This is a genomic window from Ornithinimicrobium jinqii (assembly GCF_045032595.1).
Taxonomy (GTDB): Bacteria; Actinomycetota; Actinomycetes; order Actinomycetales; family Dermatophilaceae; genus Ornithinicoccus.
Map to the genome: position 1 here is coordinate 1 of NZ_JBJFZS010000025.1, position 110889 is coordinate 110889.

A 110889-nucleotide genomic window follows, 5' to 3' on the forward strand; every position below is an offset into this window, starting at 1 on the left:
ATCCGCTCTGCCTACCGCAAGCTCGACATCGACCGTCGGGCGCAGGCGGTGAGGTGGGGCATGCAGCACGGGATGCTGGCCCCGCCAACCCCGCACGCCGACGCCCAGGCAACCGGATAGCCCACCGACACACTCAGATCGCCGTCGGCAGCCCCGAAGACAGCCGTTGCGCACCATGCGCGATGGCTGTTGCCCTCTTCAACGGTGGCCGCAGAGAGTGCGTCTGGGCATGCGGGGCGCAGGCTCGGGTTTCAGGTTGCTGGAGATCTGCAGATGTGACTCACGGGGGCGAGTCTGCGGACCCGATCTCTACTGAACGAGTATCAGGGCGGCGACCTCCGAGTGAGCCGGGAGCGCGTCCTGAACCGGCGGGTGCCTGACCGCCTGCTCAGGGATCGGCTCGGCTGTGGTTCGTTCTCCCGCTGCGCTGAACGATCGTGTAGATTGCTGAACGTGCGGCCAGTGGACCAGCCTGGGATCTCCACCCCGGAGCGGATCCTGCGTGCGGCTCTCGCGGTCTTCGGCGGGCACGGGTATGCCGCGGGCTCGCTGCGCGCCATCGCGCAGCTCGCGAGCGTCTCACCGGCACTGGTGCTGCATCACTACGGCTCGAAGGACGGGCTGCGCGCGGCGTGCGACGCGCGGGTTCTCAGCTACACCGACACCAAGGGACAGATGCTGCTCAGCGGCTCCCTCCCCTCCGCCGCGGCCCTCCGCGACCGTCATCCGGAGGTCGACGACGCCCTCGCCTACGTCGTCCGCGCGGTCACCGACGGCGGACCGACCAGCAAGGACTGGTATGAGCGGTGGCAGTCCGCGTCGGCCGACCTCCTCCGCGAGCTGCAGAAGAACGGCCGGGTGCGCGCCGACATCGATGTCGAGGCGACGGCCGCGCTGCTCGCCTCGTTCGGGTTCGGCGTTCTCGGCACCCAGCGCCTGCTGTCCGCCCACCTCGGGGGCGACGACCTCATGGCCGACCCGGCGGCAGCCGCATACCAACGGCTCTCGATGACGATCTTCACCGGCGGGCTGTTCACCAGCGAGATCACGGTGGGCGACGATCTGCCGGCAGCGACGGAAACGTAGAAGGAGACGGGGACATGAGCGACAGCCCGATCGTCCTGCAGGACCTGCACAAGAGCTACGGCCGACACGTGGCGCTGCGTGGTGTCGACCTGACCGTCCGGCGAGGCGAGGTCTATGGCTTCATCGGACCCAACGGGGCGGGCAAGTCGACGACGATGCGGATCCTCGTCGATGTCCTGCGGCCGTCGAGCGGGACCGTCCGGGTCCTCGGCAGGGATCCGCGTGCCGGTGGCGCCGACGTTCGCGCTCGGATCGGTTATCTGCCAGGCGAGCTCGCGATGGACGGTCGCAGTGATGTTGCGTCCTGGCTGGACTACCAAGCCCGGATCCACCGCGCAGGGCCGGGCGCATGGCGGCCGTATGCGGAACGGCTGGGCCTCGACCCCGCCCGTGTCATCGGCAAGCTGAGCCGAGGGAACAAGCAGAAGATCGGACTAGCGCGCGCCTTCGCCCATCAGCCTGAGCTGCTCATCCTCGACGAGCCGACGAGCGGGCTGGATCCGCTCGTGCAGCAGGAGTTCCACGTCATGGTCGGGGAGGCGGTCGGCCGGGGTCAGACGGTGTTCCTCTCCTCGCACGTGATGTCTGAGCTCGAGCAGGTCGCCGAGCGGATCGGGGTCATCCGCGAGGGTCGGATCATCGCCGAGGCGCCGCTCGACGAGCTGCGCGGCACCATCGGGACCCGCTTCACGGTGCAGTTCGCCTCGCCCGTCGACGTGGATGCGCTTCGGCGGGTCGGTGGCGTCACCGACGTCCGCCGCCACGGTGACACCGTCGTGATCGAGCACACCGGATCGCCGGACGACCTGCTCACGACCCTTGCCACGCATACCGTCTCGCACCTGCGTGCCGAGGCGCCCGACCTCGAGGAGAGCGTCCTCGCGCTCTACCGCAGCGAGAACACCGAGGGGAGCATCCGATGACGACCCTGCAGATCATGATGCGCTGGCTGCGGACCCACCGCGGCGGGCTCCTCGGCTGGGCGCTCGGTCTCGGAGCGGCCAGCACGATGTACCTGTCGTTCTACTCGACGGTGGCCAAGGACCAGGAGCTGCTCGACCAGTACATGGAGATGATGCCTGCGGAGATGATGTCCGCCTTCGGATTCGATGACATCGCGAGCCCGGCCGGCTATGCCCAGTCCACCGTCTACGGGCTCATCGGCACGATTCTTCTCCTCATCGCGGGAATGACCCGCGGGACGCGGGCCATCGCCGGCGACGAGCAGTCCGGGGCGCTCGAGACCGAGGTGACGGCCGCGGTGAACCGGCGCCAGGTGTACACGGGGCGAGCGCTCGGAGTGACAGCCTTCGTGCTGCTCCTCGGCCTCGTCGTGGGGTTCGTCACCGCGGCGGTCAACGGGCCGGCCGGGCTGGATCTGCCGCTGGTCAACATCGCGGCCGGAGTGGCCGCCCTCAGCCTCCTCGGCCTCGTCCACGCACTCATCGCCCTCGCCGTCGGAGCCGCGACCGGGCGTCCGGGGGTCGCCCTCGCGGTCGCGATCGTCGTCGCCGTCCTCGGGTTCTTCGGCAGCAACCTCGGCCCGAGCATCATGGAGGGGGTCGAGCGCTTCGCCCCCTATCACTGGGCGTTCGGCAACAGCCCGCTCGACCAGGGTCCCGACTGGGCCGGACTCGGGCTGCTCGTCCTGCTCAGCCTGGCCGCGTTCGTGGCTGGACTGCTGACGTTCCCCCGCCGCGACCTGGGGGTGTGACGCGGGGGTTGGCTCGGCTCCGAGGGTGACTCGGAGGTGAACCCTCCGATCAGGACATCCGCGTGCGGCTCGGCGGCGTGCTGTCGGTCGTCTACCTCGTCTCCACCGAGGGACACTGTCAGCGATGGCAGATCGTCGCGCTGTACGACCGCACGGTGGCGCTCGATCCCTTCCCGATCCCGGCCAGCACGCCCTCCACGCCGTACCGGTCGACGATCGGGACGCCCGGGCCGTGTGACGGTGTGGGTACGCTGGAGTGGATCGTCAAGGACGTGTGTCCACCGACTCGTCGAGGAGCTGGAACCGGTGGCGTCAGACATTGCAGAGGCTCAGGCCGATGTCCGCAGGATCTACTCGGGGGGATGGGGTGGGCCGGCCGTTTCGGCCGTCGTCTGGCTGGCGGCAGCCCTGACGGCCGACATGGTCGGGGTGGAGACGGGCGCTGCCGTTCTCTTCATCGGCGGTGCAGTGCTGATCTTCCCGGCCAATCTCGCGCTCAATCGGATCATGAGCGGTCACGCGGACCTGCCCGCCGGACATCCCATGCGTGGCTTGGCGATCCAGACAGCCGCCACGATGTCGGTGGTGCTCCTGGCGCTGTGGATGGTCGCCCCCTGGATCCCGGGCGCCTTCTTTCCCCTGGCGATGATCGCGGTCGGGGCTCACTACTTCCCGTTCGCCCACCTGTACGGCGAGAAGGCGTTCATCATCGCGGGGGCAGCGCAGTGCGTTGCTGGTTTCCTGTTCCTGGCCCTGGACGCACCTGGTGCCGTGTCTCCATACGTCATGGCCGGCCTTCTGACCACCACCGCGGCCGTGCTCTTCTTTCGCTACCGAAGGTCTGGATGAGAATCGCCCGGTCGGTCCTGCGCTGGTGCCCGATCAGCGGGCCGTCTCGTGGGACACGAGGGTGTAGGTGCCCAGCCCCACGAGCATGAGACCACCAGCGCCTCGGACCCTCTCCATCCGCTTCGCTGAGCGGCCGAGCCAGGTGCGGGCGTGTGCCGCCGTCAGCGCCCAGATGCTGTCTCCTGCGATCGCCACGAGGGAGAAGGCCAGCCCGAGCATCGCCATCTGGGCGGTCCAGCTGGCTGACTCCGGCACGAACTGGGGCAGCAGGGCGGCCAGGAACACCAGGGTCTTGGGATTGGTCACGCCGAGGATGAACCCTGCTCGCAGATCTACCCAGGCCGAACTCGCCACCACGGTCACGTCAGCGCTGTCTTGGTGCTGTCCCCGGCGATGGAGCGATACGAGTCCCAGCCAGATCAGGTAGCAGCCTCCGACGACCTTCAGACCGGTCAGTGCCCACGACACTCGTGCGAGGACCGCGCCGAGGCCGACGGCGATCACCGCCACCTGCACTGCCAGGCCGGCACCGTTGCCGAGCACGGTGAGCAGCGCCGGGCGCCGGCCGACAGACAAGGCCCGCCCGATGGTGAAGAGCACACTCGGGCCGGGCACCGCGACGATGAGAGCTGCCACGGGCAGAAATGCCATGAGCGCCGGCAGCGACAGCATGGCGCTGAGCGTAGTCCTGCCCACGATGCCGACGGTCAGGCCGAGCAGGAGCCGGGGCGGGAATGCCGAGAGCGGCGCTGGACAGGACCCCTCGAAGACGCGAGTGGCAGCGGTGTTGACGAGACCGCTCTCAGCCCGACACGTCGTCTGCCCAGGTCCCACGTCACGGACGAGGTGGGCCGGGCGCCGCGGTCGGCGGCACCGTGATCTGCGGACGCGGGTTCAGCGGGCCGTAGCCGGACACGTGGGCGCGCACGGCTGCCATCACCAGCGCGGGGTGCATCAGCACCCGTGGTGAGGCCATCAGGTGATAGACCCTGGTCATCGCCCACTGCGCACGCTCGTCGCCGTGCGCCGACAACCGCGCGACCTCACGGACCCACCGACCGGTGAGCGACTGCACGGCGGTCGGTGCGCTGTCGCTGGTCGGCATGCGCAGGTCCTCGCTGGTCGCGATTCCCCACGGCAGCGCGGTGAGCCTGGCGAAGTCGCGCAGCAAGCGCCGCTCGGTGCCGGGTCGCAGCCCCCGCTCCAACGTCCGCCGGAGCAGGAGTGCCTCGCAGGCCGCGACAGCGATGCCTTGGCCGTAGACCGGGTTGAACGCGCAGAACGCATCACCCACGACCAACAGGCCCGAGGGCCACGGGCGCAGCCGCTCGTAGTGGAGCCGGCGGTTGGCGGTCTGCCGGTGAACGGCGACGTCGCTCAGCGGCCACGAACCCCCGACGACCTCGGCCACGGCCGGGTCGCACAGGGCCTGCAGGAACGACTCGAACCCGTCCGCGTCCCTGGGTGGGCGGTGCTCGCCGGAGCCGACGGCGGTGACGAGCCACCGGCCGCCCTCCACCGGCAGGGCCAGCCCGCCGGCGCGCGTCGTGGGCGTCTGCAGCACCACCACACCGGCGGGGCCCACCCGTCCGGGCCTGACGGCATACTCGCGGGTCGCGTAGCCGGTCCGCGCATCGACGTCCGAGACGGCCACCGGTCCGACGCCGGCCCCCGCCAGCCACGCGGGCAGGCGCGATCCCCGCCCGGAGGCGTCGATGACCAGGTCGGCGTCGTGGACCGAGCCGTCGTCGGTGGCGACCTGCCAGGGGCTGTCCCGACCCCTGGACACCGACACCACACGGCTGGCGTCGAAGACGGCGAGGCGGGGCAGCTGCCGGACGCGCTCCAGGACGAGGTGCTCGAGCAGCGGTCGGGTCACAGACAGGATCCTGAACTGCCTGCTCCGGTAGGGACTCCAGCCAGCCTCTCCCAGCCACGCCAGGTCACCGGTGTCGAGGTCCACGGCGCCGGCCTCACGCAGGTCCTCACCCAGTCCGGGCAGCAGCTCTTCCAGGGCGAGCAGCCCACGGTAGAGCAGCACGTGCGGCTGTCGGCCCTGCGGCACACCCGGTCTGGGCCGCGGCGCCGACGGCAGCACGTCCCGCTCCAGGACCGTGACCGCGTGCCCGGCTCCGGTGCACGCTGCGGCCGCGAACATCCCGGCCAGGCTCGCCCCGACGACGAACACGCGCCGGGGTCGAGGGACCCGGTGCCCACCCGCCATCACGCCTCCGCCCGTGGGGACCACGCGGCGCCGACCGGCCGACCGTCATCGACCTGACGGTCGAGTCTGCCCAGAAGCGCCAGCGCGATGGCGCACTCGAGCGCCGTCAGCATCGCGAAGGCGCCGACGCTGGCGGTCACCGGCAGGACCGTGACGTTCACGATGTTGAAGACCAGATGGAACACCACCGCCACCAGGACGCTCCCGCCGGTGTGGTTGACCAGCCAGGTCAGCTGGAAGGTCAACGCCAGGACGAACACGTAGTCGAGAGCCAGGTAAACGGGCCCGTGGTCGGCGAGAACGCCCTGCAGGACCCAGTACGGGACGTGCCAGGTGGCGGTGACGAGCCCCAGGACGACGCTCGCGCGAACCGGGCCACCCTGAGCCTGGAGCGCGGGCAGCGCCAGGCCACGCCACCCGACCTCCTCGCCGGTGCTGGCGACGAGGAGGAACACGGCCGAGGTCGCCAGCGCGCCGACCGCCAGCCCGGCGACGGGGACCACCTCGTCGGCTCGGCCCAGCGCGTTGTAGGACACGGCGGCGACGAGCAGCACCGCGGGCTGGACGGCGAGCACGGCCAGCCACCAGCGGCCCACCCTCCACACCAGCAACCGGGCGTAGAGCCGACGCACGCCCTCGCGGCCGCTCGCGCGCGCCGTCAGCACGGTCGCGGCGAGGCACGGCATGAGAACGCCCGGCAGGGCGAGAGGTGTCAGGGCCGAGACGGGGATGACCTGGGGCAGCACACCGAGACGGATCAGCATGAGGGGTACCCACACTGCCCAGGACAGCAAGAAGGTCGTCCCGAAGAACACCGACGGCCGCACCTCGACCACGCGCTGTTTCACCCTCGCATTGCACCAACACCACGACCGGTGGCACAAGACCCCGGAACCTGGGACGGCGGGGCAGAGACGACCGAGGGGGGTTGACACGCGCCATAGCGTGGGGTCAGCAGGCACCCCCGAGAGGACGCCGTATGAGCATCGACGGATTCGTCAAGATCCCCGACATCCCCGGCGAGAGCACGCGGAAGGGTCACGAGGACGAGATCGAGATCCACAGCATGAGTTTCGGCATGGGGGCGCCGTACGACCGGGGCGGCTCGACGGGCCGGGGCCGGGTCGACTTCGACATGGTCGTCGTCTCCAAGTACTACGACCGGTCCTCCCCACCCCTGAAGGGCGCCCTCGCGACGAACCAGCGCCTGCGCGAGGTGGTCCTGTCCGTGCGGCGCACGGTCGAGGGTGAGACGAGGGACTACCTCGTGGTGACCCTCGACGACGTGACGGTCGTGAAGTACGACCTCGCGCCGGCGCAGGACCGCGACGACGTGCTCGAGGAGCGGGTCGGCTTCGCCTACCGCAGCGTCACCTTCGCCTATGACGGGCAGTACGAGGTCGAGCTCGAGGTGCGCGGCGCCCGCTAGCAGGCGCGCCGCCGTCCGGAGGTCAGCGAGACGTCGGCACGGACCGGTGCGAGAATCGGGCCATGAAGACGCTCATCATCACGCTCCTGATCCTCTGGTTGGTCTTTGCTGTTCTCGGGGCGGTGCTCGAAGGGCTCTTCTGGCTCCTGGTGATCGGCGTCGTGGCCTTCCTGGCCACGGCAGCGTGGGGCTGGGTCAAGCTGCGCCCCGGAAGCGACTAGCGGCCACATCGACGAAAGGAACTCAGCAATGTCTCAGGCACTGGTCCGTCCCAGGAACGGCAAGGTCGTCGCAGGCGTCTGCGCGGCCCTGGGGGAGCGTTTCGGGGTGTCGACGTTCCTCGTGCGGCTCGGCTTCGTCATCTTCGGGCTGGCCGGGGTGGGCGAGCTCGTCTACATCGCCCTGTGGATCGTGATCCCGAAGGAGCGCTGACCGCCCTGCCCTGGCCCAGCACCGGGGAGACGCAGCGAGCTCATGCTCGTTCTCTGAGGTCCTGCACGACCTCGTTGCGGCGAAGGAACCACGGCACGAAGGGCGGGTCGAAGCGTGCCCACCGCGGCGGACCCGCCGGCGTCAGCCCGGCGACGCCGATCGCGCGTCCGAGCACCCGGGAGTGGTGGTCGAACGACGCCTCGGTCCAGCGGCCCCGGTACCCCCGCACGGCGGAGACCGTCGCCGGGCGTTCGTGCAGCTGCACCTGCGGACTGGTCGGGACCGGCGCGCTGTCCAGGGTGTACGTGGCCGGCAGGACGAAGGCCACGGCGTACTGGCCCCGGCCGGTCTCCCGCTGCTCGACGGGTTCGGTCATCGAGATCTTCTCGGGCCGGCGCTGGACGACAGGCGCCGTCATGGCGACCTTGCTGGCCGAGAGGTTCTGGCCGCTGATGTAGTCGAGCAGGGTCCGAAAGGCGGTCGGGCCGGCGTCCTCGAACGAGGCACTGACGACGACCTCCGCGACCACGTGCGACGGGTAGCACCGGACCTCGAACTCCTCGTAGGTCTGCACCACGGCGTAGGGCTGCTTCTCGGTCACCCCGGAGACGCTACTCGTTCGAGGTCCTGAATACGCTGGGCACATGACCTGGGAGCGGCACAGACCGAAGGCCCTGTCCTGGACCCTGCTCGCCGCTCTGCTCCTGGTGCTGGTGATGTCGGTATGGCGCTACACGGCGGGGGAGGTGCCCCCCGCCGAGGACCTTCTCGGGATCTTGCTGAGGGTCGTGGTCGTGGGGCTGCTCGTCGCCACCTACCTGCGCGCGGGAGGCAGCACGACCGTGACGCCCGAGGGGCTGGTCGTGCACGACGGCATCCGCCGCGTCGAGAAGCCGGCCGCGGTCGTGGAGAAGGTGGAGGAGGACCCGCGCCGCAACGGTGTGGTCGCGGTCCTGCGGGACGGTCGCCGGCTCGAGCTCCCCGGCGTCCCGGCCGGTTCGGTGCGCGACGTCCGCAGGCAGCTGCGACGCCGCTGAGGCCAGCAGCGCCGGCATCCCCAGGCCGGATCTTCCCGGGGGATGCCCCACCGCGCGGACCGCGGCCCTACCCTTGAGCGGTGGGTCCGAGACGTCCGCAGGACCAGCCCGCCGTGTGGCTGATGCAGCCGACCTGGCTGCCGGCGATGCGCGCTGCCATCGGCGTGACCGTCGTGCTCAGCGCGCTGGTCGGGCTGGCCGTCGCGTGGCCCTGGCGGACCCCCGCCCTCCTGCTCCTGGTGGTGTGGCTGGCCTACGGGACGTTCCTGGTGTGGGCCAGCCGGCACGAGCACAGCGGCACCCGGCTCGAGCCCGATGCGATCGTGCTGACCGAGGGGCGCCGGGTGCGCCGGCTGACGCGCTCCGACATCCTGGACCTGCGTCCCGACCAGCCGGGGGAGCGGGCCTGGCGGGTGCAGGCGCTGCTCACCGACGGCCAGCTCGTCACCCTCCTCGGGGTGCCGCCCCAGGAGCTCGCGCGGCTCCGCGCCTGGCACGTCGGGCCCTGATGGGTGGCGGAGGCAGCTGGCCAGTGGCAGTCGACTCAGCCAGCCTGCTCGTCGGGCTGGTGGATGCCGAAGGTGTTGCCCTCGGTGTCCAGGTAGTAGCCCTGCCACGCCATGCCCGGCAGCGCGTACTTGGGCAGCGCGACCCGACCTCCGGCCCCGAGGATCGCGGCCTCGGTGGCGTCGTAGTCCTGCACGCCCATCGTGCAGACGAACGCGTTGGTGCCCTGCTCGGACGCTGGTGCGGGTGCCGGCCGCTCGAGCAGCCCGCCGTTGATCCCCGGCTCGCCCTCGGCCCCCGTGACGATCCCGTAGTAGGTCGAGCCCGTGAGCGCGGAGTAGTCCTCGTAGGTCCAGCCAAAGACCGAGGCGTAGAAGGCCTTGGCGCGCTCGACGTCGTCGGCCTGGATCTCGAAGTGGACCGGTCGTCCCATGATGGGTCTCCCTGCGGGTGAAGGTGGCGGTTGGAGGGTGTGCCCCCCTCAGCCTGCCACCGCGGCTCGGCCTCGCGCCAGTGCCGGCTCGGTCGACGCCAGCATCGTCCGCCGTGACCGGAGGACCGCGACGATGAGGACGGTGGCGGCGAGGGCATACGCCAACCCGAAGACCACCCGGCCGGACGAGGGCAGGAAGAACTGTGGGAGCACGAGAGCGACGCCGATCCCGAGTGGCCACGCCGCCCACGCAGGGGAGGTGAGGCCGGCGCGCTGGCACGCGAGGGCGGTGGCGACACCGGAGACCGCGAGCAGCAGCAGGCCGAGTGCGAACAGGGTGAGCCCGACGGGCTGGTTGCGGATCTGCTCCACGAGGGCGAGGGCTGTCGGGTCGCCGACCACGGCTCGAGCGCCCACGGCCTGCAGCCCGTAGGTCTCGGCGCCGTAGTAGGGCAGCACGAGAACCACGCCGGCCGGCCCGGCCCAGCGGGCGAGGCGGCCCGCCCGCCCCTGGGTCAGGTCCGACACCGCCAGGGCGAGCCAGCCGAACGCGGCCAGAGAGAGCCCGCCGCAGACGTGCGCGAGCACCCACCAGGGGGAGGCGAAGGCCTCGGCGGCGGCAGGTGTCGTGGACCCTCCGCCGTCGCCGTAGGGCCGCAGGAGGAGGTAGGTCGCCATCAGGGCGCCGGTCGCGGCGGTGGGGACCAGGAGGCGGGTCGGGCTGAGGGGGTTCATGGCTGCTCCTTTGTGAGAGCGGTGCTCTCGTATCAGTCCAGGGTAGAGCAGCGCTCTCGCTCGTGCAAGAGCGCTGCTCTCTCCGTGTGCGAGGATGAGCGGCATGACGGGTGTGCGCGAACGTGCCAGGGCCGAGACGACGGCGCGGATCCTGGCGGCGGCACGTCGGCAGATCGAGGAGCACGGGGGAGGGGGACTGTCGATGCGGGCGGTCGCCCGCGACGTCGGCCTCGTCTCCTCGGCGGTCTACCGATACTTCCCCACCCGCGAAGCACTGCTGACCGCGATGATCGTCGAGAGCTACAGCCACCTCGACGCGGCGCTGGGGGCCGCTCCCCACCGGCGCGCCCCAGCGCGGCGGTGGGCAGCGCTGGCCGCGGCGCTGCGCTCCTGGGCGCTCGACCACCGGCAGGAGTTCCAGCTCATCTACGGCACGCCCATCCCGGGGTACGTCGCCCCGCCGGAGACGGTCCCGGCCGCCGCGGCCGTCGCCCAGCACTTCCTCGCCGTCGGCGCGCGTGAGCCGGTCCCTGCTTTCGACCGCTCCCCCCTGGTGCGGCAGCTCGCACCGGTGGCGGCCTCGCTCACGGCGGACCTGTCCGGGCCGCCCCGCGAGCTGGAGCCCAGCGGCGTCGCCGCCGTCATCGCCGAGCTGGCTGCGCTGGTCGGTCTCGTCTCCCTCGAGCTGGCCGGGCACCTCGTCGGCTCGGCAGACCCGGCTGACCACCTGTTCGCAGCGGTGGTCGAGCGGCAGGTGCAGACCCTCGGGCTGACCTGACGCTCGGGTCTAGCGGGGCGGCATCCGCAGGGCCCCGTCGAGACGGATGACCTCGCCGTTGAGCAGCGGGTTCTCGACGATGTGGGCGACGAGAGCCGCATACTCCTGCGGTCTGCCCAGCCGGGCGGGGTGGGGCACGAGCGCCTCCAGGGAGGCCCTCACGTCCTCCCCCAGGCCCGCCATCATCGGCGTCTCGAAGATGCCGGGGGCGATCGTCATCACCCGGATCGCCTTGTCGGCGAGGTCGCGCGCGGCGGTCAGGGTGAGCCCGACGACGCCGGCCTTGGACGAGGCGTAGGCCGCCTGCCCGATCTGCCCGTCGAAGGCCGCCACGGACGCGGTCATCACGACCACGCCGCGATCGCCCTCGACCGGCTCGTTGCCGGCCATCTGCTCGGCCGTGAGCCGGAGCACGTTGAAGGTGCCGATCAGGTTGATCTCGACCACGGTGCGGTAGGCCTCGAGGGGGAGCACGCCGCGCCGTGACAGGATCCGGCCGGGGGTGGCCACCCCCGCGCAGTTGACGACGACGCGCAGCTCGCCGAGCCCGGCGGCCGTGGCGACGGCTGCGGCGACCTGCTCCTCGTCCCGGACGTCGGCGCCGGCGAAGTGCGCACGGTCGCCCATCGAGGCGGCCAGCTCCTCCCCCCGGCCGCCCGGCAGGTCGACCAGCACGACCTGCGCACCGTCGTCCAGCAGGCGGCGGGCGGTCTGCTCGCCCAGGCCGGAGGCTCCGCCGGTGACGAGCGCGACGGTGGACTCGGTGATCTGCATGCGTTCCTCCGGGATACGGGGTGGAGCCGGTCAGCGGTGCTGCGCCAGGACCTGGCGCGAGATGACGAGCCGCTGGATCTGGTTGGTGCCCTCGAAGATCTGGGTGACCTTCGCCTCGCGCATGAAGCGCTCGACCGGGAAGTCGGTCGTGTAGCCGTAGCCGCCGAGCACCTGGACCGCGTCCGTGGTGACCTTCATCGCGGCGTCGGTGGCGACGAGCTTGGCGATCGAGGCCTCCTGCGTGTGCGGCAGGCCGGCGTCCTTGAGCCGCGCCCCGTGCAGGTAGGTCGCCCGGGCCGACCCCACGGCCGCCGCCATGTCGGCGATCAGGAAGGCGAGCCCCTGGTTCTCGGCGATCGGCCGACCGAACTGCTCGCGCTCGCCGGCGTAGGCACTCGCCACCTCGAGCGCGCGCTGGGCCAGGCCCGTTGCGGCAGCGGCGATCCCGAGCCGGCCGGAGTCGAGAGCGGCGAGCGCGATCGCCATACCCTGCCCCTGCTGGCCGATCAGGCGAGAGCCCTCGAGACGGACCTCGTCGAAGAGCACCTCGCCGACCGTGTCGCTGTGCAGGCCCATCTTGCGCTCCGGCTCGGCGAAGGTGAGCCCCTCCGCGTCGGCCGGCACCAGGAAGCAGGACAGGCCCCTGCCACCCTGGTCGGAGGTGCGGGCGAAGGTGGTGTAGAAGTCGGCGTGGCCGGCGTGGCTGATCCACGCCTTGCCGCCCGTCAGCACGTAGTCGTCCCCGTCCCGCACGGCCCGGGTGCGGATGGCTGCGACGTCGGAGCCGGCCTGCGGCTCGGACAGGCAGTAGGCGCCCAGCTGCTCGCCCGAGAGCATCCCGGGCAGCCAGCGCTCCTGCTGCTCGGGGGTGCCGAAGGTGGCCAGCGGGAAGCAGGTCAGCGCGTGGACGGACACGCCCACGGCGACCGACATCCAGGCGCGGGCGACCTCCTCGACGACCTGCAGGTAGACCTCCGCCGGCTGTCCCCCGCCGCCCTGCTCCTCGGGGTAGGACAGCGACAGCAGCCCGGTCCGGCCGAGCATGGTGAAGACCTCGCGAGGGAAGCGGTGCGCCGCCTCGGCCTCGTCGACCTGCGGAAGCAGCTGCTCGTCGGCGATCTCCCGCACCAGGGCGAGCAGGTCGGCGGCCTCGTCGGTCGGGAGCACTCGTTGCACCATGCCCGGCACGATATCCCTGGACGTCACGTCACCTCCTCATCCCGCCCACCGGACGCGCCGTGCGGTCGGGTCCGGTCGGGAGGACGGTGCGAGGATGCGGGGTATGCGGTGGAGCTGGCGGGAGGTCGCGGGAGCCTTCGGCGACCTCGGGGTGCTGGTGCCGATCGCCGTGGCACTCATCGTGGTCAACGGGCTCTCCGCGACGGCCGTGCTGCTGCCGGCCGGGATCCTCTACGTCGTCTCCGGTCTGGTCTACCGGGTGCCGGTCCCGGTGCAGCCGCTCAAGGCGTTCGGCGCCATCGCCATCGCACAGGGGCTCGGGTCCGACGTCATCGCTGCGGGGGCTCTGCTCATGGGCGTGATCTTCGTGCTCCTCGGGGTGACCGGACTACTGGACCGGGCCGCGCGCTGGGTCCCGCAGCCGGTCATCAGAGGCGTCCAGCTGTCTGTCGGCCTGCTGTTCCTCAAGGTCGCCTGGGGACTGGTCAGCTCCCCGCCCGTCGCGTTCACCGACGCCGCCCGCCCGTCGTGGTGGCTGGTCGCCGGCGCCGTGCTCGTCGCCCTGGCCGCCGGCCTGTGGCGCCAGCGCCTGGTCACCCTCGGCCTCGTCGGGCTCGCCGCCGGGGCGATCGCCTGGCACGGGCCGTCGCTGAGCCTCGGTCCGTCCGCGCTCACGGTCCCGAGCCTGGACGCCGCGACCTTCGGCCTGGCCCTCACCGTGCTGGTGCTGCCGCAGCTGCCCCTCACCTTCGCCAACTCCTGCCTCGCGACGGCGGACGTGGCCCGTGATTACTTCGGCGAGGAGGCACGGCGCGTGACACCCGGTCGGCTGGCGACCTCGCTCGGGCTGACCAACCTGGTCGTCGGCGCCATCGGGGGCATGCCGGTCTGCCACGGCGCCGGGGGCATGAGCGCGCACCGTGCGTTCGGCGCCCGGACCGGGGCGGCCCCGGTGGTCATGGGCGGGGTCCTGGTGGCCCTGGCCCTCGTGCTGGGGTCGGCGCTCGCCGGCCTCCTCGTCGCCTTCCCGCTGCCGGTCCTCGCCGGGCTGCTTGCGGTGGCCGGCATCGTGCACATCCTCCTGCTGCGCGACGTCCGCCGCCCGTGGGACTGGGCGACCGTGGTCGTCGTCGGTCTCCTCGGGCTCGCCGGCCAGCTTGGCCTCGGTCTGCTCGTCGGCCTCGTGCTCGCCTGGGCGCCGCGGCTCCGTGCCCGTCGGCAGGCCGAGCTCACGTCGCGCTGAACAGCCCCGCCATGCCGGCGCCGAGCACCGCGACGTCGGTGTCCACCCCCACGAGGTCCAGCTCGGGCAGCAGCCGGTCCAGGTCCCGGTTCGCGGAGAACGCGCCGGCCAGCAGGCCGTGGCTGCGGGCGGTGCGGATCACCGTGCCGATCGCCGCCACCACCTCCTCGTCCACCACCGAGGGACGACCCAGGGACAGGGACAGGTCGTAGGGGCCGACGAACAGGCCGTCCACGCCCGGACAGCCGGCGATGTCGTCCACCGCCTCGAGACCGTCGCGGGTCTCGATCATCGCCAGGAGCAGCGGCCGCTCCGGGGCGCCCACGACGGCGCTGCGCGACAGCCCGGTGCTGCGTCCCCCCTCCGGCGGGGGCCGGACGGCTGACACCAGGGCCGCCGCCTCCTCGCCGCCCCCCACGCCGGGCACGATGACGCCGGCGACGCCGGTGTCGAGCACACGGGCCAGGTGGGCAGGGTCGTGGGACGCGGCCCTGGCCAGCACGGGGACCGACGTCACGCGGAGCAGGTCGAGCAGGTCGACGACCTCGTACTGCCCGTGCTGGAGGTCAACCCCCAGCCACCCCACCCCCGCGGTCGGCAGGGCCTCGAGGGCTGCGGGCCCGAGGACGGTGAGCCACAGGCCGCGTCCGAGCGTCATGGCGTGCTCCTTCGTGTCGTGCGGTCGTCGTGCTCGACGGGCAGCAGTCCCGGCCGCTTGGCGCTCACGGTGTCCCCCGACGAGCGACCCTGCAGGCGGCGCTGCACCCACGGAGCGCCGTAGTCCCGGGCCCACTGCGCGTTGTCGCGGATCGTCTCCAGCGCCCCGGGCGGCGCCTGCGGTGGCAGCGGCACGTGCCAGTCGGCGTCGGCCGGGTCGTGGCCGAGCGCAGCGTAGGCCGCCAGCGCGATGCGACGGTGCCCCTCGGGCGTCATGTGGATCCGGTCCTGCGCCCACATGCGCCAGTCCTTGAGGAAGTCGCAGGCCCACTGGTTGAGCACGAACGCCCCGTGCTGCTCGGCGATCGTCCAGATGTGGGCGATGTAGACGCCCACCCGCCCCCGCGTCCGCCCGATGATCGGCGCTCCGGCCGGGTCGGTGGGCGTCGCCATGAGCACGTCAGCGCCGGTCGCCCGCGCCCGCGCCACCGCCGTTTCGAGCCGGGCGGCGAGCGCGTCGACGTCGGCGCGCGGCCGCAGGAGGTCGTTGCCGCCACCGACGATGCTGACCAGGTCCGGCTCCAGCTCGAGGGCGGCGTCGAGCTGCGGTCCCGCCACGTCCGCGAGCTTGCGCCCGCGCACCGCCAGGTTGGCGTAGGAGAACTCCTCCGCGTGCGGGGCCAGCAGCGTGGCCAGCCGGTCGGCCCAGCCGACGTAGGCGCCCGGCGTCGTGGGGTCCGGGTCGCTCATCCCCTCGGTGAAGGAGTCGCCGACGGCGACGTAGCGGGTCCACGCCCGCGCGCCGGGTGACGCGGGCCGCATACCCGCTCCGTCGGTGCCCACCCCCTCCGGCCCGGCCCCGTCCGTCACGGCAACCTCCAGTCGACCGGGTCCGCCCCCTGGCGGACGAGCAGCTCGTTGGCCCGGCTGAAGGGCCGGCTGCCGAAGAAGCCGCCGCGCGCGGACAGCGGCGAGGGGTGCGCGCTCTCCAGCCGGGGCACGTCGCCGAGCCGACCGGCCAGCCCGCGGGCGTCCCGGCCCCACAGGATCGCGACGAGCGGCCCGCCGCGGCGCACGAGGGTGTCGATCGCGAGGTCGGTGACCTGCTCCCAGCCCCGGCCGCGGTGGCTGGCTGGGGCGCCCGGCCGCACGGTGAGCACCCGGTTCAGGAGCATGACGCCGTGCTCCGCCCACGGCGTGAGGTCGCCGGTCGAGGGGGTCGGCACGCCCAGGTCGTCGACCAGCTCGACGTAGATGTTCTGCAGGCTCCGGGGGACCGGCCGCACGTCAGGGGCGACGGAGAAGCTCAGGCCCACGGCGTGCCCCGTGGTCGGGTAGGGGTCCTGGCCGACGATCAGCACGCGCACCGCGTCGAGCGGCTGCTCGAAAACGCGCAGCACCTGCGGCCCAGGAGGCAGGTAGCCGCGCCCGTCGGCCACCTCCTCGCGCAGGAAGGCTCCGAGCTCCGCGACGGCCGCCGCTACCGGCTCGAGCGCGCGCGCCCAGGACGGGTGCACGAGGGCTTCCAGCGGCGCGGGAGACGAGGGGGCAGGCACGGCGACAGGGTATGACGTGCACCGTCGCCGCGCGCCCCGGGCCGGGGGAGGCGTGGACGGGACCCACCCGGCCCGACCCGCCGCAGAAGAAATGACACGCCTGTAGTTCCCGTGCCCTAGACTCGTCCCGATCCGGTCATGCCAGCAGGACAAGAGGGAGTCTGAAATGGGCGCCGCCCCGCGCGTGCACGACGCCGACACGTCGACGACCCTGTCCGACCGCGACCGTCAGATCCTCGACTTCGAGCACCAGTGGTGGCAGTACGCCGGGTCCAAGGAGCAGGCCGTCAAGGACCTCTTCGACCTCAGCCCCACCCGCTACTACCAGATCCTCAACCAGCTGATCGACAGCGAGGACGCGCTCGCCCACGACCCGATGCTGATCAAGCGGCTGCGCCGCCAGCGGGCGCGCCGGCAGCGGAGCCGGTCGGCCCGCCGCCTCGGCATCGAGCTGTAGGGACCCACCCGATAGCGTGGGGGCGCACGGGACCACGGTGGTCCCGACCAGCCTCAGGAGGCTCTTCCCGTGATGTCCGACGTCGAGATCGCCCAGGCAGCCACCCTCTTGCCGATCGGCACGATCGCTGCAGCACTGGGGTTGAGCGAGAGCGACTACGAGCCCTACGGCCACGACAAGGCCAAGCTGTCGCTGGGCATCCTCGACCGGTTGGCGGACCGCCCCGACGGCAGGCTGATCCTGTGCACCGCCATCAACCCGACGGCCGCGGGCGAGGGCAAGACCACGACCAACGTCGGGCTGTCGATGGCCCTCAACCGGCTCGGCGTGCGCGCGATGACCACGCTGCGCGAGCCGTCGCTCGGCCCGTGCTTCGGGATGAAGGGCGGCGCGGCCGGGGGCGGCTACGCCCAGGTGGTGCCGATGGACGACATCAACCTGCACTTCACCGGTGACTTCCACGCGATCACGTCGGCGCACAACCTGCTCTCCGCCCTCCTCGACAACTCGCTGCACCAGGGCAACCCGCTGGGGATCGACCCCAAGCGCGTCGTGTGGAAGCGGGTGCTCGACATGAACGACCGCGCCCTGCGCAACATCGTCGTCGGTCTGGGCCGCCGCACCGACGGCGTCACCCGCGAGAGCGGCTTCGAGATCACCGTGGCCAGCGAGATCATGGCGGCGCTCTGCCTCGCCTCGGGGCTGGAGGACCTCAAGGAGCGGTTCGGCCGGATCATCGTCGCCCGCACCTTCGCCGATGAGCCCGTCACGGCCGCCCAGCTGGAGGCACCCGGGGCCATGGCGCTGCTCATGAAGGACGCGGTCAAGCCCAACCTGGTGCAGACCCTGGAGAACACGCCCGCGATCATCCACGGTGGTCCGTTCGCGAACATCGCGCACGGCAACAACTCGGTGCTGGCGACCCGGACGGCGCTCAAGCTGGCGGACTACGTGGTCACCGAGGCGGGCTTCGGCGCGGACCTGGGTGCCGAGAAGTTCTTCGACATCGTCTGCCCCGCAGCAGGGCTGGTGCCGAGCGCGGTCGTCCTCGTCGCGACCGTGCGGGCCCTCAAGCTCAACGGCGGCATGGACAAGAAGACGCTGGCGACCGAGGACCTCGATGCCCTCGGCGTCGGGGTGGTCAACCTCGAGCAGCACCTCGAGAACCTCCAGAAGTTCGGCGTCCCCGTGGTGGTGGCGATCAACCGCTTCCCCACCGACACCGAGGCCGAGCTGGGGCTCGTGGCGCAGCGGTGCGCCGAGCTGGGCGCCCGGGCCGTGCTCTCCGACGTCTTCACCCGGGGAGGGGAGGGGGGTATGGAGCTCGCGCGCGCCGTGGTGGAGCTCTGCGAGCAGGGCAGCACCTTCGCCCCCCTCTACCGCAGCGAGGACGACCTGCGGACCAAGATCGAGACGGTGGCCCGCGAGGTCTACCGCGCCGACGGTGTCGACCTGGCGCCGCGGGCGGAGAAGGAGCTCGCGCAGCTGGAGGCCGGTGGGCACGGGCACCTCCCGGTCTGCATGGCCAAGACGCAGTACTCCTTCTCCGACGACCCCACCCTGCTCGGTGCTCCGCGCGGCTTCCGGATCACCGTCCGCGAGCTCGTCGTCAACGCCGGCGCCGGCTTCGTGGTGGCGCTGACCGGCGACATCATGCGGATGCCTGGCCTGCCGCGCGTGCCCGCGGCCACCGGCATGGACATCGCCGAGGACGGGACGATCACCGGCCTGTCCTAGGGGCCGCCGACACGTAGAGTGGCCGTCATGGCTGAGGTGACCTGGCGCAGTGTCGCGCCAGGGGTCTATGTCCGCCGGCACGACGAGCTCAACCTCAACTGTGGTCTGGTCCTCGGCGAACGTCGGGCTCTCGTCGTCGACACCCGCAGCTACCACCAGCACGGAGTCGAGCTGGCCGAGTCGGTCCGTGAGCTGACCGACCTCGAGGTGGTGGTCGTCAACACCCACGCCCACTACGACCACTGCTTCGGCAACTCCGCCTTCCGTGACTCCCAGATCTACGCCCACGTGGGTGCGGCGGACGACCTGCGGCGCACGGGGGAGCACCAGCGCGACCAGATCGTCGCCCACATGCGCAGCACGGACCGCGAGCAGATCGCGCTCGACATCGAGAGCACCGAGATCGTGCTGCCGTTCTACCTCGTCGAGCAGGACACCGAGCTCGACCTCGGAGGACGCACGGTCGAGCTGGTCTATTGCGGCCGCGGGCACACCGACCACGACCTGGGCGTGGCCGTCCCCGACGCGGGCGTCGTCTTCGCCGGCGACCTCGTCGAGGAGGGTGCCGACCCGATGATGGAGGACGCCTTCCCCCTGGAGTGGGCCGCCACCCTGCGGTCGCTCACGGGCAAGCCCTCCACCGAGGTGGCGGACGTGTGGGTGCCGGGCCACGGCGACGTGGTCGACCGTGACTTCGTCGACCGGCAGACGGCGCAGCTCACGCAGCTGGCCGAGCGCTTCGCCGAGGTGCTGGACGGCGGCCTCGCCGGCGTGGACGCCCTCATGAGCGCGGGGCGCGGACTGAGCCTGCAGGACCAGACGCTGCGGGACGCCGCCGTGCGGGCTCTGGAGCTGCGGACCTGAGGGGCCCGACAGCTGCCGGGGCGCCCGGCGGGGGCCCGGGCATTTGCACTCGCCGGAACGATTCACCATGATGGGACTTAGCACTCTCCCCGTGAGAGTGATAAACCCGACCGGCAGCGTCGAGGGTCGGGCGAAGGGGCGACGTGAGCCCCGGAGCCTGGCTCGTCCGTCGCGGGCGACACTGGCGGTCAGCCGCCCATCAGCGTGTGGAGGAAGTACCCAATGGCCAAGACCATTGCATTCGACGAGGAGGCTCGCCGCGGTCTCGAAAAGGGTATGAACACCCTTGCCGACGCCGTCAAGGTGACCCTCGGCCCCAAGGGCCGCAACGTGGTGCTCGAGAAGAAGTGGGGCGCCCCCACCATCACCAACGATGGTGTGAGCATCGCCAAGGAGATCGAGCTCGAGGACCCCTACGAGAAGATCGGCGCCGAGCTGGTCAAGGAGGTCGCGAAGAAGACGGACGACGTCGCCGGTGACGGCACGACGACCGCGACCGTGCTGGCCCAGGCCATGGTGAAGGAAGGCCTGCGCAACGTGGCCGCCGGCGCCAACCCGATGGCCCTCAAGCGCGGCATCGAGACCGCCGTCAGCGCCGTCAACGACGCGCTGCTGGCGATGGCCAAGCCGGTCGAGACCAAGGAGCAGATCGCGCAGTCCGCGTCCATCTCCGCGGCCGACAACGAGATCGGCGAGATGATCGCCGAGGCCATGGACAAGGTGGGCAACGAGGGTGTCATCACCGTCGAGGAGTCCAACACCTTCGGCCTGGAGCTCGAGCTCACCGAGGGCATGCGGTTCGACAAGGGCTACATCTCGCCCTACTTCGTGACCGACACCGAGCGCATGGAGGCCGTGCTCGAGGACGCCTACGTCCTCGTGGTCAACTCCAAGATCTCCTCGGTCAAGGACCTGCTGCCGCTGCTGGAGAAGGTCATGCAGTCCGGCAAGCCGCTGGCGATCATCGCCGAGGACGTCGAGGGCGAGGCCCTCGCGACCCTGGTGGTCAACAAGATCAAGGGCAACTTCCGCTCCGTGGCCATCAAGGCCCCGGGCTTCGGCGACCGTCGCAAGGCCATGCTCGGTGACATCGCCATCCTCACCGGGGCTCAGGTCATCTCCGAGGAGGTCGGCCTGAAGCTGGAGACGGCCGAGCTCGACCTCGTGGGCACCGCCCGCAAGGTCGTCGTGAGCAAGGACGAGACCACGATCGTCGAGGGCGGCGGCGACGCCGACCAGATCGCCGGTCGCGTGTCCCAGATCCGCGCCGAGATCGAGAACAGCGACTCCGACTACGACCGCGAGAAGCTGCAGGAGCGCCTGGCCAAGCTGGCCGGTGGCGTCGCCGTCATCAAGGCTGGCGCCGCGACCGAGGTCGAGCTCAAGGAGCGCAAGCACCGCATCGAGGACGCCGTCCGCAACGCCAAGGCTGCCGTCGAGGAGGGCATCGTCGCCGGTGGTGGCGTGGCCCTCATCCAGGCCTCCAACGCCGCCTTCGAGGGTCTGACCCTCACCGGGGACGAGGCCACGGGCGCGAACATCGTCAAGGTGGCCATCGAGGCTCCGCTGAAGCAGATCGCGATCAACGCCGGCCTCGAGGGCGGCGTCGTGGCGGAGAAGGTGCGCAACCTGCCCGCTGGCGAGGGCCTCAACGCGGCCACCGGCGAGTACGGCGACATGCTGGGCTTCGGTGTCGCCGACCCCGTGAAGGTGACCCGCTCTGCCCTGCAGAACGCGGCCTCCATCGCGGCCCTGTTCCTGACCACCGAGGTCGTCATCGCCGACAAGCCGGAGAAGACCCCGGCCATGCCGGGCGGCGACGGCGGCATGGGTGGCATGGACTTCTGACCCCCGGGTCGGACCACAGCGCGCCCGCGTTCCTCGCGGGCGAACCACCACCCCGACGGGGCGGACCTTCCTTCGCGGAAGGGCCGCCCCGTCGGGCTGTCTCAGGCCGAGAAGCGCATCCGGTTGTTCTGCTCGACCGTCTCGTAGTCCTGCCCGGCGGTGCGCAGTGTCGTCGAGATCTGCTGCAGCGAGGCACGGACCCGCTCCTGCGTGCCGCTCCAGTCGTGGGTCACCGCCTGGAAGCTGCCGGAGGCGGTGCCCGTCCAGCAGTCCTGGAGCGCCGTCAGCGTGGCCATCATGGCCCGCACCTCCGACTCGATGGACGTGGCGATGCGTTCGATGTCGGCCGACGCAGCAGCGATCCTGGCCGTGTCGACCGCGAAGGTGTTGCTCATAAGGGTCCCTCCCTCGTGGGCGGTGACGTCGGTCGCCACCTCGTGCCACCGACGATAGGAGAGCAGACCGCGGCTCCGCAGAGGATGTCCACAACGCAGCCGGTGGACGACGCCCGGGTAGGCTCGGGCGCCATGACGATCTGGGTCGACGTCCCGATCTGGCCGGCGCACGGACGGCACTGGTGCCACGTGATCAGCGACGAGTCGCTGATGGAGCTGCACGACTTCGCCCGACGGGCCGGCATCCCGCTACGGTCCTTCGAGGGCGACCACTACGACCTCCCCGAAGAACGGCGGCCGGAGGCCGTCGCGGCCGGGGCACGGCCAACGACCGGTCAGGACGTGGCCCGGCGGCTCCGCGACAGCGGGCTCCGCTTCCCCAAGAGGCGCGGTGAGCGCCCCCTGGGCCGGTTCGCCGACGGGCTCGGCTGGCTGGGGCTGCCGCACACCCTCGACGTCGTCGCCTCACCGCACGAGCCGGCCACCAGCACCTCCGCCGCGGTCGTCATCGTCAGCACCCCGGCCCGCGGGGAGATCGTTCTGGTGCGCAGCGCGGGGCGCGACGGCTGGGCACCGCCCGGGGGCAAGCGTGACGCCGGCGAGAGCGTGCGCGAGGGGGCGGTGCGCGAGGTCGCGGAGGAGACCGGGCTCCGGCTGGCACCCGAGGTGCTGACACCCGTGGGCTACGAGCGGATCGTCGTGCAGCACGGTCACGGCACCGGCAGCTGGCGCGACGGCGTCAACCTGCTCGCGGTCCTGGCCGCGCCCGTGGCCGCCCGGCACGCCGTCGCCCCGCTGCTCGACGACGTCCTCGAGGCGCGCTGGGCCACCCGGCGCGAGGCCGAGCGCCTCGCCGGCCACGAGCCGTGGTGGGCGCTCGTCGACCTGTGGTGGGGCCACCACCGCTGACGCGCGGCGGTCAGGCCGGCTCGCCGGCCCCGAGGTCCGCGATCTCCGCCGCGACGTTGGCCCGCGCGCCCCCGGTCCAGGCCGCGTGAGCGTGCCCGGTGACGTAGAGCCGTTCGCGCCCGGCGAACCCGCGCAGGATCGCGGACCGTCCGTCTCGGAAGAGGCCCTCGGGCAGGTGGGCATACTCCTCGCGCACCTGCCGGCGGTATGCCGCATACCTGTCCCGGGGCGCCGAGAGGATCCACAGGTCGGCGTCGTGGACGGCGGCGACCAGCGCCGTCGACGACCCGCTGCGGGAGACGTCGTGGTCGGCGGTCATGAGGACGCCGGCCTCGACGGCGTCGACGACGTCGTCCGCCACGCCGAGCTGGTGGAGGTGGTCGCGCGCCATCGTGGCGCTGCGGTGCTCGTTGCTGCCCGGCGCCGTGGCGCGCGCGTCGTGGTGGACGTCGTGGAACCAGGCCACGGCACGCGCGATCAGCGCGTCGTCCTCCCGAACCGCCCCGGCCGCGGCCAGCTCGTCGAGGGCGGCCAGCACCTCGTGCAGGTGCTCGACCGTGTGGTAGCGCCGGTGCGGCTGCCCCCAGGCGCGGAGCAGCAGCGACCCCTCCTGCACCCAGCGCTCCCGCCCTGCGTCGGGGGCGAGGCGGGCGGCGTCGGCGAGCCAGCGGTCGAGCAGCGGTTCGCCGAGGTGGGCGTTCGGGGACGGCTGGCTCACGGCCCCACTCTGGCAGCATCGCCACGGTGAGCACCCATCCGGGTCCGGCACCGCCGCCGGGCGCACCCACCTGACCGCCCGGGGGCCGCACGGCGGGTCAGCAGAGGGGACGAGGGTCTGGTGCGACCGCGGCGACGGGCCTACTCTGAAGCATGGCCGCGGACGGTTGGAGCGTCCGGCCGCTCCTGCTCGCCGTCGAGAGTGACCCCCGACGGCTGGGCAGGACCGAGACCGAGCTCGCGCGCAGCTTCGGGCCCAGCTACCGGGTCCGGGGGGAGATCTGCGCGTCCGACGCGGTCCGGCTGCTCGAGGGGGCGTACGAGCGGGGCGAGCGGGTGGCCCTGGTCCTGGTCGACGACCGGCTGGCGGCCAGCGACCGGGAGGCCGTGGTCGCGACGGCCCGCACCCGTCACCCGGAGGCGCGCCGCTGCCTGCTCGTGGACTGGGGCGCCTGGTCAGACCCGGACGTCGCCGAGCTGATCCTGCGGGGCACGGAGATCGGGGACCTGCACTCCTACGTGCTCCGGCCGTGGACCGACGGGGACGAGCTCTTCCACCGGACCGTGGCCGAGATCGTCCAGGACTGGTCCCGCGCTGACCCGCGCAACAAGCGGGAGGTCGTCGTCGTCGCGGACAAGCACTCCGGGCGGGCGTTCGAGGTGAGCAACCTGCTGCACCGCAACCGCATCCCCTACGCCTTCCGGGACCGCGGCACCGAGGCGGGCCAGCACGTGCTGGAGTCTGCCGAGCCCCATGTCGACGGCGAGGTCCTGGTGTGGATGCCCGCGCTCGGCGGCACCACCCTCGTGGACCCCACGGACGCCGACGTGCTGGCGGCCTGGGGCATCCCGACGTCCGTCGAGGACCACTGGCGCGACGTCGACCTGCTGGTGGTCGGGGCCGGGCCCTCCGGCCTGGCTGCCGCCGTCTACGGCGCCTCCGAGGGTCTGCGCACGCTCGTGGTCGAGCGGGAGGCGATCGGTGGGCAGGCGGGCACGAGCGCGCTGATCCGCAACTACCTCGGCTTCGCCCGGGGGCTGAGCGGCTCCGAGCTGGCCCAGCGCGGCTACCAGCAGGCGTGGATGTTCGGGGCCCGCTTCGTGCTCACCCCCTCGGTGGTGGCGCTCAGCCGTGAGGGCGAGCTCTTCCGGGCCGACGTCTCCGGGCAGGGCAGCGTCGTCGCGCGGGCGGTCGTGCTGGCGTGCGGTGTCGCCTACCGCCGCCTGGGGGTCCCCGACGTCGAGGCCTTCACCGGTCACGGTGTCTACTACGGCGCCAGCGTCTCGGCCGCCCACGCGCTCGCCGGGCTGTCCGCCGCGGTGGCGGGAGGAGGCAACTCCGCCGGTCAGGCGGTCCTCCAGCTGGCCCGCTACTGCCGCGAGGTGCACCTCGTGGTCCGCGGGCCCCTGCTGGCGGACACCATGTCGGCCTACCTGGTGGACGCGATCGCCGGCGAACCCGTCATCACGGTGCACCTCTCGAGCGACGTGACCGGGGCCACCGGCACGGGCCGGCTCGAGCAGCTCGTCCTCACCGACCGGCAGAGCGGCGACACGAAGAGCATCGGCGTGGACGGGCTGTTCGTGATGATCGGCGCCGAGCCGCACACCGACTGGCTGCCGGCAGAGGTGCGCCGGGACAGCTACGGCTTCGTCCTGACCGGCATCGACGCCACCGAGGGGTCCGCGGACCCCCGGCACCCCCATGAGACCTCGGTGCCCGGGGTCTTCGCGGTCGGTGACGTGCGCAGCGGGTCGGTCAAGCGCGTCGCGTCAGCCGTCGGGGAGGGGTCGGTCGTGGTCACCGAGGTGCACCAGCACCTCACCGTGCCGCACCGGTGACGGGTATGCGGTCCGCCACCCAGCGGGCACTCCTCGCCCTCGCGCTCGTCCTCCCGCTGGCGGGGCTGGCCCTGCTCCTCGCCGTGCCCGGTGCGGACCTGCGGTGGGCCCACCACCCGGCCCACTTCTGGCTGGTCCTGGGCACGGCGGGCCTCTCGGCCGGTCTGGCATGGGCCACCGGGGACGCCGTTGCCCGACGCGGCGACGCCCGTCTGGCGCACGTCTCGCTCGCCTTCCTGGCCTCCGCCGGGTTCCTGGCGCTGCACGCCCTGGCGACGCCGGGGGTCCTGCTGGCCGAGTCCAACGTCGGCTTCGCGGTGGCCACCCCCGTGGGCGTGGCCCTGGGATCGCTGTTCGCGCTGCGCTCGACCCGCGAGGTGGCGGGCGACCGCGCCGTGGCCGAGGTCCGGCTGGCCCGACGGCTGCGGTGGGTGCTGCTCGCGGTCATGCTGGGGTGGGCGGCGGTGTCGCTGGCCGGGCTGCCGCCCCTGGACGGGCCGCCCGCGCCGGCCGAGCGGCTGCCCCTGCTCGTCGCCGTTCCGGGGACCCTGCTCTACGCCGTCGCCGCCTGGCGCTACGCGCGACTGTGGCGCGCCCGGGGCGAGGGGGTCCTCGCAGCCGTCCTCGCGGCATACCTGCTCCTGGGGCAGGCGCTCGTCGCGATGGCGCTCGCGCCGACCTGGCAGCTGTCCTGGTGGGAGTGGCACGTGCTGCTGCTGGTCGCGTTCGCGCTCGTAGCCGTGGGCGCGCGACGGTCGTGGCGGGAGGAACGGTTCGCCGGTCTCTACCTCGACGACACGGCTGCGGGGAGGCGGGAGGCCAGCGTCCTCTTCGCCGACCTGCAGGGGTTCACGACATTCTCCGAGCAGCACCCCCCCGAGGAGGTGACGGCGATGCTCAACGCCTACCTCGCCGAGGCGGTGCCGGCTGTCCTGCGCGATGGCGGGGACGTCGACCGGATCGTCGGGGACGCGCTGATGGTCACCTTCAACACCAGGGGCGACCTGCCCGACCACGCGGTGGCCGCGGTGCGGGCCGGACTGGCGCTCCAGGAGGCCACCGCGCGCGTCTCCGGGCGGCACCCGGGGTGGCCCCGCTTCCGGGTCGGCGTCAACACCGGGCCGGTCACCGTGAGCCTGCTCGGCACGCACGGCGGCCGCACCCACACCGTCATCGGTGACACGGTCAACACCGCGTCCCGGATCGAGGGTCAGGCCCCCGTCGGCGGTGTCGCGGTCGGCCCGGAGACGCTCAGCTCCCTGCCTGGCACCGCCAGGACGCAGCCCCTGGGACTGCTGGCCCTCAAGGGCAGGACCGAGCCGGTCGAGACCACGCTCGTCCTGTCCCTGTGAGACGGGTCGCCGACCGTCGGGGAACAGACGTGCCGGGCTGCCGCGTCACGCTGGTCGTCAGGGCGAGGGGCGAGACACGACACCCCGGCACGGGGGTGCTCGGTTCGCGGTGTCAGCGCTTGACCAGCGACTCCGCGAGGTCGGCCAGCGAGTCGGCCAGGTCGGCGCGGGCGTCGTGGGCGCTGTGCAGCAGACCCTTGACCCCCTTCTCCGCCTTGTGCGAGCCGGAGCCGACAGCACCGGTGACCCCGTGGGCGACCGCTCCGGCCGCACCGGTGACACCGCCGGCGACCGCTCCTGCGGCGTCGGTGACGCCACCCGCCACGGCCTCCGCCGCGTGCTTGGTGCCGGAGATCGCGGACTGCATGGCCAGGGTCAGACCGGCGCCGACGAGCCAGACGTCCTTGGCCAGGCTGGTGCCCTCGCCGGTCGGGCGGATGCCGTCGTCCTGCGTCATGCCCGGCGTCTTGAGGTAGAGCCCGGTGAGGGCTGCGCCGAACGCGGCGAGCGCGGACCCGGCCACGACGGAGGGGACCGTGGGCAGCAGCAGCGCGGCCCCCAGGCCGATCTCGCCGTAGGCCAGCGCCTTGGTGAAGTCACCGGCCTTCATGTCCTTGAAGACGGGGTAGACGCTGGAGGTCCAGCCGTGCATCTTCTCCTGCTCCTCCGGGCCGGCCTTGAGCTTGCTCAGGCCGGAGTTGAGGATGAAGGCGCCGGTGGCCAACCGCAGCGGGACATGGGTGGGGTGCATGGTCACTCCTAGATCGTGCGGGGTATGTCGTCGGCCTCCACGGTATGCCGTGCCCCGCCCGGGTGCGACCTCAGCCCTGCACGAGGGGCCCGGGCAGGGGCTCGGCGTGCACGACGGTGAGCCCGCTGACGGCACGGGTCAGCACGACGTAGAGCCTGCGCAGGCCGCTGCGCTCGTCGGGCTCGGCCGCCGCGATGACGGCGGGTTCGACCACGACGACCTGGTCGAACTCCAGGCCCTTGGCCACCGTCGCCGGCACGAGGTGGACGGGCAGCAGCCGTTCCTCGGCGTGCTCGCCGTCGAGGACCTCGTGCTCGAGGCCGGCGTCGGTGAGGGCCGCGGCGACCCGGGCGACCCAGGCGTCCGGCACGACGACGCCCACCGTGCCCTCCTCCTCGGCCGCCGACGAGACGGCCCTGACCGTGCCGGCCACGGCGTCGTCCACCCGGACGACGTCGAGACGCCCCGGGTGCGTCCTCACCGACTCGGGCGCCGCCAGACCCGGCGCGATGTGCGGGAGGAGGCGCGCGGCATACCCGATGACGGAGGCGGGCACCCGGAAGCCGCGGACGAGGACCTCGAGGTGGGTGGTGTCCCCGTCGAGGTCCTTGCCGAGGTGGGTCAGGGACTCCCGCCAGCTGTCGGTCGCCCACGGGGTGGTGCCCTGCGCGATGTCGCCGAGCACGGTGAGCGAGCCGGTCGAGGCGCGCCGGCCGACGGCCCGCAGCTGCACGGGCGAGAGGTCCTGGGCCTCGTCGAGGACGACGTGGCCCAGGCTGGGGGTGCGCTCGAGCAGGTCCGCCGCCTCGTCGAGGAGCGCGAGGTCGGCGACCGTCCAGCGCGCCGATGCTGGTGAGCGGGGTGCTTTGTCCCACACCATGTCCCGCTGGTCGGGCGCCAGCCCCTCGCCGGCGCCAAGGACGTGGGCGAGGACGGACTGCGGGGTCAGCTGCGGCCAGAGCCCCTTGACGTACGCCGTGACGGGAGCCGACCGGGCCACGGTGTCCTGGACCCGGTCGTCAGGGGAGTCCCCGGCACGCTCCATCTCCAGCAGCACGGCGTGCGCCAGCCGCTGGGGGAGCATCGCGCGGGCGGCCGTGTAGCGGACGCCGCGGGTGCGCAGCTCGTCGAGGATGTCCTGGACCTGGTAGGCGGGGACCCGCCACCGGCGCGACCCCCGCGGGACGACCAGGGCCTCGGTCGCGGGGCGCACGTGCGACCACACGGCGTCGTGGAGGACCTGCGCCATCCGCGCCTCGCCCTTGAGCCGCGCCACGTGCGGCGGGTCGACGGCCCGCACGGGGGCGTGCCCGACGAGCTCCTCGACGGTCGTGTGCCGCACGGTGATCTCGCCGAGGGAGGGCAGGACCGCGCCGACGTGCTCGAGGAAGGCGCGGTTGGGGCCCACCACGAGGACACCCGAGCGCGCCAGCCGGTCGCGGAAGGCGTAGAGCAGCCAGGCCGCCCGGTGCAGGCCGACCGCGGTCTTGCCGGTGCCCGGTGCGCCCTGGACGCAGATGGTGGTGCTCACGTCGGCGCGGACGATCTCGTCCTGCTCGGGCTGGATGGTCGCGACGATGTCACGCATGGGGCCGATGCGGGGGCGCTCGATCTCGCGGGCCAGGATGTCGCTCTGGCCCTGGCGCTGTCCCTCCGGGCCTGGGCTGTCGTCGCCCGTCCCGTGGCCCGGGGCGCTGAGCCACTCGTCCTCGAGCGCGGTGATCTGCCCGCCCTCGACCCCGAAGCGCCGCCGCCGCAGCACACCCATCGGCTCGGTCGGGCTGGCCCGGTAGAAGGGCGTGGACACCCCGGCCCGCCAGTCCACGACGACCGGGTCCCCGGACTCGTCGGTCACGTGGCGGCGGCCGATGTAGAGCCGGGCCTCGCCGTCGGAGGCGACGGTGTCGATCCGTCCGAAGAACAGCGTGGTGCGCGGGTCGTCCCGCAGGGCCTTGGCGCGCATCCACAGCGTGTGGGCCAGCACCTCCCCGGCGATCGCGTCCCCCGCGTCGGCGCTCAGAGAGAGGGTGTGCTGGCGCATGCGGGACAGCTGGGCGCGGGCGAGGTCGAGGTGGGACCGCTCGGCGGCGAGCTCCGCCTCGGGCGTACGCGGCGGCGTGGTGGTGGGGGGTGGTGGGGGCACGGCAGACCTCGGCAGGAGGAGGGGGGAGCGCGACTGTACACCCGGTGAGCAGGCGTCCACCACCCCTCTCCCCGGCAGACGGCGTTCCTACGGCCGGATGCAGCAGGGGGTGAAGAAGGCGACCTGCCCGTCAGTCGCGGCATGCGGCCCCCACCCACGTGACTCAGCGCGCGGTGCGGCCGTGCGGTGTCAGGGGTGCTTCGCGCGCAGCAGCCGGGGGACCGGGCGCCGACCCTCGTGCCGCTCGATCGTCAGCTCGTAGTCGCGCACGAGCGACTTGGTCGCAGCCCGCCATGAGTGCTGCTCCGCGTCCGCGCGCGCGGCCGCCCCCATCCGCTCGCGCAGCACCGGGTCCACGAGCAGCCGGCGTAGGCGGTCGGTGAGCGCGTCGGCGTCGCCGGGCGGCACGAGGAAGCCCGTGCGACCGTCGTCGATGACGAAGGGGATCCCGCCCGCGTCCGCCCCCACGACCGGCACACCGCTGGCCATCGACTCCAGCGCCACCAGACCGAGCGTCTCCGTCGTCGACGGGAAGGCGAAGACGTCGGCCGAGGCGTAGGCGGCGGCCAGGTCGGCGCCGCCCAGGTAGCCGGTGAACACCGTCCGCGTCCCCGCGAACATCCGCTCCAGCTCGCCCCTCCCCGGCCCGGACCCGACGAACGCCAGCCGCGCGCCGACGTCCGCCAGCCGCCGCATCGGCTCGAGCAGCTGGTCGAGGTCCTTCTCGCGGGAGAGCCGCCCCACGTAGAGGACGAGGGGTGCCCCGGGGTCGCCGCCGGTGAGGCGGTGCCGCATACCCTCCGTCCGGGTCCCGGGGTGGTAGGTGACGGTGTCGACGGCCTTGGGCCACAGGTCGACCACGCGGATCCCGACCTGACGAGCCCGGTCCACCATCTGCTGCGAGGTGCACAGGTTGACCTCGGCCAGGTTGTGCATCCCGGTGATCCACCCCTGGGACGGCGCACGCAGGAACGACAGGCCGAGCCGCGTCGTGTAGGACGGCACGTCGGTGTGGAAGCTGGCCAGGAGGGGCAGGTTGCGGCGACGCGCCGACACCACGCCGTAGGCCGCCAGCCACACCGGGTTCACGGCGTGCACGACGTCGGGCTGGAAGGCCGCGATCTCCCGGGCGATGCGCGCGGTCGGCAGACCCACCTTGATCTCGGGGTACCACGGCCGGAAGGACAACGACCGCACCTTGACCACCCGGTGCGGGCCGTAGCTCTCCGGCGGGTTGCCGGGGGCGAAGACGAGGGCGGTGTGCCCCAGCTCGGCCAGCTGGTCCAGGGTCCGGGTGACGCGGGTGACGATCCCGTCGACCTTGGGCAGGAAGACCTCGGTGAAGAGCGCGATGCGCACGGGAGGGTATGCCGTTCGCGCTCAGACGGCCTGGTCGACCGGCCGCCGCGAGGTCGGCACGCCGGGCTGCTGCTCCTGGGTCCACACGGAGGTGCAGGGGATCTTCTCGAGGTCGGCCCGGGCGGCGTAGCGCTCGGCCACGTGCTCCACCTCCAGAAGGAGGCCCTCGGAGAGGAAGGTCGGCTCCAGCCCCAGGTCGAGGAAGGTGTCGTTGGTGACGTGCAGCTCGTTCTCGGGCGCCTCGTGGCGCGGGTTGGGCACGAGCTCGACGGTGGCGCCGCTGATCCGGGCGACCAGCTCGGCCAGGTCGCGCACGCGGTGCGTCTCGGTCATCTGGTTGTAGATCTTGACCCGGTCGCCGAGCCTCGGCGGGTTCTCGAGGGCGATCTGCACGCAGCGGACCATGTCGCGGATGTGGATGAACGCGCGCGTCTGGCCGCCGGTTCCGTGGACGGTGAGCGGGTAGCCGACCGCCGCCTGCATGAGGAAGCGGTTGAGGACGGTGCCGTAGTCGCCGTCGTAGTCGAACCGGTTGATGAGCCGCTCGTCGCGCAGCGTCTGGTCGGTGTGCGTGCCCCAGATGATGCCCTGGTGCAGGTCGGTGATCCGCAGCCGGTCGTTCTTGGCGTAGTAGGCGAAGAGCTGCTGGTCCAGGCACTTGGTCATGTGGTAGATCGAGCCCGGGTTCGTCGGGTAGAGCAGCTGCTGGGGGACCCGCTCCCCCTCCTCCGTGGTCACCTCGACGTCGAGGTAGCCCTCGGGAATCTTCATACCCGCGGTGCCGTAGCCGTAGACGCCCATGGTGCCGAGGTGCACGAGGTGGGTGTCCAGGCCGGCCTCGACCAGCGCGCAGAGCACGTTGTGGGTGGCGTTGGTGTTGTTCTCGACGGTGTAGCGCTTGTGCGCCGGCGACTTCATCGAGTAGGGGGCGGCGCGCTGCTCGGCGAAGTGGACGAGCGCGTCGGGTCGCTCGGTCGCGAGCAGGTCGCGGAGCCCGTCGTAGTCCTGCGCGACGTCGATCTGCGCGAACCGGATCTCGCGCCCCGAGGTCTCCAGCCAGGCGGCCAGACGCTCCTCGACGCCGGCGATCGGGGTGAGCGAGGAGGTCCCCAGCTCCTCGTCGATGCGGCGGCGCGAGAGGTTGTCGACGATCACCACGTCGTGACCGAGGTCCGAGAGGTGGAGGGAGGCCGGCCACCCGCAGAATCCGTCGCCACCCAGGACAACTACCTTCACGATGCACTCCTTGCGCGTGGTAGCGCCGCAGGGACAGGCGACGCGGTCCGCTCACGGTACCAACCGAACCTCGGAACCACCGCCCCCGCCGTCCGGGGAGCGGGGGAGGACTCCACGGGGGTCGGGGCGGCGGCCCGGGCCGTGTGCGGGTCCGCCGGCGGTCTGCCGTCAGCGCGAGTCCGGGCGGGTGGCCAGGGTCGCCGTGACCTGCACGCGCTGCCCGTCGCGGACGACGTCGAGCACCGTCTCCTCGCCCGACGCGCGCTCGCGGACCTGGCCGACGAGAGCCAGGGCGGAGGACACCTGCTCGTCGTCGATGGCGACGATGAGGTCGCCGGCCTGCAGCTGGGCCACCTCCGCGGGTGAACCGGGCTCGACCTCGGACACCAGGGCGCCCGACGTCGTGGCGCCGCCGACCTCGGTCTCGCCGTCGGCGAGAGCGACGCCGAGGAAGGCGTGCTCGGCACGCCCGTCGGCGATGAGCTGATCGGCGATGAGCTGGACCTTGGTCGCCGGGATCGCGAAGCCGATGCCGATCGAGCCTGCCTGCGAGCCGCTGGCCGAGGGAAGGGCCGCGATGGAGGAGTTGATGCCCACCAGCTCGCCGGCGCCGTTGACGAGCGCGCCGCCGGAGTTGCCGGGGTTGATGGCCGCCGACGTCTGGATGGCGTTCGTGACCACCCGGTCGGAGGAACCCTGCCCGCCGTTCGAGCCGGTGGTCGTCACCGGTCGGTCGAGGGCACTGACGATGCCGGTGGTCACCGTGCCGGAGAGGCCGAGCGGGTTGCCCACCGCCATCACGGGGTCGCCGACGGCGAGGACGGCGTCGTCACCGACCGCGACCGGGGTCAGGCCGTCCGGGGTGGTGGCCAGGCGGAGCACCGCGAGGTCGCTCGAGGGGTCGGAACCGACGACCTCCGCGTCGTAACGGCGACCGTCCGCCAGCACCACGCTGACCTCGGAGCCTCCCTGCACCACGTGCGCGTTCGTGACGACGTGACCGTCGGCGTCCCAGACCACACCGCTGCCCGAGCCCTGGCCGGTCTGACCGGCGACCTCGATCGACACCACGCCGGGGGAGACGGCCTCGGCGACGGCCGCCCAGTCCTTCTCGCCGGTGAGCGCGACGGTGGTGCCCTGGGTGCCGGCGTCGGAGCCGCTGCCGGTGGAGGATGAGGTGGAGGAGCTGGCCTCGGGCGTCGCCGCCCGGACGGCCGCGTACGTGCCTCCCGAGGCCAGCGCCGCCGCCAGCAGGCTCGCGACCGCGATGTCGCCCCAGCGGCGCGTGCCGCGCTCGCGGGTGGGGGTCGAGGTCGGCGGTGGCATCACGGCCGCGGGGACCGCGGCCGGGGCGGCCGGGCTGGGCGCGGCTGAGGTGCGGGGCGCGTCGGTGGCGGGGGCGTAGGGCGGGGCGGAGGCGTCGACGTGGGGCACCGGAGCCGTGTCGTCCGGGCGGATCCTCGAGGTGTCGTCGTCCCCGCCGGAGAAGGGTGGACGGGGGTCGTTCTCGGGACGCTCGGACTCGGTGCTCATGAGGACCATTCCAGCAGGTCGCCATGGGACGAGACTGTGATGTCGCTGTGAGTCGGCTGGACGACCGGCGCCGGTCGACGGCGGGGCGCCGCGGAGTCGGGACGTGACCCGGGTCAGACAGGGTCGAGCGCGGGGCGTGCCTCGGCCGCGGGCAGCTCGACGCGGAAGGTCGCCCCGCCGCCGGGTGTGGGCAGGTGCCGCACGCTGCCGCCGTGCCGTCCCACGATCGCGGCCACGATCGCCAGCCCGAGACCGGTCCCGCCCGACTCGCGGCTGCGGGAGCGGTCGGCGCGGTAGAAGCGCTCGAAGACGCGCTCGGCCGTCTCCGGGTCGAGGCCCGGGCCGTGGTCGCGCACCTCGACGACGACCGACCCGCCGACGTGGCCCAGGGCCACCTCGACCGGTGTCCCCTCAGGTGTGTGGGCGAGCGCGTTGGCGACCAGGTTGGTGAGCACCTGGCGCAGCGCGCCGTCCTCGCCGGCGACCACCGCGGTGGAGCCCGGCACGAACCCCTCGACGGGCACGAGGGTCACCTTCCGGTCGGGTGCGCGGACCTGGGCGTCCTGGACGACGTCGCCGGCCAGCACCGTGACGTCGACGCGCGTGGTCTGCAAGCGCGGCCGTCCCTCGAGCCGGGTCAGGGTGAGCAGGTCCTCGACGAGCCGCGTCATCCGGGTCGCCTCGCTCTCGATCCGGCGCATCGCGCCCTCGACCTCCTCGGGCGGGACCGCGCCCACCCGGTACAGCTCGGCGTAGCCCTTGACGGTCGCCAGGGGCGTCCGCAGCTCGTGCGAGGCGTCGGCGACGAAGTCGCGCATCCGCTCCTCGGAGGCCTGCTGCACCGCGAAGGAGTGCTCGATCTGCGCCAGCATCCGGTTGAGCGAGTCCGACAGCGAGCCGACCTCGTCGTTGGAGTCGCGTGGGGGGATGCGGCGGGTGAGGTCGCCGGCCGCGATCGCGGCGGCCGTGTCCTCGATGCGGGTGAGCGGACGGAAGGCCCGCCTCACCGCGAACCACCCCAGCACCCAGACCACCGCGAGCGTGGTCAGGCCGATGCCGAGGGTGAACACCGCCAGCTGCCGCACGGTGTTGTCGACGGTCGTGAGCGGCAGCGCGACGGCGATGGTGCCGCCGATCGTGCCCTGCCCGTCCGTGATCCGTGCGGCCAGCACCCGCCACGTGCCGATCCCGTCCGTGCCGCGGACCGTGTAGGGCCGACCGAGCTGCGGGTCGTCGACGTGCACGGCGTCCAGCGCGGGCGGGCTGACGTCGAGCTGCTCGAACATCAGCTCCTGCGCGGGCTTGGTCGTGTCGGCCGGCGTGAACAGCACGTAGTACGGGTTCGGGGGGATGAACACCTGCTGCTCGAGCTCGTAGCGCCGACCGCTCGCCCCTTCGATGATCTGGTTGGCGGCCCGCTGGGCCAGCGGCTCGATGTAGGCCCGCAGGTCCGCGTCAGCCCGGTCCACCAGGTAGGAGCGCATCATCATCATCGACACGGACGTGGTCAGCAGGTAGGCCACGAGGACCAGCAGCACGACGACCGTCACCAGCCGCCGGGTCAGCGACAGACCGTGGAGGCGCTGGTATGCCGTGCTGCGCAGGCCCGGGATGAGGCTCACCTCGTGCGCGTCTGGGGCTCGCCGCAGGACGCGGGGAGGTGGCTCACCTGGGGGCGCGCAGCACGTAGCCGACGCCGCGCTTGGTGTGGATGAGCGGCTCGCCGACGACGTCGATCTTGCGCCGCAGGTAGGAGATGTAGGACTCGACGATGTTCATCTCGCCGCGGAAGTCGTAGTCCCACACGTGGTCCAGGATCTGGCTCTTGGACAGCACCCGACCGGGGTTGAGCATGAGGTAGCGCAGCAGCTTGAACTCGGTGGGGGAGACCTCGATGACCTGGCCCGCGCGGCGCACCTCGTGGCTGTCCTCGTCCAGCTCCAGGTCCGCGACGCGGAGCACGTGGTCGTCCTCCTCGTCGACGATGCGGGTCCGTCGCAGCACGGCGCGGATCCGGGCCACGACCTCCTCGAGGCTGAACGGCTTGGTGACGTAGTCGTCGCCGCCCACCGTCAGCCCCTTGATCTTGTCCTCGACCGAGTCCCGGGCCGTCAGGAACAGGATGGGCATGTCGCGGCCGGTCTCGCGCAACGTCCGGGTGATCGTGAAGCCGTCCATGTCGGGCAGCATGATGTCCAGGACGGCGAGGTCGATGGGGTGCTCGCCGGCCAGCTGCAGCGCGGTGCGCCCGTCGGGGGCGGCGTGGACGGCGAAACCGGCGAAGCGCAGGCTCGTGGTGAGCAGCTCGCGGATGTTCGTCTCGTCCTCGACCACCAGGAGTGTGGCCTCTGGGTTCTGCGTGGTGGACGTGCTCATGTCTCCATGGTCCACCCGCACCCTGGGTCTTGTCTGGACGTCTGCTGACAACGATTCATGCCTGTCGTGCCTCAGTCCAGCGTGACGAGGTCCTCGGCGTCCACGATGCGGTAGGCGTAGCCCTGCTCGGCGAGGAAGCGCTGCCGGTGAGCGGCGAACTCGGCGTCGACCGTGTCGCGGGCGACGGCGGTGTAGAAGTGCGCGGTGCGCCCGTCACCCTTGGGCCGCAGGACCCGGCCGAGACGCTGCGCCTCCTCCTGCCGGGAGCCGAAGGTGCCGGACACCTGGATGGCGACCGAGGCCTCGGGCAGGTCGATCGAGAAGTTGGCCACCTTGCTCACCACGAGCAGGTCGACCTCGCCCTCGCGGAACTGACGGTACAGCTCCTGGCGCTGCCGCACGGTCGTCTCGCCGGTGATCAGGGGCGCGTCCAGCTGCTGCGCGAGCGACTCGAGCTGGTCGAGGTACTGCCCGATGACCAGCGTGGGCTCCCCCCGGTGCCGCTCGACGAGCGCCTTGACCACGTCGTCCTTGGCCGGTGCGCACGCGGCGAACCGGTAGCGCTCCTCCGGCTCGGCCACGGCATACGCCATCCGCAGGGGCTCGGGCAGCGTGACCCGCACCTCGACGCAGTCGGCCGGCGCGATCCAGCCCTGCGCCTCGATGTCCTTCCATGGCGCGTCGTAGCGCTTGGGGCCGATGAGGGAGAAGACGTCGGACTCGCGACCGTCCTCGCGGACCAGGGTCGCCGTCAGGCCGAGGCGCCGGCGCGCCTGCAGGTCGGCGGTCATCCGGAAGATCGGGGCGGGCAGCAGGTGCACCTCGTCGTAGAGCACCAGGCCCCAGTCGCGGGCGTCGAGCAGGTCGAGGTGCGCGAAGACGCCCTTGCGCTTGGTCGTCAGCACCTGGTAGGTCGCGATGGTGACGGGACGGATCTCCTTGCGGGCGCCGGAGTACTCGCCGATCTCGTCCTCGGTGAGGGTCGTGCGCGCAAGCAGCTCGTCGCGCCACTGGCGCGCCGAGACCGTGTTGGTCACCAGGATCAGCGTGGTCGTCGAGCTGCGCGCCATCGCCGCCGCACCGACCAGGGTCTTGCCCGCGCCGCAGGGGAGGACGACGACGCCCGAGCCGCCGTGCCAGAAGCTGTCGACGGCCTGCTGCTGGTAGGGGCGCAGGGACCAGGGCGAGGTGCCCCGGGCGTGCCCGTCGACCGCGGGGCTGCCCCCCGTCTCGAGCGCGATGGGGTGGGCCTCGCCGTCGACGTAGCCCGCCAGGTCCTCCGCCGGCCAGCCGGCCCGCAGCAGCTCCTGCTTGAGATGGCCCCGCTCGGAGGCGTGGACGGTGACGGTGTCGTCGTCGACCCTGCCGGAGATGAGCGGCTTGATCTTCTTGTGGCGCAGCACCTCGGTCAGCACAGCGCGGTCCGTGGTGCGCAGCACCAGCCCGTGCTCGGGGTCCTTGTCGAGGCTGAGCCGGCCGTAGCGGTCCATGATGTCCGCGACGTCCACGAGCAGGGACTGCGGGACGGGGTAGCGGCTGTGGGTGATCAGCGCGTGCACGACCTGCTCGGCGTCGTGCCCGGCGGCACGCGCGTTCCAGAGGCCGAGCGGCGTGACCCGGTAGGTGTGGATGTGCTCCGGCGCGCGCTCCAGCTCGGCGAAGGGCGCGATGTCGCGCCGCGCCGTCTCGGCGTCGGGGTGGTCCACCTCGAGGAGGAGGGTCTTGTCGGACTGGACGATCAGGGGGCCGTTCATCGTGGGGACAACGGTATGCGGTGCCGCGGGCATTCCGGACCGCAGCGGGAAGGGGTGGCCGGCGGTGCGAGGATGAGGCCATGACGACGCCGTCGCTGCCCATGACCGTGCCGATGCCGGGGATGCCCGAACGGGTGACGATCTACGAGGTCGGGCCCCGGGACGGCCTGCAGAACGAGAAGATGGTCGTCCCCGTCGGGGTCAAGGCCGAGTTCGTCCGACGGCTCGTCGCCGCCGGGCTGGACACGATCGAGCTCACGAGCTTCGTGCCCCAGCGGTGGGTGCCGCAGCTCGGCGACGCCGAGGAGCTGCTCGACCTCCTGGGTCCGGTCGGCACGGGCCAGCAGCGGCCCGTCCTCGTGCCCAACGAGCGCGGCCTGGACCGCGCCCTCGAGAAGGGTGTCTCGGCGATCGCCATCTTCGGCAGCGCCACCGAGACGTTCGCGCAGCAGAACCTCAACCGCTCGGTGAGGGAGTCCGTCGAGATGTTCGCGCCCGTCGTCAAGCGCGCGCTGGACTCCGGCCTGTGGGTGCGCGCCTACGTGTCGATGTGCTTCGGCGACCCCTGGGAGGGGCCGGTGCCCGTCGACCAGGTCGTCGACGCGTGCCTTCGCCTCATGGACCTCGGCTGCGACCAGCTCTCGATCGGCGACACCATCGGCGTCGGCACGCCGGGCCACGTCGTGCGCCTCCTCGACGCCCTCGACGACGCGGGCATCGGTCCGGACCAGGTCGGGGTGCACTTCCACGACACCTACGGGCAGGCGCTCGCCAACACTCTCACCGCGCTCCAGCGGGGGGTGAGCGTCGTCGACGCCTCCACCGGCGGGCTGGGCGGCTGCCCGTACGCGAGGTCCGCGACCGGCAACCTCGCCACCGAGGACCTCGTCTGGGCCCTGGACGGCCTCGGGGTCGAGCACGGCGCCGACCTGCAGGCGCTGGTGGAGACCAGCGTGTGGATGGCCGACCAGCTCGGGCGCCCTGCCCCGTCGCGCGTGGTGCGGGCGCTGGCCGGGCAGTGACGCTGGTCCTCGACCTGCTGCGCTCGCGGTGGGCCCGACGGTTCTTCGTCGTGGCCGCCGTCGCGGCGGCCGTGGTGGCCGTGGTCCTCGAGCGGGACGCCGTCGGGGAGGCGCTCGCCCGGGCCTCGTGGCCGCTGGTGCTCCTCGCCGCCGTCCTGTCCCTGGTCAACGTCGTGCTCGCCGCCCTGTCCTGGCGCTCTGTCTCCGCCGGCCTGGGCGCCCCGCTGGGCGTGCGCGACGCGGGCGTGGTCTACCTCGTGGGACAGGTCGGCAAGTACCTGCCCGGCGGCGTCTGGAACCTCGTCGCCTCCGCCGAGCTGGGCAGCGACCGCGGCGTGGCCAGGCGCCGGACCGTCGGGAGCCTCCTCGTCGCGGTGCTCCTGTCCGCGGCGATGGGCGGGCTCCTGGTCGTGCTCACCCTGCCCGGCGCCCCGGGTCCGCTGCAGGACCTTCCCTGGCTCGTCCTCCTCGCACCGCTCGCCCTCCTCGCCGTGCTCCCCGCGGTGCTCGACCGCGTCCTCGCCACGCTGCTGCGGCTCACCCGTCAGGCGCCGGTCGAGGAACGGACCGGCGCCGCTGCGACGGCCGCGGCCTGCGGGTGGTCGCTGCTGTCCTGGCTGGCGGTGGGCCTGCAGGTGCTCGTGCTCGCCCTGTCCGTCGGCGCCGAGCCCGGCCCGGCGTTGCTCCGCGTGTCCGTCGGCGGTTATGCCCTCGCCTGGATCGTCGGTTTCGTGCTGGTCTTCCTGCCTGCCGGCGTGGGGGCGCGCGAGGCCGTCCTGGCCCTGGCGCTCGCACCGGTGCTCGACACGGGCGCGGTCCTCGTCGTCGTGCTGCTGTCCCGCGTGCTGGTCACCCTCGCCGACCTCGCGGCGGCCGGGCTGGCCCTGCTGGTCCCTCAGGGCAGCCGCAGGTCCCGGCGCCGGTAGCCCCAGACCCCGAGCGCCATCAGCGCGAGAGCTGCCGCCGTGCTGATCAGCACCGGGGCCCACGCCATCGGGTCGACGGGCAGGGCCGGCAGCGGGTGCCACGGGGTCAGGCGGACGAGCCAGTCGGGCAGCCCGAGGATGGAGCCGACCCAGACCACGAAGAGGGACCAGCCGACGACCACCCAGACGAGCCAGCCGAGCTGGGGCGCCCAGCCGTGCAGCAGGACGGCGATCCCGATGACCAGCAGACCGCCGGGGGCCAGCGCCAGTGCCGCCCCGACCGAGTCGGCGAGCACCGAGGCGTCGCCGCGGTCGAGGGACTCGGGCAGGGCGAGGAGAGCACCGAAGACCGCGAAGAGGGCGGTGCTGGCGACGACGGCGAGGACCAGGTGGGACAGCGCCAGGCGGGTGCGCGGAACGGCGGTCGAGAGCAGGAGCTCCGCGTGCCCGCGGTTCTCCTCGGCCGCCAGCCGGTGCCACAGCTGGACGCCGAGCACGGCGACGAGCACGGAGACGATCGCCAGCATCGCGACGAAGAAGGCGTCGACCAGCTGGTCGGCGCCCTGGCCGAGCCGGCGGAAGACCATCTCGAGCTGGGGGAGCTCCTGCAGCATGCGGTCGAAGGAGCCGGACAGCGAGCCCATGCCGAGGGCGAAGACCGCCAGGCCGATGAGCCAGCCGAGGATCCCGCCGCGCTGCAGCCGCCACGCCAGCCCGCCGGTGGACAGCAGCCCCTCGCGCGCACGGGACCGGCCGGAGCGCACGGCCCACAGGCCGGCGCCGTGGTCGCGACGGCTCTCGAGCGCGAACGCGGCGCCGACGAGGACGACCGTCAGCGCGGCGGGCAGGAGCAGCACCCACCAGCGTTCGTCGGCGTAGGGCCGGGCGAGCGCCATCCACTGGACCGGCGAGGCCCAGGCGAGGTCGCGGGCGACGGAGTCGTCGGCCGCCGCGTCGGCCACGGCACGGAGCAGGAAGGCCGCACCGAGGACCGCGAGACCGAGCCCGCGCGCCCCCCGCGACGACGACGTCACCTGGGCGGTCACGGCACCGACCCCGACGAAGACGGACGCGACCAGGGCGACCCCCAGCCCGAAGGCGGCCGACCCGACGACGGGTTCCCCGACGGCGGTCATGCCGACGGCGATGAGGACCCCCAGGGCACCGCAGGCCAGCAGGCCGACCACCACGCCGGCGGTCAGGGGTGCGTGCCGTCCCACCACGCCGGAGCGGACCAGCTCGGTGCGGCCCTCCTCCTCGTCGGCGCGCGTCACCCGCACCACCCCGAGCACAGCCATCACACCGGCGACGGTCGCCGCGAAGGTGCCGACCCGCCATACCGTGAACCCCCCCGCGGTGGTGAGGTCCGTGGGCGGCCCGAGCATCCCCCGCATGGTGGGGTTCGCCGCCATCACGTCGAGGACCCCGCCGCCGGCGAGGTCGCCGACCACGGTCTCGTAGGCCGTCGCCGTCGCCGGCGCGACCGCCGCGAGGCCGAGGACCCAGGCGAGGTAGAACCAGCGGGTCCGCCGCAGCGCCAGCCGGACGAGGGAGCCGAGCCCGGTCACGGTCGCGCCCCCTCCGGCCCCGTCGCTGCTGCCGGCGCGTCCACGGGCGGTGCGGTGCGGTCGTCGTAGTGGCGCAGGAAGAGCTCCTCCAGCGTCGGCGGGTGCGAGGTGAGCGAGCGGACGCCCAGGGGGACGAGGTGGGACAGCAGGTCCCCGAGCTGCGAGTCGTCCACCTGGCAGGAGAGGTGGTGGCCGTCGACCACGACGTCGTGGACCCCCGGGAGGGCGCTCAGCTCCGCCGGCACGGGGACGGCGAGCCCGGCGCTGACCTGGGTGCGGGTGAGGTGGCGCAGCTCGGCCAGCGTGCCGCTCTCGACGATGCGGCCCGAGCGGATGATCGAGACCCGGTCGCAGAGGTGCTCGACCTCGGACAGGATGTGGCTGGAGAGCAGCACCGTGCGCCCTCGCTCGCGGTCGGCGCGCACGACCTCGCGGAACTGCGCCTCCATCAGCGGGTCGAGCCCCGACGTCGGCTCGTCGAGCAGGAGGAGCTCGACGTCGGAGGCCAGGGCGGCGACCAGCGCGACCTTCTGCCGGTTCCCCTTGGAGTAGGTGGAGCCCTTGCGGCTGGGGTCGAGGTCGAAGCGCTCGACGAGGTCGGCCCGGCGCCGTTCGTCCAGGCCGCCGCGCAGCCGGCCGAGCAGGTCGATGACCTCGCCGCCGGTGAGCCCCGGCCACAGGGCGACGTCGCCCGGGACGTAGGCGAGCCGGCGGTGCAGCTCGGCGGCCTCGGACCAGGGGTCCCCGCCGAGCACGGTGGCGGTGCCGGCGTCGGCGCGCAGCAGCCCCAGGAGCACGCGCAGCGTGGTGGACTTGCCCGCGCCGTTGGGCCCGAGGAAGCCGTGCACCTCGCCCCGCCGGACCGACAGGTCGAGGCGGTCGAGCGCCACCGTGGTGCCGAACCGCTTCGTGAGTCCCTGGATCTCGATGGCGACGTCGTCCATGGCCACACGATATGCCTCCCGGCACGCTCGGACCCGGTGCCTCGCATACGGTGGTCCGATGCACCCCGGCATCGAACGCGCGCACATGGACCTCACGGTCCGCCCCCAGGACGACCTCTTCGGCCACGTCAACGGCACGTGGCTGGCCAGCACCGAGATCCCGCAGGACCGGGCGCGCTACGGCGCCTTCGACCTGCTGAGGGAGAACGCCGAGGCGCGGGTGCGCGAGCTCATCGAGCGGGCGGCCGAGCAGCAGCCGGCCCTCGACACCCCCGCGGGCAAGGTCGGCGCGCTCTACGCCAGCTTCATGGACACCGACCGGGTGACGGCGCTGGGCACCGCGCCGCTCGTCGAGCCGCTGCGCCGCGTCGCCGCCGTGACGTCCGTGTCCGACGTGGTGCGGGTCTCGGCGGAGCAGGAGCGCGAGGGTGCCGACGGTCTCGTCCACGTCTGGGTCACCGCCGACGCCGGCGACCCCGACGACTACATCGCCTACCTCCACCAGGGCGGCCTGGGCCTGCCCGACGAGGCCTACTACAGGGCCGACGAGCACCAGGCGGTCCGCGACGCCTACCGCGTCTACCTCGCCCGGCTGCTCGAGCTCGCCGGACCGGCCCTGTCCGAGGCCGGTCTCGGGCTCGGCGAGGACCCCGTCGGTCGGCTCTGGGCGCTCGAGGCACGCATCGCCGAGGCGCACTGGGACCGGGTGGCCGCCCGCGACGCGGTGCGGTCCTACACGCGGCTCTCCCGTGCCGAGCTGGCCGAGCAGACGCCCGGCTGGGACTGGGACGCGTGGGCCGCGGGCCTGGACGCCCCGGCCGGGTCCCTCGACCACGTCGTCGCGCGCCAGCCCGACGTGCTCGCGGCGGTCGGTCGCGCCCTCTCGGACGTGCCGGTGGCCGACTGGCAGGTGTGGCTCGCCGTGCGGGTCCTCGACTCCCTGGCCCCCTACCTCACCGACGAGCTCGTCGCCGCCCACTTCGACTTCCACGGGCGGGCGTTGAGCGGGACCCCGGCCAACAAGGAGCGCTGGAAGCGCGGGGTGGGCCTGGTCGAAGGACTGCTGGGCGAGGCCGCCGGGGAGATGTATGTCGCGGAGCACTTCCCGCCGGCCGCGCGCGAGCGCATGGAGCAGCTGGTGCAGAACGTCACGGAGGCCTTCCGCCGCCGGATCGCCGACCTCGAGTGGATGGGGGAGGACACCCGTGCCCGCGCGCAGGAGAAGCTCGCCGCCTTCCGACCCAAGATCGGCCACCCACCCACCTTCCGGGACTACACGGCATACCGGCTCGACCCCGAGGACCTCGTGGGCAACGTGCGCCGCGGCACGGCCTTCGAGACGGACCGGCAGCTGGCCAAGGTCGGGCAGCCGATCGACCGCGACGAGTGGCTCATGACGCCGCAGACCGTCAACGCCTACTACCACCCGATGCTCAACGAGATCGTCTTCCCGGCCGCGATCCTGCAGCCGCCGTTCTTCGACGTGGAGGCCGACGACGCTGTCAACTACGGCGGCATCGGGGCGGTCATCGCGCACGAGATCGGGCACGGGTTCGACGACCAGGGCAGCCGCTACGCCGGTGACGGGTCGCTGACCGACTGGTGGACGCAGGAGGACCGCGAGCGCTTCGACGCCCGGGCCCAGCGGCTCATCGAGCAGTTCAGCACGCTCTCGCCGCGCGACCTGCCCGACGAGGCCGCCACCGTCAACGGCGGCCTCACGGTCGGGGAGAACATCGGCGACCTCTGCGGGCTGGAGCTGGCCCACCTCGCCTACGCGATCGCGACCGACGGCCGGGCCCCGGACCTCGACGGGTGGACCGGGGAGCAGCGCTTCTTCCTCGGCTGGTCCTCGGTGTGGCGCACCAAGGCCCGCCCCGAGGAGGCCCGTCGACTGCTCTCGGTCGACCCGCACGCCCCGGCCGACCTGCGCGCCCACACCGTGCGCAACGTCGACGCCTTCCACGCGTCCTTCGGCACGCAGGAGGGCGACGCCCTGTGGCTCGCGCCGGAGGAGCGTGTGCGGGTCTTCTGAGCCGGTGGCGGGAGGGCTCACCGAGCTCGCACGGAATACCCCCACGGGTATGATGTGTTGAGCACCTGGACGTCACACGACCACGACACGAAGGAGCGCCCCCATGGCGACGGTAGACCTCAGCGCAGCTGACTTCGAGCAGACCATCACGCAGAACGAGATCGTCCTGGTGGACTTCTGGGCGGCCTGGTGCGGCCCGTGCCGGATGTTCGCCCCCGTCTACGAGAAGGTCTCGGCCGTGCACGAGGACGTCGTCTTCGCCAAGGTCGACACCGAGGCCGAGCAGCAGCTCGCCGGGGCCGCCCAGATCACCTCGATCCCCACCCTGATGGCCTTCCGACAGGGCATCCTGGTGTTCGAGCAGCCCGGCGCACTGCCGGCCTCGGCCCTCGAGCAGGTCATCGAGGGCATCCGCGGCCTCGACATGGACGAGGTCCGCGCCCAGATCGCCGCGCAGCAGGCCGGCGTCGAGACGCAGGAGGAAGCAGTCGGATGAGCTACACCTTCGGGGTCACCGTGCCTCAGCCCTACGAGGAGACCGTCACCGCCACCAGGGACGCCCTGGCCGAGCAGGGCTTCGGGGTGCTGACCGAGATCGACATGGCGGCCACCCTCAAGACCAAGCTGGACGTCGACGTGCCCAAGATGGTCATCCTCGGTGCCTGCCGGCCCCCGCTGGCGCACCGGGCGATCACCGTGGAGCCCTCGATCGCCGCCGTGCTGCCGTGCAACGTGGTGGTGCGCGAGCTCGAGGACGGCAGCACGCGGGTGGAGGCCTTCGACCCCGACGTGATGATGGGGATGGCGCAGAGCCCGGTGCTGCAGGAGGTCGCCACCGACGCCCGCGAGCGGCTCACGGCCGCCCTGGCGACGCTGGGCTGACCGGAGCAGGGCTGACCGGAGCAGGGCTGACCGGAGCAGGGCTGAGCCCTACTCCGCGGCGCGGACCCGCGTGACCCGGTGGACGAGGAAGGTACGGGCTGCGTCGCCGTCCCCGACGACGGCGCGGACCCGGCCACCCTCCACCCTCAGGGGACGCACGAGGTGCGTCGCGACGCCGCCGGAGTCGTCGGCATACCCGATCCACAGGGCCTCGCCCGCCGCCGCGGCCTCGCGCAGCGCCGCGGTGATGACGATCGGGTCGGTGGAGGAGGTCTCGTCCAGGCCCGCCGAGCGGGCGCCCTCGCCCCGGCGCATCAGCGCCACCACCTGCCGGGCCACCGCGGCGTCGACGCCGGTGACCACGACCGGTGAGGCGGGCCGCAGGGTGGTCCGCCGCCACTGCGGCGCCCCCACCTGGACGCCGCCGTCCCCGCCCTCGACGACGGGGCCGTACTGCTCCTCGCGCAGGACGTCGAGCACGGTCGGGGCAGGGACCGCCGAGACGAGCACGGTCGGCGCGATCCGTCGCCACTGCATCATGCCCAGCGCCCGGTCGTGCTCGATCCGGTCCAGCAGGGCGGGGTCGTCGCAGCGCAGGTAGCTGGCGGTCGCCCCGACCCGCACCTGCCCGTGCCGCCGCGCCACGTCGCGCACCAGGTAGTCCAGCGGCTGGGGCACCCCGGTCCGCGAGGCCTCCGCCAGCTCGACCAGGACCCGGTCGGCCGACCAACCGAGGTCCAGGGCCCGCCGGACGCTGGTCTCGCTGAACCGGTGCACGGTCGCCCCGCCCCGCGACTCCACGTCGCTGACCAGCCTCATGAGCGTGCGGACCGGGCCGTCGAGCCGACCGGGCGCGATGGCGGTCAGGTCCGCCTGCAGCAGCACGTGGTCCACCGGCGGCGGCACGAGCGGCGTCATCAGGCTCGCCGCGGCCTCGACGCCCCCCGGTCCTTCGCGCAGGAGCGCCCGGCCTGGCCCGGACAGGGCGCCGCGACCGGTGACCCCTGCCCACTCGGCCTCGCGCAGCACCACCTGCAGCGCCACGCCCACGTCGCCGGAGCGCGCGGTGCGCAGCGGGTGCCGCCAGCGCAGCAGGGCCGCGAGCCCCTCCTCGGTGGGGGCCGTCCCGGGAGCCAGGGTGTCGAGGGCGGCGAGGGTGTCCTGCCGCCGCTGGCGACCCCAGGGGTATGACGTGTGCGTGGAGAGGGCGTTGACCCGTCCCGTCTCGCCGGACCCGACCAGGCTCGGAGCGGCCGACATCGACCACCAGGCGCGGGCCAGCCGGGCCCAGCGACGACCCGTGTCCTCCTCGAGCCAGTCGTCCGCGGCCGTGGTCGGGACCCAGGCCGGTTCGGCGGTCTCGCGCAGGCGTCCACCGTCGTCGACGGCGACCAGGCCCGCTGCGTGCAGCGTCTCGACGAGCCAGGCCGCCTCGTCGTCGGCGATCTCCAGGTGGCCCGCGAGCCGTGCGAGGTCGCGCACCGCGAGGCCCCCGCCCCTCAGCTGCCGCGGTGGTCGCGCGCCCCAGCTGTCGACGACCTCGGTCGCCAGCACGAGCAGGTCCGCGGCGCGTCCGCCGGAGGCCAGGTCGACGACGTCAGGGTCGAGCAGCGTGCGCTCGACCTCCGGCGGCTCGGTCGCCGGGTGCCGGTGGAGCCGTCCGTCGCGCAGGGCCAGCGCCACCTGGCGGGGGAGGAGGACGTGCCCGTCGTCGACCCGGAGGAGCAGGCCGGTCCCGACCAGCGCCTCGGCGGCGGCCGCCATCGGCGAGCTCCCGGCGCTCAGCGCACCGACCGCCGGCCCCCAGGTGAGCGCCTCGACGAGGCTGCGCTGCCGCTCGTCGAGGGCGGCGAGGGCGGCGGTGAGCGCCGCACCCTGCGGCGTCTCCTCACCGGGCGGACCCAGCCCGGCCGGTTCACCGACGACGTCCACGACGGGGCGCGCGGGCCTCATCCCCTCCGGGGCCTGCCAGCACAGGGCGAGCTCGCGCAGCCGCGACGTCAGCACCGTGGCGCGGTCCTCGTCCGTGCCGAGGAGTCCGGCGACGTCCGCGGGCTGCGCGGGTGCCGCGACCACGACGGCTTCGAGGGCGTGCAGGTGGGCGACGTCGAGACCGTCGAGGGCACGCTGGATGCTGGTGCGCGTGGTGGCCCGGGCGGCCAGGGCGGTGACGTCCGTCGGGGCCGGCCGCGCCAGGTCGGGCCGGGCCCGCAGCAGGGCCGCGAGCTCGTCGTCGCTGCGCCCGCGCAGGTCGTCGGCCAGCGACCTCACGCGAAGAGAGCCTCGTAGACGCCCTGGAACCGCTGGAACCGCTCGGTGTAGTAGGGCCGGCGGCTGTAGTCGGGGGTCAGCGTCCGGACCTTCTCCGGGCGGGCCCGGCGCACGTTCGGGGCGAGCGTCTCCAGCGCCAGCAGGGCGGTGCCGTGGAGGGTGGTGCGCTTGAGGCGCACGGGGGTGACGGGCGTGCGCATCGCGTCGGCCATCACCTGCAGCAGCTCGGGGTGGTCGGTGGTCACCTTGCCGCCGGCGAGCAGCCGCTCGGGCTGGGGTGCGACCTCGCGCAGCTGGCTGGCGATGCGGGCGTAGGAGAGCGCGATGCCCTCGACGACCCCGCGGTAGACCTCGACCGGGGCCGAGGCGGCCGACACGCCGGTGAAGACCGCCTGCGCGCCGGCGGCCCACCCGGTACTGCGCTCGCCGGAGAAGAACGGGAGGACCAGCGGAGTCGTCTCGTGCGGCTCGGCGACGAGCGCGGCGGACAGCACCTCCGTCTCGACCTGGTCGACGGCCAGCGTGACGTCCGCCCAGGCCAGCGCCCGGCCGACGTCGTTGAGAGCCCCCCCGACGAGGGAGCGGTCGTGCGAGACGCGGTAGCACCACAGGCCCGGCGGCAGCTCCTCGGGCATCTCGCGCACCAGCACCCGCAGCGCCCCGGAGGTCGCGCACGAGGCGCCGATGCTCGTCTCGTCGAAGGCGCCGAGCCCCACGTTGGCGGCCAGGCCGTCGGCGACGGCCGCGAACCAGCTCGCCCCCTCCAGGGCGGGCCAGCGCTTGGCGAGCCGTACCGCGCGCTTGGTCTCCAGCGCCAGCGGCTCGTCGAGGTGGTGGATCGGCGGCAGCTGGTCCAGGCGGATGCCGGCGATCTCGACGAGCTCGTCGTACCACTGCGCGGTGTGGCGGTCGACCATCCCGGTCCAGGACGCCGTGGAGGTGCCGGTGGCCAGGGTGCCGGTGATCACGCTGAGGACGTAGTCGCCCAGCGACAGGTAGTGCGCCGCCTTCGCCACGACCTCGGGGCGCTCCTGGGCGAGCCAGCGCAGCCGCGCGGGCCAGTAGCTGGAGTGCACGCGGGTGCCGGTGCGCTGCTGCAGCGCTTCCTCGCTGAGCTCCTCCCGCAGCGCCACGACCTGCTGCGAGCAACGGCCGTCGGCGTAGGTGAAGCACGGCGTGAGCGGCGCCCCGTCGGCGTCGACGGCGACGAGCGAGGAGGCGAAGGTGTCGATCGCCACCCCTGCGATCCGCTGGTCGCCGACCGCCCCGACGAGCTTGTCGACGATGGAGCTCAGCTCCTCCACCACCTGGTCGGGGTCGATCTCGGAGGTGCCGTCCGAGGCGGTGGTGAAGGAGTGGGCCACCTTGGCCCGGCGACCGACGGGCCGTCCGTGCGCGTCGTAGACGGCGCCCCGGCTCGCCGTCGACCCGACGTCGAGCGCGAGCACCAGCGGTGGGACGGCGTCCTTGAGCTCGATCTCGAAGTCGGAGGCCATAGGCCACCACTGTAGAGCGGCGCGGAGCACGGGCCCGCACGCGTGCGAGGATCGGGGCCGTGCACCCGTCCACCGCGCTGGCCACCGTCCTCGTCGACGAGCTCGTGCGCGGCGGGGTCCGGGAGGCCGTCCTGTGCCCGGGGTCCCGCTCGGCACCGCTCGCCTACGCGTTCGAGGAGGCCGACCGCTCCGGACGGCTGCGCCTGCACGTGCGGGTCGACGAGCGCTCGGCCGCCTTCCTGGCCCTGGGTATAGCGCGCTCCTCAGGTCTCCCTGTCCCCGTGGTGACCACGTCCGGCACGGCGGTGGCCAACCTGCACCCCGCCGTGCTCGAGGCGCACCACAGCGGCATACCGCTGGTGGTGGTGTCCGCTGACCGGCCCACGGAGCTGAGGGGGACCGGGGCCAACCAGACGACGGTCCAGCCCGGGATGTTCGGCGGGGCGGTGCGCTGGGAGGTCGACCTGCCAGCGCCCGACGCGCGCCCGGGGCAGGTGGGTGCGTGGCGCTCGACCGTGTGCCGTGCGCTCGCCGCCGCCCTCGACGCCGCCGGCTCCGGAGGCTGGGTGCGGTCCGGGCCCGTGCACCTCAACGTCGCGCTCCGGGACCCGCTCGCACCCGACCTGGACGACACGACGGGATGGGGGGAGGCCCTCGACGGGCGCGCGGACGGCGGGCCGTGGGTGCGGGTGGGGAGCCGCGACGACGACGGTGACCCCCGGACGGTGGTGCTCCTGGGCGACCTGACCGACCCCGCGGTGACGGACCTGGCGCTGTCGTGGGCCGCCGCCTCGGGATGGCCGGTGCTGGCCGAGCCGTTCGGCCGGCTGCCCTCCGGACCGACCGTGGTGCCGCACGGGGTGCTGGTCGCGGCGGACACGGCGCTCGTCGACGAGCTCGCGCCGGGGCGGGTGGTGGTGGTGGGTCGGCTGACGCTCTTCCGGGAGCTCGGTGCGCTCCTGCGTCGTCCGGGCGTCGTGGTCGAGCACGTGACGGGCGCGCCGTCGTGGACCGACCCCTCGCACGTGGTGGGGCTGGTGCGCCCGGTGACGGACCTGCAGCGGGCCGAACGGTCCGCCGACCCCTCCTGGGCGCAGCGGTGGGTCGCGGCGGGGGAGTCGTTGTCGGCGGCGGTGCGGGAGGCCGCCGGTCTCGGCTCGGCTCCTGGTCCTGACGCGTCTCCTCATCTCACGAGCGTCGGGGTGGCCGTGACGGTCGCGTCGCTCCTCGGCGAGGCGGACACGCTGGTGCTCGGGTCGTCCAACGCCCCGCGCGACCTGGCGCTGGGGCTCGGGGCCCTGCCGCAGCCCGCCCGCCCGGTGGTGGTCGGCAACCGCGGCCTCGCCGGCATCGACGGCACCGTGTCGACGGCCGTCGGGGTGGCGCTCGCGCAGGCGGCACAGGGTCACCGGGACGGCGGCGGCGGGAGCGCCGGCCGCACCGTCGCGCTGATGGGCGACCTCACCTTCCTGCACGACACCAACGGTCTGCTCGTCGGCCCGGACGAGCCCCGGCCCGACCTGACGATCGTGGTCGTCAACGACGACGGCGGAGGAATCTTCTCCACCCTGGAGTACGGCGCCCCCGAGCGGTCGGCCACCCCCGAGCGCCGGACAGCGACCGAGCGGCTGTTCGGGACTCCGCACGGCACGGACCTCCAGGCCCTGTGCGCGGCGCACCACGTCGGCCACGTCCGGGTCGGGACGCTCGCCGAGCTTGCCGCGGTCCTGGCTGAGCGGGGCGGGCTGCGCGTCGTCGAGGTGGCTGTCGACCGCTGGGGCCATCGAGCCCTGCGCGACGTGCTTCGTCGCCGGTAGACCTTCGGACCACACCCTCCCGCCCGCGCCCCCGACCGCCCTCCCGACCTGCCCCCGACGTCGGACCGCGCGTGTGCACCGCGCACGCTGCGAGACCGTCGCTACGGCGCACCTGGCGCAGCGTGCGAGCTGCACGAGCGGTGCGGCGGCGGCCCGAGCGCCCGCCCGCCACCCCGCGACCGCACGCTCAGAAGCCGATCGCGCCGTAGGGCTCGGTGTCGGCGCGCATCGCTCTCGAGAGCCGACGGATCGCTCCGGGCGTGCGCTCGCTGCCGCCGAGCGCCGGGACCTGCGAGGCCACCGTGCGCCCGCCTCCGTAGGCTGCAGCCAGCACCGCGGTCGGCACGCAGAGGTCGGCCTCCTCGTCGGTGCGCTCGCACGTCGCCCTGCCGTCCGCGACGGTGAGCCGCCAGCGACCGGCGTTCCACGGGCACAGGTCGTCGGTGACGTCGAGCACGAGGTCGCAGGGTGCGGCATACCCGCGCTCGGTCAGGGCCCGAGGGAGGTCGACGAGCCGCAGCCACAAGGAGTCGTAGGCCCGGATGCCGACCGACCGTGGCCCGCCTGCCCACCAGATCACGGGGTCGTCGACGGTCCGGGCCCACAGCGTGGTCTTGCTGGTCAGGTCGAAGTCGACCAGCCGTCGCACGAGGGCCAGGAGGCTCGCGTGGTCGACCGCCCCGAGCTCGACGACGGAGACCTCACCGGCCGGCAGCTCCTCCTCCCACTTGCTCTCGCGGCGGAGCACGGCATACCCCGTGGTCTGCCCGTCGCGGGAGGACAGCAGCAGGCGGCGGGGCTCCTTGGTGCCGCGCGCCTTGGGGTGGTCGCGCCACCAGGTGCCGGACATGGCGTCGGGGCGGGTGACCGCGCCGAGCGTGGCCCGGGCGGTGGCCAGGTGCGCCTCGTGCAGGGCGGCCATCCCCTCGGCGGTGGGCGCGGTGACCATGTGGACCTGCACGCCGTCGGCTCCCTCGACGACCGCCGGGGGTGCTGTCAGCTCCGTCCCGCGACCGAGCGTCAGCTTGACGTCCAGGCTGGAGCAGCCGTAGCCGAACCGGCCGTAGATCGCGGCCTCGGAGGCGTGCAGCCCCGCGAGGGCGGCCTCGCCGCGGTCGTGCACCCGGTGCAGGTGGTCGGTCATCAGCCGGGTGAGCAGGCCCTGCCGGCGGTGGTCGGGATGGACGCCGACCCAGGTCAGGCCGTCCATCGGCAGGCTCCTCAGGGTGCCCTCCGGGCCGGGGACGGTGACCGTCATGTCGAAGGCGCCGTAGATCCCGACGAGCGGCGGCCGGTCCTGGGGCGCCTCTCCGGGCAGCGGGTCGCCGACCCGCTCCAGGGCCCGGGCGTGCCGGAAGTCGATGTCCGGGCTCAGGTCCTCCGGGGTCCCGCCGGGCAGCACCTCGAACCAGACGGTGTCCTCCAGCTCCTTGATCCTGGGCAGGTCCGCGGGCGTCAGGTCGATCAGTCGGGTCTGGCTCACGACGTCAGTCTTGTCCGCCTACCCTGTCCGGGTCCAGGGGATAGCCCCACCCGCCGCCGGAGGAGCATGCGTGTCCACCACCCCTGCGCACCCCCTGACCCGCCGGGGTTCGGTGCTCGCCGTCCTGGTGGTCTTCGCGGCCGCCGGCTTCTCGATGGGCCAGGTCCTGGCGCGACTGCCGGCGATCCGGGACGCCGTCGGCGCCGACAAGGCCGAGCTGGGGATCGCCCTGATGGGGATGGGGATCGGCTCGCTGCTGGCGATGCCGTTCACGGGGCGGATGGTGGACCGGTTCGGCAGCCGGCGGGTGGTCAGCGCCTGCGTGCTCCTGGCCTCCACGGGGTATGCCGCGCTCGCGCTGGTCCCGTCGGTGCCGCTGCTCCTGCTCGCGCTGCTGGTCACGGGCACGGCGGTCGGCGTCTGGGACGTGGGGATGAACATCCAGGGCTCGCACGTGGAGCGGCAGCGGGGGCGCTCGTGGATGCCCTTCTTCCACGCCGCGTTCTCGGCGGGGGCGGTGCTGGGCGCCGGCGCGGGCGCAGTGGCGGCGTGGCAGGGGGTGGGGCTGGTCCAGCTGCCCGTGCTGGCTGTGGTGACCGTGGTGCTGGGGCTGGTGGCGGCGAGCCGGTTCGTGCCGGAGGAGCACGTGGAGGACGTGCTGGTGCCCGCGGAGGGTGCTGCCGGGGAGGACCCGGCGGAGGGCGGGGTCGCGGTCGCGGTCGGCGGCGCGCGGGGGATCACGCGCCCCGAGGTGCTGATCGGGCTGGTGTGCCTCTCGGCCGCGCTGGCCGAGGGTGCCGCCAACGACTGGCTCGCCCTGCTGCTCGTGGACGTGCACGGCACGCCCGAGGCGTTCGGTGCGCTGACCCTGACGGCCTTCAACGTGACGATGACCGTCGGCCGGCTGGTCGGCGGGCCGTTCATCGACCGGTGGGGCCGCGTGACGCTGGTGCGGCTGGGCGGTCTGCTGGCGGCGACCGGGATCCTCACCGTCACGCTGGCGCCCTCGGTCGTCGCCGCTCTTGCCGGCGGTCTGCTGTGGGGTCTGGGCGTGTCCGCGATCTTCCCCGCGGCGATGTCCGCCGCGGGCGAGGTGCCGGGGCGGGGGAACCGCGCGATCACGGTGGTCTCGACGATCGCCTACGGCGCGTTCCTCTTCGGCGCGCCGAGCATCGGGCTGCTCGCGGAGGCGTGGGGCCTGGACCGGGCGTTGTTCCTCGTCGTGGGGTTCCTGGTGCTCATGGTGGCGCTGGCGCCGGTGATGCGCGCGCGAGGCCGGACGGGCAGGATGCCGTCCTGACGGTCGGGGTCGACCTGCCGGCGGGGCGGCCGCGGTGGTCGAGGCGTGCGGAGGGGTGCTCGAGGACGTCCGGCCGCAGGGGCGGCGGGCCGGCGAAGAGATGCTACGGGATCGACGCGGGCTGACCGAGCCCCAGCGCGTGGCGCATGGCGCTGAGCTTGACCTCGGTCTCGGCCAGCTCGGCGTCGGGGTCGGAGGCGGCGACGATCCCACCGCCGGCGAAGATGCGCATCGAGCGACGGTCGGGGGCGAGCTCCCCGCAACGCAGGGCGATGCCCCAGTCGCCGTCGCCGGAGCCGTCGAGCCAGCCCACGGGCCCGGCGTACCGGCCGCGGTCCATGCCCTCGAGCTCGGCGATGACCGCCGCGGCGGCAGCGGTGGGGGTGCCGCACACCGCAGCCGAGGGGTGCAGGGCGGCAGCCAGCGTGAGCGAGGTGGCGCCGCTGACCATCCGCCCGGTGAGGTCGCTGGCCAGGTGGTAGACGTCCGGGAGCTCCAGCACGTAGGGCGCCTCGGGCACGTGCAGCTCGACGCAGTGCGGGGCGAGGGCCTCGGTCACCGAGCGCACCGCGAAGGCGTGCTCCTCCAGGTCCTTGCCGCTGCTCACCAGCCGGAGGCGAGGGTCGACCGGGTGCTCCGGCACCGCCTCCGGCGCCCGCGGTATGCCGTGCGGCCCCCGTCGGATCGTTCCAGCCAGGACGCGGGACCGGGCTCGTCCACCCTGCAGCCGGACCAGCATCTCGGGGGTCGCGCCGACGAGTCCGTCGACGGCGAACGTCCAGGTGGCGCCGTAGCGGCGCTCGAGCCGCTCGAGGACCGGGGCCATCCGCACGGTCTCACCGTCCCGGTGGCGCACCACGACGTCGCGGGCGAGGACGACCTTGTCGACGTCGCCGGCCTCGATCCGCGTGACCGCGGCGGACACGACCGCCGGCCACTCCTCGGCGGGCACGGTGCCGTCGCTCTGCACGAGCGGGTCGAGGCGGCCGAGGTCGGGGTTGCTGCGGGCGAGCAGCTCGGCGGGGTGACCGGCCGGCGGCGGCTCGTCGTCGACGACGACGTGCGTGACCCAGGCGATCCCGTCGCGGCGGCCGATGACGATGCGGGGGACGGAGAGCCCGCTCTCGGAGGAGGAGTCGGGGGAGAAGGCGAACGAGCCGAACGCCACCAGACCGCTGCCGGGCAGGCGCACCTCGTCCTCGACCTCGGCGACCGCGCGCAGCTCGTCCCACCACGCCTCGGCGTCGGCGAACCGCCCCGGGCCACGCGTGCGCACCGCGGCCGCTGTGCCCCACCCGACCATCCCGTCGCCCTCGCGGAGCCAGGCGACCACCTCTCGGGGGTCGACCTCGTCGGGGACGCGGGCGAGCAGGTCGCCCGGTGCGTCGACCGCGGCGGAGCGCACGCGCAGACGGGGGAGGGTCGGAGACAGCGGCACAGCCGTCCAGACTAGGGGGTGGGAGGATGTGGCCATGACCCCGTCCCGCGCCAGCCTGGAGAAGAGGCCGCGCGAGGTCGCCGAGATGTTCGACGACGTCGCGCCCCGCTACGACCTCACCAACACCGTGCTCACCGGTGGGATCGACCGCCTGTGGCGCCGCACCACGGCCAGGATCGTCGACGCCAGGCCGGGGGAGCGGGTGCTGGACATCGCCGCGGGGCCAGGGACCTCGAGCGCGGCGTACGCCGACCGCGGCATCGAGGTCGTCCCCGCCGACTTCTCGATCGGCATGCTGCGCGAGGGCTACCGTCGCCGGCCGGACCTGCCGTTCACCGCCGCCGACGCGATGGCGCTGCCCTTCGCCGACGGTGCCTTCGACGTGGTCACGATGAGCTACGGCCTGCGCAACGTGGCCGACGTCGACGTCGCCCTGCGCGAGTTCCTGCGGGTGACCCGCCCCGGCGGGCGCCTGGTCGTCGCGGAGTTCTCCACCCCCGTCGTGCCCGTGCTCTCGACCCTCTACGACCAGGTCGTGCTGCGCGCGCTGCCCTCGATCGCCCGGCGCGTCAGCTCCAACCCGGACTCCTACGTCTACCTCGCCGAGTCGATCCAGGACTGGCACGACCAGCGCGGGCTCGCCGAGCGCATCCGGGCCGCGGGCTGGGAGCACGTCCGCTGGCGCAACCTCACCGGCGGCATCGTCGCCGTCCACCACGCGGTGGCCCCGCGGCCGGCGGCACCGCTGACCTGACCAGCCGGGCCGGGCGCGCACCCACTGCCACGGGGCACGTCATACCCGGCACGGACACGGCACACCCTGGAGGAGACATGGACGTCGAGCTCGCGGAGGTCCGCGACTTCCTGGCGGAGCACCCCCCCTTCGACGTCCTCCCCCCGGAGGTCCTCGCGGGGCTGCCCGCGCGGTGCAGCCTGCGCTACGCCCGCCGCGGCAGCACCGTGCTGCGCGCCGGCCAGCTCAACGACCGGCTCTTCGTGGTGCGCTCGGGCGCCGTCGACATCAGCGACGACGGGCAGCTCGTGGACCGGGTCGGCGCCGGGGGCAGCTTCGGGATGTCGGCACTGATCGAGCGGGCACCCACGAGGTATGACGTGACCGCCCGGGAGGACACCCTCCTGCTCACCCTCCCGCGGGAGGACTTCGACGAGCTGGTGGAGCGCCACCCCGCGGTCGCGGTCCACTTCGCGGCCGCCCACCACGGGCGGATCCGCACCGCGTTGAGCCAGCTGCAGCAGGCGCGGCGAGGCTCGGCTGTCTTCCGCACCTCGGTCCGCGACCTGCCGCGGGTGGCCCCCGTCGTCGCGGGCCCGGACGTCACGATCACCGAGGCGGCGCAGATCATGGCGCGGGAGGCCGTGTCCTGCCTGCTGCTCATGGAGCAGGGACGTCTGGTCGGGATCATCACCGACCGCGACCTGAGGCGGCGGGTGCTGGCCGTGGGGCTGTCGCCGGAGCGACCGGTCCGCGAGGTGATGACGCCGGACCCCGTGACGGTCTCGTCCCGGGCCCTGGCGCTGGAGGTCATGCTGGAGATGACCGGGCGCAACATCCACCACCTGCCGGTGGTCGACGAGGCGGGGGCCGTCGTCGGTCTGGTCACCACCACCGACCTGGTGCGCCTCGAGCGCTCGAACCCCGTCTACCTCGTGACCGACCTCGCCCGTCAGCAGGACCCGGACGGCGTGATCGCGCTGTCCCGACGCATCCCGCGGGTCGTGGACCAGCTCGTGGGCGAGGACGCCTCGGCGGAGGACATCGGGCGGGTGGCCACCGCGCTGACCGACGCCGTCACCGTCCGGCTGCTGGAGCTGGCCGAGGCCGACCTGGGGCCGGCACCCGGGGGCTACGCCTGGGCCACGCTCGGGTCCGCTGCCCGGGAAGAGCTGGCGATGGGGGGCGACCAGGACCACGCCCTGGTGCTCGCCGACGACGCCGACCCGCAGGACCCGTGGTGGGCGGCGCTGGCCGAACGGGTCACCGAGGGCCTGGAGGCCGTCGGGATGCGGCGGTGCGACGGCGACGTCATGGCCACCAACCCGCAGTGGCGGATGACCGCGTCGCAGTGGCGCAGCCGGTTCGCGCGCTGGACCCACGAGCCGCACCCCGACGCCGTGCTGCAGGCGGCCATCTTCTACGACATGCGGGCCCTGCACGGCGAGGTCTCCCTCGTGGAACGGCTCCGCGAGGAGGTGGTGCCGATGGGTGGGCGCTCCGAGCTCCTCCTGGCCCACCTGACCGGCCAGGCAGCCCGGATGAGACCGCCCATCGGCTTCTTCCGCGGCTTCGTCCTCGAGGACGCGGGTGAGCACCGCGACACCCTGGACATCAAGCGCGGCATCGCCGCCATCGTCCAGCTCGCCCGGGTGCACGCCCTCCGGGCCGGCTCCCTCGCGCTGCCGACCACTGCCCGGCTCACCGCCGCCCACGCCCGTGGGATGATCGGCGCGGAGACGGCCACCGACCTCACCGACGCCCTGGAGCTGATGTCCTACCTCCGGCTGCGCCACCAGGTGAAGCAGGTCCGCGACGGGCTCACGCCGGACAACCGCATCGACCCGCACCGGCTCGGCAGCCTCGAACGGCGTCACCTGCGGGACGCCTTCCAGATCGTCCGCTCGGCGCAGCACGGTCTGAGCACCCGGCTGCCGCAGGTCACCTGATGGGGCTGCGGGACCTCCTCGGGCGTCGCCGACCGATGCCGCCGCCGCCGGAGGGACCGCTGGCCGACCTCGCGGCCGCGCCGCGGCCCGACCGTGACACGCCGTTGACCGAGGTGCAGCTGCTCGCCGTCGACCTCGAGACGACCGGGCTGGACCCGCGCACCGACGAGCTCCTGTCCTTCGGCCTGGTCCCGCTCGATGCCGTCGAGGTCCGCCTCGCCGGGGCCCGGCACCTCCCCGTCCGGCCCCGGGGCGACGTGGGTGAGTCCGCGGTCGTGCACGGGCTGACGGACGACACCCTGGCGGGCGCGCCCCTGCTGGACCAGGTCCTGCCGCAGGTCCTGGAGGCGCTGACCGGGCGGGTGCTGGTGGCCCACTTCGCCCAGGTGGAGACGACCTTCCTGCAGGCGGCCTGCCGGACCGTCTACGGCACCTGGGTCCCCCCGCAGGTGGTCGACACGATGGAGCTGCAGCGCCGCCTGCTCGGGGCGCAGTTCCACGAGCTGCGACCCGGCGTCCTGAGGCTCGACGAGTGCCGCCGCCAGCACCACCTGCCCCGCTACCGCGCCCACTCGGCGGTCGTCGACGCCATCGCCTGTGCGGAGCTGTTCCTGGCCCAGGTCGGTGCGCTCGAGGAACGCCGGGGCCGTCCGCTCGTGCTCGGGGACGTCCTCGACCGGAAGCTCTCCGGGTAGACATTCGCGCATGCCAGCCTGACCTATAACAGCCGAGCCCCCCCTGTCCCGGACGCGCGAGACGCCCGTCCTAGACTGACGCGAGTTCGTGAAAGTTGGCACAAGCGAGGCGCAGACACCGTGAGTGGACAGGTCGAGACGGCTGACGTCATCGTCGTCGGAGCAGGCCCGGGAGGGTCCTCCACCGCCGCATACCTCGCAGCCCACGGGCTCGACGTCCTCCTCCTGGAGAAAGCCTCCTTCCCGCGCGACAAGATCTGCGGCGACGGGCTCACCCCCCGCGCGGTCCGTGAGCTCATCAGCCTCGGCGTGCCCATCCGTCCGGAGGACGGCTGGCACCGGACCAAAGGTCTGCGCATCCTGGGCGGCGGCGTGCGCATGGAGCTGGACTGGCCGGGCAACGCGACCTTCCCCCCCTTCGGGCTGGTGCGCACCCGGGCGGACCTCGACGAGATCCTCGTCCGCCACGCCGAGTCGCGCGGCGCCCGCCTGCACGAGCGGATGAACGTCTCGGAACCGGTGCTGGACCACCGCGGGTTCATCTGCGGCGTGACGGCCAGGGTGATGGGGGAGAGCGGCCGGGCGACCGGCGAGACCCGCGAGTTCCGCGCCCCCGTGGTCGTCGCCGCGGACGGCAACTCCAGCCGGTTGTCCCTGGCGATGGAGCGGCCCAGGCGTGACGACCGCCCGATGGGCGTGGCGGTCCGCACCTACTACACGACCCCCCGCCACGACGACGACTACATCGAGTCCTGGCTTGAGCTGTGGGCCAAGGGCGAGGACGGCCAGCAGGACGTCCTCATGCCCGGCTACGGCTGGATCTTCCCGGTCGGTGACGGCACCGCCAACGTCGGCCTGGGCATCCTCGACACCGCCAAGGACTTCGGCACCTTCGACTACAAGGACGTCATGCGCCGTTGGGTGGCGGGCATGCCGGCCGAGTGGGAGCTGGGGGAGCAGACCCAGCTCGGCCCGATCCGCGGTGCTGCCCTGCCGATGTGCTTCAACCGTCAGCCCCTCTACGACCGCGGGCTGCTGCTCGTCGGCGACGCCGGCGGCATGGTCAACCCGTTCAACGGGGAGGGCATCGCCGAGGCCATGGAGGCCGGTCGCCACACCGCCGAGGTCGTCGCGTCCGCCCTCGCCCGCGCCACGCCCGGGGAGCGGGAGGCCGTCCTGCAGTCCTACCCCGCAGTGATGAAGGACTCGCTGGGCGGCTACTACATGCTCGGCAAGCAGTTCGCCACCCTCATCGGCAACCCGGAGATCATGCGGCTCGCGGTCCGCTACGGCCTGCCGCGCCGGTCGCTCATGCGACTGCTGCTCAAGATCATGGCCAACCTGCCGCAGGAGCGCGGCGGCGGACTGGACGACCGGGTCATCAACGCGCTGAGCCGGGCGACCCCTGCGGCATGATCGTTCCGAAGATGACTAGGCTGACCCCGTGCCCGTCCTGTCCCTGGGCTGGCCCGACGCCGCGCACGACCCGAAAGGAGTCCTGGCTCTGATGGACTACCACCCCTATCTGCCGGTCCTCTTCTTCCTCTTCTTCGGGCTCCTCTTCGCGTTCGGCTCCGTCTTCGGCGGCGGACTGCTCGGTCGGGCGAGCTACAACCGGGCCAAGGCCGAGGCCTACGAGTGCGGCATCCAGCCCACCCCGCACGCCCACGACCACGGGCGGGTGCCGATCAAGTACTACCTGACGGCGATGCTCTTCATCGTCTTCGACGTCGAGGTGCTCTTCCTCTACCCGTTCGCGGTCGCCTTCGACCAGGTCGGGCTGTTCTCGGTGCTGGCGATGCTGCTCTTCCTGGTCGTGGTCTCCGTGCCGTTCGTCTACGAGTGGAGCCGGGGCGGTCTGGAGTGGGACTGATGACGCAGCTGGTGCAGTGTGGTGGCGGGTATGACGTGGTGCCGGTGACCGGGGTCCGTCCCGGCCCGGCGGAAGGACGGTGAAGACAGATGGGTCTTGAGGACAACATTCCGGGCGGCGTCCTGCTGACGACGGTCGAGGGTCTGGCCGGCCAGCTGCGGCAGCAGTCCGTGTGGCCGGCCACCTTCGGGCTGGCCTGCTGCGCGATCGAGATGATGGCCGTCGGCACCCCCGACTACGACATCGCGCGGTTCGGCATGGAGCGCTTCGCCGCCACGCCCCGCCAGGCCGACCTGATGATCGTCGCCGGCCGGGTCTCGCAGAAGATGGCCCCCGTCGTGCGTCAGGTCTACGACCAGATGCCCAACCCCAAGTGGGTCATCTCGATGGGGGTGTGCGCGAGCTCGGGCGGCATGTTCAACAACTACGCGATCGTCCAGGGTGTGGACCACATCGTCCCCGTGGACGTCTACCTGCCCGGCTGTCCGCCGCGGCCCGAGATGCTGCTCAACGCGATCATGGAGCTCCAGCGCCAGATCCGGGAGTTCAAGTTCGGGGTGCACCGCGAGGAGGCGGCCAGGGCCGCCGAGGCCGCCGCGATGGCCGCCGTGCCGCGGGCCGAGATGAAGGGGCTGCTGGCATGAGCGAGGACCGGACTCCGCCGGCGGAGGGCAGCACCCGCGACGAGGCCCACCAGCCCCGCCGCGACGAGGACCAGGTGGTCGACACGACGCACGCCCAGGAGCCGGGCGGCGGCTCCGTCCCCGCCCGTCTGGACGAGCCCGGCGAGCCGGTGCAGGTCGCCTCCCGCCACGGGATGTTCGGCGGCTCCCTGGGCACCGACACCAGCGGCTACGGCGGTCTGGACGTCCCGGTGCTCTTCCCCGGCGCCTCCGAGCGGCCCTACGGAAGCTACTTCGACGAGGTGGTCGACGCCCTCCAGGACGCCGCCCCGCAGGCCTTCGCTGCGGGCGTGGAGCGGGTGGTCGTGGACCGTGGCGAGCTCACCCTCGCCGTGCGGCGCGAGCACCTGCGCGCGCTCCTGCGCCCGCTGCGCGACGACGCCCGGTTGCGCTTCGAGGTCTGCTCCGGCGTGTCCGGCGTGCACTGGCCGCAGCAGGACGGCGCCGAGCTGCACGCCGTCTACCACTTCCTGTCCATCACCAACGGCTCACGCCGGGTCCGGTTCGAGGTGACCTGCGCCGACGCCGACCCGCACCTGCCCTCGATCGTCGACATCTACCCGGCCAACGACTGGCACGAGCGGGAGACGTTCGACATGTTCGGCATCGTCTTCGACGGCCACCCCGGCCTGACCCGCATCCTCATGCCCGACGACTGGGCCGGGCACCCCCAGCGCAAGGACTACCCGCTCGGGGGCATCCCGGTCGAGTACAAGGGCGCCACCATCCCCGCACCCGACCAGCGGAGGAGCTACTCGTGACGAGCAACGACCCGACCTACGTGGGCACCCAGGCCGACGACGGCGCCGCCTACCTCGAGTCGACCCCGACCGACCTCTACGCCGACGGTGGCCCCACCGCCGACTCGGTCGACGGCGGGGCCGTCTACACCGCCGGTGGCGGCGACTGGGACGAGATCGTCAAGGACGTCGCCTCGCTCGGCGCCGAGCGCATCGTCGTCAACATGGGCCCCCAGCACCCCTCGACCCACGGCGTGCTGCGCCTCGTCCTCGAGCTCGACGGGGAGACGGTCCGGGAGGCCCGGGCCGGGATCGGCTTCCTCCACACCGGCATCGAGAAGAACATGGAGTACCGCACCTGGGTGCAGGGCACCACCTTCTGCACCCGGATGGACTACCTGACCCCGATCTTCAACGAGGCCGCCTACTGCCTGGCGGTGGAGAAGCTGCTGGGGATCACCGACCAGATCCCGGAGCGCGCCAACGAGATCCGCGTCCTGACGATGGAGCTCAACCGTATCTCCTCGCACCTCATCTGCCTGGCCACCGGCGGCATGGAGCTCGGCGCGACCACGATCATGACGACCGGCTTCCGCGAGCGTGAACGCATCCTGCGCTTCATGGAGGCCATCTCCGGGCTACGCATGAACCATGCCTACATCCGCCCCGGCGGGGTCGCTCAGGACGTCCTGCCGGAGCACCTCGACCAGCTCGTCGGCGAGCTCTCGGCACTGCGCCGCGGCATCGGTGAGCTCGAGGCGCTCCTGCTCGAGAGCCCCGTCTTCAAGGGCCGCACGGTCGACGTCGGCCACCTCTCGCTGGCGGGCTGCATGGCCCTGGGCATCACCGGGCCGATCCTGCGCTCGACCGGCCTGCCGCACGACCTGCGCAAGTCCGACCCCTACTGCGGCTACGAGACCTACGACTTCGACGTGGTCACGCGCCGCGACGCCGACGCCTACGCCCGCGTGGTCATCCGCTTCGATGAGATCTGGCAGTCGCTGCGCATCGTCGAGCAGGGCATCGAGCGGCTCCGGGCCAGCCAGGGTCAGCCGGTGATGGTCGCCGACCGCAAGATCGCCTGGCCCGCGCAGCTGTCGGTCGGCCCGGACGGGCAGGGCAACAGCCTGGACCACATCCGGGAGATCATGGGCGAGTCCATGGAGGCCCTGATCCACCACTTCAAGCTGGTGACCGAGGGCTTCCGGGTCCCCCCGGGGCAGGTCTACTCCGCGATCGAGTCCCCCAAGGGCGAGCTCGGTGTCCACCTGGTGTCCGACGGCGGCACGCGCCCCTACCGCGCGCACTTCCGCGACCCCAGCTTCCACAACCTGCAGGCCGCGTCGGTGCTGGCGGAGGGCGGCCTGGTCGCCGACGTCATCGTCGCCGTCGCCTCGATCGACCCCGTCATGGGTGGGGTGGACCGATGAGAGGAGACCACGTGACCGTCGGCCACGGCCAGGAGGCGCCCCTGCGCCACCTGCACGGTGAGGCGCCGCTGCACCACCAGACACCGCTGCAGGCATCCGAGGAGCCCTACCCCGCGGAGGTCCTGGAGCAGCTGCGCGCGGACGCCGCGGCGATCGTGGGCCGCTACCCGGTCCGGCGCTCGGGGCTGCTCCCGATGCTGCACCTGGTCCAGTCGGTCGACGGCTACATCACCGGTCGTGGTGTGCACTTCTGCGCCGAGCAGCTCGAGCTGACGACGGCCGAGGTCAGCGGCGTGGCGACCTTCTACACGCAGTACAAGCGCCACCCCAACGGCGACTACACCGTCGGCGTCTGCACCAACACGCTCTGCGCCATCATGGGTGGCGACCGGATCTTCGACGAGGTCAGCGAGCACCTCGGCATCGGCCACGACGAGACGACCGAGGACGGCCAGATCACCCTCGAGCGGGTCGAGTGCAACGCGGCCTGCGACTACGCGCCCGTGGTCATGGTCAACTGGGAGTTCTTCGACAACCAGACCCCGGCGTCCGCCAAGGCCGTCGTCGACGACCTGCGGTCCGGCAAGGACGTCACCCCCACCCGCGGCCCGTCGCGCGTCTGCACCTTCAAGCAGGTCTCCCGCGTGCTCGCCGGCTTCCCCGACGGACTGGCCGACGAGGGCCCGGGTGCCGGCGAGGCGTCCGTGCGCGGCACCCTGCTCGCCCGCGAGAGGGGCTGGACGGCGCCCGGCGGAGAGAGCGGCAAGGACACCGGCACCGGGACCGGTGCCGGCACCGAGGCCAGCCCCGAGGGCCAGGCCGGCGGCCTGGAACGGGGCGGCTACGGCTCCGTCAACGCCCCCACGAACGAGCCGGACGAGCTGCCGGGCGACGGCGAGCTCGGCGACGGCGTCCCCGCCGGCGAGAGCCCCGAGAAGGAGGACGGTCGATGAGCACCCAGCTGACCCCGATCCTGACGAAGTTCTGGGACCACCCGCAGTCCTGGACCCTGCAGACCTACGAGGACAACGAGGGCTACCAGGCGCTCCGCGCCGCCCTGGCGGCCCCGGCCGCCGACCTCGTGCAGGCGGCCAAGGACTCCGGCCTCCGCGGTCGTGGTGGTGCCGGCTTCCCCACCGGCATGAAGTGGGGCTTCCTGCCCCCGCCGGACGGCGGCCCCCGCTACCTCGTCGTCAACGCCGACGAGTCCGAGCCGGGGACGTGCAAGGACATCCCGCTGATGATGGCTGCCCCGCACTTCCTCGTCGAGGGCATGATCATCACCAGCTACGCGATCGGCTGCGACCACGCGTTCGTCTACCTGCGCGGCGAGACCGTCCACGTGTACCGCCGTCTGATGCGCGCCGTGGAGGAGGCCTACGCCGCCGGCTACCTCGGCAAGGACATCCTCGGATCAGGCTTCGATCTCGACATCACGGTGCACGCCGGCGCGGGCGCCTACATCTGCGGCGAGGAGACGGCGCTCCTTGACTCCCTCGAGGGCCGTCGCGGCCAGCCCCGCCTCAAGCCGCCGTTCCCGGCGGTCGCCGGGCTCTACGCCCGTCCGACCGTCGTCAACAACGTCGAGTCGATCGCCTCGATCCCGCCGATCGTGCTGCACGGAGCCGACTGGTTCGCCGACATGGGTACCGAGAAGTCGGCCGGCTTCGGCATCTTCAGCCTCTCCGGGCACGTCACCAGGCCGGGTCAGTACGAGGCCCCCCTGGGCATCACGCTCGCCGAGCTGCTCGACCTGGCCGGCGGGGTGCGCAACGGTCACCGGCTGAAGTTCTGGACCCCCGGCGGGTCCTCGACGCCGCTGTTCACCGACGCCCACCTCGACGTGCCCCTCGACTTCGAGTCGGTCGCGGCGGCCGGGTCGATGCTCGGCACCCGCGCGCTGCAGATCTTCGACGAGACCACCTCGGTGGTGCACGCCGTCTCGCGCTGGACCGACTTCTACGCCCACGAGTCCTGCGGCAAGTGCACGCCCTGCCGCGAGGGCACCTTCTGGCTCAAGCAGATCATGACCCGGCTCGAGGAGGGCAAGGGTCTGGCCGGCGACATCGAGAAGCTCGACGACATCTGCGACAACATCCTCGGCCGGGCGTTCTGCGCCCTGGGCGACGGTGCCACCAGCCCCGTCGTCTCGGCCATCCAGTACTTCCGTGAGGAGTTCGAGGCCGGCATGCACACCCCGTGGTACGAGCTGTTCCCGCCGGAGCGCTCCATGCTCTTCGCGAAGGAGACGCTGCCCGCATGACCGTCAACACCTCTCCCGCCGCTGGCGGCAACGCGGTGACCGAGGGCGGCAACGCCCAGATCCCGGACGAGCCCGACCTCAAGAAGATCAGCCTGACCATCGACGGCGTCGAGGTCTCGGTCCCGGAGGGCACGCTCGTCATCCGCGCAGCGGAGGAGGCCGGGATCCACATCCCGCGCTTCTGCGACCACCCGCTCCTTGACCCGGTCGGCGCCTGCCGGCAGTGCCTCGTCGACGTCTCGACCCCGGACCGCGAGGGCAACCTCAAGGCGATGCCCAAGCCGCAGGCCTCCTGCACGATGGTGGCCTCGGCGGGCATGGCCGTGGCCACCCAGCACACCAGCCCGGTCGCCGACAAGGCGCAGCACGGCATCATGGAGTTCCTCCTCATCAACCACCCCCTCGACTGCCCCGTCTGCGACAAGGGCGGCGAGTGCCCCCTGCAGAACCAGGCGATGTCCAACGGGCGGCCGACCTCGCGCTTCGACGACATCAAGCGCACCTTCCCCAAGCCGATCAACATCTCCGCCCAGGTCCTCCTCGACCGCGAGCGCTGCGTGCTCTGCGCCCGCTGCACCCGGTTCTCGGACCAGATCGCGGGCGACCCCTTCATCGCCCTCATCGAGCGGGGCGCCCTGCAGCAGGTCGGCATCTACGAGGAGAAGCCGTTCGAGAGCTACTTCTCCGGCAACACCGTGCAGATCTGCCCGGTCGGCGCCCTCACCGGCTCGGCCTACCGCTTCCGGTCCCGGCCCTTCGACCTCGTGTCCACGCCCAGCGTCTGCGAGCACTGCGCCTCCGGCTGCGCGATCCGCACCGACCACCGTCGTGGCACCGTGCTGCGCCGGATGGCCGGCAACGACCCGGCGGTCAACGAGGAGTGGAACTGCGACAAGGGCCGCTGGGCCTTTCCCTACGCGACCCTCCCGGACCGCCTGCGCGACCCCGTGGTCCGCGAGGCGGACGGGCAGTATGCCGTGGTGCCCTGGCAGCGCGCCTACGAGCACGCGGCCCGCGGCCTCACCGCGGCCCGCACGGCCGGCGGCGTGGGGGTCCTCGTCGGTGGCCGGGTCAGCGTCGAGGACGCCTACGCCTACGCCAAGTTCGCCCGCGTGGCACTCGGCACGCACGACGTCGACCACCGCGCCCGCCCGCACAGCGCGGAGGAGGCCGACTTCCTCGCCGCCTCCGTGGTCGGTCGGCGCGACGTCAGCTACGAGACGCTGGAGAAGGCGTCCTCGGTCCTCCTCGTCGGCCTTGAGCCGGAGGAGGAGAGCCCGATCGTCTTCCTGCGCCTGCGCAAGGGCGTGCGCCGCTCGAAGACCGCCGTGTATGCCGTGGCCCCGTTCGCCACGCGCGGGCTGAGCAAGGTCGGCGGCACGCTGCTGGCCTCCGCGCCCGGCACCGAGGCCGAGGTGCTGCACGCCCTCGGCGAGCGGCGCCGCAGCGGGACCAGCCACCAGGTCGACGGCCCTGCCTTGCCCGTCCCGGAGGCCAACGAGTACCACGCGGCCGCCGACTCCCTCGGCGAGAACTCCGTGATCCTCGTCGGCGAGCGGATGGCCACCGTGCCCGGGGCGCTCTCCGCGGTCGCCGCCCTGGCCGAGCAGACCGGTGCCGCGCTGGCCTGGGTGCCACGCCGTGCGGGCGAGCGCGGCGCGGTCGAGGTCGGGGCCCTCCCCACCCTCCTGCCCGGCGGTCGCGCCGTCGCTGACGCCGCCGGACGTGGCGAGATCGCCGGCCGGTGGGGCGTCGAGCTGCCCGCCTCCGCCGGTCGCGACACCTCGGCCATCCTGGCCGCCGCCGCCCGAGGCGAGCTGTCCGCACTGGTCGTCGGAGGCCTCGAGGTCGACGACCTCCCCGACCCGCAGCTGGCCCGCGAGGCCCTGGCCAGCACCTTCGTGGTGTCGCTGGAGCTGCGCGAGACCGACGTGCACGAGTTCGCCGACGTCATCCTGCCGGTGGCGCCGCAGCAGGAGAAGTCCGGCGCCTACGCCGACTGGGAGGGTCGCCTGCGGCCCTTCGAGCAGGCCCTCGACTCGGCGGCCGTCTCCGACCACGTGGTCCTGGACCGGCTCGCGCAGGCCATGGGCGTGAGGCTGGGCACCGGAACGGTCGCCGACGTGCGTCGGGAGCTGACCGACCTCGGGAGCTCCGGCACCCGGCCCGCGGCGCCTCTGGTCGCCTCCTCGGGCCCGGCCGCACCGGGGCACGGGCAGGCCGTGCTGGCCACCTGGCACCACCTGCTCGACGCGGGGGCGCTCCAGGACGGTGAACCGTTCCTGGCCGGCACCGCGCCAGCTCCCGTCGCCCGGGTCTCGGCGGCCACGGCCGCCGGTCTGGGCGTCGTCGACGGCGACCCCGTGCAGGTCTCAACCGACCGGGGCGAGATCGTGCTCCCGGTCGTGGTGACCGCGATGCACGACGGGGTGGTCTGGGTCCCGACCAACTCCACCGGCTCCGCAGTCCGGGCGACCCTCGGCGTCGACGCCGGTGCCCTCGTCCGGATCGACACCCCGCGAGGAGAGGCATGAGCTTCGTCACCGCATACCCCGAGCTGTTGACGGTGGGGCTCGCCCTGCCCACGGCGGACGCTCCGCTCGCCGACTTCAGCGACACCCCCGCATGGTTGTCGTTCGTCAAGGCCGCGCTGCTGTTCGTCTACCTGATGCTCTCGGTCGTCATCGTCATCTGGTTCGAGCGCCGGGTCGTCGGGCGGATGCAGCAGCGTCCCGGCCCCAACCGGCTCGGCCCCCTCGGCATCCTGCAGACCGCGGCGGACGGCATCAAGCTCTTCCTCAAGGAGGACGTCACGCCCAAGGCGGCGGACAAGCTGATGTTCTTCGCGGCGCCGCTCCTCGTGGCCAGCCTGGCGTTCGTCTCCTTCGCGATCATCCCGCTCGGCGGTGACGTCCGGATGTTCGGCCACACCACCCCGCTGCAGCTGACCGACACGCCGGTCGCCGTGCTGCTCGTGCTCGCCGTCGCCGGCGTCGCGGCCTACGGCTTCGTGCTGGCCGGCTGGTCCTCCGGTTCCACCTACCCGCTGCTCGGCGGTCTGCGCTCCACCGCCCAGGTCATCTCCTACGAGATCGCCATGGGCCTCTCGCTCGTGGCGGTCTTCCTCTACGCCGGCTCGATGTCCACCAGCCAGATCGTGGCAGCCCAGACGGAGACCATCTGGCTGGGCATCCCGATGTGGTATGCCGTGCCGCTGTTCTTCAGCTTCGTCGTCTACGTCATCACGATGGTGGGGGAGACCAACCGGCTCCCGTTCGACCTCGCGGAGGGCGAGGGCGAGCTCGGCGGTGGCTTCCACACCGAGTACTCCTCGATGAAGTTCGGCATGTTCTTCCTCGGCGAGTACATCAACATGTTCACCGTGTCCGGCCTGGCCACCACCCTCTTCCTCGGCGGCTGGCACGCGCCGTGGCCGATCACCCTCATCAACGACGGCATGTTCGACCAGGGCTGGTGGGGGCTGCTGTGGTTCACGCTCAAGATGTGGATGTTCATCTTCTTCTACGTCTGGCTGCGCGGGTCGCTGCCGCGCGTGCGCTACGACCAGTTCATGAAGCTGGGCTGGAAGGTCCTCATCCCGCTGTCGCTGGTGTGGGTGGTCGCGGTGATGATGATCCGCGCCGCCCAGGAGGGCTTCCTCGGCGAGGGCCGCTGGGTCCTGGTCGCCACGCTGGCGGTCATCGGCCTGTTCGTCCTGCTCGGCATCCTCGTCTGGGACCGGTGGGCGCAGGGTCGGGCGGTCGAGCGCGAGGAGCGGATGGCCGTGCCCGAGGAGGTCGACCCGTTCGCGGACGGCTACCCCGTGCCGCCCCTGCCCGGCCAGAAGCTCGTCGAGCCGCGTCGCGCGGTCGGTGCCGCCCAACCGGTGCCCGCCCGTAGCGTCGCTCCCGAGACCGACACCACCCCGGAGGACCGCCGTGGCTGACCCGACCGACCCGACCACCGCGGGTGAGGAGCAGACCTCCCCCGCACGCAGGGACAAGGCGGGCCCCCCGGTCCGCCCGGCGACCGACCCGACCGGCGGCAAGAAGGAGCAGGGCGTGCTCGGCCAGCTCTTCGCGCCCGTCGCCGGCTTCGGCGTGACCTTCGCGACCATGTTCCGCAAGGTGCCCACGCAGGAGTACCCCGAGGTCAAGTTCCCGACCGCCAAGCGGTTCCACGGGCGGCACCAGCTCAACCGCCACCCGGACGGCCTGGAGAAGTGCGTGGGCTGCGAGCTGTGCGCCTGGGCCTGCCCGGCCGACGCCATCTACGTCGAGGGCGCGGACAACACCGACAGCGCCCGGTTCAGCCCGGGTGAGCGCTACGGGCGCGTCTACCAGATCAACTACCTGCGCTGCATCTTCTGCGGCCTGTGCATCGAGGCCTGCCCGACCCGGGCGCTGACGATGACCAACGAGTACGAGCTGGCGGACAGCCGCCGGCTCCCGCTGATCTACGAGAAGCACCAGCTGCTCGCGCCGTTGCGACCCGACATGGTCGCCCCCCCGTTCCCGATGGCCGAGGGCATGGAGGAGCGCGACTACTATCGCGGTCAGGTCACCGGCCCCACGCAGGCGCAGCGGGACTACGTCGCCGAGCACGGTCAGCACGACCGGCCCGGTCCTGCCCAGGGCGCCGCGGACCACACGCACGAGGAGGCCGGCCGATGACGACCCCAGGGGCCGAGGTCCTCGGCGGCGGGGAGACGCTGCTCTTCTGGCTGATGGCCGTGGTGACGGTCAGCGGTGCGCTGGGGCTGCTCTTCGCCCGCAAGGCGGTGCACGCCGCGATGGCGATGGCGATGACGATGGTCGGCCTGGGTGTGGTCTACATCGCCCAGGGTGCGGAGTTCGTCGGGATCATCCAGATCTTCGTCTACTCCGGCGCCGTGATGATGCTCTTCCTCTTCGTCGTCATGCTCGTCGGTGTGGATGCCTCGGACTCCATGGTCGAGACGCTCAAGGGGCAGCGCTTCTTCGCCTTCCTGCTCGGCGCGCTCTTCACGGTCGCGGCCGTCTACGGTCTGAGCCGCGTCCAGTGGCCGACGCCCGTCGGGCTGGAGCAGGCGCAGGCGGAGGGGACGGTCACCGCGCTCGCACGGGAGATCTTCGAGCGGCAGGTGCTCTCCTTCGAGGTGCTCGGCGCCCTGCTCGTCATCGCCGTGATGGGCGCGATGGTGCTCGCCCACCGCGAGCGGCTGACGCCGCGACGCACCCAGCGCGAGCTGTCGCAGGAGCGGGTCCGTTCCAGCCACTGGCTGGCGGGCAAGCCCAACCCCGGCGTCTACGCCCGCCACAACGCGGCCGACACCCCCGCCCTGGCCCCGGACGGCACCCCGGTCGAGGAGTCGGTCCCGCGGGTGCTCGTGGCGCGCGGTCAGGTCGGTCGGCCGGAGGAGTACCGCCTCCAGGACACCCGTGAGACCAGGGCGTCCGTGGAGCCCGAGCCGGCGGAGCAGGACCGCTCGCAGGCCGGCTCGACGACCGAGGAGGGTGAGCGCTGATGGGGCTCGAGGCCTACATCTACCTGTCGGTGGTGCTCTTCGCCCTCGGCTCGATCACGGTGCTGACCCGCCGCAACACGATCATCGTGTTCATGGGCATCGAGCTCATGCTCAACGCCTGCAACCTGTCGCTGATCACCTTCGCCCGGCTCCACGGCAGCCTCGACGCGCAGGTCTACACCCTGTTCGTCATGGTGGTGGCCGCGTCCGAGGTCGTGGTCGGCCTGGCGATCATCATGTCCATCTTCCGTGCGCGTCGTTCGGCCTCGGTCGACGACGCCAACCTGCTGAAGCTGTAAGGAGCGAGTGTGTTCTTCCTGACGCGCCTCGCCGGCGACGCCCTGGCGGCCAGCACGCCCCACGAGACCCAGCTGGCCGCCCCCGTGTCCGGGGGTGTGGCCGAGGTCGGGTGGCTCATGATCGCGCTGCCGCTCCTGGGTGCCGCGCTGCTGCTGCTGGGCGGCCGACGCACCGACGGCTGGGGGCCGTTGCTGGCCACCGTGCTGTCGTGGGCCTCCTTCGTCGTGGGGGTCCTGGTGATCCTCCAGCTGCGCGGGCTCGCGCCGGAGGACCGTGCCCTGCAGCTCCCGCTCTGGGAGTGGGTGTCCGCCGGTGACTTCAGCGTGACCGCCGGGCTGCTCCTGGACCCGCTGTCGCTGACCTTCGTCATGCTCATCACGTTCGTGGGCTCGCTCATCCACGTCTACTCGCTGGGCTACATGGAGCACGACCCCGACAAGCGCCGGTTCTTCGCCTACCTCAACCTCTTCGTGGCGGCGATGCTGGTCCTGGTGCTGGCCGACTCCTACCTGCTGCTGTTCGTCGGCTGGGAGGGTGTCGGTCTGGCGTCCTACCTGCTGATCGGCTTCTGGAACCGCAACCCCGCCTTTGCGACCGCAGCCAACAAGGCCTTCATCGTCAACCGCATCGGCGACGCCGGCCTCATCACTGCCATGGCGCTGATGCTGACCACCTTCGGCGCGCTCGACTACGCCACCGTGCACGGCAGCGCGGGCGGGGCCAGCGGCACCATGCTGACCCTCATCGGCCTGGCGCTGCTCCTCGGCGCGGCCGGCAAGTCCGCCCAGTTCCCGCTGCAGAGCTGGCTGGGCGACGCGATGGCCGGCCCGACCCCCGTCTCTGCGCTGATCCACGCCGCGACGATGGTCACCGCCGGCGTCTACCTGGTCGCCCGCTCGCAGGCCATCTACGACCTCACCCCCGACGCACGCCTCGTGGTCGCGCTCGTGGGCACGGTCACCCTGGTCTACGGAGCGATCGTCGGCTGCGCTAAGGACGACATCAAGAAGGCGCTGGCCGCCTCGACGATGTCGCAGATCGGCTACATGATGCTGGCCGTCGGGCTCGGCCCGATCGGCTACACCTTCGCGATCTTCCACCTCCTGACCCACGGCTTCTTCAAGGCCGGCATGTTCCTCGGTGCCGGCTCGGTCATGCACGCCATGAACGACCGGGTCGACATGCGCCGCTTCGGAGCGTTGTCCGGCAAGGTCCGGACCACCTGGCTGACCTTCGCCGCCGGGTGGGTGGCGATCATCGGTGTGCCGTTCCTGTCCGGCTGGTGGAGCAAGGACCTCATCATCGAGGCCGCCTTCGTCGGCGAGGGCTGGCGGCCCTGGTTCTTCGGCCTGGCGGCCCTCGTCACCGCCGGCATCACCGCCTTCTACATGTCGCGCCTGTTCTTCATGACCTTCCACGGCAAGGCCCGCTGGGAGGACGACGCCCACCCCCACGAGTCCGGCCTGCTGATGACCGTCCCGATGATGGTGCTGGCGCTCGGCTCGCTGGGTCTGGGCGCCGCGCTCTGGCCGACCGGCATCCTGTCCTCCTGGCTCGAGCCGGTCTTCGGCCACGTCGAGCACGACGAGCCGGTCATCCCGGTCCTGGCGATCCAGGTCGCGGTCTTCGTGCTCATGCTCGCCGGCGTCGCGCTGGCCTGGCTGCGCTACGGCCGGGACGAGGTGCCGGTCGTCGCGCCGAGGGGCAGCCTCCTCACCCGGGCGGCGCGTGCCGACCTCTACCAGGACGACGTGAACGAGGCGTTCTTCCGCGGCCCGACCGACGCCGTGGTCCAGACCCTGGTGGAGACGGACAGGACCCTCGTGGAGGGCAGCCTCACCGGCGGCACCGCCGCGGGCCTGACCGGGGCGGCCGGTGTCCTTCGCCGCGCCCAGAACGGCTTCGTCCGTTCGTATGCCCTGACGATGCTCCTGGGCATCGTCGCCGTCCTCGGAGCCGTCTGGGTGATGCAGTGATGAACTTTCCCTGGTTGACCACCCTGCTGGTGCTGCCGCTCCTCGGCGCGCTCGTGGTGGCCCTGCTGCCCAAGGGGAGCACGCTCGTCCGCCCCGTCGCGCTCGGCGTCTCGCTGCTCACCCTCGCGGTGGGCGTGGTGGCGACGACGCAGTACTCCATCGGCTCCGACGAGCAGTTCCAGCTCACCGAGGTGTACTCCTGGATCCCGCAGTTCGGGGTGTCCTACGCCCTCGGGGTGGACGGCATCTCGCTGTCGATGATCCTGCTCGGTCTGATCCTCGTGCCGATCTGCATCCTGGCGGCCTGGGACGACGTCCCTGCGGTCGACCGCCGCCAGCACACGTACTTCGCGATGATGCTGGCCCTGCTCTCGACGATGGTCGGTGTCTTCGCCGCGATCGACGTGTTCCTGTTCTACGTCTTCTTCGAGGCGATGCTCATCCCGGTCTTCTTCCTGATCGGCATGTTCGGCGGCCCCCGCCGGTGGAAGGCGGCCACGACCTTCCTGCTCTACTCCCTCGTCGGCGGACTCGTCATGCTTGTCGCGGTCATCGGTCTCTTCCTGGCCGGCCCCCGCGGCACCGACGGCTTCCTGGTGACGAACCTGACCGGGTTGGACCTGTCGGTCGAGGCCGGCCGCTGGCTGTTCCTCGGGTTCTTCATCGCCTTCGCGATCAAGGCCCCGATGTGGCCCGTCCACACCTGGCTGCCGCTGGCGGCCGAGCAGGCCCGCCCGGCCACCTCGGTCCTGCTCATCGGCGTCCTGGACAAGGTCGGCACCTACGGCATGATCCGGTTCTGCCTGTCCTTCTTCCCCGAGGCCAGCCGGTGGGCCACCCCCGTCATCCTCGTGCTGGCGCTGACCTCGATGATCGTCGGCGCGCTGCTCGCGATCGGCCAGAACGACATGCTCCGCCTGATCGCCTACACCTCGATCAGCCACTTCGGCTTCATCGTCATGGGCATCTTCGCCTTCACCACGGTGGCCGGCTCCGGAGCGACGCTCTACATGGTCAACCACGGCTTCACCACCGCCGGGCTCTTCCTGGTCGCGGGCATGCTCATCGCCCGGCACGGCAGCCGCGACATGCGCGACTACGGCGGGTGGCAGCGCGTCACCCCGATCATCGCCGGGTCCCTGCTCGTCGCGGGCCTGTCCGGCCTGGCGCTGCCCGGTCTGAACTCCTTCGTCAGCGAGTTCATGGTCATCGTCGGCGTCTTCCAGAGCCACCCCTGGATCGGGCTCCTCTCGATCGTCGGGGTGATCCTGGCCGCCGTCTACATCCTGCGGATGTACAGCATGATCGCGACCGGCCCCCGGCCCGACCTGCCGCACGTCCCGGACATGACCGGCCGCGAGAAGCTGGTCGTGGCCCCGATCATCGCCGCCTTCCTCGTCCTGGGGTTCTTCCCCAAGCCGGTGCTGGACCTGCTCGAGCCCGCCGTGCAGCAGACCCTGCAGCACGTCGGGGTCACCGACCCGGCCCCCACCGTCGACTCCGCACACGCTGAAGGGAATGGCCGCTGATGACGGACCTCTTCGTCCCCCCGGCGATCAACTACGTCGCACTCCTGCCGCTGATCATCGTCTTCGTCGGTGGCCTGGTGGGCGTGCTCGTGGAGGGCTTCGCGGGGCGGGAGCACCGGTATGCCGTGCAGGTGCCGGTCTCGGTGGCCACCCTCGTGCTCGCCTTCGTCGCCCTCGTCGTCCTCGGACCCGGCGAGCAGGGACTGACGGCGGCCGGGGTCATCGCCCTGGACGGTCCGGCGCTGCTCCTGCAGGGGCTCATCCTGCTGCTGTCGCTGATGGGCCTGCTGGTGATGGCCGAGCGGTTCGGCGGGCAGCAGCCCGACACCTTCACCCAGGCCGGGGCCTCCACGCCCGGGTCCGCGGAGGAGTCGTTGTCCACCCGGCTGGGCGCCACGACGACCGAGGTGTTCCCCCTGACCCTGTTCTCGGTCGGCGGCATGATGCTCTTCGTCGCGGCCAACGACCTCATCCTGCTGTTCATCGCCCTCGAGGTGCTGTCGCTGCCCCTCTACATCCTCACCGGCCTGGCCCGCCGCCGGCGCCTGCTCTCGCAGGAGGCGTCGTTGAAGTACTTCCTGCTGGGCTCCTTCAGCTCGGCCTTCTACCTCTTCGGTGCGGTGCTCGTCTACGGCTACGCCGGGTCGATGCGCTTCCCCGAGATCGCGGTCGCCGTGTCCTCCGGCGTCGGGATGGACGGGATCCTGATCCCCGGCGTGCTCCTCATCGTCTCCGGCCTGCTGTTCAAGGTCGGGGCCGTGCCCTTCCACGCCTGGACCCCGGACGTCTACCAGGGTGCCCCCACCCCGGTCACCGGGTTCATGGCGGCCTGCACCAAGGTAGCGGCCTTCGGGGCGATGCTGCGCGTCCTCTACGTCGCCTTCGAGGGTGTGCGCCTGGAGTGGCAGCCGATCCTGGCCGCCATCGCCGTGCTCACGATGGTGGTCGGTGCGGTCCTGGCGATCGTGCAGACCGACGTCAAGCGCATCCTGGCCTACTCCTCGATCGCGCACGCCGGCTTCGTGCTGGTCGGGCTGATCTCGATGGACCAGGCCGGCATCTCCAGCACGATGTTCTACCTCGCGGCCTACGGCTTCATGACGATCCCGGCGTTCGCGATCATCGCTCTCGTCCGGTCCTCGGGCACGGAGGCGAGCCAGGTCGGCCAGTGGGCCGGGCTGGGGCGGCGCTCCCCGTGGCTGGCCGCCTCGTTCACCTTCCTCATGCTCGCCTTCACCGGCATCCCGCTGACCTCCGGCTTCACCGGCAAGTTCGCGGTGTTCTCGGCGGCGATCAGCCAGGGTTGGGCGTGGCTGGCCGTGATCGGCGTGCTGGCCAGCGCGGTCACCGCCTACATCTACTTCAAGCTCGTGGTGACGATGTGGGTCGGTGACGAGGCGGGCGGCACGACCGTGGCGGCCCCGTCCCTGCTGACCACCTTCGCCATCGTCGCCGGGCTGGCCGTCACGCTGGGGCTGGGCGTCATGCCCTCACCGCTGCTCGACCTGGCGCAGAGCACCGCCTCGTTCCTGCGGTGACCCCTCCTCCCAGCCCCGGTACCACGGTCGTGGCCTCCATCCCGGGGGTCGACGAGGAGCTGCAGGAGCGGGTGGCCACCGGGCTCGACCGGGTGGGTGTGCGGATGGCGGAGGTCGTGGACCACCACGACCCCTTCATCGCCGAGGCCGCCGGCCACCTGGCCGCCGCCGGTGGCAAGCGGTTCCGGCCGCTGCTGACCCTCCTTGCCAGCGAGGTCGGTCAGGGCTGGAACGAGCAGGTCGTCGACGCCGCCGTCGGCGTCGAGCTGACGCACCTCGCCTCGCTCTACCACGACGACGTCATGGACGAGGCAGACCTGCGCCGCGGCGTCCAGAGCGCCAACGCCCGCTACGGCAACGCCACCGCGATCCTGGTCGGCGACCTCCTTTTCGGCACCGCCTCCGCGGTCGTCGCCGGGCTGGGGGCGGAGGCCGTCAAGATCCAGGCGGAGACCTTCGTCCGGCTCTGCGCCGGCCAGATCCGCGACGACCGGCAGACCCTGGACGACCTCCCCTCCGCGGCCGCCCTGGCCGGTGACGCCGACGACCCGGCCGCCGTCACGGCATACCTGCAGATCCTCGCCGACAAGACCGGCGCCCTCATCGCCACCGCCGCCCGCTACGGGGGCATGTTCGGCGGCTGCGACGCCGAGACCGTGCTGACGCTGACCGCCTTCGGTGAGCGGCTCGGCGTGGTCTTCCAGCTCGCGGACGACCTGCTCGACGTGTCGTCCGACATCTCCGGCAAGACGCCCGGCACCGACCTGCGCGAGGGCAAGGCGACCCTGCCCGTGCTCTACGCCCGCACCTCCGAGGATCCCGCCGACGCGCGCATGCTCGCGCTGACGCGCGGCCCGGTCAGCGACCCGGACGAGCTGGACGAGGCGCTGACCCTGCTGCGTGCCCACCGGGCCATGGGGCAGGCGCGCGCACACACCCGACGGGTCGCCGACGAGGCCCGCGCGCTCCTCGACGGGCTGCCCGACGGTCCTGCGGTCGAGGCCCTGCGCGCCCTCGTCGACGGCGTTGCTGAGCGCTCGGCCTGAGGAGCGACGGACCATGACCGGGACGACCACCTCCGCCGACGGGCCGATCCGTGTCTACCTGCTGGACGACCACGAGCTGGTCCGGCGTGGGCTGCACGACCTGCTGTCCGCCGAGGGTGACCTGGAGATCGTGGGGGAGTCGGGCAGCGCGGTGCGCGCCGTCGCCGACATCGTCCGGCTCGCCCCGGACGTGGCGGTGCTCGACGGCCGGCTGCCGGACGGGTCCGGGATCGAGGTCTGCCGCGACGTGCGGGCGGCCAACCCGCAGATCCGGGCACTGATCCTGACCAGCTACGACGACGACGAGGCGCTCTTCGCCGCGATCATGGCGGGCGCCGACGGCTACGTGCTCAAGCAGATCGCCGGCACCGACCTCGTCGACGGCATCCGCAGCATCGCCTCGGGCCGCTCGCTCCTGGACCCCTCGCTGGTCAGCAAGGTGATGCAGCGGCTCAGGGACGGCGACCCGCAGTCCGACAAGCTGGCCCTGCTCACCGAGCAGGAGCGACGGGTGCTCGGGCTGATCGCCGAGGGGCTGACGAACAGGCAGATCGCGCAGTCGCTCTTCCTCGCCGAGAAGACGGTCAAGAACTACGTCACCAGCCTGCTCGCCAAGCTGGGGCTGGAGCGCCGCACCCAGGCCGCGGTCCTCGGCTCGAAGCTGTTCGACAAGTAGCGTCCGTCGCCGACCGGTGACCGGACCCGCCGGGGGGCCGTCCGTGGCCCACCACGTCATACCGGGACGGACCACCTCAGCAGGGTGCCGTGCGGCTCGGTCCGGACCAGCTCCACGGAGCCGCCGCGCTCGGTCGCCCGCGCCCGGACGTTGCCGAGGCCGCTCTCGCCCGCGCTGTCGGAGAGCCCGACGCCGTCGTCGCGCACGCTGACCGTCAGCACGTCGGTGTCGGCCTCGACCTCGACCACGACCGATGTCGCGTGCGCGTGGCGAGCCACGTTGGACAGCGCCTCGCGCACCACCATGAGCACCTGGGTCTGCACCTCGTCGTCCGCGGCCGTGTCGAGCGGGCCGACCAGCTGGACGACGGGGGCAAAGCCGAGGGTCGAGGCGTAGGACTCGACGAGCTGGCGCAGGTCGGCTCGGAAGCTCCCCGCCCCCGGTCGGTGACGCAGCTCGAAGATCGTGGCCCGGATGTCGCGGATCGTCTGGTCCAGCTCGGCCACCGCACCCTCGAGCCGTTCGACCACCTCCGGGTTGGCGCGTCTGCTCGCCCCCTGCAGGGTGAGACCGACCGCGAAGAGCCGTTGGATGACGAGGTCGTGCAGGTCGCGCGCGATGCGGTCGCGGTCCTCGAGCACGGTGAGCAGGTCGTGCTCCCGCTCGCGCTGCTCCCGGTCCAGGATCACCGACGCCTGCAGTGCCAGGGCGCTGAGCACGTCGCGCACCTGGCGCGCGCTGACGCCGCTGGCCGGCCGCCAGTCGTGCACCGCCAGCACCACGGGGTCGCCGGTGCGGGTGTCGAGGGGCACCAGGCTCGTCGACCCGCCGCCCGCGTCCGCGGTCAGGTTCTCGACGGTTGTCGTGCTCCAGTGGTGCGCGCTGGCGGAGCCCATCACCTCGGTGAGGTCGGTCGAGAGCTCGGCCACCACCGCCCCGGCGTCCGACCCGGTCGCCGCCAGGATCCGGTGCTCACCGTCGGGTCGGGTGCCGACCAGGGCGACCACCCTGGCAGCGGTGAGCTCCAGGACCCGCTCGACGAGCAGCGGGAGGGTGATCTCGAGGTCCACCTCGTCGACCATGGTGCGGTTGAGCTCCCACACGGTCCTCGTCACCCGCTCGTGCAGCTCGCTGACCCGGTGCTGGCGCAGCGTGTCCAGCCGCAGCTCGACGGCGGAGGCCAGCACCTGCAGCCAGGCTCGCTCGCGGGTGCCGGGGGTCGTCGGCCAGTCGGTCAGGAGCAGGGCGCCGTAGACCTGGCCGTTCAGACGCAGGGTGGCCCGCAGGACGGGGTCGGGGGGGTCGTCGTCCGGGTGCAGCTCCAGCAGGGACCGTGCCCGGGGGTCGTCGGCCGCCAGACCCCGCGTCAGCACCTGGCTGAACCAGGTGGGGTGGTTCTCGTCGCTCACCCCCACGACACCGACCCGCGCGCCGGCGAGCCGGCAGGCCGCCCGGAGCGCCCGCCGCAGCAGCTCGACGGCGTCGTCCGCGTCGCTGAGGTCCTGCACGGCGTGCAGGACCGCGAGCGTCTCCTCGCCGGGCTGGCTGGGAGTGGTGGAGATCGTGTCCATGGCTGCCTGTCACGGTAGCCGAGACGGATCGGCCGACCCCACGGGGGGACCGCTGGCACTACCTGGCACATGTCGTGCTTCCCGCCGGAAGCATCCGGCGGGAAGCACGATGTCTGCCCGGTGGTGCGGGGTGCGGCATACCCTGGTTCTTCCTCCCGCCCCGCCCGAAGGACGTCATGACACCCAGCCGCCCGCTCGCCGGCCTGCTCGCGATCCTGCCGCTGGCGGTGCTGCTGCTGACCGTCACCGTGCTCCCGCCGCCGGACCGCGTGCCGACCCACTGGGCGGGGCGCACGCCCGACGGCTGGACCTCCGGCCCGGCCTTCCTCAGCGCCGCGCTGACCGCCACGGTGCTGGGCGCGATCGCCGCTGCGACCGTCGCCGTGCTGCGACGTGCCGTCCCCGAGGCCTGGTCCCGCTGGGTGGTCACCACCGCCGCCACCGTGGGCTGGGGTGCGGTGCTGCTGTATGCGGTGAGCGTCTGGCGCACCGAGGTCGACGGGCCCGACGACGTGCGCGAGGTCTGGGCGCTGCTCGCGGTCGCCGGCGCCCTGGGGGTCGGGGCGCTGGCGTACGTCGTGCACGGCCGTCGGGTGCCGACCCTGGCGCAGGTGCGCGACCGGGTGCCGGAGCGCTCCCGCGTCCAGGCGCTCCGCGGACGCGCGGCCCGGCCCGTCGACCCCTGGGCCACCGAGGTGTCCTCGACCACAATGCGGGTCCTGGGCTGGGGGGTGCTCACCCTCTTCGCCGCCATGACCGTCTGGGTCGTCGTCTCCGGCGAGAGCCTGCTCCTCGGTGTGTTCGTCGCGGTGGTCGGGGGGACGACCGCCGCCCTCGCTCTCGCGTGGTCGGCGGTGCGGCTGCACGTCGACGAGGACGGTCTGGCGGTGCGCTCCCGCGTGCTGCCCGTCCGGGTCGCGCGGGTGCGCGCGGAGGACGTCGTCGGCGTGGAGACGATGGACCTCGACCCGATGCGCTGGGGCGGCGTGGGGCTGCGCGCGCTGCCGGACCGCACCGCCTACATCGTCGACGGGGGACCGGGCATCGTGGTGTGGAAGCGGGACGGTCGCCGGCTGGCCCTCCAGGTCACCGAGGGCGAGGAGGTGGCCAGGGCCGGCGCGAGGGCGCTGCTGCGTGCCGCCGGTCAGCGGCTCGGAGAGGTCTCCTGACGGTCCACGCGGGAGCCAGGGACCTCCGGGGTGCTCGCGCGACGCTCGAGGGCCGAGCCCTCGACGTCCACGTCCGGGAGCAGCCGGTCGAGCCAGCGAGGCAGGTACCACGCCCTCTCGCCCAGGAGCGACATCACGGCCGGGGTGAGCGTCATCCGGACGAGGAAGGCGTCGACGAGGACGCCGACCGCGAGCCCCAGGCCGATCGGCCGGATCATCGCCAGGTGCGCCCAGACGAACCCGCCGAAGACGGAGATCATGATGATCGCGGCGGCGGTGACGACACGGGCGCTGTGGTTGAAGCCGGTCACCACGGCGCGGCGGGCGTCGGTGCCGTGCACGTGGGCCTCGCGCATCGCGGTGACGAGGAACACCTGGTAGTCCATCGCCAGCCCGAAGAGGATGCCCACCAGCAGCGTGGGCAGGAAGCTGAGGATCGGACCCGGCTCGTTGACACCGAACACCCCGGAGAGATGCCCGAGCTGGAAGACGGCCACGACCGCGCCGAACGCGGCGACCACGCTCAGGAGGAAGCCGGCGGTGGCCAGCAGGGGGATGACGAGCGAGCGGAAGACGAGCAGCAGCAGCACGAACGACAGGCCGACGACGACCCCGAGGTAGAGGGGCAGCGCGTCCGCGAGCTTCTGGGAGATGTCGACGTTGGCGACGGTGGCGCCCGTGAGGCCGAGCTCGGCACCCTGGGCCTCGCCGATCTGGGGGACGGCGATCTCGAGGCGGTCCACGAGCTGCTCGGTCGACTCCTCGGCGGGTCCGCCCTCCGGCACGACCTGGAAGGCCAGCGTGCCGCGGTCCGCGCTCACCCCGAAGGGCAGCACCCGCACGACCCCCTCGACCTCGGCGAGCTCCTCGCCGAGGTCGGCCTGGGCCTCCAGCAGCGCTGTCTCACCCTCGCCGACGGGGGCGTCCAGCTCGGCGACGACGACCAGGGGTCCGTTGGCGCCGGCGCCGAACTCGTCGCGGACCGTGTCGAAGGTCCGGTATGCCGTGGAGCCGGCGGGCTCGGAGGACCCGTCGGGCAGGCCGAGTCGCAGCTGGGCCGCCGGCCACCCGAGACCGGCGACGATCGCCAGCACCGCCACGACGACCAGCCACGGGCGGCCCTGCACCCAGGCGGCCCAGCCGTGGTGAGTGTCCGCCTCGCGGGCGTCCTCGTCGAGGGCCTCGTGCAGGTCACCGGCCTCCAGGGCGCGGCGGTCCTTGCGCGGGAGCACCCGCAGACCCATGAGCGACAGCAGTGCCGGCGTCATCGTGACGGAGACCGCCACGGCGAAGGCGACGGTCGCGGCGGCGACCAGGCCCATGACGCCCAGGAACGGGATGCCGGTGACCGTCAGCGCGGCCAGCGCGACGATCACCGTGAGGCCGGCGAAGACCACCGCGTTGCCGGAGGTCCCGACGGCGAGCGCGATCGACTCGCGCACCCCCATCCCGTGCCGCAGCTGCTGACGGTGCCGGTTGATGAGGAAGAGGGAGTAGTCGATGCCCACCGCCAGCCCGAGCATGAGTGCCAGGGCGGGGGTGACCGAGTTCATCGACACCCAGTGCGTCAGCGTCAGGGCGCCGAGCAGGCCGGCGGCCACGCCGACCACCGCCATGAGCAGCGGCAGCCCCGCGGCCAGCAGGGAGCCGAGCATGACGATGAGCACGACGGCAGCGATCACGATGCCGAGGATCTCGCCCGGCCCCATGATGCTGCTCAGGTCGTCGTTGATCTCCTTGCTGTAGTCCACGCTGAGGCCGGCCTGCTCCAGCTCCGAGCCGACCTCGAGGATGGCCTCGCGGGTCTCCGGCGCGATCGTGCCCCCGGAGTCCTGCATGCTGATCTGGGACATCGCGACCGTGCGCGACTCGTTCACGAGCCGGGTGCCGTCGGTGAGGGCGGCCACGCGCTCGCCCGCGGCCAGCGCGGCCTCGGCGTCGGCGACCTCGGCCCGGCCGTCCTCGAGCTCCTGCTCCGCGGTGGCGAGCTGCGCCTCGCTGGCCTCGATCTGCTCCAGACCGGCGTCGAGCTGCGCCTGACCGGCGTCGAGCTGCGCCCGACCGGCCTCGAGCTCGGCGCGGGCAATCTCCAGCTGGGCCCGCCCGGCCTCGAGCTGCTGACGTCCGGCGTCCAGCTGGGCCTGGGCGGCAGCGATCTCCTGGCGCGCGGTGGCCTCCTGCTCCGGAGGGACGACCCCCGCGGCGACGCCGGCCTCGAGCTCGGCGAGCTGCTGGTCCAGCTGCGCCTGCCCGGCCTCCAGCTCGCTCTCCTGGGTGGCGAGCTCGGCCTCGCCGGCCGCGAGCTGGGCGAGTCCTGCCTCGAGCTCCTCGCGGGTGGCGTCGAGCTGGGCCTGTCCGTCCTCCAGCTCCGTGCGGCCCGCCTCGAGCTCTGCACGACCGTCCTCCAGCTGCGCACCACCCGCCTCGAGCTGGGCGCGACCGTCCTCCAGCTGCTGGCGTCCCTCGGCGAGCTCGTCCGCGGTGCCGTCGAGCTGGGACTGGGCGGCCAGCGGGTCGACGGCCTCCACGGACTCGATCTCGCTCCACGCGGCAGCGGCGTCGCTGATCGCCCGTTCCTGGTCGGTGGTGAAGGGCTCGTCGCCGCGGATGACCACGGTCCCGGTGGCGCCGGCGGCCTCGGGGATCTCGGCCTTGAGGGTCGTGAGCACCGCCTCGAAGCGGCTGCCCGGCACCGAGAACTCGTTGGTCAGCGGCCGAGACAGGGTGAGCATGCCGGTCGCCAGGATCGCGAGCAGGGCGGCCCAGGCGGTGAGGACGATCCACCGGCGGTCGGCGCACCAGGTGCCGAGGCGGTGCAGGAGGGAGGCCACGGGGCGGGTCCTTTCGTTCGGAACGTGGGGGAGAGCGTGCGGGGTCGGGCGGAGGATCAGGGGGTCGGCCGCCAGCCCTGGGCGAGGTAGCCCAGGGCGCGGTCGAGGTGGACGTGGAAGGCGGCGTAGTCGTCGGCGGTGGGCGAGCAGGGGTCGGCGAGCTGCTCCAGCCAGGTCTGCTCGGTGGCAGCGAAGGCGTGCATCACGGCGCTGGCGAGCGTCGAGACGTAGAGGGGGTCGCGCGCCTCGGGGAGCCGCTCGTGCAGCACCCCCTCCAGCCAGGCGCCCATCTGCGCCCAGACCGCCCGCTCGATCAGCACCGAGCCGTCCCCGGAGTGGGGGTGGCAGTTGAGGGCGACCAGCCAGTCGAGGAACTCGGGGGGCAGGCCCCCCGTGCGGACCAGGGCGCGGAGCGCCTCGACGGGACCCTCGCGCAGGGCCTCGAGACTGACCCGCTCGACCAGCAGCGCGGCATACCCGGACAGCACCTCGATGAGGACGGCGGGGATGCCGCTGTAGTAGTTGAAGAAGGTGCGCCGTGAGATCCCGGCCTCGTCCGCGACCTGGTCGGCGGTGATGTCGGCGACCGGGTGCTGCTCGAGCAGGGTGCGCACGGCGGCGACGATCGACTCCCGGGTGCGTGCCTTGTTGAGCTCGCGGCGGCCGGTCGTGGGGGCGGTGGTCACGAGGACACGCTACGTCAATAATGCACGCTGTGCACAATTGCCTGGCGTGCACCCGCGGGCGCCGCGACGGTGCTCAGGGAGCGGGGTCGACGAGGTCCTGGCGGGCCCGGCGCGAGCGCCGCACGTGGCCGACCATGTCCACGGTCAGGAGGACGAGGGCCACCCAGACCATCGCGAAGCCGACCCAGCGGGAGGCGGGCAGGACCTCGCCCAGGAGGAGCACGCCGGTCATGAGCTGCAGCACCGGCGTGAGGAACTGCAGCAGCCCCACCGTCGACAGCGGCACCCGGCTGGCTGCCGCCGCGAAGAGCAGCAGCGGGACGGCGGTCGCGACGCCGGTGGAGAGCATGAGCAGCGTGTGGCCCGCGCCCTCGCTGGCGAAGGTGGTCGCTCCCTGCCGGTCCAGCACGACGAGGATGACGACCGCCAGGGGCAGGATCGCCAGGGACTCACCGGCGAGCGAGCGCAGCGCCGACAGCGAGACCCCGAGCCGGTTCTTGAGCAGGCTGTAGCTGGCGAACGAGAACGCCAGGGTCAGCGAGATCCACGGCGGCCGGCCGTAGTCGATCGTCAGGTAGACGGCGGCGACCAGACCGATCCCCACCGCGACCCACTGCATGCGGCGCAGCCGCTCGCGCAGGACGACCACGCCCAGGGCGACCGTGACCAGGGGGTTGAGGAAGTAGCCGAGCGCGGCCTCGGTCACGTGGCCGCTGAGCACCGCGTAGGTGTAGATGCCCCAGTTGACCGCGATGAGTGCTCCGGCCAGGACCACGCCGGTGGCCCTGCGGGGTCGCCGGACCAGGTCGACCAGCCAGGCCAGGTCGCGGGTCGCGACGAGGACCACGGTGCAGATCACGAGGGTCCACACGATCCGGTGGGCGACGATCTCCCAGGGGCCGGCGGGGCGCAGCAGCGCGAAGTAGAGAGGGAAGACGCCCCACAGCAGGTAGGCCAGGAAGCCGTAGAGCGTGCCCTCCTGGGTGCGGGTGGCCCTGGTCACTCCTGGAAGGCCTGGTCACCCTCGGTGGAGAGCGCGTCGCCGGCCGCCGAGGTGGGACCCTCGGTCGTCTCGCCCTCGAGGGTCTGCTCCACCTGGCCGGGACGGGTGCCGTCCACGGTCCAGGTGTCCCGGCCGCGCAGCAGCGCGTCCAGGGCCTCGGTCCCGTCGGGGGTCCCGGCGGCCTCGACCGCCTCCTGCACCTGGGCGCGGACGGCGTCGTCGTAGGTCCGCCGTTGCACCTGGCGGAAGATGCCCATGGGCACGTGGTGCATCGCGGCGTCCTCGAGCCGGGAGAGCGCGAACGCGGTGCTCGGGTCGGGGTCCGCCGGGTCGTGGACGAGGACCTGGGCCGGGTCGGCGTCGACCTCGGGGATGACGTGGAGCCGGCCGGTGGTGTCGCGCACCACGACCTGCTCGGTGCCCACGCGCACCGGCTCCCCGGCGCGCAGGTGCGCGAGGCGGGCGGTGGCCTCGTCCTTGTCCTTGAGGAGCTGGAAGGCGCCGTCGTTGAAGATCGGGCAGTTCTGGTAGATCTCGACCAGGGCCGTGCCGCGGTGGGCGGCGGCGGCGCGCAGCACCTGGGTCAGGTGCGCCCGGTCGGAGTCCATCGTGCGGGCCACGAAGGTGGCCTCCGCCCCGATCGCCAGGGACACCGGGTTGAACGGGTGGTCGACCGAGCCGGACGGTGTCGACTTGGTCACCGAACCGACGTCGGAGGTGGGGGAGTACTGGCCCTTGGTCAGCCCGTAGATCTTGTTGTTGAACAGCAGGATCGTCAGGTTGACGTTGCGGCGCATGGCGTGGATGAGGTGGTTGCCGCCGATCGACAGCGCGTCGCCGTCACCCGTGACCACCCACACCGAGAGGTCCTCGCGGGAGGTGGCCAGCCCGGTCGCGATCGCCGGGGCCCGCCCGTGGATCGAGTGCATCCCGTAGGTGTCGAGGTAGTAGGGGAAGCGGCTGGAGCAGCCGATCCCGGAGACGAAGACGATGTTCTCCCGGCGCAGGCCCAGCTCGGGCAGGAACCCCTGCACGGCCGCGAGGACGGCGTAGTCGCCGCAGCCGGGGCACCAGCGCACCTCCTGGTCGGAGGTGAAGTCCTTCTTGGTCAGCGCGGTGGCGTCGCCGAGCGACGGAACCCCGGCGACGCCGGAGCGGTGCGCCTCGGAGGCGACCGGTGCGGAGGTGCCGGCAGACGGCATGCCGAGGTCGATCCTCACGGCGTGCCCTCCTCTCCCTGCAGGTCCAGCAGGTGCTCGTGGATGACCCGGGCGAGGTCGACCGCGGTGAACGGCAGCCCGCGCACGGACGTGTGGCTGCGCACGTCGACGAGGTAGTGGCCGCGCAGGAGGAGGGCGAGCTGACCCAGGTTCATCTCGGGCAGCACGACCCGCTCGTAGCGGCGCAGGACCTCGCCGAGGTCGGCGGGCAGCGGGTTGAGGTGGCGCAGGTGGAGGCGGGCGACCGGGGCGCTGGTCGCCCGCACCAGCCGGGTGGCAGCGGCGATCGGTCCGTACGTGGACCCCCAGCCGAGCATCAGCAGCCGCGCGTCGCCCGTGGGGTCGTCGACCTGCAGCGGGGGCAGGGTGTCGGCGATGCGTTCGATCTTGGCCTGGCGCAGGCGGACCATCCGGTCGTGGTTGCCCGGGTCGTAGGAGATGTGCCCGGTCACGTCGGCCTTCTCGATGCCGCCGATCCGGTGCTCCAGGCCAGGGGTGCCGGGAACGGCCCAGGGGCGCGCGAGGGTCGCCTCGTCGCGCAGGTAGGGGTGGAAGGCCGGCTGGCCCTTGTCGTCCGTGGCGTTCGGCTCGGTCGTCTGCGTGACGGTCAGGTCGGGCAGCTCGGCAGCTGTCGGCACCGACCACGGCTCGGAGCCGTTGCCGAGGTAGCCGTCGGAGAGCAGGATCACCGGGGTGCGGTAGGCCGTGGCGATCCGCACGGCCTCAAGGGCGGCGTAGAAGCAGTCGCTGGGGGACTGGGCGGCGACGACCGCGACCGGTGACTCGCCGTTGCGGCCGTAGAGCGCCTGGAGCAGGTCGGCCTGCTCCGTCTTCGTCGGCAGTCCTGTCGAGGGCCCGCCGCGCTGGATGTCGACGACGACCAGGGGCAGCTCGGTCGAGACGGCCAGGCCGATGGTCTCGGACTTCAGGGCCAGCCCGGGGCCGGAGGTCGTGGTGACGCCGAGCGCCCCGCCGAAGGAGGCGCCCAGCGCCATCCCGACCGCGGCGATCTCGTCCTCGGCCTGCAGGGTGGTCACCCCGAGGTGCTTGAGCGCTGCCAGCTGGTGGAGCACGTCCGAGGCGGGGGTGATCGGGTAGGAGCCGAGCACCAGGTGCAGGCCGGTGCGCTGCGCGGCGGCGACGAGCCCGAGGGCCATCGCCTGGTTCCCGGTGATGGTGCGGTAGGTCCCGGGCGCCATCGGCGCGGCGGCGACCTGGTAGCGGACCGCGAAGTCCTCGGTCGTCTCGCCGTAGGCGTAGCCGGTGCGCAGCGCGACGAGGTTGGCCTCGAGGATCTGCGGGGCCCTGGCGAACTTGGCGCGCAGGAACGCCTCGGTGCCGCCGGTGTCGCGGGAGTAGAGCCAGGACAGCAGGCCCAGGGCCAGCATGTTCTTCGCCCGCTCCTTCTCCTTGCGGGTGAGGTCGAAGGAGGTCAGCGCCTCGACGGTCATGCTCGTGAGGGGCAGCGCGTGCAGGTGGTAGCCGGCGTCGACGAGCGACCCGTCCTCGAGGGGGCTCGCGGCGTACCCCACCTTGGCGAGGTTGCGCTTGCCGAACTCGTCCGCGTTGGCGATCACCGTCGCCCCGCGCGGCAGGTCGGCCAGGTTGGCCTTCAGGGCGGCGGGGTTCATCGCGACGAGGACGTCGGGCGCGTCCCCCGGTGTGGCGATGTCGTGGTCGGCGAAGTGGAGCTGGAAGCTCGAGACCCCGGGCAGCGTGCCCTGGGGCGCGCGGATCTCCGCCGGGAAGTTCGGGAGGGTGGACAGGTCGTTGCCCAGGGCGGCGGTGTCCGAGGTGAAGCGGTCGCCGGTCAGCTGCATGCCGTCACCGGAGTCCCCGGCGAAGCGGATGACCACCCGGTCGAGCTGGGTCAGGGGAGTACTGGACATATCACCCTCCAGCCTACGCTTCCGTAGGTCGTGCTATCTCACCACTGTAGCCAAGGTCACGTTATGGAGCGTGGGCGACACGCTGGCGGGGTCGACCGCCGGCGGTGCGACGGGTCAGCGGGAGACGGTGACCCGGTTCTCGGAGGAGGGGAGGCGGGCAGCGCCACCGCGGGCGACGCGGGAGCCATGGGTGCGGCGCAGCAGGGGCAGGCGCGAGCGGTGGTCGCCGCTGCGGCGGGTCGACGGTCCGCCGAGGACGACAGGCACGAGGGCCAGTGCCTCGAGCTCGGAGGTGTGGGGGTTGCTGGGGGTCTGCGTGGTGTTCGTCATGTCTCAAGTATGCCGTGAGCAGGCATCATGCGTCCAATGTACGGATGACATATCACCTTTGTCGTGCAAGCATAGAAGGCATGGACATGCGCGACCTCAGGTGGTTCCAGCAGGTGGCCGACGGCGTCACCCTGACCGAGCTCAGCGACCTCGAGGGCGTCAGCCAGTCCGGGATCTCCCGGGCCCTGGCGCGTCTCGAGGACGAGGTGGGCACCCCCTTGCTGCGCCGGTCCGGCCGCACCCTGCGGATGACCCGGGCAGGGCTGGACTTCAAGCGGCACGTCGACGCCGCGGTGCACGAGCTCGACGACGGACTGGCCGTCGTGCACCAGCTGCTGGACCCGGAGTCGGGGACGGTGAGCCTGGCGTTCCAGCCCTCCCTGGGCACCTGGCTCGTCCCCGGGCTCGTCAACGGGTTCCACCGCGCGCACCCCCGGGTGGGCGTGGAGCTGAGGTCGAAGCGCGACGAGCTGACGCCGGCGGTGGGGGGTGGGACGGACGTGGAGCTGGAGCTGACAACACTGCCCCCGCAGGACGGCACGACCCGCTGGCGCGTGCTGGTCCGCGAGCCGCTCATGGTCGCCGTCGGCCCCGAGCACCGGTGGGCGCGGCGGGAGAGCGTCGACCTCGCGGAGGCGGCGCAGGAGGACTTCGTCGCCAACCACCCGCGGTCGCACCTGTGGGAGGAGACCCTGCGGCTGTGCCACCAGGCCGGCTTCGAGCCGCGCGTCGCCCTCGTCTGCGACGACCTGCCCACGATCCGGGCGTTCGTCGCCGCGGGGCTGGGGGTGGCCCTGCTCCCGGTCCCGGACGCCTGGGTGCCGACGCACGAGGGCCTGCACCTGATCGCCCTGGAGGACCGCAGGGCGTTCCGTGAGGTCGGGATCGCGTGGTCCACGGAGCAGCAGATGCTGCCCTCGGCCCGGTTGTTCCTGGAGCATGCCGTCCGGGAGGTGGGCGGCGGACCCGAGCCGGACCCCGGGCGCCCGTGATCTGCCGCCGGCCCTCCAGGGCGGTCAGCGGCCGTGCGCCACGCAGGTGGTGGCCCACGGGCGGGCCTCGAGCCGTCCCTCGGGGATGGTCTCCCCGCAGACCTCGCACACGCCATACCGGTCCTCGTCCAGCAGGGCCAGTGCGTGCCGCACCTCGTCCAGCAGGCCCCGAAGGTTGTCGTGGGCGGTCACGGCCGTGATCCGATCGACCGCCATCGCCGTCCCGTCGCCCACCCGTTTGCCGAAGGAGATGCTGCCCTGCTCCTGCATCGGGCGGCTCAGCGTCGTCATCTGCTCGACGATCTCGGCCTCCTTGGCCTCCAGCTCCGTCCTGACCCGGGCGTCCATCGGGCCAGCATCGCACGGGTGACAGACTTGCGGCCATGCGCATCATGACCGTGTGCCTCGGGAACATCTGCCGTTCGCCGGCGGCCGAGGCCGTGCTCGTCCGCCGGCTCGCCGAGGCGGGCCTCGACCACGTGAGCGTGAGCTCGGCGGGCACCGCCGACTACCACGTGGGCGAGCGACCGCACCCGACCTCGGTGGCCGAGGGCGAGCGTCGTGGTTACGTCTTCTCCACGCGCGGGGCCCAGTTCGAGCCGGAGGACTTCGACCGGGCGGACCTCGTCGTGGCCATGGACAGCTCGAACGAGGCTGAGCTGGTCGCGCTGGCGCGCACGCCGCAGGACCGGTCCAAGATCGTGCGCCTCGGCGCCTTCGCCCCCGACACCACCGACGGGATCCTCGACGTCCCCGACCCGTGGGGGGAGCCGGACCATGCCTACGTCGCGATGTACGACCAGATCGAGGACGCGGTCGACGGGCTCGTCCGCGCGCTGCGGGACGGCACCGTCCACGAGGTCGCCGCGGCGCACCGGGACACCCGGTGAACGGCACGCCCCGCGAGTCCCTGGAGGCGCGGGTCGCCGAGCTGCGGAGCGAGGCGATCGACGCCATGGGCGTGCTGACCGGCGACGTCAGCGCGTGCGCCCGGGCGCGCGACGGGCAGTCCTTCCCCGCCTACAAGCTCCACGAGGGGCGCTACGCCGCGGCCACCTCGCTGCACCGGGAGCTGCGCTCCGCCGCCGACGCCGACGTGCCGGGGCTCGTCGAGCATGCGTGGGAGACGTGGCAGGCGGAGCAGGAGCGGCGTGCGAGCCAGAGCCGGGACTGGCAGGCGTATGCCGCAGGCGGGCTGGAGACCGTGACCCAGCTCCGCGAGCTCCTCGGCGGGAGCTCGTCGACGGGGGCGCCGTGAGCACCACCGGCACCCCGTCCGTCGACCGGCTGGCGGACGGCACCGAGGTCTTCACCAAGACGCTCGCCGGGGCTCCTCCGCTGTTCTTCGTGCGCGAGGCGGCCGGGCTGCGCGCGCTCGCGGAGGCGGGGGCCCGCGTGCCCGAGGTGCTCGCGGTCGACGAGCGGCGGATCACGCTGAGCCTGGTCGCCCAGGGGCACGAGCGGACCCCGGCCTCCGAGGAGGCGTTCGGACGCGAGCTCGCCGAGCTCCACCGGACCACCGGGCCGAGGTTCGGCTCGGTGGACGCGGATCCCGCAGGCTACCTGGGGGCGTGCCCCGTCGACCTCAGCCCGACCGGCTCGTGGGCGGAGAGCTGGCTCGCGCGCCGGGTCGTCCCGCTGGCCCGCCGGGCGGCGGGCGAGGGGCGGGTCGACCCGGCCACCGCGGCCCTGGCGGAGCGCGTGGGGGACGAGCGGCTCGGGCCGGCAGAGCAGCCGACCCTCGTGCACGGCGACCTGTGGGCGGGCAACCGGCTGCTCGACCCCGCCGGTCGCAGCTGGCTCATCGACCCGTGCGCCCACTACGGCCACCGTGAGGTGGACCTGGCGATGATGCAGCTCTTCGGCGGCTTCAGCGGGAGGGTGTTCGCCGCCTACGTCGAGGCGTTCCCGCTCGCTGACGGGTGGCGGGAGCGGATCCCGGTCTACCAGCTGGTGCCGCTCCTCGTGCACGCGCTGCTCTTCGGGGGCGGGTACGGCGTGCAGGCGGGGGACGCGCTGCGGGAGGCGGCGCGGTGAGCGGCGCCGACCACGGACCGCCGGCGCCGCGCACGGACGGCGAGGTTCCGGCATACCTGCGCGCCCTTGACCTCCCGGGACTCGCGGACCTGCACGTGCACTTCCACCCCGACCGCCTGATGGACCGGATCTGGGCCTACTTCGACGAGGGTGAGCGGCACTACGGCGTGCCGTGGCCGATCCACTACCGCACGGGGGTGGAGGAGCGGCTCCGGGTGCTGGCCGAGCTCGGGGTGCGCAGGGTGCCCGCGCTGACCTACGCGCACAAGCCGGGGATGGCCGAGGGTCTGAACGCCTGGTGCCGGGACTTCGCGCACGAGCACGAGCAGGTGCTGCGGTGCGCGACGATCTATCCCGAGCCCGGGGTGACCGAGCAGGTGCGGGAGGCCGTCGCCGACGGGCTGCAGCTGGTCAAGGTGCACCTCGTGGTCGGCGACCTGGCGCCCGACGACGACCGGCTGCACGAGGCATGGGGCCTCCTGGCGCAGGCGCGCGTCCCGGTGGTGATGCACGCCGGGCACGGTCCCCGGGCGGGACGCTTCAGCGGGCCCGAGGGCGTGGCGCGGCTGCTGGCCGACCACCCGGACCTGACGCTCGTCGTCGCGCACATGGGGATGCCGGACTACGACGCGTTCGCCGACCTCGTGGAGCGGTACGAGCGGGTGCACCTCGACACCACGATGGTCGGGACCGACTTCATGGAGCGGCTCGCGCCCGTGCCGCCCCGGTTCCTCGGGCGGCTCGCGGAGCTGCGCTCCCGGGTGGTGCTGGGCTCGGACTTCCCCAACATCCCCTACCCCTACGCCCACCAGCTGGAGGCCCTGGACCGGTGGGGTCTGGGCGTGGACTGGCTGCGGGACGTGCTGTGGCACAACGGGAACCGCCTCGTGGATCGCCCGGACGGCGCAGCGACGGGGTGACCGCGAGCGGGTAGCGGACGGCGCCACACCGCGCGTCCTCGGGCGGGCCGGTGCGTGCTGTGGGCATGATGGCAGGCATGGGTCCGGCCCGGTCGTCACGGTACGAGGCTGCGGTGCGCTCCGCCCGGGAGTCGTACGCCGCGCTGCCGCTCGACGCCCCCGTCCGGCTGGCCAAGAAGACCTCAAACCTTTTCCGTCCCCGCGCCGACACCGGCACGACCGGGCTCGACCTGTCGGCGCTCCAGGGGGTGTTCGAGCTCGACGACGAGGCGGGGCAGGCCCGGGTGGGTGGACTGACCACCTACGAACGCCTCGTCGACGAGCTCCTGCCGCACGGGTACGTGCCGCTGGTGGTGCCGCAGCTGCGCACGATCACGATCGGCGGCGCGGTCAGCGGTCTGGGGATCGAGGCCAGCTCGTTCCGCTCCGGGCTGCCGCACGAGTCGGTGCTCGAGATGGACGTGCTCACCCCCGACGGCGAGGTCGTGACCGTGACGCGGGACGGGGAGCACGCCGACCTCTTCAGGATGCTGCCCAACTCCTACGGCTCCCTGGGCTACGTGCTCGGGCTGGTGATCGAGCTCGAGCGCACCAGCCCGTATGTCGTGCTGGAGCACCTGCGGTTCTCCGACCTCGACGCCGTCGGTGCCGCCATCGGTGAGGTGATGGGCACCGGCGCCCGTCCAGGTGCCCACGGTGGTGCGCCGGTCGACTTCCTGGACGGTGTCGTCTTCGGCCCGACCGAGGCCTACCTGACGCTGGGGCGGTGGTCGGACAGCACCCAGGGGATGATCCCCAGCGACCCCACCGGGCCGGTCCCGTTCTACCGTTCCCTGCAGCACCGGCGGCGCGACGTGCTCACGGCGCACGACTTCCTGTGGCGCTGGGACACCGACTGGTTCTGGTGCTCGCGGGCCTTCGGGGCCCAGCAGCCCCTCGCCCGGAGGCTGTGGCCCAGGAGGTGGCTGCGCAGCGACGTCTACTGGCGGGCGATGGCCTTCGAGCAGCGGCACCGCTGGGTGGACTCCTACCGGCAGCGGCGCGGCCACCCGCCGCAGGAGCGGGTGGTCCAGGACGTCGAGGTCCCGCTGGGCCGCACCGCCGACTTCCTGCGGTGGTTCCTGCGCGAGGTGCCGATCGAGCCGGTCTGGCTGTGCCCCGTCCGGCTGCGCACCACGACCCCCGCTCCCGACGGGGGGCCGCCCTGGCCCCTCTACCCGATGCGGGTCGGGCACGACTACGTCAACGTCGGCTTCTGGTCCGCCGTCGACGTCCCGCCGGGCGGCGTGCGGGGCGACACGAACCGGGCGATCGAGGAGGAGGTCCATGCGCTGGGCGGTCACAAGTCGCTCTACTCGGAGTCCTTCTTCGACGAGGCAACCTTCGCCGCCCGCTACGGCGGTGCGGCCTACCACCCGGTGAAGCAGCGGTACGACCCCCGGGGTCGGCTGCCGACCCTCTACGACAAGGCGGTGAGAGCACGATGACGACCCGGACGGTTGCTCGGACGATCTACGAGCTGATCGGCGAGCCCGCGGCGCTCGGCGTGGTGGCGCACGACGGCTCCAGCGCCGGCAACCTCGACGGCAAGGTCGTCCGGATCCGCACGCCTCGGGGGCTGAGCTACGTCGCCAGCCACCCCGGTCAGGTCGGGTTCGTGCGGGCCTACCTCCAGGGCGACCTGACGGTCGACGGCATGGACGAGGGCAACCCCTACGAGGAGCTGCTGCTGGCCGACGGCTTCGTCGTGCGGCTGCCACCGGTGCGCGAGGTCCCCGAGATCGTGCGCGTCGCCCGGGAGGCCGGCCTGCACCTGCCGGAGCTGCCCGAGCTCGAGACGCCCTCGGAGCTGCGCAAGCTCGTCCACGGTCTGCGCCACGGTCGCCGTCGCGACGCCGAGGCCATCCGCCACCACTACGACGTCTCCAACCGGTTCTACGAGATGCTGCTCGGCCCCTCGATGACCTACACCTGCGCGGTCTACCCGCAGGCGGACGCCACGCTGGAGGAGGCGCAGGAGGAGAAGTACGACCTCGTCTGCCGCAAGCTCGGGCTCCGTCCGGGGATGCGTCTGCTCGACGTGGGCTGCGGGTGGGGCGGCATGGTGCGGCACGCGGTCACGCACTACGGCGTGACCGCACTGGGGGTGACGCTCTCGGAGGCGCAGGCCGCCTGGGGCCAGGAGCGGCTGGAGAGGGAGAGCCTCGGCGGCGTCGCGGAGATCCGGCACCAGGACTACCGGGACGTGGCCGAGCGAGGTTTCGACGCCGTCTCCTCGATCGGGCTGACCGAGCACATCGGCGTGCGGCACTACCGCAGCTACTTCACCTTCCTGCGGGACCGGCTCCGCGACGAGGGCCGGCTGCTCAACCACTGCATCACCTGGCGCAGCCCGGACCACGTGCCGATGCGCCACGGAGACTTCGTGGCCCGCTACGTCTTCCCCGACGGCGAGCTGGCGGCCTCCGGACGCATCGTCTCGGAGATGGAGCGGGTCGGTCTGGAGGTGCACCACCACGAGAACCTCCGCCAGCACTACGCGCGCACCTGCGGTGCGTGGTGCGAGAACCTCTCCGCGAACTGGGACGAGTGCGTGGCCGAGGCCGGACTCGCCACGGCCCGCGTGTGGGGCCTCTACCTCGCCGGGTCCCGCTACAACTTCGAGCGCGGCTCGATCCAGCTGCACCAGGTGCTCGCCACCCGCACCAGCGCCGACGGCGAGGCCGGCTACCCCCTGCGCCCCGACTTCTGAGCGAGCGGGCGCACGGCATACCCTGGTCCGTCCCGCCTCCCTGCCCGCCCCTCGTCGAGCGACTAGGGTGAGCGCGATGCGTGAGTACCTCGTCGTCGCCGTGGTCGTCCTGGCAGGTGTCGCCCTCGTGGCCACCGCCATGGGCGTGCGACGGCTGCTCGCGCCGAGCGACCCGCACCCCGGCAAGCTCACCACCTACGAGTCCGGCGTGGACCCGATCGGCAGCGGCTGGGAGCAGGGCAGCGTCCGCTACCTCGTCTTCGCGCTGCTCTACGTGATCTTCGCCGTCGACGCCGTCTACCTCTTCCCGTGGGCGCTGGTGATCCGCACCGACCTCGGGCCCGCCAGCCTGGTCGAGATGACGGTCTTCATCGGTGTCCTCGTCGTCGCCCTGCTCCACGTGTGGCGTCGCGGTCTTCTCCGGTGGTGGTGACGGTGGCCACCAGCCTGCCCACCCCCCGCGTCGGTGCGCCCGTCGAGCGCGCTCCCCGCGCGGTGCAGGTCATCCTCAACTGGGGCCGCAAGTACTCCCTGTGGGTCTTCAACTTCGGCCTGGCCTGCTGCGCCATCGAGTTCATCTCCGCCTCGACCTCCCGGCACGACTTCATCCGGCTGGGCGTCATCCCGTTCGCCCCCGGTCCCCGCCAGGCCGACCTCATGGTCGTCTCCGGGACGGTGACCGACAAGATGGCACCGGCGATCCGCCGCCTCTACGAGCAGATGCCCGAGCCGAAGTACGTCATCTCCTTCGGTGCCTGCGCCAACTCCGGCGGCCCCTACTGGGACAGCTACTCCGTGACCAAGGGTGTCGACCAGCTCATCCCCGTCGACGTCTACGTCCCCGGCTGCCCGCCGCGCCCCGAGGCGCTGCTGGCCGGCATCGTGCGCCTCCAGGAGCAGATCGCCGCGGAGGTCCCGGGGCGGGTGCGTGCCGGCGCCAGGTATGGCGACCGCGTCGTCTCCGCGGGCGAGGCCACGCGTGGCCTCGTGCGCCCGCCCACGGCCTGACCGGCTCCCGGGCTCAGCTCTGGTCGGCGAGCCGCTGCAGCTTGTCCCGGTGCGCGGCCCAGCCACCCTCGGGCTCGGAGATGTTGTCGCCCTCCTGCCGCAGCCCGGTCACCCCGTCGACGCCCTCGCGGAGGATGTCGGCGTGCCCGGCGTGCCGGGAGACGTCGAACAGCACGTGCACCACCAGGTGGCCCAGCGTGGTCTCCGCGCGCTCGCCCCACCACGGCACCCGGGCGGGGGTGTCCAGCGGGAGCTCGGCGAGGGTGGCGTCGACGTACGCGCCGACGCGCCGGTAGAGGTCGAGCAGCTCCTCGGCGGACTCCTCGGCGGTGGCGTAGAGGTCGCCGTCGGGGTCGGTGTCGAGGTCGACGTCGGGCATCCGGATCCCGGAGTCCCGCCCGAGGCAGCTCGAGAAGTACTCGAGCTCGACGGAGGCGCAGTGCTTGACCAGGCCCAGCAGGTTGGTCCCGGTCGTGGTGCGGGGTGTCCGCAGCTCGCGCTCGGACAGGCCCTCGGTCTTCCACATCACCGACTCCCGGGAGGTGCGCAGGTACCGGATCAGCTGCTCCTTCTCGCTCATCGCCCCATCGTGCCGCGCAGGAGACCGGCGCGCGACGCCCCTGGGTAGGGTGGGCGCGTGAACGAGCCGGAGCTGGTCGAGCGCAGGGTCCCGCCGCAGGAGTGGTCGGACGCCGTGCGGGCGGCGCTCGACGAGGGCTTCGCCTTCTTCGACTGGCTCTCGGCCGTCGACGAGACGGACAGCGAGGACGAGCACGGCCCGGGCCTCGACGTCGTGTGCCACCTCATGGACGTGCGCGGCGCCGGCCACGGGCGCGGGGTGCGGCGCGTTCTGCTGCAGACCCGCGTGCCGGTGGGGACCGCGCTCGCCTCCGTCACCGCGATCTTCCCGGGGGCGGGCTGGCACGAGCGCGAGACGCACGAGATGTTCGGGCTGGAGCTCGACGGTTTCGAGGACGGCACCGGTCTGGGGGTGCGTCCCCTCCTCCTGCCCGAGGGCTTCGAGGGCACGCCGCTGCGCAAGTCCTTCCAGCTGGCCGCCCGGGCCTCCAAGCCGTGGCCGGGCGCCAAGGAGCCGGGCGAGGGGTCCTCGGCCAAGCGCTCGCCGTCCCGGCGCCGGTTGCTGCCGCCCGGCGTGCCGGACCCCTCGTGGGGGCCGCGCGCGGACAGCACGGCGGTCGACGGGCCGCGGGTGTGAGCGTCCGCCCCCGCATCGAGGCGACGTCGGTGTCGATCAGCACGGGCCGACCCCGAGAGCTGGCGCGCTTCTACGCCGCGCTGCTGGGCGTCGCGGTCGGGGACGAGGAGGGACCGCGCGAGGGGGAGCCGGAAGGCGCGGGCTGGGCGCAGCTGCAGCCGACGCCGGGGCGGCTGCGCATGACGCTGAACCTGGAGTGGGACCCCCTCTACGAGCCGCCCGTGTGGCCGAGCGAACCCGGCGCCCAGCAGCCGCAGGCGCACCTCGACCTCTGGGTGGACGACCTCGACGCCGCGGAGGCGTGGGCGGTGGCGTGCGGTGCGCGCCGCCACCCCCACCAGCCCCAGCCGACCGTGCGGGTTCTGCTCGACCCGCACGGTCACCCGTTCTGCCTGTTCGCCGACTGAGCCGGTGGCTCGGGTGGCTCGGGTGGCGGACCCTCAGGGGTGACGGACGGTCACGTTGCCGAGACCGCTGCGGGCGCGCACGCTGAGGTAGGGCTGACCCTCCGCCGGGGCGCCGACCGGCTCGACGTCCTTGCGCACCGACCCGAGGCCGGCGTCGAGGTCGAGCCACACCGGCTGGTCGCGCGGCACCACGACCGTGACGTCGCCCGCGCCGCTGCGGCACTCGCAGCGACCGGAGAGCAGCTCGAGGTGGATGGCGCCGGCGCCGGTGGCGGCCGAGACGTCACCACCGCTGCTGGCCATGACGCGGACGTCGCCGGCGCCGGTCCGGGTGTGCAGGTCGCCCTCCGAGCTGTCGACGGTGACGCCGCCCGCCCCGGTCGTGGCGCTGCCTCCGGTGCACGAGCCGACGCTGACGTCACCGGTGCCCGTCGACGCCGTGAGGACGAGGCAGCGTTCGACGCGCACGTCGCCGGCGCCGGTCCTCGCTGCGACGTTGCCGGAGGAGCCCTGGACCCGGACGTCGCCGAGCTTGGTGGACGCCTCCACCGGGATGCCGGCGGGCACCTCGACCTCGACGGCGACCGAGCTGCCGCGGCCGCCGATCGTGATCGGGCCCAGGGAGAATCCTCGCCGTCGGCCGGTGCCGTCGACCTCGTCGAGGTGCGGCACCTCCACGAGGAGGACACCGTCGACCAGCTCGACGGTCGCCCTGCCCAGGTCGAGGTCGCCGTTCGGCACCAGACGCACCCGCGCTGCACCGGGACCAGCGAGCGGGTCCTGCATGTCGGGAGCCGGGGCCACGTGCGTCACCGTCACGTCGCCCCGGTGGTCGTGCACGACCAGCGAGGTGCATCCGGTGAAGTCGTGGGCGCGCGGGTCGGTCGAGCGCAGGTCGTGGGTGGGGTCGTGGTGCGTGTCCATGAGTGTCTCCTGCGGTGGTCAGGCCCAGCCGGAGATCCGGCGGGATCCGGTGAGGGGGGAGGTGGGCGGCTCGTCGGTGGAGGCGGAGCGCCGGACGGCCTGGACGAGCCAGGTGTTGAGCGACTGGTCGGCGCGTCCCGCCAGCTCCTCGGCGCGTGCTTTGAGCTGCTCCGGCAGGCGCAGCGTGATGCGGACGAGGTCGCCGTCCTCCGCCGGGGCCGCCTCGCCCGGTGCAGGGTGGGCCTCCTCGGTGGGTCCCGTCCGCGTGACGGTGACGACGGGGTCACGGCCGTCCATGGTGACCGTCACGACGGCGTCGTCGAGATCGGTGTTGACCCGGGCCGCGGTGTCGGAGACGGCCCGGACGAGGGCGAGCCGCAGCCCCGGCTCGAGTGCGACGGCCAGGCGGTGCGCGACGTCTCGCACGTGGTCGTCGGCCAGGGCGGTGGCCCGTCCGAGGTCGTCCGCGACGGAGTCGAGGTAGGGAGTCAGATCCATGACGTCATCATGACACCATCATGACGTCACACGCAAGGTCGCCGGTTCCCGGCGCGGGGGGAGCGGGTCGCCACCGGACTTGGCTAGTGTGGCGACGATGCTGACCGAGCTACCCCTCCTCGTGGAGGTCGTCCTGAAGGCCGCGGTGGTCCTCGCGGCCTTCCTGACGCTGCCCCTGGCCCTGGGTCAGCTGGAGCACAAGCTCATGGGTCACATGCAGGGGCGCCTCGGTCCGATGGAGGCCGGACCGCACGGCATCCTCCAGCTCGTCGCCGACGGCATCAAGTTCGTGCAGAAGGAGGACGTCACGCCGGCTGCGGCCGACCGTCCCGTCTTCCGGCTCGCCCCCGCCGTGGCGCTGATCCCCTACCTCGTGGCCCTGGCGGCCATCCCGTTCAGCGCCACCTGGGTGGCGGCGGACGTGCCCGCCTCGCTCCTGTTCGTCCTGGCCGCGACCAGCGTCGGCGTCATCGGGACGCTGATGGCGGGCTGGGGCAGCGGCAACAAGTACTCCCTCGTCGGCGGCATGCGCGCCGGGGCCCAGCTGGTGTCCTACGAGCTGCCGCTGGCCGTCTCGGCCGCCTCGGTCGCCCTGGCCGCCGGGACGCTCTCGCTGACGGGCATCGTCCAGGAGTGGTCGTGGTGGTGGCTGCTCTGGCAGGCCCCGGCCGCCTTCGTCTTCCTCGCCGCCAGCGTCGCCGAGCTGCAGCGCACCCCCTTCGACGCCCCGATCGCCGACTCGGAGGTCGTCTTCGGCCCCCTCACCGAGTACACCGGCCTGCGCTTCGCCTTCTTCCTCCTCTCCGAGTACGCCGGCATGGTCGTGATGGCCCTGCTGTTCACCGTCCTCTTCCTCGGCGGCTGGCGCGGGCCGTGGGGGGACGTCGCGGCGGTCGGGGTGGTGTGGACCCTGCTCAAGGCCACCGCGGTGGGGGCGATCTTCCTGTGGCTGCGGGTGGCCTGGCCGCGGGTCCGTGAGGACCAGCTGCAGCGCTTCGCCTGGCTGGTGCTCCTCCCGATCGCGCTGCTGCAGCTGGCTGTGACCGGCGTCGGGGTGGTGGTGCTGTCGTGAAGGGACTGCTCAAGGGCCTCACGACCACGGCGAAGGTGCTGGCGCGTGGCTCCCACACCGTGCAGTACCCGCATGTCGAGCCCGACCTGCCCGTGCGCTCCCGCGGGGTGATCGCCCTGCTCGAGGAGAACTGCACCTCGTGCATGCTCTGCGCCCGCGAGTGCCCGGACTGGTGCATCACGATCGACTCCCACAAGGAGACGCTCCCGGCCACCACCGAGGGCGGTCGTGACCGGCAGAAGAACGTCCTCGACCGCTTCGACATCGACTTCTCGCTCTGCATGTACTGCGGCATCTGCATCGAGGTGTGCCCCTTCGACGCGCTCTTCTGGGCCCCCGACTTCGCCTACGCCGAGGGCGACATCCGCAACCTCCTGCACGACAAGGAGCGGCTCGGCGGGTGGATGCGCACCGTCCCGCCCGCCACCCTTCCCGAGGGGTATGACGTACCGCAGGCGGGTGAGGAGTGAGCGGCCTCGACGTCCTCTTCCTCGCCGTCGGCCTGCTCACCGCCGGCTCCGGTCTGCTCGCGGTGACCTCGCGGAACGTCCTGCACGCCGCCCTGTGGCTGGTCGTGGCACTGGGCGGTCTGGCCGGGTGCTACCTCGTCCTCGGGGCCGAGCTGGTCGCGCTCGTGCAGCTGCTCGTCTACGTCGGTGCGGTCGTGGTCCTCATCCTCTTCGCGCTCATGCTCACCCGCAGCGGCGGAGTCCCGGCGGTGACCTCCCGCAGCCAGCGAGGGGCGGCAGCCGTCGTGGGGGCGGGGACGACGGTGCTGATCGGGGGGTCGCTCGTGGCCGCCTTCGGCTGGGGCGCCGTCGAGGTGGACGGGCCGTCGAGCATGGACGTCGCCGCCGGCATCTTCGAGGCCTACGTCTGGCCCTTCGAGCTGCTGTCGGCCCTCCTGCTCCTGGCCCTCGTCGCCGCCGTCGCGATCGCGCGGGCCCCGGTGGGGGGGCGCGACGCCCCGAGCGCCCGCCCGGACGCGCCGCCGGACGTCGTGGACCAGCAGGGAGGCGCACCGTGATCAACCCCGCCCTCCCCTACCTCCTCGTCGCGGTCCTCGCCGGTCTGGGGGCGTACGGCGTGCTGGCCCGCCGCCACGCCGTCCTCGTCCTGGTCGGCGTCGAGCTCATCCTCGGCGCCGCCGGCCTCCTGCTCGTGACCGTCGGGCAGACCGGTGGCGGCGCCGACGACCTGGCCGCGGCGACCTCCGGGCCGGTGCTCACGCTGTTCGTCATCACGATCGCCGCCGCCGAGGTCGTGCTGGCCCTCGCGGTTCTCGTGGCGCTCCACCGCGCCCGGGGTGACGTCGACCTGCACGCCGACCTGGATCCCCGGACCCGTGACGAGGGTGTCCCGACGTGAACATCGACTGGCCCGACCTCTCCTGGAGCGACCTGCAGCTGCCGAGCTTCAGCGTGCCCGGGGCCGGGCTGCTCGCCGACCTCGTGCCGGTCCCCGACCTTCCCGGCACCCCGACCCAGTGGGTCGTCCTGGTCCCGGCGCTGGCGGCGCTGGCCGGTCTGCTCCTGAGCGGTCGGTCCAGCCGGCTGGCCGCCTGGATCGCCGTCGGCGGCGGACTGCTGACCGTCTTCTTCGCGCTGGCCCAGCTCTACGTCCTGCTCAACCTCGAGGACCCACGGCTCACCGCGGGGACGACCGGGGCCCTGCCGCTGGGTGAGCTGCAGGTGCCGTTCACGCTGGTGACGACGTGGCCGCTCGCCCTCATCGCCGTCACCGTCGCGGCCGTCGCGCTCATCGTGCAGGTCTACTCGCGGTGGTACCTCTGGTACGACCCGCGCTACCGCGTCTTCGCCGCGACGGTGTCGGTCTTCACCGCCGCGATGCTCCTCACCGTGCACGCCGACGACGTGCTCCTCCTGCTCGTCGGCTGGGAGGTGATGGGCTGGTGCTCCTACCTGCTCATCGGCCACCACTCCACCAAGGCGGCCGCCCGCCGGGCCTCGACCAAGGCGCTGCTGGTGACCCGCACCGCCGACGCCGGCATGGTCGTCGGCCTGCTCGTCCTCGCCGCCGGCGCAGGGACCACCTCGATCGCGGGGATCGTCGAGCACTGGGGGCGGACCGGGCCCAGCACGACCCTCACCGCAGCCATGGTGCTCGTCGTCGTCGGTGTCGCCGGCAAGTCCGCCCTCTTCCCCTTCCAGGACTGGCTGCCCGACGCGATGGAGGGCCCCACGCCCGCGTCGGCGCTCATCCACGCCGCCACCATGGTCGCCGCCGGCACCGTCGTGCTCACGCACCTCTTCGACCTCCTGGCGGTGACGGACCCGGCGCGCCTGCTGCTGGCCGTGCTGGCCGCGGTGACCACCCTCGGCGCGGCCATGCTGGCCTTCGCGCAGGGCGACCTCAAGCGGCTCCTGGCCTGGTCCACGGTCAGCCAGGTCGCCCTCATGCTCGCCGCGCTGGCGGCGGCGACGCCCCAGGTCGGCCCGGACGCCGCGGCGCAGCACCTCGTGGCGCACGCCTGGTTCAAGGCGCTCCTCTTCCTGGCCACCGGATGGCTGGCCGTGCTCGTCGGCGGCACCGCCATGGCCGCGATGGCCTCCGGCACCCGGCGCTACCGCGTGCTGCGCCGCCGCTTCGGCTGGGGCCTGCTCGCGCTCGCCGGGGTCCCGCCCTTCGTGGGCTTCTTCTCCAAGGAGATGATCCTGGGCGCGGCCGAGTCCGGCTCCGTCGCCGGCGGTGGCCTCCCCTCGGTGATCGTGCTTTCCGCGGTCGGTGCGGCCGCGCCGCTCACCGCGGCCTACTGCATGCGCGCATGGCTGGTCCTCGACCGTCCGACCGACGCCGAGAGGCACGCCCGCGACTACCACCAGGGCGCCGTCGAGCGCATCGACGACTTCTTCGACCAGCCCCAGGTGGTCCACGAGGCCGAGGGCATCGAGCGGGCGGAGTCCGCGATCAGCTCCTCGGCCCGGTCCGGGACCTCGATCCTGACGCTGATGACCCTGCTCGGCAGCCTCATGGTGCTGCTGCCCGTCTGGCGCACCGACGTGCACCTCAACCTCCAGCTGCTCCTGGCCACCCTGCTGCTCATGGTCGTCGCGGCCACGGCCGTGGCGCTCGCTGCGCGCGGCGTGCGCACCCGCGACGCCGGCGCGCGCATCCCCGCCTCCCTCAGCCTGGCCGCCGAGCGCGGCCTCGGGGCCGACTACGCCTACCGGTTGCTCGTGGCCACGCCGGTGCTCGCCCTCGCCCGGGCCGTGGCGTGGTTCGACCGGGAGGTGCTGGACGCGTGGGTGCGCGGGGCCGGCGCGGGCGCCCGCCTGCTGGGCCAGGGCACCGAGCTGCTCACCCCGCGCCGGGCCACGCCCGCGCTCGCCCTGGTGCTCGCGGGCGTCCTCGTGCTCGGCACGATCGGGGTGCTGACCACGTGAGCGACTCCCTGCGGGCGGCCGTGCGTCAGGCCGTCGACCTCGTCCCGGACCTCGGCACCGGCTGGCTGATGCTCGCCCTGGTCCCGCTGCTGCTCGCGGCGGTCGCCCTCCTCACCGCCGGGCGGTGGAGCGACGCACCCGGCCACCGGATGATCCGTGCCCTGTCCATCGGCGCCGCGACCCTGTCAGCCGTCGGGGTGGCCGGCACCACGCTGCACCGTCCGGTCGTCGAGACCCCCTGGATCCCGAGCCTGGGGGTCTGGCTGCGCCTGGGCGTCGACGGGCTGAGCATCCCGCTGCTGCTGCTCACCGCCGTGGTCGGTGTCGTCGCCGTGGCCCTCCACCTGCACCTGCCCCCGGCGCTGCGACCGGTGCGTCCCGAGGACGAGGGCCTGGAGACCACCTCGCCCGTACCCGTCCTGCGCAGCACCGACGTGCCGGGCCTGGCGACCTACCACGCGTGCCTGCAGCTGGTGCTGCTCGGTGCGCTCGTCACCTTCCTGGCCGGCGACGCCCTCCTCTTCTTCGTCGGCTTCGAGCTGGTGCTCGTCCCCATGTGGGTGCTCGTCGCCCGCTACGGCGACGTCGGCAGCGACCGTGAGGGCGCGGCCCTGCGCTTCCTGCTCGTCACGGTCGTCGGTTCGACACTCATGCTCGTCGGCATCCTCGGGGTGGCCACCGCCACCGGCACCACCGACCTCGGCCAGTGGGCGGCCCAGCGGGGTGAGGGGATCGGCACCGGCACGCAGGTCGTGCTCGCCGCCGTCCTGCTCACCGGCTTCGCCCTCAAGATCCCCCTCTTCCCGCTGCACACCTGGCTCCCGTGGGTCCACGCCACGGCACCCACGGCCGGGTCGGTGCTCCTGGCCGCGGTCCTGCTCAAGCTCGGCACCTACGGCATCGTGCGGCTGGTGGTCCCGGTCGTCCCCGACGGCTTCACCACCCTTTCCCCGTTGCTCGGGGGCCTGGCCGTGACCGGTGTCGTCTGGGCCTCGCTGGCCTGCCTGGTCGAGCGCGACCTCAAGCGGCTGATCGCCTGGTCGTCGGTCGCGCACCTGGGCTTCGTGGTCCTGGGCCTGGCCACCGGCACCGAGACCGGGCTGCAGGCTGCGCTCTTCGGCAACGTCGCGCACGGGCTGATCTCGGCCCTCCTCTTCGTGGTGGTCGGCGGCCTGAAGCACCGCTGGGGCAGCGCGGACCTGTCGGTCGCGCGGGCGGCACTGCGCGAGGTCACCCCGCTTCTCGGCGGGGCGCTGGCGCTGGGGATGGCCGCCTCGATGGGCCTGCCCGGGCTCGCCGGCTTCTGGGGGGAGATCGGGGCCCTGTATGCCGCGTGGGCCCCGGCCCCGGACCGTCCAGAGGGGTGGTTCCGGGTCTTCATGGTCGCCGGCGCGCTCGGCGGGGTGCTCGCCGTCGCCTACAGCGCGCGGGTGCTGCGCGAGGTGTGGTCCGGCGACCGCGTCGAGCCGCGCATCCCCGACGCGGTGCGCACCGAGCGCGTCGCGCTGGGGCTGCTCGGCGCGCTCGTCCTCCTCCTGGGCGTGCTGCCCGGGCTGCTCCTCACCGTCACCGCGTCCGCGGCCGGGCGGGTGATCGGCGGATGAGCACCGACGTCAACATCCTCGCGACCGTGCCGGTCCTCGCGCCGCTGCTCGCCGCCGTCCTCGTGCTCGTCCTCGACGCGGCCCTGCCCGGACGGCGCGAGGCCCACCTCCTGCTCGCCGGTGCCGGTCTGCTCGGCGGGGTCATCGGCGTGCTGCCCGGCCTGACGCTCGGACCGGGTGACGCCCTCGCCGCCTTCTGCCTTCCCTCCGGACAGTGCCTCTACGAGGCGAGCCGGCTGACCTCCGTCCTGCAGCTGACCGCCCTCCTCGCCGCCGGCGTGGTGCTCGTGCTGGCATGGAAGGACTGGTCGACACGCTCGAGCACCGGCCGCGCTCCGGTGGTCGCGGCGCTGGTCCTGGGCGCGACGGCAGGCGTCGTCGCGGTCCCCGCGGCGGGTGACCTCGGCACCCTGCTCGTCGCCCTCGAGCTGTCCACCCTGCCCACGGTCGCGCTCGTGGTGCTGACCGACCCCCGGTGGTCGGACGGGCGACGGGCCCGTGCGGTGGACGGCGCGGTGGCGCTGCTCATGACCTCGCTCGTGTCCTTCGCGCTGATCGCCCTCGGCGCCGCGCTCTGGGTCGCGGCCACCGGCACCGCGCTGCTCGGCGCTCCGTCGTCCCGAGAGCCCACCCTCCTCGGGCTTGCGTCGGTCCTGCTGCTCGCCGGGCTGGCCTTCAAGGTCTCGGCCGTGCCCTTCCACGCCTGGACCCCGATCACCTACACCAGTGCCCCCCTGCCGGTCACGGCATACCTGTCCACGGTGTCCAAGGTGGCTGCGCTCGGCGGGCTGCTCGTGCTGGTCCGGGCGCTGGGCGCGGTGGAGGACACGACGCTGCTCGCGATCGCGCTGCTCGCCGCCGCCTCGATGACGGTCGGCAACCTGGTGGCGCTGACCCAGGCCGACGCCGTCCGGCTGCTCGCCTGGTCGACCGTCGCGCAGGCCGGCTGGGTGCTGCTGCCGCTGGCGACGCTGTCCGCGCGCGCGGCCAACGCCGCCGGGTCCTACCTGGTCGTCTACGTCCTCGGCACGCTGCTGGCCTTCGTCGTGGTGGTGGCCGTGGCCGGCGGCGGCACCACGCTCGAGGACCACCGCGGGCTGCTGCGCACCCGGCCGCTGCTGGCGGTGCCGCTGGCCCTGGCGCTGCTGACCCTGGCCGGCCTTCCGCCGGCGGTCGTGGGGCTGGTCGCCAAGGTCGTCGCCCTCCGGCCGGTCGTCGGCGACGGGATGTGGTGGCTCGCCCTCGTGGCGGCCGTCAACGTCGCGCTCGGCATCGCCGTCTACGTGCGCTGGCTCGCGGTCGTCGTGGCCGTCCCCAGCCTGCGGACCGCCCGCGAGCGCTCGGCGGTGCCCCCCACCCCGGTCGCCACCTGGGTGCTGGTCGGGGTGCTGACCCTGCTGGTCGTCGTGCTCAGCATCGCGCCGGTCGGCATCTTCTAGCACCCCCGCGCCCGGGACCTCGACGGCGCCACCGGCGTGCGGGGGCATGCACAGGCACGTCAACGGGCTCAGGACGGTCGTGCTCCTGGCGGTCAGTCCGTCGGCTCGCCGCGCACGCCGAGGGCCGGCGGCCGGTCGCCACGGATGCTGGCCACCATGTCGACGACCCGCCTGGTCGCGCGGACGTCGTGGGCGCGGAAGACGGTGGTGCCCAGCCAGGCCGCCACCGCGGTCGCCGCGAGCGTGCCCTCCAGCCGCTCGTCCGCGGGCAGGTCGAGCGTCTCGCCGACGAAGTCCTTGCGCGAGACCGCCTGCAGCACCGGGTAGCCCAGCGCCGCCACGTCGGCCGTGTGCCGCAGCACGACCAACGAGTGGCGCGTGGTCTTGCCGAAGTCGAGGGTGGGGTCCACCAGGACCCGCTCGGGCGGCACCCCCGCGGCGACGGCCGCCTCCGCGCCCGCCCGCAGCACGGCGACCACGTCGCGCACCACGGCGAGCTCGTCGGTGCCGTGCGCGTCGGCATACCGCATCGCGACGGGGTCGGTCCGCGGGGGCAGCCCCCCGGTGTGGGAGCAGACGACACCGGCGCCGGTGCGCGCCGCGACGTGGACGAGGGCGGGGTCGTGCCCGGCCCAGGTGTCGTTGACCAGGTCGACCAGTCCGTCGACGGCCTCGGCGACCTCGCTGCGCCACGTGTCGAGGGACAGGACCAGGTCGGGGTATGCCGTGCGCGCCGCCTCCAGGAGGGGCAGGACCCGGTCGATCTCCTCCGCGGCGGCGACGTGCTCCCCCTCCTGCCCCGCGCGGACCCCGCCGACGTCGACGATGTCGGCACCCTCCTCGACGGCCCGCTCGACCGCCGCCACGGCGTCCTCCAGGGCGGCGTGGCGGTTGCCGGACCAGAACGAGTCGCGGGTCCGGTTGACGATGGCCATCACCGCCGGGCGGGCGGCGTCGAAGCGGTGACCGCGCAGGACCAGGGCCGGTGTGCGGGGGAGCTCGAGCGGCCTCGGCAGGTCGACGCGGCCGGGGAGAGAGGTCATGCGGGGCATCGTGTCACCACCCCGCACGCCTCACTCCCAGCCCTGCCAGGCGATGCCCTCCTCGGCGACGGCCAGCACGGTGTAGTGCATCCCGTCGGGCGTCATCAGCTTCCACACCGGGACCTCGAGCTGGCCGCCGGTGGGCGACCACAGCATGCCCCGGACCAGCTCGGCGCCGGTGACGACCTTGTCCATCAGCAGCAGCGGGATGGGTGAGCCGGGCTCCAGCGGCACCGGGTCCGGGAACGTGAACTCCGGGGCCGGCAGACTGGTGGCGTCGCCCCCGACGGTCGTGTCCTCGGCGATCATGACGCCGTAGTCGTTGGTGAACTCCCGCTGGCCGTAGCGCTCGACGGCCTCGGCGGCGGAGATGACCGGGTAGTCGCCCAGGGAGGTCAGCTCACCCGTGCTGCCCCACGCAGAGAAGACGCCCTCGGGCCCGACCTGGACGTTGAGCTGCTCCCCCGTGAGGGCCCCGGTCCCGGTGAGGGTGCCGACCACCGTGACGATCGACCCGGCCGGGTCGTCCCACTCCGCGACGCTCAGCGCGTAGGAGTCCAGGTCCAGCCCCGTGGTGGTGAGGAAGTCGGTCGCCGACGCGAGCGCCTGCTCGTCGGCCGGCCGGGCGCCCTCGAGGTCCCGGCAGCGCTCGGAGTCGGGGAAGGGGATGTCGGCCCCGACGCCCCGCGACCACTCCTCCTTGGCCAGCGCCAGGTCCTGACCGCTCATCTCGGCGTACATGTCGCCGCAGTAGGGGCTGCCGTACATGTCCTCGTAGCTGAAGGTCAGCGGCCCGCTGCCGTCCGCGCTCACGCTCACCATCCGGCCGCTCTCGGCGTCGACGAGACCGTTCTGCCCGAACCATCCGGCCTCGTCGTCCGGCGTCAGCGGCGTGCCCTCGAGACCGAGCCGGTCGGCCCACGCGTCGAGGAACTCCTCCGGGTCGGCGTCGGAGACGACGACCCGCACCTCACCGGTGCCGCGCTCCGTGGGCAGGCCCTCGCCCGCCACCAGGCGGACGGGACCGGGGCCGTAGGCCGCGCCGGAGCCGGCGTCGCCACCCATGGCCTCGGTGGACGACGGGTCGCCGAGACGTTCCGCCTCACCGGTGACGACCCCGCCGGTGCTGTCGCCGACGGGACCACCGGTGGACGATGCCTCGTCGGTGGCCGAGCCCTGGCCGGCGACCACCCCGCCGTCGCCGGGCGCGGTCGCCGCACCGACGGCATACCCGCCGCCACCCACGGCGAAGGCCGCGATCGCTGCGGCGGCGACCCAGGGGGCCCGCACACGGGGGCCCTGGAGCGTGTCGTCCGACAGCGCGGTGGCGCGCTCGGAGCCCAGGCTGGCGGGGGCCTTCTGGGCGATCCGTCCGCGCAGGGAGTGCAGGTCCGGGTGGGAGCCGGTCGCGGGGTCGCTGGCCTGAAGCCGTGCGAGGGCCTCGTCGTCGTGGTCGACCATGATGTTCTCCTCGGAGCTGGTGGTGGTCAGGAGGGCTGGGGGAGGGGCACGGTCAGTGCTCCTCGGCCCAGGCGTCACGAAGGCGTGCGCGGGCCCGCGACAGGGCGGCGGCCGCGCCGCCGCGGGTGAGGCCGAGCGCCCGCGCCAGGCCCTCGCCGTCGAGCCCCTCCCAGGCGTGCAGCATCAGCAGCGAGCGGTCCCGCGCGCTGAGCCTGGACATGGCGCGGCGCACTTCGTCGTCGGCCATCACCAGGTCGGCCGGGTCCACGCTGCGCGTGGTCGGGCCGTCCTGGTCCTGGTAGTCGGAGATGAGCGTCAGGGTCGGCTTGCGGCGGTGGTTGGCCAGCACGTAGGACGCCGTGCGGTAGAGCCACGGCAGCTCGAAGCCCTCGGGGATCTTCTCGCGGCGCCGCCACGCGGTGGCGAACACCTCGGCCGCCAGGTCTTCCACGTCGCTGTGGGCGGCCCGGCGCACGAAGTAGCGGTGGACCGAGGTCGCGTGCTGGGCGAAGAACCCGTCGAACCAGGTGGCGTCCCTGTCCTCCACGACCGTGCCGGTGGACCCGTCGCTGCCGGCGAGGCGTACGGCCATCGCTCCTCCTACCGGATCGTCGTTGGTGCCGGCGCCCCGGTGGGCGCCGACACCTGCACTATGTCGCGCCCGCGAGGAGTGTTGCAGGAGGGGGACGACGAGACGGGCACCGGGAGGATCCCGGTGCCCGTCTCGTCAGGGGTGGCAGGTGCAGGATTCGAACCTGCGTAGGCGTACGCCGACGGATTTACAGTCCGTTTCCATTGGCCACTCGGACAACCTGCCAGTGCGCGCAAGCGCGGCGCGCGGATGAAAGGATAACAGTCAGTCCGAGCAGGTCCGAACCCGACACAGGAGGTATGCCGCCATGGCCGACTCGTCCTTCGACATCGTCAGCAAGGTCGACCACCAGGAGGTGGCCAACGCCGTCAACCAGGCCGCGAAGGAGATCACCCAGCGCTACGACTTCAAGAACGTCGGCGCCCGCGTGGAGCTGGTCGGGGAGACCATCAAGATGGCCGCCAGCTCCCCGGAGCGTTGCCTCGCCGTCCTCGACGTGCTGCAGACCAAGCTGGTCAAGCGCGGCGTCTCGCTCAAGCACCTCGACTACAGCAACGACGGCGAGCCCTCGCCCTCGGGCAAGGAGTACCGCCTCGAGGCGGCGATCAGCGAGGGCATCACCAGCGAGAACGCGAAGAAGGTCTCCAAGATCATCCGCGAGGAGGGGCCCAAGAGCGTCAAGGCCCAGATCCAGGGCGACGAGCTGCGGGTCACCTCCAAGTCGCGCGACGACCTGCAGGAGGTGCAGCGGATGCTCAAGACCAAGGAGCTGGACTTCGCCGTGCAGTTCACGAAC

106 protein-coding genes and 1 tRNA gene (1 of these 107 only partly in view) are annotated in these 110889 nt (G+C 72.9%); 65 read left to right on the forward strand and 42 right to left on the reverse strand.

The features are described from left to right. Positions 1 to 462 precede the first annotated feature (462 nt). From ACI3ET_RS12325 to ACI3ET_RS12340, 4 genes are all read left to right on the forward strand, one after another. The gene (locus ACI3ET_RS12325) at positions 463 to 1086 is read left to right on the forward strand and encodes a TetR/AcrR family transcriptional regulator (RefSeq protein ID WP_405033354.1); all 624 of its coding nucleotides are present in this window, start codon (positions 463 to 465) and stop codon (positions 1084 to 1086) included. A gap of 14 nt (positions 1087 to 1100) precedes the next feature. Then, positions 1101 to 2009, forward strand: coding sequence for an ABC transporter ATP-binding protein (locus ACI3ET_RS12330; protein WP_405033355.1), 909 nt, complete (start codon positions 1101 to 1103; stop codon positions 2007 to 2009). Next, the gene (locus ACI3ET_RS12335; protein ID WP_405033356.1) at positions 2006 to 2800 is read left to right on the forward strand and encodes an ABC transporter permease; all 795 of its coding nucleotides are present in this window, start codon (positions 2006 to 2008) and stop codon (positions 2798 to 2800) included. Before ACI3ET_RS12330 ends, ACI3ET_RS12335 begins: the two co-directional genes overlap by 4 nt. Before the next feature lie 306 nt (positions 2801 to 3106). Next, positions 3107 to 3649, forward strand: coding sequence for a DUF7010 family protein (locus tag ACI3ET_RS12340; RefSeq protein ID WP_405033357.1), 543 nt, complete (start codon positions 3107 to 3109; stop codon positions 3647 to 3649). A 33-nt stretch (positions 3650 to 3682) separates the two neighbouring features. On the opposite strand, the gene ACI3ET_RS12345 is transcribed toward ACI3ET_RS12340, so the two are convergent. The 3 genes from ACI3ET_RS12345 to ACI3ET_RS12355 all read right to left on the reverse strand — a co-directional run bounded on the left by ACI3ET_RS12345 (position 3683) and on the right by ACI3ET_RS12355 (position 6721). Next, positions 3683 to 4321 carry a LysE family translocator gene (locus tag ACI3ET_RS12345; RefSeq protein WP_405033358.1) on the reverse strand — a complete coding sequence of 213 codons (639 nt, stop codon included), beginning with the start codon at positions 4319 to 4321 and terminating at the stop codon, positions 3683 to 3685. A gap of 163 nt (positions 4322 to 4484) precedes the next feature. After that, the gene (locus tag ACI3ET_RS12350) at positions 4485 to 5873 is read right to left on the reverse strand and encodes an FAD-dependent oxidoreductase (RefSeq protein ID WP_405033359.1); all 1389 of its coding nucleotides are present in this window, start codon (positions 5871 to 5873) and stop codon (positions 4485 to 4487) included. After that, positions 5873 to 6721: a CPBP family intramembrane glutamic endopeptidase gene (locus ACI3ET_RS12355; RefSeq protein ID WP_405033360.1), complete on the reverse strand. Its 849-nt coding sequence runs from the start codon at positions 6719 to 6721 to the stop codon at positions 5873 to 5875. Before ACI3ET_RS12355 ends, ACI3ET_RS12350 begins: the two co-directional genes overlap by 1 nt. A 131-nt stretch (positions 6722 to 6852) precedes the next feature. Here ACI3ET_RS12355 and ACI3ET_RS12360 point away from each other — a divergent pair, with 131 nt between their 5' ends. From ACI3ET_RS12360 to ACI3ET_RS12370, 3 genes are all read left to right on the forward strand, one after another. After that, positions 6853 to 7302 carry an Hcp family type VI secretion system effector gene (locus ACI3ET_RS12360; protein WP_405033361.1) on the forward strand — a complete coding sequence of 150 codons (450 nt, stop codon included), beginning with the start codon at positions 6853 to 6855 and terminating at the stop codon, positions 7300 to 7302. 62 nt (positions 7303 to 7364) lie between these two features. Further along, entirely contained in the window at positions 7365 to 7523 is a 159-nt protein-coding gene (locus tag ACI3ET_RS12365) for a hypothetical protein (RefSeq protein WP_405033362.1), read from the forward strand. A gap of 28 nt (positions 7524 to 7551) precedes the next feature. Beyond that, on the forward strand, positions 7552 to 7734 hold the full coding sequence (locus ACI3ET_RS12370) for a PspC domain-containing protein (RefSeq protein ID WP_405033363.1): 183 nt from the start codon (positions 7552 to 7554) through the stop codon (positions 7732 to 7734). 40 nt (positions 7735 to 7774) lie between these two features. On the opposite strand, the gene ACI3ET_RS12375 is transcribed toward ACI3ET_RS12370, so the two are convergent. Continuing rightward, positions 7775 to 8335, reverse strand: coding sequence for an SOUL family heme-binding protein (locus tag ACI3ET_RS12375; RefSeq protein WP_405033364.1), 561 nt, complete (start codon positions 8333 to 8335; stop codon positions 7775 to 7777). Positions 8336 to 8378: 43 nt separating this feature from the next. Here ACI3ET_RS12375 and ACI3ET_RS12380 point away from each other — a divergent pair, with 43 nt between their 5' ends. Both ACI3ET_RS12380 and ACI3ET_RS12385 read left to right on the forward strand, forming a co-directional pair. After that, positions 8379 to 8771 carry a hypothetical protein gene (locus ACI3ET_RS12380; RefSeq protein WP_405033365.1) on the forward strand — a complete coding sequence of 131 codons (393 nt, stop codon included), beginning with the start codon at positions 8379 to 8381 and terminating at the stop codon, positions 8769 to 8771. Between the two features lie 80 nt (positions 8772 to 8851). Next, a complete protein-coding gene (locus ACI3ET_RS12385; protein ID WP_405033366.1) occupies positions 8852 to 9280 on the forward strand; it encodes a hypothetical protein in 429 nt (142 codons plus the stop codon). A 35-nt stretch (positions 9281 to 9315) separates the two neighbouring features. Here the strand turns inward: ACI3ET_RS12385 and ACI3ET_RS12390 are convergent, their stop codons facing one another. Both ACI3ET_RS12390 and ACI3ET_RS12395 read right to left on the reverse strand, forming a co-directional pair. Beyond that, positions 9316 to 9711 carry a VOC family protein gene (locus tag ACI3ET_RS12390; protein WP_405033367.1) on the reverse strand — a complete coding sequence of 132 codons (396 nt, stop codon included), beginning with the start codon at positions 9709 to 9711 and terminating at the stop codon, positions 9316 to 9318. 48 nt (positions 9712 to 9759) lie between these two features. Continuing rightward, complete coding sequence (locus ACI3ET_RS12395; RefSeq protein WP_405033368.1) at positions 9760 to 10446, reverse strand: hypothetical protein; 687 nt, start codon at positions 10444 to 10446, stop codon at positions 9760 to 9762. Between the two features lie 103 nt (positions 10447 to 10549). Between ACI3ET_RS12395 and ACI3ET_RS12400 the strand changes: the two genes are divergently transcribed. Further along, positions 10550 to 11224: a TetR/AcrR family transcriptional regulator gene (locus ACI3ET_RS12400; protein WP_405033369.1), complete on the forward strand. Its 675-nt coding sequence runs from the start codon at positions 10550 to 10552 to the stop codon at positions 11222 to 11224. 9 nt (positions 11225 to 11233) lie between these two features. Here the strand turns inward: ACI3ET_RS12400 and ACI3ET_RS12405 are convergent, their stop codons facing one another. Both ACI3ET_RS12405 and ACI3ET_RS12410 read right to left on the reverse strand, forming a co-directional pair. Continuing rightward, positions 11234 to 11998, reverse strand: a complete 765-nt coding sequence (locus tag ACI3ET_RS12405; RefSeq protein WP_405033370.1) for an SDR family NAD(P)-dependent oxidoreductase — start codon at positions 11996 to 11998, stop codon at positions 11234 to 11236. A 30-nt stretch (positions 11999 to 12028) separates the two neighbouring features. After that, positions 12029 to 13177: an acyl-CoA dehydrogenase family protein gene (locus ACI3ET_RS12410; RefSeq protein WP_405033487.1), complete on the reverse strand. Its 1149-nt coding sequence runs from the start codon at positions 13175 to 13177 to the stop codon at positions 12029 to 12031. A 103-nt stretch (positions 13178 to 13280) separates the two neighbouring features. Here ACI3ET_RS12410 and ACI3ET_RS12415 point away from each other — a divergent pair, with 103 nt between their 5' ends. Further along, entirely contained in the window at positions 13281 to 14420 is a 1140-nt protein-coding gene (locus tag ACI3ET_RS12415; RefSeq protein WP_405033371.1) for a putative sulfate/molybdate transporter, read from the forward strand. Here the strand turns inward: ACI3ET_RS12415 and ACI3ET_RS12420 are convergent. The 3 genes from ACI3ET_RS12420 to ACI3ET_RS12430 are packed head-to-tail and all read right to left on the reverse strand — an operon-like array spanning position 14407 to position 16633. Next, positions 14407 to 15078 (reverse strand): HpcH/HpaI aldolase family protein, encoded by a 672-nt coding sequence (locus ACI3ET_RS12420; RefSeq protein WP_405033372.1) that lies wholly within the window; start codon positions 15076 to 15078, stop codon positions 14407 to 14409. The genes ACI3ET_RS12415 and ACI3ET_RS12420 overlap by 14 nt on opposite strands. Further along, positions 15075 to 15899, reverse strand: coding sequence for an SGNH/GDSL hydrolase family protein (locus ACI3ET_RS12425; protein ID WP_405033373.1), 825 nt, complete (start codon positions 15897 to 15899; stop codon positions 15075 to 15077). Before ACI3ET_RS12425 ends, ACI3ET_RS12420 begins: the two co-directional genes overlap by 4 nt. A gap of 44 nt (positions 15900 to 15943) precedes the next feature. Further along, positions 15944 to 16633 carry a uracil-DNA glycosylase gene (locus tag ACI3ET_RS12430; RefSeq protein WP_405033374.1) on the reverse strand — a complete coding sequence of 230 codons (690 nt, stop codon included), beginning with the start codon at positions 16631 to 16633 and terminating at the stop codon, positions 15944 to 15946. A 166-nt stretch (positions 16634 to 16799) separates the two neighbouring features. On the opposite strand from ACI3ET_RS12430, the gene ACI3ET_RS12435 reads away from it, so the two are divergent. The 4 genes from ACI3ET_RS12435 to groL all read left to right on the forward strand — a co-directional run bounded on the left by ACI3ET_RS12435 (position 16800) and on the right by groL (position 21539). Continuing rightward, entirely contained in the window at positions 16800 to 17090 is a 291-nt protein-coding gene (locus ACI3ET_RS12435; RefSeq protein WP_405033375.1) for a DUF3263 domain-containing protein, read from the forward strand. Positions 17091 to 17162: 72 nt separating this feature from the next. Further along, entirely contained in the window at positions 17163 to 18827 is a 1665-nt protein-coding gene (locus tag ACI3ET_RS12440; RefSeq protein ID WP_463671529.1) for a formate--tetrahydrofolate ligase, read from the forward strand. A 27-nt stretch (positions 18828 to 18854) separates the two neighbouring features. Then, complete coding sequence (locus ACI3ET_RS12445) at positions 18855 to 19691, forward strand: MBL fold metallo-hydrolase (protein WP_405033377.1); 837 nt, start codon at positions 18855 to 18857, stop codon at positions 19689 to 19691. A gap of 222 nt (positions 19692 to 19913) precedes the next feature. Beyond that, positions 19914 to 21539: a chaperonin GroEL gene (groL, locus tag ACI3ET_RS12450; protein ID WP_405033378.1), complete on the forward strand. Its 1626-nt coding sequence runs from the start codon at positions 19914 to 19916 to the stop codon at positions 21537 to 21539. 101 nt (positions 21540 to 21640) lie between these two features. On the opposite strand, the gene ACI3ET_RS12455 is transcribed toward groL, so the two are convergent. Then, complete coding sequence (locus ACI3ET_RS12455; protein WP_405033379.1) at positions 21641 to 21934, reverse strand: WXG100 family type VII secretion target; 294 nt, start codon at positions 21932 to 21934, stop codon at positions 21641 to 21643. 132 nt (positions 21935 to 22066) lie between these two features. Between ACI3ET_RS12455 and ACI3ET_RS12460 the strand changes: the two genes are divergently transcribed. Further along, on the forward strand, positions 22067 to 22843 hold the full coding sequence (locus tag ACI3ET_RS12460) for a DUF4031 domain-containing protein (protein ID WP_405033380.1): 777 nt from the start codon (positions 22067 to 22069) through the stop codon (positions 22841 to 22843). 10 nt (positions 22844 to 22853) lie between these two features. Here the strand turns inward: ACI3ET_RS12460 and ACI3ET_RS12465 are convergent, their stop codons facing one another. Continuing rightward, positions 22854 to 23561 carry an HD domain-containing protein gene (locus tag ACI3ET_RS12465; RefSeq protein ID WP_405033381.1) on the reverse strand — a complete coding sequence of 236 codons (708 nt, stop codon included), beginning with the start codon at positions 23559 to 23561 and terminating at the stop codon, positions 22854 to 22856. Between the two features lie 152 nt (positions 23562 to 23713). Here ACI3ET_RS12465 and ACI3ET_RS12470 point away from each other — a divergent pair, with 152 nt between their 5' ends. Together ACI3ET_RS12470 and ACI3ET_RS12475 are read left to right on the forward strand one after the other, a co-directional pair. Then, positions 23714 to 25402, forward strand: coding sequence for an NAD(P)/FAD-dependent oxidoreductase (locus ACI3ET_RS12470; RefSeq protein WP_405033382.1), 1689 nt, complete (start codon positions 23714 to 23716; stop codon positions 25400 to 25402). Positions 25403 to 25407: 5 nt separating this feature from the next. Continuing rightward, complete coding sequence (locus ACI3ET_RS12475) at positions 25408 to 26754, forward strand: adenylate/guanylate cyclase domain-containing protein (RefSeq protein WP_405033383.1); 1347 nt, start codon at positions 25408 to 25410, stop codon at positions 26752 to 26754. Between the two features lie 112 nt (positions 26755 to 26866). On the opposite strand, the gene ACI3ET_RS12480 is transcribed toward ACI3ET_RS12475, so the two are convergent. The 8 genes from ACI3ET_RS12480 to ACI3ET_RS12515 form a co-directional block, all read right to left on the reverse strand. Beyond that, positions 26867 to 27505, reverse strand: a complete 639-nt coding sequence (locus ACI3ET_RS12480) for a hypothetical protein (RefSeq protein WP_405033384.1) — start codon at positions 27503 to 27505, stop codon at positions 26867 to 26869. A 70-nt stretch (positions 27506 to 27575) separates the two neighbouring features. Next, positions 27576 to 29648, reverse strand: a complete 2073-nt coding sequence (locus tag ACI3ET_RS12485; RefSeq protein ID WP_405033385.1) for a HelD family protein — start codon at positions 29646 to 29648, stop codon at positions 27576 to 27578. Positions 29649 to 29837: 189 nt separating this feature from the next. After that, a complete protein-coding gene (locus ACI3ET_RS12490) occupies positions 29838 to 31007 on the reverse strand; it encodes a glycosyltransferase family 4 protein (RefSeq protein WP_405033386.1) in 1170 nt (389 codons plus the stop codon). Between the two features lie 21 nt (positions 31008 to 31028). Next, positions 31029 to 32243: an NAD-dependent epimerase/dehydratase family protein gene (locus tag ACI3ET_RS12495; protein WP_405033387.1), complete on the reverse strand. Its 1215-nt coding sequence runs from the start codon at positions 32241 to 32243 to the stop codon at positions 31029 to 31031. A 168-nt stretch (positions 32244 to 32411) separates the two neighbouring features. Beyond that, complete coding sequence (locus tag ACI3ET_RS12500) at positions 32412 to 33776, reverse strand: S1C family serine protease (RefSeq protein ID WP_405033388.1); 1365 nt, start codon at positions 33774 to 33776, stop codon at positions 32412 to 32414. Between the two features lie 113 nt (positions 33777 to 33889). Further along, positions 33890 to 35398, reverse strand: coding sequence for a sensor histidine kinase (locus tag ACI3ET_RS12505; protein ID WP_405033389.1), 1509 nt, complete (start codon positions 35396 to 35398; stop codon positions 33890 to 33892). Positions 35399 to 35441: 43 nt separating this feature from the next. After that, the gene (locus ACI3ET_RS12510) at positions 35442 to 36152 is read right to left on the reverse strand and encodes a response regulator transcription factor (RefSeq protein ID WP_405033390.1); all 711 of its coding nucleotides are present in this window, start codon (positions 36150 to 36152) and stop codon (positions 35442 to 35444) included. Positions 36153 to 36223: 71 nt separating this feature from the next. Beyond that, positions 36224 to 37906 (reverse strand): DNA repair helicase XPB, encoded by a 1683-nt coding sequence (locus ACI3ET_RS12515; protein ID WP_405033391.1) that lies wholly within the window; start codon positions 37904 to 37906, stop codon positions 36224 to 36226. An 80-nt stretch (positions 37907 to 37986) separates the two neighbouring features. Between ACI3ET_RS12515 and ACI3ET_RS12520 the strand changes: the two genes are divergently transcribed. After that, complete coding sequence (locus tag ACI3ET_RS12520) at positions 37987 to 38928, forward strand: hydroxymethylglutaryl-CoA lyase (protein ID WP_405033392.1); 942 nt, start codon at positions 37987 to 37989, stop codon at positions 38926 to 38928. Further along, complete coding sequence (locus ACI3ET_RS12525; RefSeq protein ID WP_405033393.1) at positions 38925 to 39854, forward strand: lysylphosphatidylglycerol synthase domain-containing protein; 930 nt, start codon at positions 38925 to 38927, stop codon at positions 39852 to 39854. The genes ACI3ET_RS12520 and ACI3ET_RS12525 overlap by 4 nt, the downstream gene beginning before the upstream one ends. Here ACI3ET_RS12525 and ACI3ET_RS12530 read toward each other — a convergent pair. After that, positions 39824 to 41422, reverse strand: coding sequence for an ABC transporter permease (locus ACI3ET_RS12530; RefSeq protein WP_405033394.1), 1599 nt, complete (start codon positions 41420 to 41422; stop codon positions 39824 to 39826). The genes ACI3ET_RS12525 and ACI3ET_RS12530 overlap by 31 nt on opposite strands. Beyond that, positions 41419 to 42366, reverse strand: coding sequence for an ABC transporter ATP-binding protein (locus tag ACI3ET_RS12535; RefSeq protein ID WP_405033395.1), 948 nt, complete (start codon positions 42364 to 42366; stop codon positions 41419 to 41421). Before ACI3ET_RS12535 ends, ACI3ET_RS12530 begins: the two co-directional genes overlap by 4 nt. 58 nt (positions 42367 to 42424) lie before the next feature. Here ACI3ET_RS12535 and ACI3ET_RS12540 point away from each other — a divergent pair, with 58 nt between their 5' ends. The 3 genes from ACI3ET_RS12540 (at position 42425) to ACI3ET_RS12550 (ending at position 45283) form a co-directional block, all read left to right on the forward strand. After that, complete coding sequence (locus ACI3ET_RS12540; protein WP_405033396.1) at positions 42425 to 44401, forward strand: M13 family metallopeptidase; 1977 nt, start codon at positions 42425 to 42427, stop codon at positions 44399 to 44401. A gap of 103 nt (positions 44402 to 44504) precedes the next feature. Further along, positions 44505 to 44897, forward strand: a complete 393-nt coding sequence (gene trxA, locus ACI3ET_RS12545; RefSeq protein ID WP_405033397.1) for a thioredoxin — start codon at positions 44505 to 44507, stop codon at positions 44895 to 44897. After that, positions 44894 to 45283: a DUF302 domain-containing protein gene (locus tag ACI3ET_RS12550; RefSeq protein ID WP_405033398.1), complete on the forward strand. Its 390-nt coding sequence runs from the start codon at positions 44894 to 44896 to the stop codon at positions 45281 to 45283. The genes trxA and ACI3ET_RS12550 overlap by 4 nt, the downstream gene beginning before the upstream one ends. Before the next feature lie 48 nt (positions 45284 to 45331). On the opposite strand, the gene ACI3ET_RS12555 is transcribed toward ACI3ET_RS12550, so the two are convergent. Next, complete coding sequence (locus tag ACI3ET_RS12555; RefSeq protein WP_405033399.1) at positions 45332 to 47554, reverse strand: helicase-associated domain-containing protein; 2223 nt, start codon at positions 47552 to 47554, stop codon at positions 45332 to 45334. Next, positions 47551 to 49050 (reverse strand): gluconokinase, encoded by a 1500-nt coding sequence (locus ACI3ET_RS12560; protein ID WP_405033400.1) that lies wholly within the window; start codon positions 49048 to 49050, stop codon positions 47551 to 47553. The genes ACI3ET_RS12555 and ACI3ET_RS12560 overlap by 4 nt, the downstream gene beginning before the upstream one ends. A 59-nt stretch (positions 49051 to 49109) precedes the next feature. Between ACI3ET_RS12560 and menD the strand changes: the two genes are divergently transcribed. Continuing rightward, positions 49110 to 50867 (forward strand): 2-succinyl-5-enolpyruvyl-6-hydroxy-3-cyclohexene-1-carboxylic-acid synthase, encoded by a 1758-nt coding sequence (menD, locus tag ACI3ET_RS12565; RefSeq protein ID WP_405033401.1) that lies wholly within the window; start codon positions 49110 to 49112, stop codon positions 50865 to 50867. 187 nt (positions 50868 to 51054) lie between these two features. Here menD and ACI3ET_RS12570 read toward each other — a convergent pair whose 3' ends face one another. Beyond that, positions 51055 to 52350: a GNAT family N-acetyltransferase gene (locus ACI3ET_RS12570; protein ID WP_405033402.1), complete on the reverse strand. Its 1296-nt coding sequence runs from the start codon at positions 52348 to 52350 to the stop codon at positions 51055 to 51057. A 70-nt stretch (positions 52351 to 52420) separates the two neighbouring features. Between ACI3ET_RS12570 and ACI3ET_RS12575 the strand changes: the two genes are divergently transcribed. After that, entirely contained in the window at positions 52421 to 53650 is a 1230-nt protein-coding gene (locus ACI3ET_RS12575; protein ID WP_405033403.1) for an MFS transporter, read from the forward strand. A gap of 103 nt (positions 53651 to 53753) precedes the next feature. On the opposite strand, the gene ACI3ET_RS12580 is transcribed toward ACI3ET_RS12575, so the two are convergent. Further along, positions 53754 to 55088, reverse strand: coding sequence for an isochorismate synthase (locus ACI3ET_RS12580; protein WP_405033404.1), 1335 nt, complete (start codon positions 55086 to 55088; stop codon positions 53754 to 53756). Positions 55089 to 55122: 34 nt separating this feature from the next. On the opposite strand from ACI3ET_RS12580, the gene ACI3ET_RS12585 reads away from it, so the two are divergent. The 20 genes from ACI3ET_RS12585 to ACI3ET_RS12680 all read left to right on the forward strand — a co-directional run bounded on the left by ACI3ET_RS12585 (position 55123) and on the right by ACI3ET_RS12680 (position 78025). Beyond that, complete coding sequence (locus tag ACI3ET_RS12585) at positions 55123 to 55842, forward strand: demethylmenaquinone methyltransferase (RefSeq protein WP_405033405.1); 720 nt, start codon at positions 55123 to 55125, stop codon at positions 55840 to 55842. A 77-nt stretch (positions 55843 to 55919) separates the two neighbouring features. Then, positions 55920 to 57770, forward strand: coding sequence for a DUF294 nucleotidyltransferase-like domain-containing protein (locus ACI3ET_RS12590; protein ID WP_405033406.1), 1851 nt, complete (start codon positions 55920 to 55922; stop codon positions 57768 to 57770). Further along, positions 57770 to 58465 (forward strand): exonuclease domain-containing protein, encoded by a 696-nt coding sequence (locus ACI3ET_RS12595; protein ID WP_405033407.1) that lies wholly within the window; start codon positions 57770 to 57772, stop codon positions 58463 to 58465. Before ACI3ET_RS12590 ends, ACI3ET_RS12595 begins: the two co-directional genes overlap by 1 nt. Positions 58466 to 58585: 120 nt before the next feature. Continuing rightward, a complete protein-coding gene (locus ACI3ET_RS12600) occupies positions 58586 to 59881 on the forward strand; it encodes a geranylgeranyl reductase family protein (RefSeq protein WP_405033408.1) in 1296 nt (431 codons plus the stop codon). 91 nt (positions 59882 to 59972) lie between these two features. Beyond that, on the forward strand, positions 59973 to 60338 hold the full coding sequence (locus tag ACI3ET_RS12605; RefSeq protein ID WP_405033488.1) for an NADH-quinone oxidoreductase subunit A: 366 nt from the start codon (positions 59973 to 59975) through the stop codon (positions 60336 to 60338). A gap of 89 nt (positions 60339 to 60427) precedes the next feature. Beyond that, on the forward strand, positions 60428 to 60982 hold the full coding sequence (locus tag ACI3ET_RS12610; protein WP_405033409.1) for a NuoB/complex I 20 kDa subunit family protein: 555 nt from the start codon (positions 60428 to 60430) through the stop codon (positions 60980 to 60982). Continuing rightward, the gene (locus ACI3ET_RS12615) at positions 60979 to 61782 is read left to right on the forward strand and encodes an NADH-quinone oxidoreductase subunit C (protein ID WP_405033410.1); all 804 of its coding nucleotides are present in this window, start codon (positions 60979 to 60981) and stop codon (positions 61780 to 61782) included. The genes ACI3ET_RS12610 and ACI3ET_RS12615 overlap by 4 nt, the downstream gene beginning before the upstream one ends. Continuing rightward, positions 61779 to 63191, forward strand: coding sequence for an NADH-quinone oxidoreductase subunit D (locus ACI3ET_RS12620; protein WP_405033411.1), 1413 nt, complete (start codon positions 61779 to 61781; stop codon positions 63189 to 63191). Before ACI3ET_RS12615 ends, ACI3ET_RS12620 begins: the two co-directional genes overlap by 4 nt. Before the next feature lie 50 nt (positions 63192 to 63241). Beyond that, positions 63242 to 64144, forward strand: coding sequence for an NADH-quinone oxidoreductase subunit NuoE (gene nuoE / locus ACI3ET_RS12625; RefSeq protein ID WP_405033489.1), 903 nt, complete (start codon positions 63242 to 63244; stop codon positions 64142 to 64144). Then, positions 64141 to 65454 carry an NADH-quinone oxidoreductase subunit NuoF gene (gene nuoF / locus ACI3ET_RS12630; RefSeq protein ID WP_405033412.1) on the forward strand — a complete coding sequence of 438 codons (1314 nt, stop codon included), beginning with the start codon at positions 64141 to 64143 and terminating at the stop codon, positions 65452 to 65454. The genes nuoE and nuoF overlap by 4 nt, the downstream gene beginning before the upstream one ends. Continuing rightward, positions 65451 to 67988, forward strand: a complete 2538-nt coding sequence (locus ACI3ET_RS12635) for an NADH-quinone oxidoreductase subunit G (protein WP_405033413.1) — start codon at positions 65451 to 65453, stop codon at positions 67986 to 67988. Before nuoF ends, ACI3ET_RS12635 begins: the two co-directional genes overlap by 4 nt. Further along, the gene (nuoH, locus tag ACI3ET_RS12640; protein ID WP_405033414.1) at positions 67985 to 69400 is read left to right on the forward strand and encodes an NADH-quinone oxidoreductase subunit NuoH; all 1416 of its coding nucleotides are present in this window, start codon (positions 67985 to 67987) and stop codon (positions 69398 to 69400) included. Before ACI3ET_RS12635 ends, nuoH (ACI3ET_RS12640) begins: the two co-directional genes overlap by 4 nt. Beyond that, positions 69393 to 70127: an NADH-quinone oxidoreductase subunit NuoI gene (gene nuoI / locus ACI3ET_RS12645; RefSeq protein ID WP_405033415.1), complete on the forward strand. Its 735-nt coding sequence runs from the start codon at positions 69393 to 69395 to the stop codon at positions 70125 to 70127. Before nuoH (ACI3ET_RS12640) ends, nuoI begins: the two co-directional genes overlap by 8 nt. Further along, the gene (locus tag ACI3ET_RS12650) at positions 70124 to 70960 is read left to right on the forward strand and encodes an NADH-quinone oxidoreductase subunit J (RefSeq protein WP_405033416.1); all 837 of its coding nucleotides are present in this window, start codon (positions 70124 to 70126) and stop codon (positions 70958 to 70960) included. Before nuoI ends, ACI3ET_RS12650 begins: the two co-directional genes overlap by 4 nt. Next, positions 70960 to 71259, forward strand: a complete 300-nt coding sequence (gene nuoK, locus ACI3ET_RS12655; protein WP_405033417.1) for an NADH-quinone oxidoreductase subunit NuoK — start codon at positions 70960 to 70962, stop codon at positions 71257 to 71259. Before ACI3ET_RS12650 ends, nuoK (ACI3ET_RS12655) begins: the two co-directional genes overlap by 1 nt. Before the next feature lie 117 nt (positions 71260 to 71376). Next, positions 71377 to 73236 carry an NADH-quinone oxidoreductase subunit L gene (gene nuoL / locus ACI3ET_RS12660; RefSeq protein ID WP_405033490.1) on the forward strand — a complete coding sequence of 620 codons (1860 nt, stop codon included), beginning with the start codon at positions 71377 to 71379 and terminating at the stop codon, positions 73234 to 73236. Next, entirely contained in the window at positions 73236 to 74765 is a 1530-nt protein-coding gene (locus tag ACI3ET_RS12665; protein WP_405033418.1) for an NADH-quinone oxidoreductase subunit M, read from the forward strand. The genes nuoL and ACI3ET_RS12665 overlap by 1 nt, the downstream gene beginning before the upstream one ends. Further along, entirely contained in the window at positions 74765 to 76303 is a 1539-nt protein-coding gene (gene nuoN / locus ACI3ET_RS12670; protein ID WP_405033419.1) for an NADH-quinone oxidoreductase subunit NuoN, read from the forward strand. The genes ACI3ET_RS12665 and nuoN overlap by 1 nt, the downstream gene beginning before the upstream one ends. Positions 76304 to 76332: 29 nt before the next feature. Further along, positions 76333 to 77349 carry a polyprenyl synthetase family protein gene (locus ACI3ET_RS12675; protein ID WP_405033420.1) on the forward strand — a complete coding sequence of 339 codons (1017 nt, stop codon included), beginning with the start codon at positions 76333 to 76335 and terminating at the stop codon, positions 77347 to 77349. A gap of 13 nt (positions 77350 to 77362) precedes the next feature. After that, the gene (locus tag ACI3ET_RS12680; protein WP_405033421.1) at positions 77363 to 78025 is read left to right on the forward strand and encodes a response regulator; all 663 of its coding nucleotides are present in this window, start codon (positions 77363 to 77365) and stop codon (positions 78023 to 78025) included. 56 nt (positions 78026 to 78081) lie between these two features. Here the strand turns inward: ACI3ET_RS12680 and ACI3ET_RS12685 are convergent, their stop codons facing one another. Further along, positions 78082 to 79596, reverse strand: a complete 1515-nt coding sequence (locus ACI3ET_RS12685) for a sensor histidine kinase (protein WP_405033422.1) — start codon at positions 79594 to 79596, stop codon at positions 78082 to 78084. Positions 79597 to 79772: 176 nt separating this feature from the next. On the opposite strand from ACI3ET_RS12685, the gene ACI3ET_RS12690 reads away from it, so the two are divergent. Then, complete coding sequence (locus ACI3ET_RS12690) at positions 79773 to 80765, forward strand: hypothetical protein (RefSeq protein ID WP_405033423.1); 993 nt, start codon at positions 79773 to 79775, stop codon at positions 80763 to 80765. Here the strand turns inward: ACI3ET_RS12690 and ACI3ET_RS12695 are convergent. From ACI3ET_RS12695 to ACI3ET_RS12720, 6 genes are all read right to left on the reverse strand, one after another. Then, positions 80741 to 83596 (reverse strand): MMPL family transporter, encoded by a 2856-nt coding sequence (locus tag ACI3ET_RS12695; protein WP_405033424.1) that lies wholly within the window; start codon positions 83594 to 83596, stop codon positions 80741 to 80743. The genes ACI3ET_RS12690 and ACI3ET_RS12695 overlap by 25 nt on opposite strands. A gap of 56 nt (positions 83597 to 83652) precedes the next feature. Further along, positions 83653 to 84282, reverse strand: a complete 630-nt coding sequence (locus tag ACI3ET_RS12700) for a TetR/AcrR family transcriptional regulator (RefSeq protein WP_405033425.1) — start codon at positions 84280 to 84282, stop codon at positions 83653 to 83655. Positions 84283 to 84355: 73 nt separating this feature from the next. Beyond that, positions 84356 to 85285, reverse strand: coding sequence for an EamA family transporter RarD (gene rarD, locus ACI3ET_RS12705; protein ID WP_405033426.1), 930 nt, complete (start codon positions 85283 to 85285; stop codon positions 84356 to 84358). Then, the gene (locus ACI3ET_RS12710; RefSeq protein ID WP_405033427.1) at positions 85282 to 86505 is read right to left on the reverse strand and encodes a 2-oxoacid:ferredoxin oxidoreductase subunit beta; all 1224 of its coding nucleotides are present in this window, start codon (positions 86503 to 86505) and stop codon (positions 85282 to 85284) included. The genes rarD and ACI3ET_RS12710 overlap by 4 nt, the downstream gene beginning before the upstream one ends. After that, positions 86502 to 88394, reverse strand: coding sequence for a 2-oxoacid:acceptor oxidoreductase subunit alpha (locus tag ACI3ET_RS12715; RefSeq protein WP_405033428.1), 1893 nt, complete (start codon positions 88392 to 88394; stop codon positions 86502 to 86504). The genes ACI3ET_RS12710 and ACI3ET_RS12715 overlap by 4 nt, the downstream gene beginning before the upstream one ends. Positions 88395 to 88508: 114 nt before the next feature. Then, a complete protein-coding gene (locus tag ACI3ET_RS12720) occupies positions 88509 to 88724 on the reverse strand; it encodes a hypothetical protein (protein WP_405033429.1) in 216 nt (71 codons plus the stop codon). A gap of 80 nt (positions 88725 to 88804) precedes the next feature. Between ACI3ET_RS12720 and ACI3ET_RS12725 the strand changes: the two genes are divergently transcribed. Next, on the forward strand, positions 88805 to 89716 hold the full coding sequence (locus tag ACI3ET_RS12725; protein ID WP_405033430.1) for a LysR family transcriptional regulator: 912 nt from the start codon (positions 88805 to 88807) through the stop codon (positions 89714 to 89716). Between the two features lie 24 nt (positions 89717 to 89740). On the opposite strand, the gene ACI3ET_RS12730 is transcribed toward ACI3ET_RS12725, so the two are convergent. Then, positions 89741 to 90064, reverse strand: a complete 324-nt coding sequence (locus ACI3ET_RS12730) for a TraR/DksA family transcriptional regulator (protein ID WP_405033431.1) — start codon at positions 90062 to 90064, stop codon at positions 89741 to 89743. A gap of 35 nt (positions 90065 to 90099) precedes the next feature. Between ACI3ET_RS12730 and ACI3ET_RS12735 the strand changes: the two genes are divergently transcribed. The 8 genes from ACI3ET_RS12735 to ACI3ET_RS12770 all read left to right on the forward strand — a co-directional run bounded on the left by ACI3ET_RS12735 (position 90100) and on the right by ACI3ET_RS12770 (position 96433). Further along, positions 90100 to 90606: a low molecular weight protein-tyrosine-phosphatase gene (locus tag ACI3ET_RS12735; RefSeq protein WP_405033432.1), complete on the forward strand. Its 507-nt coding sequence runs from the start codon at positions 90100 to 90102 to the stop codon at positions 90604 to 90606. Then, positions 90603 to 90974 carry a hypothetical protein gene (locus ACI3ET_RS12740; protein ID WP_405033433.1) on the forward strand — a complete coding sequence of 124 codons (372 nt, stop codon included), beginning with the start codon at positions 90603 to 90605 and terminating at the stop codon, positions 90972 to 90974. The genes ACI3ET_RS12735 and ACI3ET_RS12740 overlap by 4 nt, the downstream gene beginning before the upstream one ends. Continuing rightward, complete coding sequence (locus tag ACI3ET_RS12745; RefSeq protein WP_405033434.1) at positions 90971 to 91753, forward strand: fructosamine kinase family protein; 783 nt, start codon at positions 90971 to 90973, stop codon at positions 91751 to 91753. The genes ACI3ET_RS12740 and ACI3ET_RS12745 overlap by 4 nt, the downstream gene beginning before the upstream one ends. After that, positions 91750 to 92673 (forward strand): amidohydrolase family protein, encoded by a 924-nt coding sequence (locus ACI3ET_RS12750; protein ID WP_405033435.1) that lies wholly within the window; start codon positions 91750 to 91752, stop codon positions 92671 to 92673. The genes ACI3ET_RS12745 and ACI3ET_RS12750 overlap by 4 nt, the downstream gene beginning before the upstream one ends. A 77-nt stretch (positions 92674 to 92750) precedes the next feature. Beyond that, positions 92751 to 94160 (forward strand): FAD-binding oxidoreductase, encoded by a 1410-nt coding sequence (locus ACI3ET_RS12755; RefSeq protein ID WP_405033436.1) that lies wholly within the window; start codon positions 92751 to 92753, stop codon positions 94158 to 94160. Beyond that, positions 94157 to 95425, forward strand: a complete 1269-nt coding sequence (locus tag ACI3ET_RS12760) for a class I SAM-dependent methyltransferase (RefSeq protein ID WP_405033438.1) — start codon at positions 94157 to 94159, stop codon at positions 95423 to 95425. Before ACI3ET_RS12755 ends, ACI3ET_RS12760 begins: the two co-directional genes overlap by 4 nt. A gap of 76 nt (positions 95426 to 95501) precedes the next feature. Beyond that, positions 95502 to 95858, forward strand: a complete 357-nt coding sequence (locus ACI3ET_RS12765; RefSeq protein WP_405033440.1) for an NADH-quinone oxidoreductase subunit A — start codon at positions 95502 to 95504, stop codon at positions 95856 to 95858. A gap of 2 nt (positions 95859 to 95860) precedes the next feature. Further along, positions 95861 to 96433, forward strand: a complete 573-nt coding sequence (locus tag ACI3ET_RS12770) for an NADH-quinone oxidoreductase subunit B (protein ID WP_405033441.1) — start codon at positions 95861 to 95863, stop codon at positions 96431 to 96433. Positions 96434 to 96446: 13 nt separating this feature from the next. Here the strand turns inward: ACI3ET_RS12770 and ACI3ET_RS12775 are convergent, their stop codons facing one another. Continuing rightward, entirely contained in the window at positions 96447 to 97013 is a 567-nt protein-coding gene (locus ACI3ET_RS12775) for a DinB family protein (RefSeq protein WP_405033442.1), read from the reverse strand. Positions 97014 to 97070: 57 nt separating this feature from the next. Here ACI3ET_RS12775 and ACI3ET_RS12780 point away from each other — a divergent pair, with 57 nt between their 5' ends. Together ACI3ET_RS12780 and ACI3ET_RS12785 are read left to right on the forward strand one after the other, a co-directional pair. Further along, positions 97071 to 97649 (forward strand): NADH-quinone oxidoreductase subunit C, encoded by a 579-nt coding sequence (locus ACI3ET_RS12780; RefSeq protein WP_405033443.1) that lies wholly within the window; start codon positions 97071 to 97073, stop codon positions 97647 to 97649. After that, complete coding sequence (locus ACI3ET_RS12785; protein WP_405033444.1) at positions 97646 to 98056, forward strand: VOC family protein; 411 nt, start codon at positions 97646 to 97648, stop codon at positions 98054 to 98056. Before ACI3ET_RS12780 ends, ACI3ET_RS12785 begins: the two co-directional genes overlap by 4 nt. Before the next feature lie 33 nt (positions 98057 to 98089). Here ACI3ET_RS12785 and ACI3ET_RS12790 read toward each other — a convergent pair whose 3' ends face one another. Together ACI3ET_RS12790 and ACI3ET_RS12795 are read right to left on the reverse strand one after the other, a co-directional pair. Next, positions 98090 to 98980 carry a DUF4097 family beta strand repeat-containing protein gene (locus tag ACI3ET_RS12790; protein ID WP_405033445.1) on the reverse strand — a complete coding sequence of 297 codons (891 nt, stop codon included), beginning with the start codon at positions 98978 to 98980 and terminating at the stop codon, positions 98090 to 98092. 18 nt (positions 98981 to 98998) lie between these two features. Then, on the reverse strand, positions 98999 to 99478 hold the full coding sequence (locus ACI3ET_RS12795) for a toxin-antitoxin system HicB family antitoxin (RefSeq protein WP_405033446.1): 480 nt from the start codon (positions 99476 to 99478) through the stop codon (positions 98999 to 99001). A 97-nt stretch (positions 99479 to 99575) separates the two neighbouring features. Between ACI3ET_RS12795 and nuoH (ACI3ET_RS12800) the strand changes: the two genes are divergently transcribed. From nuoH (ACI3ET_RS12800) to ACI3ET_RS12830, 7 genes are read left to right on the forward strand one after another with little or no spacing between them, the layout of a single operon-like run. Then, entirely contained in the window at positions 99576 to 100550 is a 975-nt protein-coding gene (gene nuoH / locus ACI3ET_RS12800) for an NADH-quinone oxidoreductase subunit NuoH (RefSeq protein WP_405033447.1), read from the forward strand. Then, complete coding sequence (locus tag ACI3ET_RS12805; RefSeq protein WP_405033448.1) at positions 100547 to 101020, forward strand: 4Fe-4S binding protein; 474 nt, start codon at positions 100547 to 100549, stop codon at positions 101018 to 101020. The genes nuoH (ACI3ET_RS12800) and ACI3ET_RS12805 overlap by 4 nt, the downstream gene beginning before the upstream one ends. Beyond that, positions 101017 to 101577 (forward strand): NADH-quinone oxidoreductase subunit J family protein, encoded by a 561-nt coding sequence (locus ACI3ET_RS12810; RefSeq protein WP_405033449.1) that lies wholly within the window; start codon positions 101017 to 101019, stop codon positions 101575 to 101577. Before ACI3ET_RS12805 ends, ACI3ET_RS12810 begins: the two co-directional genes overlap by 4 nt. Continuing rightward, a complete protein-coding gene (nuoK, locus tag ACI3ET_RS12815; RefSeq protein WP_405033450.1) occupies positions 101574 to 101918 on the forward strand; it encodes an NADH-quinone oxidoreductase subunit NuoK in 345 nt (114 codons plus the stop codon). Before ACI3ET_RS12810 ends, nuoK (ACI3ET_RS12815) begins: the two co-directional genes overlap by 4 nt. Beyond that, complete coding sequence (locus tag ACI3ET_RS12820; protein WP_405033451.1) at positions 101915 to 103954, forward strand: NADH-quinone oxidoreductase subunit 5 family protein; 2040 nt, start codon at positions 101915 to 101917, stop codon at positions 103952 to 103954. Before nuoK (ACI3ET_RS12815) ends, ACI3ET_RS12820 begins: the two co-directional genes overlap by 4 nt. Next, the gene (locus tag ACI3ET_RS12825; protein ID WP_405033452.1) at positions 103951 to 105558 is read left to right on the forward strand and encodes a complex I subunit 4 family protein; all 1608 of its coding nucleotides are present in this window, start codon (positions 103951 to 103953) and stop codon (positions 105556 to 105558) included. The genes ACI3ET_RS12820 and ACI3ET_RS12825 overlap by 4 nt, the downstream gene beginning before the upstream one ends. Beyond that, positions 105555 to 106997 carry an NADH-quinone oxidoreductase subunit N gene (locus tag ACI3ET_RS12830; RefSeq protein WP_405033453.1) on the forward strand — a complete coding sequence of 481 codons (1443 nt, stop codon included), beginning with the start codon at positions 105555 to 105557 and terminating at the stop codon, positions 106995 to 106997. The genes ACI3ET_RS12825 and ACI3ET_RS12830 overlap by 4 nt, the downstream gene beginning before the upstream one ends. A gap of 92 nt (positions 106998 to 107089) precedes the next feature. Here ACI3ET_RS12830 and folP read toward each other — a convergent pair whose 3' ends face one another. From folP to ACI3ET_RS12850, 4 genes are all read right to left on the reverse strand, one after another. Further along, entirely contained in the window at positions 107090 to 108040 is a 951-nt protein-coding gene (gene folP, locus ACI3ET_RS12835) for a dihydropteroate synthase (protein ID WP_405033454.1), read from the reverse strand. A 30-nt stretch (positions 108041 to 108070) separates the two neighbouring features. Next, a complete protein-coding gene (locus tag ACI3ET_RS12840; protein WP_405033455.1) occupies positions 108071 to 109501 on the reverse strand; it encodes a hypothetical protein in 1431 nt (476 codons plus the stop codon). Positions 109502 to 109553: 52 nt separating this feature from the next. Next, a complete protein-coding gene (locus tag ACI3ET_RS12845) occupies positions 109554 to 110093 on the reverse strand; it encodes an RNA polymerase sigma factor (RefSeq protein ID WP_405033456.1) in 540 nt (179 codons plus the stop codon). A gap of 142 nt (positions 110094 to 110235) precedes the next feature. Next, positions 110236 to 110318, reverse strand: a tRNA-Tyr gene (locus ACI3ET_RS12850). Between the two features lie 82 nt (positions 110319 to 110400). On the opposite strand from ACI3ET_RS12850, the gene ACI3ET_RS12855 reads away from it, so the two are divergent. After that, on the forward strand, positions 110401 to 110889 hold the 5' portion of the coding sequence (locus tag ACI3ET_RS12855; protein ID WP_405033457.1) for a YajQ family cyclic di-GMP-binding protein. Its footprint extends 9 nt past the window's final position; 489 of the gene's 498 nt are visible here — the first part of the coding sequence; the start codon lies at positions 110401 to 110403; its stop codon lies off the right edge, out of view.

Bases quoted from the DNA above. Each gene is read 5' to 3' on its own strand.
- ACI3ET_RS12535 (WP_405033395.1), bottom strand. From the start codon at position 42,366: ATGGACGACGTCGCCATCGAGATCCAGGGACTCACGAAGCGGTTCGGC.
- ACI3ET_RS12720 (WP_405033429.1), bottom strand. From the start codon at position 88,724: ATGACGAACACCACGCAGACCCCCAGCAACCCCCACACCTCCGAGCTC.
- ACI3ET_RS12790 (WP_405033445.1), bottom strand. From the start codon at position 98,980: ATGGACACGCACCACGACCCCACCCACGACCTGCGCTCGACCGACCCG.
- ACI3ET_RS12595 (WP_405033407.1), top strand. From the start codon at position 57,770: ATGGGGCTGCGGGACCTCCTCGGGCGTCGCCGACCGATGCCGCCGCCG.
- ACI3ET_RS12395 (WP_405033368.1), bottom strand. From the start codon at position 10,446: ATGAACCCCCTCAGCCCGACCCGCCTCCTGGTCCCCACCGCCGCGACC.
- ACI3ET_RS12775 (WP_405033442.1), bottom strand. From the start codon at position 97,013: ATGAGCGAGAAGGAGCAGCTGATCCGGTACCTGCGCACCTCCCGGGAG.
- ACI3ET_RS12795 (WP_405033446.1), bottom strand. From the start codon at position 99,478: ATGGATCTGACTCCCTACCTCGACTCCGTCGCGGACGACCTCGGACGG.
- ACI3ET_RS12615 (WP_405033410.1), top strand. From the start codon at position 60,979: ATGAGCGAGGACCGGACTCCGCCGGCGGAGGGCAGCACCCGCGACGAG.
- ACI3ET_RS12510 (WP_405033390.1), bottom strand. From the start codon at position 36,152: ATGAGCACGTCCACCACGCAGAACCCAGAGGCCACACTCCTGGTGGTC.
- groL (WP_405033378.1), top strand. From the start codon at position 19,914: ATGGCCAAGACCATTGCATTCGACGAGGAGGCTCGCCGCGGTCTCGAA.
- ACI3ET_RS12350 (WP_405033359.1), bottom strand. From the start codon at position 5,873: ATGGCGGGTGGGCACCGGGTCCCTCGACCCCGGCGCGTGTTCGTCGTC.
- ACI3ET_RS12560 (WP_405033400.1), bottom strand. From the start codon at position 49,050: ATGGCCTCCGACTTCGAGATCGAGCTCAAGGACGCCGTCCCACCGCTG.
- nuoH (WP_405033414.1), top strand. From the start codon at position 67,985: ATGAGCTTCGTCACCGCATACCCCGAGCTGTTGACGGTGGGGCTCGCC.
- ACI3ET_RS12605 (WP_405033488.1), top strand. From the start codon at position 59,973: ATGGACTACCACCCCTATCTGCCGGTCCTCTTCTTCCTCTTCTTCGGG.
- ACI3ET_RS12435 (WP_405033375.1), top strand. From the start codon at position 16,800: ATGGGCGCCGCCCCGCGCGTGCACGACGCCGACACGTCGACGACCCTG.
- ACI3ET_RS12500 (WP_405033388.1), bottom strand. From the start codon at position 33,776: ATGAGCACCGAGTCCGAGCGTCCCGAGAACGACCCCCGTCCACCCTTC.
- ACI3ET_RS12690 (WP_405033423.1), top strand. From the start codon at position 79,773: ATGACACCCAGCCGCCCGCTCGCCGGCCTGCTCGCGATCCTGCCGCTG.
- ACI3ET_RS12840 (WP_405033455.1), bottom strand. From the start codon at position 109,501: ATGGTCGACCACGACGACGAGGCCCTCGCACGGCTTCAGGCCAGCGAC.
- ACI3ET_RS12830 (WP_405033453.1), top strand. From the start codon at position 105,555: ATGAGCACCGACGTCAACATCCTCGCGACCGTGCCGGTCCTCGCGCCG.
- ACI3ET_RS12635 (WP_405033413.1), top strand. From the start codon at position 65,451: ATGACCGTCAACACCTCTCCCGCCGCTGGCGGCAACGCGGTGACCGAG.
- ACI3ET_RS12610 (WP_405033409.1), top strand. From the start codon at position 60,428: ATGGGTCTTGAGGACAACATTCCGGGCGGCGTCCTGCTGACGACGGTC.
- nuoF (WP_405033412.1), top strand. From the start codon at position 64,141: ATGAGCACCCAGCTGACCCCGATCCTGACGAAGTTCTGGGACCACCCG.
- nuoL (WP_405033490.1), top strand. From the start codon at position 71,377: ATGATCGCGCTGCCGCTCCTGGGTGCCGCGCTGCTGCTGCTGGGCGGC.
- nuoN (WP_405033419.1), top strand. From the start codon at position 74,765: ATGACGGACCTCTTCGTCCCCCCGGCGATCAACTACGTCGCACTCCTG.
- trxA (WP_405033397.1), top strand. From the start codon at position 44,505: ATGGCGACGGTAGACCTCAGCGCAGCTGACTTCGAGCAGACCATCACG.
- ACI3ET_RS12425 (WP_405033373.1), bottom strand. From the start codon at position 15,899: ATGCGGCCCGCGTCACCCGGCGCGCGGGCGTGGACCCGCTACGTCGCC.
- ACI3ET_RS12845 (WP_405033456.1), bottom strand. From the start codon at position 110,093: ATGGCCGTACGCCTCGCCGGCAGCGACGGGTCCACCGGCACGGTCGTG.
- ACI3ET_RS12715 (WP_405033428.1), bottom strand. From the start codon at position 88,394: ATGTCCAGTACTCCCCTGACCCAGCTCGACCGGGTGGTCATCCGCTTC.
- ACI3ET_RS12455 (WP_405033379.1), bottom strand. From the start codon at position 21,934: ATGAGCAACACCTTCGCGGTCGACACGGCCAGGATCGCTGCTGCGTCG.
- ACI3ET_RS12420 (WP_405033372.1), bottom strand. From the start codon at position 15,078: ATGACGCTCGGACGCGGCCTGTGGCTCACCGTCCTCGGGCCCGCAGCC.
- ACI3ET_RS12550 (WP_405033398.1), top strand. From the start codon at position 44,894: ATGAGCTACACCTTCGGGGTCACCGTGCCTCAGCCCTACGAGGAGACC.
- nuoH (WP_405033447.1), top strand. From the start codon at position 99,576: ATGCTGACCGAGCTACCCCTCCTCGTGGAGGTCGTCCTGAAGGCCGCG.
- ACI3ET_RS12335 (WP_405033356.1), top strand. From the start codon at position 2,006: ATGACGACCCTGCAGATCATGATGCGCTGGCTGCGGACCCACCGCGGC.
- ACI3ET_RS12665 (WP_405033418.1), top strand. From the start codon at position 73,236: ATGAACTTTCCCTGGTTGACCACCCTGCTGGTGCTGCCGCTCCTCGGC.
- ACI3ET_RS12725 (WP_405033430.1), top strand. From the start codon at position 88,805: ATGGACATGCGCGACCTCAGGTGGTTCCAGCAGGTGGCCGACGGCGTC.
- ACI3ET_RS12390 (WP_405033367.1), bottom strand. From the start codon at position 9,711: ATGGGACGACCGGTCCACTTCGAGATCCAGGCCGACGACGTCGAGCGC.
- ACI3ET_RS12685 (WP_405033422.1), bottom strand. From the start codon at position 79,596: ATGGACACGATCTCCACCACTCCCAGCCAGCCCGGCGAGGAGACGCTC.
- ACI3ET_RS12680 (WP_405033421.1), top strand. From the start codon at position 77,363: ATGACCGGGACGACCACCTCCGCCGACGGGCCGATCCGTGTCTACCTG.
- ACI3ET_RS12590 (WP_405033406.1), top strand. From the start codon at position 55,920: ATGGACGTCGAGCTCGCGGAGGTCCGCGACTTCCTGGCGGAGCACCCC.
- ACI3ET_RS12345 (WP_405033358.1), bottom strand. From the start codon at position 4,321: ATGCTGTCGCTGCCGGCGCTCATGGCATTTCTGCCCGTGGCAGCTCTC.
- ACI3ET_RS12735 (WP_405033432.1), top strand. From the start codon at position 90,100: ATGCGCATCATGACCGTGTGCCTCGGGAACATCTGCCGTTCGCCGGCG.
- ACI3ET_RS12405 (WP_405033370.1), bottom strand. From the start codon at position 11,998: ATGCAGATCACCGAGTCCACCGTCGCGCTCGTCACCGGCGGAGCCTCC.
- ACI3ET_RS12650 (WP_405033416.1), top strand. From the start codon at position 70,124: ATGACGACCCCAGGGGCCGAGGTCCTCGGCGGCGGGGAGACGCTGCTC.
- ACI3ET_RS12410 (WP_405033487.1), bottom strand. From the start codon at position 13,177: ATGGTGCAACGAGTGCTCCCGACCGACGAGGCCGCCGACCTGCTCGCC.
- ACI3ET_RS12475 (WP_405033383.1), top strand. From the start codon at position 25,408: ATGCGGTCCGCCACCCAGCGGGCACTCCTCGCCCTCGCGCTCGTCCTC.
- ACI3ET_RS12370 (WP_405033363.1), top strand. From the start codon at position 7,552: ATGTCTCAGGCACTGGTCCGTCCCAGGAACGGCAAGGTCGTCGCAGGC.
- ACI3ET_RS12585 (WP_405033405.1), top strand. From the start codon at position 55,123: ATGACCCCGTCCCGCGCCAGCCTGGAGAAGAGGCCGCGCGAGGTCGCC.
- ACI3ET_RS12460 (WP_405033380.1), top strand. From the start codon at position 22,067: ATGACGATCTGGGTCGACGTCCCGATCTGGCCGGCGCACGGACGGCAC.
- ACI3ET_RS12520 (WP_405033392.1), top strand. From the start codon at position 37,987: ATGACGACGCCGTCGCTGCCCATGACCGTGCCGATGCCGGGGATGCCC.
- ACI3ET_RS12330 (WP_405033355.1), top strand. From the start codon at position 1,101: ATGAGCGACAGCCCGATCGTCCTGCAGGACCTGCACAAGAGCTACGGC.
- ACI3ET_RS12365 (WP_405033362.1), top strand. From the start codon at position 7,365: ATGAAGACGCTCATCATCACGCTCCTGATCCTCTGGTTGGTCTTTGCT.
- nuoK (WP_405033417.1), top strand. From the start codon at position 70,960: ATGGGGCTCGAGGCCTACATCTACCTGTCGGTGGTGCTCTTCGCCCTC.
- ACI3ET_RS12380 (WP_405033365.1), top strand. From the start codon at position 8,379: ATGACCTGGGAGCGGCACAGACCGAAGGCCCTGTCCTGGACCCTGCTC.
- ACI3ET_RS12480 (WP_405033384.1), bottom strand. From the start codon at position 27,505: ATGCACCCCACCCATGTCCCGCTGCGGTTGGCCACCGGCGCCTTCATC.
- ACI3ET_RS12445 (WP_405033377.1), top strand. From the start codon at position 18,855: ATGGCTGAGGTGACCTGGCGCAGTGTCGCGCCAGGGGTCTATGTCCGC.
- ACI3ET_RS12470 (WP_405033382.1), top strand. From the start codon at position 23,714: ATGGCCGCGGACGGTTGGAGCGTCCGGCCGCTCCTGCTCGCCGTCGAG.
- ACI3ET_RS12440 (WP_463671529.1), top strand. From the start codon at position 17,163: ATGTCCGACGTCGAGATCGCCCAGGCAGCCACCCTCTTGCCGATCGGC.
- ACI3ET_RS12765 (WP_405033440.1), top strand. From the start codon at position 95,502: ATGCGTGAGTACCTCGTCGTCGCCGTGGTCGTCCTGGCAGGTGTCGCC.
- ACI3ET_RS12515 (WP_405033391.1), bottom strand. From the start codon at position 37,906: ATGAACGGCCCCCTGATCGTCCAGTCCGACAAGACCCTCCTCCTCGAG.
- ACI3ET_RS12400 (WP_405033369.1), top strand. From the start codon at position 10,550: ATGACGGGTGTGCGCGAACGTGCCAGGGCCGAGACGACGGCGCGGATC.
- ACI3ET_RS12760 (WP_405033438.1), top strand. From the start codon at position 94,157: ATGACGACCCGGACGGTTGCTCGGACGATCTACGAGCTGATCGGCGAG.
- ACI3ET_RS12415 (WP_405033371.1), top strand. From the start codon at position 13,281: ATGCGGTGGAGCTGGCGGGAGGTCGCGGGAGCCTTCGGCGACCTCGGG.
- ACI3ET_RS12730 (WP_405033431.1), bottom strand. From the start codon at position 90,064: ATGGACGCCCGGGTCAGGACGGAGCTGGAGGCCAAGGAGGCCGAGATC.
- ACI3ET_RS12540 (WP_405033396.1), top strand. From the start codon at position 42,425: ATGCACCCCGGCATCGAACGCGCGCACATGGACCTCACGGTCCGCCCC.
- folP (WP_405033454.1), bottom strand. From the start codon at position 108,040: ATGACCTCTCTCCCCGGCCGCGTCGACCTGCCGAGGCCGCTCGAGCTC.
- ACI3ET_RS12755 (WP_405033436.1), top strand. From the start codon at position 92,751: ATGGGTCCGGCCCGGTCGTCACGGTACGAGGCTGCGGTGCGCTCCGCC.
- ACI3ET_RS12360 (WP_405033361.1), top strand. From the start codon at position 6,853: ATGAGCATCGACGGATTCGTCAAGATCCCCGACATCCCCGGCGAGAGC.